Annotated in this window: 80 protein-coding genes, 4 tRNA genes and 2 pseudogenes; 52 read left to right on the top strand and 34 right to left on the bottom strand. The window is 73.9% G+C overall.

The genetic code is table 11. From position 1 onward, the window contains the following. Positions 1 to 240, bottom strand: a pseudogene (locus FRAQA3DRAFT_RS36040) (hypothetical protein); the annotation flags it as partial. A gap of 197 nt (positions 241 to 437) precedes the next feature. Next, positions 438 to 1,223, bottom strand: coding sequence for a pyrimidine reductase family protein (locus tag FRAQA3DRAFT_RS13790; protein ID WP_009739646.1), 786 nt, complete (start codon positions 1,221 to 1,223; stop codon positions 438 to 440). A 228-nt stretch (positions 1,224 to 1,451) separates the two neighbouring features. Between FRAQA3DRAFT_RS13790 and zapE the strand changes: the two genes are divergently transcribed. After that, on the top strand, positions 1,452 to 2,543 hold the full coding sequence (gene zapE, locus FRAQA3DRAFT_RS13785) for a cell division protein ZapE (RefSeq protein WP_009739645.1): 1,092 nt from the start codon (positions 1,452 to 1,454) through the stop codon (positions 2,541 to 2,543). A gap of 220 nt (positions 2,544 to 2,763) precedes the next feature. On the opposite strand, the gene treZ is transcribed toward zapE, so the two are convergent. After that, positions 2,764 to 4,527, bottom strand: coding sequence for a malto-oligosyltrehalose trehalohydrolase (gene treZ / locus FRAQA3DRAFT_RS13780; protein WP_009739643.1), 1,764 nt, complete (start codon positions 4,525 to 4,527; stop codon positions 2,764 to 2,766). Positions 4,528 to 4,917: 390 nt separating this feature from the next. Between treZ and FRAQA3DRAFT_RS13775 the strand changes: the two genes are divergently transcribed. The 3 genes from FRAQA3DRAFT_RS13775 to FRAQA3DRAFT_RS31560 all read left to right on the top strand — a co-directional run bounded on the left by FRAQA3DRAFT_RS13775 (position 4,918) and on the right by FRAQA3DRAFT_RS31560 (position 6,915). Next, positions 4,918 to 5,646: a CRISPR-associated endoribonuclease Cas6 gene (locus FRAQA3DRAFT_RS13775; protein WP_009739642.1), complete on the top strand. Its 729-nt coding sequence runs from the start codon at positions 4,918 to 4,920 to the stop codon at positions 5,644 to 5,646. Between the two features lie 21 nt (positions 5,647 to 5,667). Further along, positions 5,668 to 6,081 carry a hypothetical protein gene (locus tag FRAQA3DRAFT_RS31565; protein WP_009739641.1) on the top strand — a complete coding sequence of 138 codons (414 nt, stop codon included), beginning with the start codon at positions 5,668 to 5,670 and terminating at the stop codon, positions 6,079 to 6,081. 558 nt (positions 6,082 to 6,639) lie between these two features. Continuing rightward, positions 6,640 to 6,915 carry a hypothetical protein gene (locus FRAQA3DRAFT_RS31560; RefSeq protein ID WP_009739640.1) on the top strand — a complete coding sequence of 92 codons (276 nt, stop codon included), beginning with the start codon at positions 6,640 to 6,642 and terminating at the stop codon, positions 6,913 to 6,915. A 500-nt stretch (positions 6,916 to 7,415) separates the two neighbouring features. Here the strand turns inward: FRAQA3DRAFT_RS31560 and treY are convergent, their stop codons facing one another. Together treY and glgX are read right to left on the bottom strand one after the other, a co-directional pair. Continuing rightward, positions 7,416 to 9,863: a malto-oligosyltrehalose synthase gene (gene treY / locus FRAQA3DRAFT_RS13765; RefSeq protein WP_009739639.1), complete on the bottom strand. Its 2,448-nt coding sequence runs from the start codon at positions 9,861 to 9,863 to the stop codon at positions 7,416 to 7,418. A gap of 37 nt (positions 9,864 to 9,900) precedes the next feature. Then, a complete protein-coding gene (gene glgX / locus FRAQA3DRAFT_RS13760) occupies positions 9,901 to 12,102 on the bottom strand; it encodes a glycogen debranching protein GlgX (protein WP_035920969.1) in 2,202 nt (733 codons plus the stop codon). 125 nt (positions 12,103 to 12,227) lie between these two features. Between glgX and FRAQA3DRAFT_RS13755 the strand changes: the two genes are divergently transcribed. From FRAQA3DRAFT_RS13755 to FRAQA3DRAFT_RS13740, 4 genes are all read left to right on the top strand, one after another. Continuing rightward, positions 12,228 to 12,662: an NfeD family protein gene (locus FRAQA3DRAFT_RS13755; protein WP_009739637.1), complete on the top strand. Its 435-nt coding sequence runs from the start codon at positions 12,228 to 12,230 to the stop codon at positions 12,660 to 12,662. Between the two features lie 73 nt (positions 12,663 to 12,735). After that, entirely contained in the window at positions 12,736 to 13,698 is a 963-nt protein-coding gene (locus tag FRAQA3DRAFT_RS13750; protein ID WP_009739636.1) for an SPFH domain-containing protein, read from the top strand. A gap of 187 nt (positions 13,699 to 13,885) precedes the next feature. Beyond that, positions 13,886 to 14,419, top strand: coding sequence for a DUF3145 domain-containing protein (locus FRAQA3DRAFT_RS13745; protein WP_035920967.1), 534 nt, complete (start codon positions 13,886 to 13,888; stop codon positions 14,417 to 14,419). Positions 14,420 to 14,632: 213 nt separating this feature from the next. After that, the gene (locus tag FRAQA3DRAFT_RS13740; protein WP_009739634.1) at positions 14,633 to 14,926 is read left to right on the top strand and encodes a DUF4193 family protein; all 294 of its coding nucleotides are present in this window, start codon (positions 14,633 to 14,635) and stop codon (positions 14,924 to 14,926) included. A gap of 76 nt (positions 14,927 to 15,002) precedes the next feature. On the opposite strand, the gene FRAQA3DRAFT_RS13735 is transcribed toward FRAQA3DRAFT_RS13740, so the two are convergent. Continuing rightward, positions 15,003 to 15,590, bottom strand: coding sequence for an isochorismatase family protein (locus tag FRAQA3DRAFT_RS13735; protein WP_009739633.1), 588 nt, complete (start codon positions 15,588 to 15,590; stop codon positions 15,003 to 15,005). A gap of 116 nt (positions 15,591 to 15,706) precedes the next feature. Between FRAQA3DRAFT_RS13735 and FRAQA3DRAFT_RS13730 the strand changes: the two genes are divergently transcribed. Beyond that, entirely contained in the window at positions 15,707 to 16,516 is an 810-nt protein-coding gene (locus tag FRAQA3DRAFT_RS13730; protein ID WP_009739632.1) for a DUF3097 domain-containing protein, read from the top strand. A gap of 97 nt (positions 16,517 to 16,613) precedes the next feature. Then, entirely contained in the window at positions 16,614 to 17,468 is an 855-nt protein-coding gene (locus FRAQA3DRAFT_RS13725; RefSeq protein ID WP_009739631.1) for an N-acetylmuramoyl-L-alanine amidase, read from the top strand. A 162-nt stretch (positions 17,469 to 17,630) separates the two neighbouring features. Here FRAQA3DRAFT_RS13725 and FRAQA3DRAFT_RS13720 read toward each other — a convergent pair. The 3 genes from FRAQA3DRAFT_RS13720 to FRAQA3DRAFT_RS13710 form a co-directional block, all read right to left on the bottom strand. Beyond that, positions 17,631 to 17,702: transfer RNA gene (locus FRAQA3DRAFT_RS13720), tRNA-Val, on the bottom strand. 12 nt (positions 17,703 to 17,714) lie between these two features. Continuing rightward, positions 17,715 to 17,786: transfer RNA gene (locus FRAQA3DRAFT_RS13715), tRNA-Cys, on the bottom strand. A gap of 42 nt (positions 17,787 to 17,828) precedes the next feature. Continuing rightward, positions 17,829 to 17,901 (bottom strand) — tRNA-Gly (locus FRAQA3DRAFT_RS13710). Positions 17,902 to 18,210: 309 nt separating this feature from the next. Here FRAQA3DRAFT_RS13710 and FRAQA3DRAFT_RS13705 point away from each other — a divergent pair. Next, a complete protein-coding gene (locus FRAQA3DRAFT_RS13705; RefSeq protein ID WP_035920965.1) occupies positions 18,211 to 19,311 on the top strand; it encodes a chorismate-binding protein in 1,101 nt (366 codons plus the stop codon). A 195-nt stretch (positions 19,312 to 19,506) separates the two neighbouring features. On the opposite strand, the gene FRAQA3DRAFT_RS13700 is transcribed toward FRAQA3DRAFT_RS13705, so the two are convergent. After that, positions 19,507 to 19,938, bottom strand: a complete 432-nt coding sequence (locus tag FRAQA3DRAFT_RS13700) for an SsgA family sporulation/cell division regulator (RefSeq protein WP_009739629.1) — start codon at positions 19,936 to 19,938, stop codon at positions 19,507 to 19,509. A gap of 437 nt (positions 19,939 to 20,375) precedes the next feature. Here FRAQA3DRAFT_RS13700 and FRAQA3DRAFT_RS13695 point away from each other — a divergent pair. Together FRAQA3DRAFT_RS13695 and FRAQA3DRAFT_RS13690 are read left to right on the top strand one after the other, a co-directional pair. After that, a tRNA-Val gene (locus tag FRAQA3DRAFT_RS13695) sits at positions 20,376 to 20,447 on the top strand. Positions 20,448 to 22,119: 1,672 nt separating this feature from the next. Then, entirely contained in the window at positions 22,120 to 22,689 is a 570-nt protein-coding gene (locus tag FRAQA3DRAFT_RS13690) for an HIT domain-containing protein (RefSeq protein ID WP_009739628.1), read from the top strand. A 5-nt stretch (positions 22,690 to 22,694) separates the two neighbouring features. On the opposite strand, the gene FRAQA3DRAFT_RS13685 is transcribed toward FRAQA3DRAFT_RS13690, so the two are convergent. Beyond that, entirely contained in the window at positions 22,695 to 24,872 is a 2,178-nt protein-coding gene (locus FRAQA3DRAFT_RS13685; RefSeq protein ID WP_009739627.1) for an elongation factor G-like protein EF-G2, read from the bottom strand. Between the two features lie 167 nt (positions 24,873 to 25,039). On the opposite strand from FRAQA3DRAFT_RS13685, the gene pgsA reads away from it, so the two are divergent. The 17 genes from pgsA (at position 25,040) to cutA (ending at position 43,965) form a co-directional block, all read left to right on the top strand. Next, on the top strand, positions 25,040 to 25,753 hold the full coding sequence (gene pgsA / locus FRAQA3DRAFT_RS13680; RefSeq protein WP_009739626.1) for a phosphatidylinositol phosphate synthase: 714 nt from the start codon (positions 25,040 to 25,042) through the stop codon (positions 25,751 to 25,753). Continuing rightward, on the top strand, positions 25,750 to 26,607 hold the full coding sequence (locus FRAQA3DRAFT_RS13675) for a phosphatidylinositol mannoside acyltransferase (RefSeq protein ID WP_009739625.1): 858 nt from the start codon (positions 25,750 to 25,752) through the stop codon (positions 26,605 to 26,607). Before pgsA ends, FRAQA3DRAFT_RS13675 begins: the two co-directional genes overlap by 4 nt. Before the next feature lie 28 nt (positions 26,608 to 26,635). Then, the gene (locus tag FRAQA3DRAFT_RS13670; RefSeq protein WP_009739624.1) at positions 26,636 to 27,763 is read left to right on the top strand and encodes a glycosyltransferase family 4 protein; all 1,128 of its coding nucleotides are present in this window, start codon (positions 26,636 to 26,638) and stop codon (positions 27,761 to 27,763) included. A gap of 102 nt (positions 27,764 to 27,865) precedes the next feature. Then, entirely contained in the window at positions 27,866 to 28,498 is a 633-nt protein-coding gene (locus FRAQA3DRAFT_RS13665) for a hypothetical protein (protein ID WP_051054348.1), read from the top strand. Positions 28,499 to 28,650: 152 nt separating this feature from the next. Then, the gene (gene pdxS / locus FRAQA3DRAFT_RS13660) at positions 28,651 to 29,583 is read left to right on the top strand and encodes a pyridoxal 5'-phosphate synthase lyase subunit PdxS (protein WP_035920961.1); all 933 of its coding nucleotides are present in this window, start codon (positions 28,651 to 28,653) and stop codon (positions 29,581 to 29,583) included. After that, the gene (pdxT, locus tag FRAQA3DRAFT_RS13655) at positions 29,580 to 30,179 is read left to right on the top strand and encodes a pyridoxal 5'-phosphate synthase glutaminase subunit PdxT (RefSeq protein ID WP_009739621.1); all 600 of its coding nucleotides are present in this window, start codon (positions 29,580 to 29,582) and stop codon (positions 30,177 to 30,179) included. Before pdxS ends, pdxT begins: the two co-directional genes overlap by 4 nt. A 22-nt stretch (positions 30,180 to 30,201) precedes the next feature. Continuing rightward, positions 30,202 to 30,957 (top strand): YebC/PmpR family DNA-binding transcriptional regulator, encoded by a 756-nt coding sequence (locus tag FRAQA3DRAFT_RS13650; RefSeq protein WP_009739620.1) that lies wholly within the window; start codon positions 30,202 to 30,204, stop codon positions 30,955 to 30,957. 112 nt (positions 30,958 to 31,069) lie between these two features. Further along, on the top strand, positions 31,070 to 31,693 hold the full coding sequence (ruvC, locus tag FRAQA3DRAFT_RS13645) for a crossover junction endodeoxyribonuclease RuvC (RefSeq protein WP_009739619.1): 624 nt from the start codon (positions 31,070 to 31,072) through the stop codon (positions 31,691 to 31,693). Beyond that, the gene (gene ruvA, locus FRAQA3DRAFT_RS13640) at positions 31,690 to 32,355 is read left to right on the top strand and encodes a Holliday junction branch migration protein RuvA (protein ID WP_009739618.1); all 666 of its coding nucleotides are present in this window, start codon (positions 31,690 to 31,692) and stop codon (positions 32,353 to 32,355) included. The genes ruvC and ruvA overlap by 4 nt, the downstream gene beginning before the upstream one ends. A 52-nt stretch (positions 32,356 to 32,407) precedes the next feature. Then, entirely contained in the window at positions 32,408 to 33,508 is a 1,101-nt protein-coding gene (gene ruvB / locus FRAQA3DRAFT_RS13635; protein ID WP_009739617.1) for a Holliday junction branch migration DNA helicase RuvB, read from the top strand. Between the two features lie 138 nt (positions 33,509 to 33,646). Further along, the gene (gene yajC / locus FRAQA3DRAFT_RS13630) at positions 33,647 to 34,162 is read left to right on the top strand and encodes a preprotein translocase subunit YajC (RefSeq protein WP_009739616.1); all 516 of its coding nucleotides are present in this window, start codon (positions 33,647 to 33,649) and stop codon (positions 34,160 to 34,162) included. Positions 34,163 to 34,309: 147 nt separating this feature from the next. After that, positions 34,310 to 36,208 carry a protein translocase subunit SecD gene (secD, locus tag FRAQA3DRAFT_RS13625; RefSeq protein ID WP_009739615.1) on the top strand — a complete coding sequence of 633 codons (1,899 nt, stop codon included), beginning with the start codon at positions 34,310 to 34,312 and terminating at the stop codon, positions 36,206 to 36,208. Between the two features lie 3 nt (positions 36,209 to 36,211). Then, positions 36,212 to 37,465: a protein translocase subunit SecF gene (gene secF / locus FRAQA3DRAFT_RS13620; RefSeq protein WP_009739614.1), complete on the top strand. Its 1,254-nt coding sequence runs from the start codon at positions 36,212 to 36,214 to the stop codon at positions 37,463 to 37,465. An 87-nt stretch (positions 37,466 to 37,552) separates the two neighbouring features. Next, positions 37,553 to 38,122, top strand: a complete 570-nt coding sequence (locus FRAQA3DRAFT_RS13615; RefSeq protein WP_009739613.1) for an adenine phosphoribosyltransferase — start codon at positions 37,553 to 37,555, stop codon at positions 38,120 to 38,122. Positions 38,123 to 38,204: 82 nt separating this feature from the next. Continuing rightward, positions 38,205 to 40,715 (top strand): bifunctional (p)ppGpp synthetase/guanosine-3',5'-bis(diphosphate) 3'-pyrophosphohydrolase, encoded by a 2,511-nt coding sequence (locus FRAQA3DRAFT_RS13610; protein WP_009739612.1) that lies wholly within the window; start codon positions 38,205 to 38,207, stop codon positions 40,713 to 40,715. Between the two features lie 19 nt (positions 40,716 to 40,734). Beyond that, a complete protein-coding gene (locus FRAQA3DRAFT_RS13605) occupies positions 40,735 to 43,002 on the top strand; it encodes a bifunctional (p)ppGpp synthetase/guanosine-3',5'-bis(diphosphate) 3'-pyrophosphohydrolase (RefSeq protein ID WP_009739611.1) in 2,268 nt (755 codons plus the stop codon). Between the two features lie 633 nt (positions 43,003 to 43,635). Beyond that, entirely contained in the window at positions 43,636 to 43,965 is a 330-nt protein-coding gene (gene cutA / locus FRAQA3DRAFT_RS13600) for a divalent-cation tolerance protein CutA (RefSeq protein WP_009739610.1), read from the top strand. A gap of 87 nt (positions 43,966 to 44,052) precedes the next feature. Here cutA and FRAQA3DRAFT_RS13595 read toward each other — a convergent pair whose 3' ends face one another. Beyond that, positions 44,053 to 45,561, bottom strand: a complete 1,509-nt coding sequence (locus FRAQA3DRAFT_RS13595; protein ID WP_009739609.1) for a helix-turn-helix transcriptional regulator — start codon at positions 45,559 to 45,561, stop codon at positions 44,053 to 44,055. A 168-nt stretch (positions 45,562 to 45,729) separates the two neighbouring features. On the opposite strand from FRAQA3DRAFT_RS13595, the gene FRAQA3DRAFT_RS13590 reads away from it, so the two are divergent. Next, positions 45,730 to 47,526 carry a DEAD/DEAH box helicase gene (locus FRAQA3DRAFT_RS13590; protein WP_035920958.1) on the top strand — a complete coding sequence of 599 codons (1,797 nt, stop codon included), beginning with the start codon at positions 45,730 to 45,732 and terminating at the stop codon, positions 47,524 to 47,526. Positions 47,527 to 47,565: 39 nt separating this feature from the next. On the opposite strand, the gene FRAQA3DRAFT_RS13585 is transcribed toward FRAQA3DRAFT_RS13590, so the two are convergent. Then, positions 47,566 to 48,414: a peptidylprolyl isomerase gene (locus FRAQA3DRAFT_RS13585; RefSeq protein WP_009739607.1), complete on the bottom strand. Its 849-nt coding sequence runs from the start codon at positions 48,412 to 48,414 to the stop codon at positions 47,566 to 47,568. 295 nt (positions 48,415 to 48,709) lie between these two features. Here FRAQA3DRAFT_RS13585 and serS point away from each other — a divergent pair, with 295 nt between their 5' ends. Then, entirely contained in the window at positions 48,710 to 49,972 is a 1,263-nt protein-coding gene (gene serS / locus FRAQA3DRAFT_RS13580; protein ID WP_009739606.1) for a serine--tRNA ligase, read from the top strand. Here serS and FRAQA3DRAFT_RS13575 read toward each other — a convergent pair. Further along, on the bottom strand, positions 49,945 to 50,949 hold the full coding sequence (locus FRAQA3DRAFT_RS13575) for a phytoene/squalene synthase family protein (RefSeq protein WP_009739605.1): 1,005 nt from the start codon (positions 50,947 to 50,949) through the stop codon (positions 49,945 to 49,947). The two genes, serS and FRAQA3DRAFT_RS13575, sit on opposite strands and share 28 nt — an antisense overlap. Positions 50,950 to 51,325: 376 nt before the next feature. Between FRAQA3DRAFT_RS13575 and FRAQA3DRAFT_RS13570 the strand changes: the two genes are divergently transcribed. Continuing rightward, positions 51,326 to 51,670 (top strand): hypothetical protein, encoded by a 345-nt coding sequence (locus FRAQA3DRAFT_RS13570; RefSeq protein WP_157467357.1) that lies wholly within the window; start codon positions 51,326 to 51,328, stop codon positions 51,668 to 51,670. A gap of 12 nt (positions 51,671 to 51,682) precedes the next feature. On the opposite strand, the gene FRAQA3DRAFT_RS13565 is transcribed toward FRAQA3DRAFT_RS13570, so the two are convergent. From FRAQA3DRAFT_RS13565 to FRAQA3DRAFT_RS38105, 6 genes and pseudogenes are all read right to left on the bottom strand, one after another. Further along, a complete protein-coding gene (locus tag FRAQA3DRAFT_RS13565) occupies positions 51,683 to 52,642 on the bottom strand; it encodes a VWA domain-containing protein (protein WP_009739604.1) in 960 nt (319 codons plus the stop codon). Further along, entirely contained in the window at positions 52,639 to 53,682 is a 1,044-nt protein-coding gene (locus FRAQA3DRAFT_RS13560; RefSeq protein WP_009739603.1) for a DUF58 domain-containing protein, read from the bottom strand. The genes FRAQA3DRAFT_RS13565 and FRAQA3DRAFT_RS13560 overlap by 4 nt, the downstream gene beginning before the upstream one ends. After that, positions 53,679 to 54,785, bottom strand: a complete 1,107-nt coding sequence (locus tag FRAQA3DRAFT_RS13555) for a MoxR family ATPase (RefSeq protein WP_009739602.1) — start codon at positions 54,783 to 54,785, stop codon at positions 53,679 to 53,681. Before FRAQA3DRAFT_RS13555 ends, FRAQA3DRAFT_RS13560 begins: the two co-directional genes overlap by 4 nt. A gap of 99 nt (positions 54,786 to 54,884) precedes the next feature. Further along, positions 54,885 to 56,411, bottom strand: a complete 1,527-nt coding sequence (gene crtI, locus FRAQA3DRAFT_RS13550) for a phytoene desaturase family protein (RefSeq protein ID WP_009739601.1) — start codon at positions 56,409 to 56,411, stop codon at positions 54,885 to 54,887. 28 nt (positions 56,412 to 56,439) lie between these two features. Further along, positions 56,440 to 56,892, bottom strand: a complete 453-nt coding sequence (locus tag FRAQA3DRAFT_RS38110; protein WP_255347022.1) for a polyprenyl synthetase family protein — start codon at positions 56,890 to 56,892, stop codon at positions 56,440 to 56,442. Between the two features lie 236 nt (positions 56,893 to 57,128). After that, positions 57,129 to 57,596, bottom strand: a pseudogene (locus tag FRAQA3DRAFT_RS38105) (polyprenyl synthetase family protein); the annotation flags it as partial. Positions 57,597 to 57,598: 2 nt separating this feature from the next. Here FRAQA3DRAFT_RS38105 and FRAQA3DRAFT_RS13535 point away from each other — a divergent pair. Continuing rightward, a complete protein-coding gene (locus FRAQA3DRAFT_RS13535) occupies positions 57,599 to 58,312 on the top strand; it encodes a hypothetical protein (protein WP_009739600.1) in 714 nt (237 codons plus the stop codon). Positions 58,313 to 58,405: 93 nt separating this feature from the next. Next, positions 58,406 to 59,302 (top strand): methylenetetrahydrofolate reductase [NAD(P)H], encoded by an 897-nt coding sequence (gene metF, locus FRAQA3DRAFT_RS13530; RefSeq protein WP_009739599.1) that lies wholly within the window; start codon positions 58,406 to 58,408, stop codon positions 59,300 to 59,302. A 52-nt stretch (positions 59,303 to 59,354) separates the two neighbouring features. Here metF and FRAQA3DRAFT_RS13525 read toward each other — a convergent pair whose 3' ends face one another. Continuing rightward, on the bottom strand, positions 59,355 to 59,603 hold the full coding sequence (locus tag FRAQA3DRAFT_RS13525) for a hypothetical protein (RefSeq protein ID WP_009739598.1): 249 nt from the start codon (positions 59,601 to 59,603) through the stop codon (positions 59,355 to 59,357). A gap of 127 nt (positions 59,604 to 59,730) precedes the next feature. Here FRAQA3DRAFT_RS13525 and FRAQA3DRAFT_RS13520 point away from each other — a divergent pair, with 127 nt between their 5' ends. Further along, a complete protein-coding gene (locus FRAQA3DRAFT_RS13520) occupies positions 59,731 to 60,429 on the top strand; it encodes a CDP-alcohol phosphatidyltransferase family protein (protein WP_009739597.1) in 699 nt (232 codons plus the stop codon). Between the two features lie 996 nt (positions 60,430 to 61,425). Here the strand turns inward: FRAQA3DRAFT_RS13520 and FRAQA3DRAFT_RS35045 are convergent. The 8 genes from FRAQA3DRAFT_RS35045 to FRAQA3DRAFT_RS31555 form a co-directional block, all read right to left on the bottom strand. After that, positions 61,426 to 61,584, bottom strand: coding sequence for a hypothetical protein (locus FRAQA3DRAFT_RS35045; protein WP_157467353.1), 159 nt, complete (start codon positions 61,582 to 61,584; stop codon positions 61,426 to 61,428). Between the two features lie 59 nt (positions 61,585 to 61,643). Then, positions 61,644 to 63,152, bottom strand: a complete 1,509-nt coding sequence (locus FRAQA3DRAFT_RS13515; RefSeq protein ID WP_009739595.1) for an NAD(P)/FAD-dependent oxidoreductase — start codon at positions 63,150 to 63,152, stop codon at positions 61,644 to 61,646. Positions 63,153 to 63,162: 10 nt separating this feature from the next. After that, on the bottom strand, positions 63,163 to 64,290 hold the full coding sequence (locus FRAQA3DRAFT_RS13510; RefSeq protein ID WP_009739594.1) for a glycosyltransferase family 2 protein: 1,128 nt from the start codon (positions 64,288 to 64,290) through the stop codon (positions 63,163 to 63,165). A 23-nt stretch (positions 64,291 to 64,313) separates the two neighbouring features. After that, positions 64,314 to 65,027, bottom strand: coding sequence for a bisanhydrobacterioruberin hydratase CruF (gene cruF / locus FRAQA3DRAFT_RS13505; RefSeq protein WP_035922898.1), 714 nt, complete (start codon positions 65,025 to 65,027; stop codon positions 64,314 to 64,316). Between the two features lie 107 nt (positions 65,028 to 65,134). Continuing rightward, on the bottom strand, positions 65,135 to 65,722 hold the full coding sequence (locus FRAQA3DRAFT_RS13500) for a GNAT family N-acetyltransferase (RefSeq protein WP_157468347.1): 588 nt from the start codon (positions 65,720 to 65,722) through the stop codon (positions 65,135 to 65,137). 200 nt (positions 65,723 to 65,922) lie between these two features. Next, positions 65,923 to 68,502 (bottom strand): FAD-dependent oxidoreductase, encoded by a 2,580-nt coding sequence (locus FRAQA3DRAFT_RS13495; RefSeq protein ID WP_232292040.1) that lies wholly within the window; start codon positions 68,500 to 68,502, stop codon positions 65,923 to 65,925. A 293-nt stretch (positions 68,503 to 68,795) separates the two neighbouring features. Beyond that, a complete protein-coding gene (locus FRAQA3DRAFT_RS13490) occupies positions 68,796 to 69,575 on the bottom strand; it encodes a hypothetical protein (RefSeq protein WP_009739590.1) in 780 nt (259 codons plus the stop codon). A 5-nt stretch (positions 69,576 to 69,580) separates the two neighbouring features. Beyond that, positions 69,581 to 73,513: a BTAD domain-containing putative transcriptional regulator gene (locus FRAQA3DRAFT_RS31555; protein WP_009739589.1), complete on the bottom strand. Its 3,933-nt coding sequence runs from the start codon at positions 73,511 to 73,513 to the stop codon at positions 69,581 to 69,583. Positions 73,514 to 73,800: 287 nt separating this feature from the next. On the opposite strand from FRAQA3DRAFT_RS31555, the gene FRAQA3DRAFT_RS38255 reads away from it, so the two are divergent. The 6 genes from FRAQA3DRAFT_RS38255 (at position 73,801) to FRAQA3DRAFT_RS13460 (ending at position 78,158) form a co-directional block, all read left to right on the top strand. After that, entirely contained in the window at positions 73,801 to 74,526 is a 726-nt protein-coding gene (locus FRAQA3DRAFT_RS38255) for a hypothetical protein (RefSeq protein WP_009739588.1), read from the top strand. Between the two features lie 65 nt (positions 74,527 to 74,591). After that, complete coding sequence (locus FRAQA3DRAFT_RS13475) at positions 74,592 to 75,176, top strand: SAV_6107 family HEPN domain-containing protein (RefSeq protein ID WP_009739587.1); 585 nt, start codon at positions 74,592 to 74,594, stop codon at positions 75,174 to 75,176. A gap of 90 nt (positions 75,177 to 75,266) precedes the next feature. Beyond that, positions 75,267 to 75,422, top strand: coding sequence for a hypothetical protein (locus FRAQA3DRAFT_RS35040; protein ID WP_009739586.1), 156 nt, complete (start codon positions 75,267 to 75,269; stop codon positions 75,420 to 75,422). Positions 75,423 to 75,478: 56 nt separating this feature from the next. Next, positions 75,479 to 76,366 carry a class I SAM-dependent methyltransferase gene (locus FRAQA3DRAFT_RS13470; protein ID WP_009739585.1) on the top strand — a complete coding sequence of 296 codons (888 nt, stop codon included), beginning with the start codon at positions 75,479 to 75,481 and terminating at the stop codon, positions 76,364 to 76,366. Beyond that, on the top strand, positions 76,356 to 77,576 hold the full coding sequence (dinB, locus tag FRAQA3DRAFT_RS13465) for a DNA polymerase IV (RefSeq protein ID WP_009739584.1): 1,221 nt from the start codon (positions 76,356 to 76,358) through the stop codon (positions 77,574 to 77,576). Before FRAQA3DRAFT_RS13470 ends, dinB begins: the two co-directional genes overlap by 11 nt. Positions 77,577 to 77,744: 168 nt before the next feature. Next, entirely contained in the window at positions 77,745 to 78,158 is a 414-nt protein-coding gene (locus tag FRAQA3DRAFT_RS13460; RefSeq protein ID WP_009739583.1) for a DUF3040 domain-containing protein, read from the top strand. 78 nt (positions 78,159 to 78,236) lie between these two features. Here the strand turns inward: FRAQA3DRAFT_RS13460 and FRAQA3DRAFT_RS13455 are convergent, their stop codons facing one another. From FRAQA3DRAFT_RS13455 to FRAQA3DRAFT_RS13445, 3 genes are read right to left on the bottom strand one after another with little or no spacing between them, the layout of a single operon-like run. After that, a complete protein-coding gene (locus FRAQA3DRAFT_RS13455) occupies positions 78,237 to 80,876 on the bottom strand; it encodes a DUF3488 and transglutaminase-like domain-containing protein (protein WP_009739582.1) in 2,640 nt (879 codons plus the stop codon). Further along, entirely contained in the window at positions 80,873 to 82,246 is a 1,374-nt protein-coding gene (locus FRAQA3DRAFT_RS13450; RefSeq protein ID WP_009739581.1) for a DUF58 domain-containing protein, read from the bottom strand. The genes FRAQA3DRAFT_RS13455 and FRAQA3DRAFT_RS13450 overlap by 4 nt, the downstream gene beginning before the upstream one ends. Before the next feature lie 8 nt (positions 82,247 to 82,254). Next, positions 82,255 to 83,283 carry a MoxR family ATPase gene (locus tag FRAQA3DRAFT_RS13445; protein WP_009739580.1) on the bottom strand — a complete coding sequence of 343 codons (1,029 nt, stop codon included), beginning with the start codon at positions 83,281 to 83,283 and terminating at the stop codon, positions 82,255 to 82,257. A gap of 445 nt (positions 83,284 to 83,728) precedes the next feature. Here FRAQA3DRAFT_RS13445 and mraZ point away from each other — a divergent pair, with 445 nt between their 5' ends. From mraZ to murG, 10 genes are all read left to right on the top strand, one after another. Further along, positions 83,729 to 84,160, top strand: a complete 432-nt coding sequence (gene mraZ, locus FRAQA3DRAFT_RS13440) for a division/cell wall cluster transcriptional repressor MraZ (RefSeq protein WP_009739579.1) — start codon at positions 83,729 to 83,731, stop codon at positions 84,158 to 84,160. Positions 84,161 to 84,422: 262 nt separating this feature from the next. Next, a complete protein-coding gene (gene rsmH, locus FRAQA3DRAFT_RS13435; RefSeq protein ID WP_009739578.1) occupies positions 84,423 to 85,400 on the top strand; it encodes a 16S rRNA (cytosine(1402)-N(4))-methyltransferase RsmH in 978 nt (325 codons plus the stop codon). Then, a complete protein-coding gene (locus tag FRAQA3DRAFT_RS13430) occupies positions 85,397 to 86,320 on the top strand; it encodes a hypothetical protein (RefSeq protein WP_009739577.1) in 924 nt (307 codons plus the stop codon). The genes rsmH and FRAQA3DRAFT_RS13430 overlap by 4 nt, the downstream gene beginning before the upstream one ends. Further along, the gene (locus tag FRAQA3DRAFT_RS13425; RefSeq protein WP_009739576.1) at positions 86,317 to 88,611 is read left to right on the top strand and encodes a penicillin-binding protein 2; all 2,295 of its coding nucleotides are present in this window, start codon (positions 86,317 to 86,319) and stop codon (positions 88,609 to 88,611) included. Before FRAQA3DRAFT_RS13430 ends, FRAQA3DRAFT_RS13425 begins: the two co-directional genes overlap by 4 nt. Positions 88,612 to 88,704: 93 nt before the next feature. Then, positions 88,705 to 90,261, top strand: a complete 1,557-nt coding sequence (locus FRAQA3DRAFT_RS13420; protein WP_035920950.1) for a UDP-N-acetylmuramoyl-L-alanyl-D-glutamate--2,6-diaminopimelate ligase — start codon at positions 88,705 to 88,707, stop codon at positions 90,259 to 90,261. Next, the gene (gene murF / locus FRAQA3DRAFT_RS13415; RefSeq protein WP_009739574.1) at positions 90,258 to 91,661 is read left to right on the top strand and encodes a UDP-N-acetylmuramoyl-tripeptide--D-alanyl-D-alanine ligase; all 1,404 of its coding nucleotides are present in this window, start codon (positions 90,258 to 90,260) and stop codon (positions 91,659 to 91,661) included. Before FRAQA3DRAFT_RS13420 ends, murF begins: the two co-directional genes overlap by 4 nt. A 49-nt stretch (positions 91,662 to 91,710) precedes the next feature. Continuing rightward, complete coding sequence (mraY, locus tag FRAQA3DRAFT_RS13410) at positions 91,711 to 92,778, top strand: phospho-N-acetylmuramoyl-pentapeptide-transferase (protein ID WP_009739573.1); 1,068 nt, start codon at positions 91,711 to 91,713, stop codon at positions 92,776 to 92,778. Positions 92,779 to 92,782: 4 nt separating this feature from the next. Continuing rightward, positions 92,783 to 94,156: a UDP-N-acetylmuramoyl-L-alanine--D-glutamate ligase gene (gene murD / locus FRAQA3DRAFT_RS13405; RefSeq protein WP_009739572.1), complete on the top strand. Its 1,374-nt coding sequence runs from the start codon at positions 92,783 to 92,785 to the stop codon at positions 94,154 to 94,156. 2 nt (positions 94,157 to 94,158) lie between these two features. Next, positions 94,159 to 95,640 (top strand): putative lipid II flippase FtsW, encoded by a 1,482-nt coding sequence (ftsW, locus tag FRAQA3DRAFT_RS13400; RefSeq protein WP_009739571.1) that lies wholly within the window; start codon positions 94,159 to 94,161, stop codon positions 95,638 to 95,640. Positions 95,641 to 95,643: 3 nt separating this feature from the next. Then, on the top strand, positions 95,644 to 96,774 hold the full coding sequence (gene murG, locus FRAQA3DRAFT_RS13395) for an undecaprenyldiphospho-muramoylpentapeptide beta-N-acetylglucosaminyltransferase (RefSeq protein WP_009739570.1): 1,131 nt from the start codon (positions 95,644 to 95,646) through the stop codon (positions 96,772 to 96,774). A gap of 66 nt (positions 96,775 to 96,840) precedes the next feature. Here murG and FRAQA3DRAFT_RS13390 read toward each other — a convergent pair whose 3' ends face one another. Next, positions 96,841 to 97,347: a nitroreductase family deazaflavin-dependent oxidoreductase gene (locus tag FRAQA3DRAFT_RS13390; protein WP_009739569.1), complete on the bottom strand. Its 507-nt coding sequence runs from the start codon at positions 97,345 to 97,347 to the stop codon at positions 96,841 to 96,843. A gap of 116 nt (positions 97,348 to 97,463) precedes the next feature. Next, a partial coding sequence (locus FRAQA3DRAFT_RS13385) for a glutamate ligase domain-containing protein (protein ID WP_009739568.1) occupies positions 97,464 to 98,034 on the bottom strand: 571 nt, incomplete at its 5' end.

Below are 98,034 nucleotides of genomic sequence, written 5' to 3'. Positions count from 1 at the left end.
GCGGCCGGCCGGGCTCGACCAGGCCTGCTCGCAGAGCAGCACGCAGCGGTCGAGCAGGGCGGTCGCCTCGGCGGCGAGACGCCGCATCCGACCGGCCCACAGCTGCGCCGCCCGGCCGTCCCAGGCGCCGGGGCCGGCGGCCGCGACCCGGTCCAGGGCGGCCGTCACCTCGTGCCGGGTGCGCACCACCGCGGCGAGCGCACCGGCCGCCGTCGTCCGGGCTCCATCGGGGATCGTCATCCGCACACCACCGCCGTCGGGTTCAGGCTCGGTCGGGTTCAGGTTCGGTGCGGCGACGCTAACAACGCGCCGGCCGGTCGCGCTGGTCGTCATCGGATCCTGTGGATGACGGCTGTGGGAATCGCCGCCCTGTGGATGAACGCCGGCCACCGCCGACCTGTCCCGCGCCGGGCGCGAACGGGCCCGGCGGGACGGCCTCAGCGCTGGTAGCGCAGGAAGAGGTTGCCGTCCTCGGTGAGCACCTGGACCAGCCGCATCGTGACCGGCTCGGGCCACGGCGGGCCCTCCACGATGCCCATCCGCCCGGGCCCGGCCAGCATCGGCGCCACGGTCAGGCACAGCTCGTCAAGCAGGCCGGCGCCGGCCAGCTGGGCGTGCAGCAGCGGCCCGCCCTCCGTGAGCACCCGGGTCATCCCCCGTTCGGCCAGGGCCGCGAGCGCTGACGCCGGGTCGACGGTCGAGTCACCGCAGAGGACGACCTCGGCGACCGCCGCGAGCGCCTGCCTCCTCGCCGGTGGGGCGCCGTCGCAGGTGAGCACGACGGGGCGTACCTCGGCGTCGAACAGCCGGGCGCCGGGGTCGAGGCCCGCGGTCGCGGTGACCACGGCGATCGGGGGGACTGCGGCGAGCCCCGCGGCCTGCCGCCGGTCCCGCCGTTCGGGCGGGACGATCACCGGCCCGTAGTTCTCGTGGCGGACGGTGCCGGCGCCGACGAGCACCACGTCGCTGAGCCAGCGCAGCAGCTGGAAGACCTGCCTGTCCGCCTTGCCGCCCAGCGGCCCGGACCGCCCGCCCACCTCCGCCGCCCCGTCGACCGAGCTGACGAAGTTCGCCCGGACGTAACTGGTCCGCCCGGCGGCGGGCGGGTAGGCGTAGGCCTCGTCGAGGTCGACCTCGGCCGCCTTCGCGGCGACCTCGTCGCCGGCGCTCGGATCGTCCGCCGCGGCGCTGGCGCCGGCTGCGACCGGCCCCGTCGACGCCATGACCTGCGCGGGCGTGCCTCGCCTGTCGGAGGGGCCGGGAACTGGGAGGATGCGTCGCACCGAGCCGACTGTAGCCGGTCGGCGGGGCCGGCCATCCGGTTCGTCCCGTCCCGCGACCGGTGGCCGTCCGGCCTGTTCGCCCTGCCCCGACCGGCCCGCGCACTGTGAGTTCGGTCCCGGCGCCGCGCGGCGGGCGGTCCATCCCGGCCTGCTTCGTAGGCTGGCGGGGTGGTGCAGCGCCTCGTCGACCGCCGGCCGCAGCTGCGGCCCGACGATCTGGTCGCCGCGCTCGTCCCGCCGCCGCGCTTCGATGCCGTCCGCTTTGCCGGCTATCTGCCCGACCCGGCGGAGCCGAGCCAGAGCGCCGCGGTCACCGCCCTGTCCGCGTTCGCCGACCGGGTGAGCGCCACCCCCGGCGGGGCTGGCCGTTCCGGTGGCGGCGGCCGGGGCGGCTGGTCGGGGCTGTTCGGCCGCGGCGCCCGCGGGTCCCGATCGGGTGGTGCGAGCCGCGGGGCGGGGATGGCCCGGCCGGGGGTGTACCTCGACGGCGGGTTCGGCGTCGGCAAGACGCACCTGCTCGCCTCGCTGTGGCACGCGGTTGCGGGGCCGAAGGCGTACGGCACGTTCGTCGAGCTCACCTCCCTGGTCGGGGCGCTCGGCTTCGCGGCGACCGTGCGGGCCCTCAGCGGGATGCGGCTGCTCGCCATCGACGAGTTCGAGCTCGACGATCCAGGCGACACGGTACTCATGTCGACCCTGCTGACCCGCCTCGCCGACGCCGGCGTGGCGTTGGCCGCGACGAGCAACACCCAGCCGGAGGACCTCGGCGTCGGCCGGTTCGCCGCCGCCGACTTCCTGCGCGAGATCCAGGGCCTGGCCGCCCGCTTCGACGTCCTGCGCATCGACGGCACCGACTACCGCCACCGGGGCCTGCCGGCCCCGCCCTCGCCGTGCCTGGACGCCGAGGTCGCGGCGCTCGCCGCTGCCCACGAGGGAGCCAGCGAGGACGGGTTCGCGGCGCTGTGCGCGCATCTGGCCGGGTTGCACCCGTCCCGCTACGGGGCGCTCGTCGACGGGGTGAGCCTGGTCGCGTGGCACGGCGTGGCGCCGGTCGCCGACCAGGCCGTGGCGCTGCGGGTCGTGATGCTCGCCGACCGGCTCTACGACCGGTCGATCCCGGTCGTCGCCTCGGGGGTCCCGCTGGGGGAGCTGTTCGGCGCCGAGCTGCTTGCCGGGCCGCATCGCAAGAAGTACCAGCGGGCGGTGTCACGTCTCGCCGCGCTCGCCCGCGACGGCGCCCGCCTCACCGCCGCGGCCTGACTCCCGCGGCCAGGCGCCCCGTCCGGACGTGGCCGTCCGGACATGGGGGACCGGACCGCCACGACCATCGACGGGTCCTGGGACGATGGACGCATGGGAACCTACGTCGTGCTGCTCGTCATGGTGTTGCTGGTGGGGCTGGCAGTGCTCGGCGGGCTGTATTTCCTGCTGTCCCGGGATCGCATCCGCCGCTGACCGTTGATGCCGGGGGTGGCGCCGCTCAGCCGGCGGGCGACAGCAGGCGGGTGATGACGACGGACTCGCCGTCGAGCTCGACCCGGCCGGGCATGTAGGTGAAGCCGGGCGCCGAGGCCGCCGGCGCGTCGAACGGGACGCCGTCGAGCGGCACCGCCTGCCGCTGCGACGCCAGGTTGACGACGATCGCCACGTCCCCGCGCCGGACCACCAGCCAGCGGGCCTCCTCGTCGAAGGTGCACTCCACCGACGACCACGCGGGGTCCGTCAGCGCCGGCAGCTTGCGGCGCAGCCCGATGAGCCGGCGGTGCCAGTCCAGCAGGCTGCCGTGGCCCGGGCGGGTCGGCTCGGACCAGTCCAGCTTCGACCGTTCGAACGTCGCCGGGTCCTGCGGGTCGGGGACGTCGTCGGGCCCCCAGCCGTGCTCGGCGAACTCGGCGCGCCGCCCCTCCCGCACCGCGTCACCGAGACCGGGCGCGGTGTGGTCGGTGAAGTACTGCCAGGGGGTGTGCGCCCCCCATTCCTCGCCCATGAACAGCATCGGGGTCAGCGCCGAGGTGAGCAGCAGGGCCGCGCCGATGCGCAGCAGCCCGTCGCCGAGCTGGGCCGACGACCGGTCGCCCACCGCCCGGTTGCCGATCTGGTCGTGGTTCTGCAGGAACGTGACGAACCGGTAGGCCGGCGTCGTCGGCGGCATCGGCCGGCCGTGGGAACGGCCGCGGAACGTCGAGTAGGCGCCCTCGTGCACGAAACCCTTCGTCAGCGCGTGGGCGAGCGTCGAGATCGACCCGAAGTCGACGTAGTAGCCCTGCCGTTCGCCGGACAGCGTCGCCCACAGCGCGTGGTGGGCGTCGTCGCACCACTGGCCGTCCAGGCCGTACCCGCCGGCCTCGGGCGCCACGACCAGTTTGGGATCGTTGAGGTCGGACTCGGCGACGACGAACAGCGGCCGGCGCATCTGCGCGCCGAGCCGGTGCACCGACTCGGCGATCTCCTCCAGCAGGTGCATCGCCCGGCTGTCCTGGAAGGCGTGCACGGCGTCCAGGCGCAGCCCGTCGCAGTGGAAGTCACGCAGCCAGGACAGCGCGCTGTCGAGGATGAACGCGCGGACCTCGTCCGAGCCGGGGGCGTCGAGGTTGACCGCCGGCCCCCACGGAGTGATGTACCGGTCGGTGAAGTAGGGCCCGAACTGCTCCAGATAGTTCCCGTCCGGGCCGAGATGGTTGTAGACGACGTCCATGATCACGCCGATGCCGCGGGCGTGTGCCGCGTCGACGAACCGCTTCAGCCCCTCCGGCCCGCCGTAGGGCTCGTGGACGGCGAACAGGCCCACCCCGTCGTAGCCCCAGCCATGGTGCCCCGGGAAGGCGTTGACGGGCAGCAGCTCGACGGCGTCGATGCCGAGCTCGGCGAGATGGTCGAGCTTGCCGATCGCGGCGTCGAAGGTGCCCTCCGGGGTGAACGTCCCGACGTGCAGCTCGTAGAGCACGCTGCCGGCCAGCGCGATGCCCCGCCAGTTTGCATCCGACCAGCGGAACGTCGCATGGTCGACCAACCGGGACCGGCCGTGCACCCCCGCCGGCTGCCAGGCCGAGCGGGGATCGGGCAGCTCCTGGGTGCCCCCGTCGAGCAGGAACGCGTAGTCCGTGCCGTGCTTCGCGGAGGGGACGTTCACCCACCACCAGCCCCGCCGCCCGGCGGACATCTCATGGGTGGCGTCGCCGGCGGAGTCCGCCACGACCAGGCTGACCGTCTTCGCCTCGGGGGCCCACAGCCGGAAGGTGCTCATAGCTCCTGTCTACCTTCCGTCGCCGCGTGACATGCCGTGTCCGTGACAACGGCCCCCACCGAAGGTGCCCGCAGGACCCGGTTTCACCGGGCGGGACGGCCCCCTGTGACCGGTCTCATGGCGGCGGACGCGCCAGGTGGGATCCGTGATCCGCATTGCAGCCCGCCCATCGGAAAGCGCCCAGCGCCGACGCCCGGCGACGGCGTGGCTCGGTTCGGGGGAGGGGCCCCTTCGCGCCGCCCATGGCGGGATGCCGCCGCTGTCGGCACGTGGGTCCGGGTCCGTCAGGAACTGTCGGAGGTCTCGTGCATGATGCGGCCTGGTACCGATATTCACGGAGAGTCTCTGATTGCAGACGAGAAGCGGTCAAGGTGAGGGAGTGAGGGTGGGATGCGGCTGAGGGTTGCGGTCCGTTCGACCGCACGTGAGATCCCGTGGCGCAGCGTGCAGATCCCGGGGCGGGGGCTGTGTTACTCGATGCTCGGGCAGATCGATCCGGCGCTGGCCCGGGTCCTGCACGACGAGGGGTGGGGCGCGCACCGGATGGTGCCGTTCGGCTACGGGCCCCCGACCTTCCCGCACGCCCAGCGGGTGCGCGGGCGTTACACGATCGGCGGTCCGGGCTATCTCGACCTCGGCAGCCCGCTGTTCGCGCTGGTGGAGGCGTGGGCGAAGGTGCTCGTCGGCATCCCTTTGATCGACTGGGGTGGGGTGGCGCTGCGGGTCGACGCGGTCGAGCTGATCGAGTCGCCGTCGTTCGAGTCCGGCCGGGCCGTCCTGCGCACGGTCACCCCGGTCGTGGTGAAGGGCTCCGGGCGTGGGCCGGACGGGGTTCGAACGACCCGGCAGGCGTTCCTGCTGCCGGGCGAGCCGGAGTTCGCCGGCTACTTCGCCACCGGCCTGCGGCGCAAGGCCGAGACCATCGGGGTGGACCCGGACGTGACCGTGGAGGACATCACCTGGGTGGGTGCCCGCCGCAGCATCGACGCGGGCAAGGGCAGGAAGATCGGTGCGCCGCTGGAGGCGCGGCTGCGCGGCGCGCCGGAGACGCTGCGCGCGTTGTGGTCCTGGGGCCTCGGCCAGTCCACCTCGGCCGGCTTCGGCTGGGTCGCGGCATGACAGAGATCACCGAGTTGGGCCATGTGGATGATCTGGTGGTCGAGCAGCGGCGCGTTCGCATTGGCCTTGCTCGCGGCCCTGGCCCTCGACCGGACGGGTGCCGTCCACCAACCCGAGGACCTGCCGGCGGTTGATTTCGACGCCGCGGTCGACCGAATGATCGAGGACGCGGCCGCCGCCGCGGAGGCCAGCCGCCGCCGCGCGGACAGCTTCTGGTTGAAGGCCAGCGGCTCGTTCTTCCCGCACTCGAAGATGAACCACCACCCGACGCTGCCGAAGCGCACCCGGGCGGAGAACACGGCCCGGGTCCGGGAGTGGCGCACCATGCCGAATCCCGCCACCTGGCCGAAGGCGCCGTGTGCGCTGTGCGGACGGGCGGTCGTCGCCTTCTACGGGAAGGTGGACGTCCCCCCGATCGACGCCGCGGGCTACTGAAACACAACTCCTCGAGGGTATGAGGGGCTCGCGCTGTGCTGGCCCTGCGTCTGCTGCTTCCACGCGCTGCCGTACGGAAGCCGGCTCACCGGCGGGCCCAGCACCGGCGGGCCCAGCACCGGCGGGCCCAGCACCGGCGTACACAGCTGGGACGAGAGCTTCCTGCGCACCACGACGCGAAAGCAGGTCGGAAGATCTGCGGCGGATATCCGCGGCTTCGGTGCGGCTGACTGGCCGTTACGAGCACGACCGGACTGCGCTGCTGGCGATCCGTCGCTACGACCGTCCGCTGCGCGCCGGCGTCGAGCTGCTGGTTTTCAGTAACGACAACCGGGGGCGAGCCTCGGGGTCTACGGGGTCGACGAGGCGCTCGCCGAGTGGATCCGGTCGAGCCTGCGGGACCCGCAACTGCGGCGTGGTTGGCGCACGCTCCTCGCCGCCTACGCGGTTCCGCCGGTTTGGGGCAACCGTCGCCTTGCCCGGGATGCCTTTCACCGGCCGTGGCGAATCTTCATCACCGCGGCGACCCGGCTCACCGATGGCCCTGGCCCACGCGCGGTGCGTCGCTTCGACGCGGATCTGGCCGCGCTTACCTACTCCTTCCTGCGCGAGGTGATGGATGTGAACCAGACCGGCATCGACCAGGTCGAGGCGCTGGCCGCCGAGATCGCACGCGAGATCGTGGCCGACGAGAGCGCTGGGCCGCTGATGAGCTTCCGGGGCGCGTGCCGCAGCGTCGTGGCCCTGCAGAAATGGCTGGAGAACAAGGCCGTACGCCGGGCGCTGCGTCCGGCTGCGGAGGGGAGCTCCGCCCCGCTGCTCACCACGGCGTAGTTCCGGCTCCTGTTCGACCCCGACGGGCAGGGCTGGATCTACCGGCGGCTGCTGCTCATCGCCGTCCTGAACGCGGTTCGTGATCGGAGTGGATATCTCGATTGTCCTCATGACCCCTCCGAGGGATTGCAACCCTGCGAATGTGCGGGGTCCCGACTCGCTGCTCGGATCCTCCTAACTCCCCGAGGATTGCATCATCTTTCGGAGAGCCAGGGCGAGCGCGCACCAGGTGGTCCTCGGGACGCCTCCGAGGATTGCAACTCCACCGACGAGCCCGCTGCCACGCGAAACGGGAATGTTGCCCCCATCCCGAAGGATCGCGGCACTGTGGCTGGGCCCTGTACCTGCGGACTCGGCGGAGGCAGACAACCGCTCCGGCACATTGCCGGGATTGGGGCACGAGCGCAGCGTCGGCGGCGCAGCGGGCGGCCGGCGGAGTTGCGGGCCGGCCGTGCGGCCGCGACGGGCGTCCTGCGGGGCGGTTCGGTGGTGGCGCCAGGTCAGGAGCGGACGAGGAGGCTGACGGGGAAGTCGCGCAGCAGGCGCAGAACGTAGGCGGTGCCGCCGTCGTGCTTGCGGCCGGTCAGCACGTCGGTCCAGCGGCCCTCGGGCAGGGGGATGGTGGTGTCGCGCCAGCCGCCGCCGCGGCGCAGGCCGAGGACCAGGCGGGGCACCACGGTGACCACCGACTCGGAGCGGGCGAAGGCGACCACGTTCTCCGCGGCCGAACCGGACGCCCACAGCGGCCGGTAGGTGGCCCGGTCGCCGAACCACTCGGGGTGTTCGCGGCGGGTCCGCAGCGTCCGGGTGACGACGAGCAGCTTCGCCGCGCCGGAGTCGTCGAGCAGCGGCGGGCGGCGCGGCGCGCCGGTCTCCGCGCCCGGCTCGGCGCCGAGTTCGGCGAGCAGCTTCGTCCGGTCGCCGTAGTTGACCGGGCGGCGGTTGTCCGGGTCGACCAGGGACAGGTCCCACAGCTCCTGGCCCTGGTACACGTCCGGAACGCCGGGCACGGTGAGCTGGAGCAGCTTCTGGGCCAGCGAGTTCTGCCGGCCGAGCTCGACGAGGGTGCCGACGTAGCCGGTGAGCACGGCGAGGAACTCGTCATCCTCCAGCACCGACTCGATGTAGTTCGTCAGCGCCGCCTCGTAGGAGGGGTCCTGGTCGGTCCAGCTCGTGTAGACCTTCGCCTCGCGAACGGCCTTGAGCATGTACTGGGTCGCCCGCTCGGTGGACAGCGGCCAGGCGCCGACGAGGGTCTGCAGCAGGAAGTACACCGTGGACCGGTCCGGCCAGCCCTGCTCGGTGTCGCGGTGGCGTTCGCCGAGGCGGACCAGGCGGCCGGCCACCTCCGCCCAGCCGCGCGGGTCCTCCGACAGGACGGCGAGGCGGGCGCGGACGTCCTCGGAGCGCTTCGTGTCGTGCGTGGACAGGGTGGTCATCGTCAGCGGCCAGTTCCGCTGCACCGACAGGTTCGCCTCGTGGAACTCGGTGACGGCGCTGCGCGGATGCCCGGTGGTGAACGCCGGAAAGCGTGCCGGGTCCCCGCCGACCTCGTTGAGCGCGATGAGCCGGGAGTACCGGTAGAACGCCGTGTCCTCGATGCCCTTGGCCATCACCGGGCCGCACGTCTGCTGGAAGCGCATGACGAACTCGGGCGGACCGCCCAGGGCCAGGTCCTCGATCAGGTCGACCTCGGTGGAGCGGCCGGGCAGGTAGGAACGGGCCTGCTCGCAGGCCCGCACCACGTGGCCGCGTGCCTCCAGGCTCGGGGTGCCGTCCGGGCGGATGTAGGCCCGGTAGACGTCGAAGGCGGCCAGCACCTCGCACAGCGCCTCGCGCAGCCCGGTGCGGGTGAGGTCCGCGCGGGCCTCCCGGGCCTCCCCGAGGGCGAGCGCGGTCAGCCGGTCGACCTCGGGCTGCAGGACGCCGGCGAGCACGTCGAGCTTGGCGGCCCGCGCCTCGGCCTCGTAGTCGGGATCGGCGCGGGTGATCTCCTGGTAGAGCACCGCGAGCGGATGCCCGGCGACGGGATCGAGGAACAGCCGGGTCAGCCGGGCGATCCCCTCGTAGCCCGTGGTGCCGTCGCAGGCCCAGGTGTCGGGCAGGGCCTCGTCGTTCTCCAGGATCTTCTCGACGACGGTCCACACCCCGCCGGAGGCGTCGGCCAGCCGCCGCAGGTAGCCCTCCGGGTCGGCCAGGCCGTCCGGGTGGTCGATGCGCAGCCCTTCGAACGTGCCCGCCCGGACCTGCTCGATGAGCAGCCGGTGGGTGGCGGCGAAGACGTCGGCTTCCTCCTGGCGCAGCCCGGCGAGGGTCGTGATGTCGAAGAAACGGCGGTAGTTCAGCTCGCTCGCGGCGACCCGCCACCAGCACAGCCGGTAGTACTGGGCGTCCAGGGTCGCGGCGACGTCGTCGGGGTCGGCGGTGCCGGGCGCGGTCGGCAGCACATGGTCGTAGTAGACGACGACCCACGCGCCCTCGGTGTCCTGCTCGACGGAGATCTCCCCGGCGGCCAGGCAGTCCGCGAGGCCGGCACCGAGGATCGGCACCAGCACCCGGCCAGGGTTGTCGGGAGCGGCCCAGTCGATGTCGAACCAGGTGGCGTAGGGGGATTCGGGCCCCTCACGCAGCACCGACCACCAGGCCGAGTTCGCCGCCTCCGGGGTGACGGACATGTGGTTCGGGACGATGTCGACGACGATCCCGAGCCCGGCCTTGCGGCAGGCGGCGGTCAGCCGGCGCAGGCCGCCCGTCCCGCCGAGCTCGGGGTTGATCTGGCCGTGCTCGACGACGTCGTAGCCGTGCGTAGAGCCGGGGGCGGCCTCCAACACCGGCGAAAGGTACAGATGCGACACCCCGAGCGCGGCCAGGTAGGGGACGATCACCGCCGCGTCGGTGAGGGAGAAGTCCAGGTTGAGCTGGAGCCGGTAGGTCGAGGTCGGCACCACCCGCTCGCCTCGGGGCCCACCTGGCGGCGAGGTCGGCTCAGTCGACACGGCGCAGCACGACCGTCGAACGGGCGTCGATCTCGATCGGGTCGCCGGCCTTGACCACCTTGCCCACGTCGGTGGGATCCAGGGCGGAGTGGGCCAGCGGGATGGCCTCCAGGGTGGCGTCGATCTCGGCGGTGGACTTGCGGGTGTCGACGACCGTCTCCCAGGACGCGCCGAAGCTCGGCGCCGGCACCCGGAAGGCGACCGGCTCGTAGTGGGCGTTGAAGAACAACAGGAACGAGTCGTCGACGATCGACTGGCCGAGCGCGTCCGGGTCCGGGATGCCCTCCCCGTTGAGATAGACGCCCAGGGATCGGGCCGTGCCGGACTCCCAGTCGGTGTCGGTCATCTCGGTGCCGTCCGGCCGCAGCCAGACGATGTCCTTGACGGCCGGGTCGTCGTTGGCGGCGGCGCCGGCCGCGGCGCCCTGCCCGCGCAGGGAGACCCCCTGGAAGAACCGGCGGCGGCGGAAGATCGGGTGGTCCCTGCGGAGCCTGGACAGCAGGCCGACGAACTCGACCAGGTCCGCGTTGCGCTCGGCGTCCGCCCAGTCCAGCCAGGAGATCGGGTTGTCCTGGCAGTAGGCGTTGTTGTTGCCGTGTTGGGTGCGCCCCATCTCGTCTCCGGCGACAAGCATCGGCACCCCCTGGGACAGCAGTAGCGTCGTGAGCAGGTTACGGGTTTGCGCGGTCCGCAGGGACAATACGTCGGGGTCGTCGGTCGGCCCCTCGACTCCGCAGTTCCATGACCGGTTGTCGTCGGATCCGTCCCGGTTGTCCTCGCCGTTGGCCTCGTTGTGCTTCTCGTTGTACGAGACGAGGTCGCGCAGCGTGAAACCGTCGTGGGCGGTGATGAAGTTGATCGACGCCCAGGGGCGCCGGCCGCTGTTCTCGTACAGGTCGCTCGACCCGGTGAGCCGGGAGGCGAACTCGGCGATGCCATGGTCCTGGCCGCGCCAGAAGTCACGGACGGTGTCGCGGTACTTGCCGTTCCACTCCGTCCACAGCGGGGGGAAGTTCCCGACCTGGTAGCCGCCCTCGCCGAGGTCCCACGGCTCGGCGATCAGCTTGACCTGGGAGACGACGGGGTCCTGCTGGACCAGGTCGAAGAACGACGACAGCCGGTCGACGTCGTAGAACTCCCGCGCCAGGGTCGCGGCCAGGTCGAAGCGGAAGCCGTCGACGTGCATGTCGGTCACCCAGTACCGCAGCGAGTCCATGATCAGCTGGAGGACGTGGGGGTGGCGCACCCGCAGGCTGTTGCCGGTGCCCGTGTAGTCCATGTAGTAGCGGGGGTCGTCGTCCACGAGCCGGTAGTAGGCGGCGTTGTCGATGCCGCGGAAGCACAGCATCGGTCCCATGTGGTTGCCCTCGGCGGTGTGGTTGTAGACGACGTCGAGGATCACCTCGATCCCGGCCTCGTGCAGGTTCTTGACCATGCCCTTGAACTCCTGCACCTGCCGGCCGTGCCCGCCGGAGGCGGAGTAGCCGTTGTGCGGGGCGAGGAAGGCGATCGAGTTGTAGCCCCAGTAGTTACGCAGGTTCTTGCTGACCAGGTGCTCGTCGTGGACGAACTGGTGCACGGGCAGCAGCTCGATCGCGGTGACGCCGAGCTTGCGGTAGTGGTCGATCATCAACGGGTGGGCGATGCCGGCGTAGGTGCCGCGGTACTCCTCGGGCAGCCCGGGGTGGTTCTTGGTGAGCCCGCGGACGTGCGCCTCGTAGATGACCGACTCGTTGTAGGGGGTTCGCGGGGGACGGTCGCCGTTCCAGTCGAAGAACGGGCTGATCACGACCGACTTCATCATGTGCGGACCGGAGTCGGCGTCGTTGACGCCGTCGGGGTCGCCGAAGGTGTACGGGAACACCGCCTGGTCCCAGGCGACCTCGCCGTCGACGGCCTTCGCGTACGGGTCCAGCAGCAGCTTGTGCGGGTTGCAGCGCGCGCCGCGGGCGGGGTCGTACGGGCCGTGGACCCGGTAGCCGTAGCGCTGCCCCGGCCCGACGGTGGGCAGGTAGGCATGCCAGACGAAGGCGTCGACCTCGCGCAGATCGACCTGATCCTCGTTGCCGGCATCGTCGAACAGGCAGAGCTGGACCCGGTCGGCGGTCTCCGAGAAGAGCGCGAAATTCGTCCCCGACCCGTCATATGTGGCGCCCAGGGGATAAGGGCTGCCCGGCCATACCTGCGACATACGAAGGAAGCCTACGGCCAGGACGGATCCTTCGATCCGGGGGCGCACGAAGTGTGAGGTCAGAGCCTCGGCGATCATTGAAGTTTTATTGATCGGTCGCTGACGGTCGGGCCTAGCATGGAGTCATGGCCGACTGGGCGATCTGGGTCGTCGTCGCCGGCGCCCTGCTCGCCGGCGAGCTGCTCACGCTGGACCTGACGCTGGTGATGTTCTCGCTGGCGGCGCTGGTCGGCGCGGCCGTCGCGCTGCTGGGCGCCGACGTGGCCTGGCAGATCGTCGGGTTCGTCGTGGCCGCCGGCGGCCTCGGCCTCGGGTTGCGCCCGGTGGCCCGCCGGCACCTGCAACGTACCCCGGAACTGCGCACCGGCACCGAGGCGCTCGTGGGGGAGCGGGCGCTGGTGGTGGAACGGGTGGACGGCGAGGGCGGCCGGGTGAAGATCAAGGGGGAGGTCTGGTCGGCCCGGTCGTACCCGACCGCGACCGTGCTGGAGGTGGGCAGCCAGGCACACGTCCTGCGCATCGACGGAGCGACCGCCATCGTGCACCGATTCGAGATCTGACCCCCGGGCCCGGCGTGCCCGGCGCCGGCGGGGTCACGGCAAGGCCCGCGGGTTCGACAGGGAGGGGTACGTCATGGCAGGTGTCATCGTCGCCGTGGTGGTCGCGGCGGTATTGTTGATCTTTCTGGTGCGGGCGGTGCGCATCGTCCCGCAGGCGCGGGCGATGGTCGTGGAACGCCTCGGCCGCTACCACCGCACCCTCACCCCGGGCCTCGCGATCGTGGTCCCCTTCGTCGACCGGGTGCGTGACCGCATCGACCTGCGCGAGCAGGTGGTCAGCTTCCCGCCGCAGCCGGTGATCACCGAGGACAACCTCGTCGTCGGGATCGACACGGTGATCTACTTCCAGGTCACCGATCCCCGGGCGGCCACCTACGAGATCGCCAACTTCATCCGCGCCATCGAGCAGCTCACCGTCACCACGCTGCGCAACGTCATCGGTGGGATGAACCTGGAGGCCACCCTCACCTCCCGAGACCAGATCAACGGGCAGTTGCGCGGCGTGCTCGACGAGGCCACCGGCAAGTGGGGCATCCGGGTCAACCGGGTGGAGCTGAAGGCCATCGACCCTCCACGTTCCATCCAGGACTCGATGGAGAAGCAGATGCGGGCCGAGCGGGACCGCCGTGCGGCGATCCTGACCGCCGAGGGCGTCAAGCAGAGCGAGATCCTGCGGGCCGAGGGGGAGAAGCAGGCGGCGATCCTGCGGGCCGAGGGCGAGCGCGAGGCGCAGATCCTCACCGCCGAGGGCGAGGCGAAGGCCATCGGCACCGTCTTCCGGGCGATCCACGAGGGCGACGCCGACCAGAAGCTGCTGGCCTACCAGTACCTGCAGACGCTGCCGCAGATCGCCCAGGGCCAGGCGAGCAAGCTGTGGATCGTGCCGAGCGAGCTGACCGGCGTGCTCGGCGGACTCGGCGGTCTGCTCGGCACCAGCGAGCACGCCACCGCCCAGGCCGCCGCGCCCGCCCGCGGCGGGCCCAACGGGGCCGCGCCGCGCCGGCCCCATCCCTCGCCGGATGACCTGTCCGGATGAACCATCCCCCAGCCGGGGATCGTGGTTGTCACGGACCGGGGTTCCGCCCAATTAGTCATACTTCCGGAGGGGGGTAGGGCTAGTCCGCCGAGCCGGGCCATGGGACGATTTCGGCAAGCCATGCGGGGGCGGGTCGACAGGCGCAGGGGAAGGCGTTCCTCGTCGACGGAGGTCCCGCGTGGTCGCAATGTCCTCGACAGCTCGTGAGCTGTCATCCGGCTCGTCGTCCTTCGCCGTGCCGGGCAAGCTGGCGGCGCTCGCCTGTCCGCCGGCGCTATGCCCGCACCTGGAGTTCGGCGTGTCCGGAGTGTTGTCGTCGCCGGTCTCGCTGACCTGGACGGCGCAGCCCGGCATGCCCGGATTCCTCTTCGCCGGGCTGGAGTGGCGCGCCTCCCCGGGCACGGCGGGCCGGGTCGCCGGTGCCCTGCGCCGGCTCGGCCACGTCACCTTCGAGACGGTCGAGGGACCCTCGCCCGGGTGTGATGCCGAGCGCTATTCCTACACCCCCGATCTCGGCCTGCACCGGGCCGCGATCGCCGCCAACGGCGACGTGGTGGTCGGCGAGGCCGCCCTGCGGGCGCTGCTGGAACGGGGCGAGGCTCGCGAGACCCTCGCGCGTGGCCTGCACCGCCTGCTCGGGACGGCCTGGGACGACGTCCTCGAGCCGCTGCGCCGGGGTGCCCACGGGGCCCCGGTGACCTGGCTGCGGCGCACCGGCTGAGTCCCGCGCCGTCCGGCCCGCGGCTGCGCCGGGCTGCGGGGGTCGGGCAGGCGTCGCGGAGGGTCGGGGTCCTGCGACGCATCGACGCGGAGATGGTTGCGAGGGTGTGGCGAAGCCCACACCCGGGTAGCGCGGGTCTGACGGGCACATACCCCGGCGGTCGTGCGTTGTGGCTTGCGCACGACCACGCACAACCTTTCTGGGAGTTATTCAGTGGCCACCGATTACGACACACCTCGTACGGCTGACATAGAGGACGCCTCCGAGCAGAGCCTCGAGGCCCTCAAGGCGCGGCGGGCGGACGCGGCGGCTGATCTCGGTGACGACGTTGACCCGTTCGAGACCGAGCTCGGCCTGCCGGGTGCTGACCTGGCCGGAGAAGAACTGAACGTCCGGGTGCTTCCGCGGCAGGCTGACGAGTTCACCTGCACGCAGTGCTACCTCGTCCACCACCGTAGCCAGCTCGTGGACGAGCGCCGGATGATCTGCCGAGACTGCGCGGCCTGAGGAGCCGCGCGGGATTGCTCCACCGCATGGCCTCTGGCGTGGGCTCACGACACGCCACGGCCGTGGCGGCGGTGCCTCAGCCGACCAGCACACCCGCGTCCCGCATCGCCTCCACGGCGCGGTCCTCATCGCCCGGATGCAGGTTGACGAATCGGGTCTGGGCCAGCGGCAGCAGCACCGTCAGGCCCAACAGCCGCGCGTCCAGCGCGCTCTCCCGGACGCAGTGGTCGCCGGCCAGGCCGACGACGACGAGCGTCGACACCCCCAGCCGAGCGAGCCGCTCCCCGAGCACCGTCGCCGAACGATGCCCCGAAGCCGGGTCGCGAACGGAGAAGGCGGAGTAGCCGTCGGCCCCGTCCACCCCCTTGCGGATCACCTCGCCGGTCACGACCAGGTCGGGATGGAATCCGGCGCCCGCGGTCCCCGCCACGCAGTGCGGCGGCCAGACACCACCGTCGGTGACGAAGTGCGGGGTGCGCGCGGGATGCCAGTCCTGGCTGTAGAACACCGGGGACCCGGCGGCCACCGCGGCCGCGACCTCGGCGTTGACCCCCTCGATGATCTCCTCGCCACCGGCCACGTAGAGGCTGCCCGCCGGGTCGGCGAAGTCGTTCTGAACGTCCACGACCAGCAGGGCGATTCCCGGTCCGTAGCGTGCGGTCACCGCCGCGCCTCCCGTTGCTCCATGCAACCGTGTACGGGTATGCCCTCACTGTCGCATCCCGACACGCCCGCGTCGATATCCCTGATCATGGCGATCTGGCGGCCTAGGTTCGGAGGATGCGCAGCCGCGACTATGGCCGGGACGTCCTGGCGCCCGCCGCCCGCACCCGCCCGGCTCCACCACCGGAGGTCGAGCTCGAACCCGACCTGGTGGTCGAGGATGTTGCGACCGGCTTCTGCGGCGCCGTGGTCGGCACCGAGCACGGCGGGGTGACACTGGAGGACCGGCACGGCACCCGACGGGTGTTCCCGCTCGAACCCGGCGCCTTCCTGCTGGAGGGGCGCCGGGTCACGCTCGTGCGGCCCCGCCGCGCGGCGCCCGGCACCCCTGTGCGCACCGCGTCCGGTTCACTCGCCGTCGCCGGTCACCGGGCCCGCGTCGCCCGCGCCAGCCGCATCTACGTGGAGGGTGTGCACGACGCCGCCCTCGTCGAGCGGGTGTGGGGTGACGACCTGCGCATCGAGGGCGTGGTGGTGGAGAGCCTCGACGGCGTCGACGAGCTGCCCGCCGTCGTCGAGGCGTTCCGGCCGGGGCCGGGCCGGCGGTTGGGCGTCCTCGTCGACCATCTCGTCCCCGGGTCGAAGGAGAGCCGCATCGCGGCCGCCGTCGTCGGCGAGCACGTGCTGGTCACCGGGCACCCTTACATCGACATCTGGCAGGCGGTGAAGCCGGTGTCGATCGGCATCCCGGCCTGGCCGACGGTGCCCCGCGGCCAGCCGTGGAAGGAGGGGGTGTGCCGGGCGCTGGGCGTCGCTGAGCCCGGTGACCTGTGGCGCCGGGTGCTCGCCTCGGTCGACAGCTACACCGACCTGGAGGTGGGCCTGCTCGGCGCGGTGGAGCGGTTGATCGACTTCGTCACGGCCTGAAGGCGGTCCCGTGCCGCCCCGTTCGGGCGGGTTTCGCGCGTTCGCATACGGTGAGTGCGGACGGGGCAGCTCGACTTCGCCGCAGGCGGGAGACACGATGCCGGTGTGGATCAGGCCGTCGATGCTCGTCCAGATCGTCGGCGTGGTCGCCGTCGCCCTGGTGGCGGGGTTCGGCCTACGGTTCGCGCTGACCGGCTCGGACCAGCACGGCGCCCCCGTCCCCGCGGCCGCCGTCTCGCCCACCGCCGGCTTCTCCGCGACGGCCCTCGCCGGGCGCACCATCGTGCTCGACCCGGGGCACAACGGCGGGAACAGTCGGGCGGGCGCGATCATCAACCGGCCGGTGCCCGCCGGCGGCTTCGACAAGGAGTGCGACACCGTCGGCGCGGAGACCGACGGCGGCTACCCGGAGCACGCCTTCACGTTCGATCTCACCCAGCGGGCGGCCGCGATCCTGCGCTCCCGCGGGGCCAGGGTCGTGCTGACCCGGCCGGACGACGCCGGGGTGGGCCCGTGCGTCGACGAGCGGGCGAGGATCGGCAACAGCGCCGGCGCGGCGGCGGTCGTCTCCATCCACGCGGACGGCGGGCCCGCCGAGGGCCGCGGCTTCCACGTGATCGCGCCCGCGCTGAGCCCCGACCGGGCCAACGCGGCGATCCTCGCCCCGTCGAGCCGGCTCGCCGCAACCCTGCGGTCGGCGTTCGGCCGTGCCACCGGCCAGCCGCTGGCCGACTATCTGGGAAAGGAAGGGATGACGATCCGGTCCGACCTCGGTGGGCTGAACCTCTCCCGCGTCCCGAAGGTGTTCCTCGAATGCGGGAACATGCGTAACCGCGCCGACGCCGCGGAAATCACTGATCCGGCCTGGCGGGCCCGGGCGGCGAGTGGCCTCGCCGACGGTGTGACGGCGTTTCTTCTGGTCGAGGGTTCGCCGTCGTCGCCACCCCGCTGACCTGGCGACCACGGGGCGCGTCGCGGCCGAGACGGCCTGTGCCACAGGGGACCCGGGCAGGCGGGTCGTGGTTGCCGAGCCGGCGGTGAACCGGCGCCCGAACATGAAGACGGCCACTCCGAGGAGTGGCCGGTCAACCAGATGAAGTGCCGTTCTGCGGGGTGGGCGATACTGGGATTGAACCAGTGACCTCTACCGTGTCAAGGTAGCGCTCTCCCACTGAGCTAATCGCCCGCTATGGATCAGAGGCGGAGGCGGGAATCGAACCCGCGTACAGGGCTTTGCAGGCCCTTGCCTAAACCACTCGGCCACTCCGCCGTGGGAGGCCGCTGGTACAGACCTCAAGCCCCTCTGTTCCCGAGCGGACGACGGGATTCGAACCCGCGACCCTCACCTTGGCAAGGTGATGCTCTACCAACTGAGCCACGTCCGCGCTGCACCGGGCGTTCTTGGCGGTGCAGGTAGCACTCTAGCGGACGAACGGCCCCCGCGTCGAACGGCCCGCCAGACGTCGCGGGAATGTTGCGTTGGGTCAAGGAGTCCCACGTGAACATCGGGTTTCGCCCACGGCACGTCCACCGACCCGGTCGGCGCTCGGGCACGCCCCCACCCGCGGCCCGCCGGCCACCCGTCTGGCGGGGCGCGCAGCGGTTGCGGTGCGCCCCGCGGGCCTGGCTGAGTGCCTGCGGGCCCGGGGATCCGAGGCCGGCGGATCGTTCGGGAAGGCGGTAACGTGATCGGAATGAGCCGGACGAACGTGGGCGCTCCGGATCCGATCGTCCGCGGGTCCACGGCGGTCCCGCGGTCCCGGCCACCCTCGTACCTGCTCGCGGGCGACCGGCTCGCCACGGGCGTCCTGGAGATCAGCGATGATCCCGCGGTGCTGGATCGCGGCGGCTTCTGGGCCGTGGTCGTCGACTTCGAGGGCGCGCTGCGCTGCGTCCGGTTCGCCGACGTGCGCCCGGCGCCCGCCGCCGGTGCCGCGGCCCTGCGCCGCGGTCCGTGGCACGGTCCGGACCCGCGGTCCTGGACCACCAGCCTCGACCGCGCCGCCTACGTGGCGGGTGCGGTCACCATCCGGGAGCGCATCGCCGCCGGCGACGTCTACGAGGTCAACCTCTGCCGGCTGCTTTCGGCGCCGCTGCCCGCGGCCGGCCCCGGCAGCGAACCGGGCGAACCCGACCCCGCCGCGCTCGCCGCGGTCCTCGCGGCCGGCAACCCGGCCCCGTACGCGCTCGTACTGGACGTACCCGAGGCCGGCCTGCGGATCGCGGGCGCCTCGCCGGAGCTGTTCCTCGCCCGGGAGGGCGACGTCGTGCGTTCCGGCCCCATCAAGGGCACCGGCCGGACCGTGCACGACCTGCGCGACAAGGACGTCGCCGAGAACATCATGATCGTCGACCTGGTGCGCAACGATCTCGGGCGGGTGGCCCGGCCCGGCAGCGTCACCGTGCCGGCCCTGTGCGCCGTCGAACATCATCCCGGCCTGGTTCACCTCGTCTCGACGGTGCGCGCCCGGCTGCGGCCCGGGGTGGGCTGGCCGGAGCTGCTGGCCGCCGCCTGCCCGCCCGGCTCGGTCTCCGGCGCGCCCAAATCGAGCGCGTTGCGGATCATTCGCGAGCTGGAGCCGGGGCCGCGCGGTCCCTACTGCGGCGGCATCGGCTGGGTGGATGCCGACAGCGGCCGGGGATGGCTCTCGGTCGGCATCCGCACCTTCTGGTTCGGCGCGGACCGGCTGTGGTTCGGCACCGGCGCCGCCGTCACCTGGGGCAGCGACCCGCAGGGGGAGTGGCACGAGACCGAGCTCAAGGCCCACCGGCTGGTGGGCCTGGCGAGCGGCTGAGCCGAGGGGTCCCCTGCCGGCGCACAGACGACAACCCGCCTGGCCGGATCGAATCCGGCCAGGCGGGTGGGTGCTCGACGTGCGATGGGATGAGAACTGCCTCGGATGCAGGAGGCGATGGGGGAGGCGATCCCCTGTCGAACAGTGCCCGCACCGGCTTGCCGGGGTCGGGCAGCGATCCCGACCCCGGTAAGATCACCGCTCGGGACCGCCCCAGATCAGCAGAGCGAGTTCTGCATCAAGATCGATGATGTCGCTCTCGCCACCGAGGGGCACGGCGGAATACGTTCGCCGCAGGAACGCCAGCACCTCGGAGCGCGGCATCTCGAACAGCGCGTGCCCCGACGGGCTGGACAGGGACAGGCAGACGATCCGCCCACCGGACTGGGCGGCCGGCCACACCTGCACGTCGCCGTCCCCAGCCGGCCGACGCACGCCGTCGCTGAGTAGCTGGCGCGCGAAGGTCCACTCCACGACCTCGTCCGCCCCCGTACGGAAGCCGATGCTGATCGCGTAGGGGTCGGCCGGCTCGTACCGGACCGTCGCGGCGACTGGCACAGGAGCGCCGCCGGGAACGACGAGACGAAGGGCGAGTTCGGCGGTGATCGAATCGTGACGAATAGTCATCGGGCGGCCTCTCATGGTGCGTGGTGCGGGCGAGCACCCGTGTAACGGGATAGTTCCCTCTCCGAGTCCCGTTGGAAACAAGATTATGCCAAGACAACATCCGTTACGGCAGTTCGGGCGAGTTGCCCGGCCCGGAAGGGTGAACCTTTCCCGGGTAGATCGTAGATCGGTCGGCCGCCGGGATGTACCCCCACCGCAGGCGGGCGGATGATTACCATCCGTAGCGTCCGAACGTTCCCCCGAGCATCAGGCCAACCTGCCAAGGCCGTTCCACCTTGAGCCTTCCCCGTCCGGGTGGTTCTCAACCTCGGCCAGTCGCGGCGAACGTGACCCAGTCCGCTCACCGGACGGGACGGCGGACATCGGCGTATCCGTCCGGCGGGACCCCCTGCACCGGCCCGGATCGCAGCCGTGTAAGGTGGTCCTACCACCCGCAAGGGCGTATAGCTCAGTGGTAGAGCGCTGCCTTCACACGGCAGAGGTCCGTGGTTCGAAACCACGTACGCCCACGCGATCTGGCTTGTCATGCTGCGCACCCTTTGGGTGCTTGCCGGGGTCCCGCGGGATGTCTGCCCGGGGGGCGACCCCTCGGACCCCCCGGGTTTGGCGGGGTGGGAGTCCTGGGGTGGTTGGGCCGGTTTGGCGGTCGAGTGGGTGGGACTCCTTGGATGTTCGGGATCCCTTGTGCGTCGGTTCGCAATGGTCTGGTCTGGGTGGGGCGGCGGTCGGGGTGTTGGGCCGGTGAGGCTGGTCGGTCGGCTGGGCTTCGGGGCGTTCTGCCAGGTTGTGGTGGGTGGGATCGGGCAGGCGAGGCGGTGCCGGGGCGCGCTCGCCGGTAGGTCTGGAAGCTGCCTGGTGGCGGCCCTGTCGGCAGGGTGCGCGGTGGTCGGGGCGGTGAGGTTCGAGCCATCGGTCGCGGGGCTGGGTGGATTCGGCCTGGGTGGCGCGGGAAGCGTCCGGTGCGGGTGGTTCGTGCTCATGCTCGCGCCTTTGGGATTTGGTCGTCGGTGATCCGCACCGGTTTCCCCTTTGGTGTCGGTTCCTGGGGCTGGGGCGGCGTCGCCGTGGGGACGCATTCGCCGGGAGCAGGCTGGCGGTGGCGGACCCGATGAAGATCAGCTCAGCGGCCGGTGTCCGGCTTCCCACCAGCGCAAATGCCGCTTTTTTCGCGATCCGGGCGCCGTCGTCGGGCGTTGGCCGGACCGGAATAATCTTTCCATGACCCCACTTTGGTGCTATGCCGGGTGGGGGTGCTCGACGTCGGGCCCGCGGACGGGGCGCCCGCGCCGCCCCGACCGCCGTCTGGGGCGCGGTGACGAAGGGTGAGCATCGTCGAGTGCGGATCGGGGGGTCCGATCGTCTGGCCGGCCGTCGGGTGACCGCTTTTCCGGTCCCGGCGACTGAGAAGAGTGGCCCAGATACCGGAGGATCGTCCGGGCTCGGACGACCGTTTTCACCTGAGTGGGCTACCCCGGGTGGTCCGGAGCGGATGGTGTCCCCGGTTCGCTGATCGGCCGGCGTTCCCAGTGGCCGCCGTTCGCCGGGGCCGGCGGTGGCCGTGGGGTGGGGCGAGCCGATTCCGGCGGCCGTCGACGTACTGGTTGGCCCATCGTGGATCGGCATCGTTGTGCGTCCCGCCCCTTCGGTGAGGTGGTTGGTGGGCCCACGGGTTCAGCTCCGGCTCCGGCGATGTCCGCCCGGTATTTCTGGGCGGCATGAGACCGGCCCTGTACAGATCGGCTTAACACCCGCTAAGCTGATCGGGCAGGGCGTAGCGGGTCCCTTTTTGTCGACGCGGCTTCTCGCGGGGGGTGCGCTGGGAGGTCTCTCCCGGTCGCGGTTCCCTTCGGGTGCTCCGCCGCGGCGGCCGGGACGCCGTGGTTCGAAACCGAATACGCCACTCGGGGGAGACTGGCGGCGACCCCCCCACGCCGTCAGTCTCCCTCTTCATCTGCGGGTGCGCACCTGCGCGTGAGCGCCTTCGCCCCCGCCGGAGCCCCCTCATCGGTCCACGTCCTGATAAATTGGCGGGATGATGGCCACCCTTCGAGGGGGATCGTCCGATGGAGGTGGCGGGGTTGGCGCTGTTGGGCGCGCTCGGCCGTCCACACCCCGCCCGGCCGGCCCCACCTGCGGGCTCCCCCGGCCAGGCCGGGGCGACGAGGTCGTGGTGACCGCCCAGTGACCGCCGAGGTCTCGCCTGACGGGGTTCCGCTGGAGGAGCAGGCCGGGGTCGGCGGCCCCGACGCCTTCCAGCGGCTTTACACGCCCCACCGGATGGCTTACATCAAGGGTGAGGGTCGCGGCCGCGACGACGAATGCCCCTTCTGCTCCATTGTCGGCATGTCCGACGAGGACGGGCTCGTGGTCGCCCGCGGGAAAAGCGTCTACGCGGTTCTCAATCTCTATCCCTACAATGCCGGGCATCTGCTCATCGTGCCTTACCGGCACGTGGCCGATTATGCCGACATGGATTCCGAAGAAATTGTCGAGATGGCCTTTTTCGTGCAGCGTGCCCTGCGCGCACTGCGCACCGCCAGCGGCGCCCATGGTTTCAACACCGGCATGAACCTCGGACACGTCGCCGGCGCCGGAATCGCCTCTCACGTGCACCAGCACGTGGTGCCCCGGTGGGGCGGCGACACGAACTTCATGCCCGTGGTGGGGGCGACCCGAGTGCTGCCCGCCCTGCTCGGGCAGACCCGGGAGATGCTCGCCGACGCCTGGGTCGGCGCGGCCCCGGCCGAGTAGGCCGCTCAGCCGCTCAGCGCATCGGCGAGCTGCGGTGGCATCGGCTCGTAGCCGTGCGGCTCGCGATGGAAGCTCCCCGTTCCGTGGCTCAGGGAGCGCAGTTCTATCGCGTACCGGGACATCTCGCTTTCCGGCACCTCGGCATGCACGACGGTGCGGGTCGCGGCGAACGAGCTCGCGCTGCCCGGCGCCGGCGGCACCGGATCCATGCCGACGACCCGTCCCCGCCGGGTCGACAGGTCGCTGACCACCGTCCCGACGAACTCGTCGGGCACCGACACGTCGACGGCCAGCACCGGCTCCAGCACGACGACACCGCTACTGCGGGCGGCGTCGCGCAGCGCCAGCCCGCCGGCGATCTGGAAGGCCATGTCCGAGGAATCGACGCTGTGCGACTTGCCGTCGACCAGGCGCACCCGCAGGTCCGTCAGCGGGTGACCGGCCCGCACTCCCTGGGCCATCTGCGCCCGGATCCCCTTCTCCACCGACGGGATGAACGAGCGGGGGATGGCGCCGCCGACGACCTCGTCGACGAACTCGAAGCCGCTGCCCGGCGGGAGCGGTTCGACCTCGATCTGGCAGACGGCGTACTGGCCGTGCCCACCGGACTGCTTGACCTGGCGGCCCAGTCCGCGGGCCGGGGCCCGCAGAGTCTCCCGTAGCGGGATGACGGTCGGCACCCGGTCGACGGTGGCGCCATAGCGCTGGGCGAGGCGCTCCAGCACCACCTCCGCGTGGGCCTCGCCCATGCTCCACAGGACGAGCTGGGAGGTCTCCGGGTCCTGGACCACCCGCAGGGTCGGATCCTCGACCGCCAGCCGGGACAGCGCCGTCGACAGCCGATCCTCGTCGGCGCGGCCGCGGGCTCTGATCGCGATCGGCAGCAGCGGCTCGGGCATCGTCCAGGCGGGCAGGTGGCGCGGATCGTCGAGGCTGGACAAGGTGTCGCCGGTCTCGGCGGTGCCGAGCTTCGTCACCACGCAGATGCCGCCCGCCGGGCAGTCCGGCACGCTGTGCAGCACCGAGCCGTACGGGCGGGACAGTGCGCCGACCCGCTCGTCGTCGTCGTGGTCGGCATGGCCGGCCGCCGCCCGGCCGTGCCCACTGACGTGGACGGGGTCATCCGGGCGCAGCGTCCCGCTGAAGACCCGCACGACGGACATCCGGCCCACGTACGGGTCGGTGGTCGTCTTGACGACCTCGGCGACCAGCGGCCCGGTCGGATCGCCGGTACCCGGGTCGCAGGCCGAGCCGTCGGGCCGGGTCAGTGCCGGGAGGGGATGCTCCGCCGGCGCGGGGAAGCCCTGGACGAACAGGTCGAGCAGTTCATCCGAGCCGAACCCGCCGGCCCGTGCGGGGCCCCGCTCGCCGTTGTCGTGGCCCGCGCCCTGGTCGGTGAGCAGACCGACCGGCAGGACCGGGAAGAACGTGCCGTGGGCGACCGCCTTCTCCAGGTCGGCCAGCAGCAGGTCCAGATCGGGGTCGGCGCCGGACAGATAGCGGTCGAGCAATGTCTCGTCCTCGCTCTCGGCGATGATCCCCTCGACGAGGGCCGCGCGGGCGGCGGCGTGGCGGACGTCGGACCGACCTGACTCGGCCGTGGTCTCGCGCCGCCCACCGCGGCCGTAGTCGACGATCCGGCCGGTCAGCAGCCCCGTCAGTCGCATGCCGCCGCCTGTCGCCCGGTGGGGCAGCCAGGCCGGCAGCACGCCGGTGCCGAACGCGCGCTGGCATTCCTCGACCGCCGCGGTGAAGTCGGCCCGGGCATGGTCCAGATGGGTGATCGCGATGGCGCGCGGCATGCCGACCTCGGCGCACTCGGTCCACAGCAGTCCGGTCGCGCCGTCCACCCCGTCCACGGCGCTGACGACGAACAGCGCGGCGTCGGCGGCGCGCAGGCCCGCGCGCAGCTCGCCGACGAAGTCCGGGTACCCCGGGGTGTCGAGCAGGTTGATGGTGAGCCCGCGGTGGCTGAGCGAGCACAGGGTGAGGCTGACCGACCGGGATGGTCGGTGATCGGGGTCGGCGTGCCCGACGTAGCTGGTGTGAGCGAGCTGATGGTCGCCGTTCTGGCGCTCCGGCGGCCCGGCGGTGGCGAGCAGACGGTCCACCAGGGCCGTCTTGCCCGCGCCGGTGTGCCCCACCAGGACGACGTTGCGTACATCGCACGAGGCTGTTGACATCCTCGCCTCCTTGATCGGCAGGTGGGATCCTGCCCGTAACGGCAGAGTCCTCCCAGGTGACGTGGGGCACAAGCCCGAGGGGGGCCGTGGTCGGGAATGCACGGATCGTGGCGGCGGTACTGTGAAGACCGCCCGAAGCCGGGTACACGCGGGACGACGGGACGGACATGCTTGCTAGCAAGGCACGACCGCAGATCCAGAAGGTGCTCGACCCGGTGAGCCAGTGGGCCGCCCGGTCGTCGGTGTCGCCCGACGTCGTGACGATCATCGGCACCATCGGGGTGGCGGGCGCCGCGCTGGGATTCTTCACCCGCGGGGTGTTCTTCCTCGGCACGGTCGTGATCACCCTTTTCGTCTTCTCGGACCTGATCGACGGGGTGATCGCCCGAGCCCGTGGCATCTCCTCCAAGTGGGGGGCCTTCCTCGACTCCACCTCCGACCGCGTCGGCGACAGCGCGATCTTCGGCTCACTGATCATCTGGTATGCCGGCGACGGCGACTCGCTGCCGCTCGTCGTGGCCGCGCTGGTCTGCCTGGTGGCGGGCTCGATCACCTCCTACGTCAAGGCGCGCGCGGAGGGGCTCGGCTTCACCTGCAACGTCGGTTTCGCCGAGCGCGGCGAGCGGCTGCTGATCCTGCTGGTCGCCGCCGGTCTGTACGGCCTCGGCGTGCCCTATCTGCTGCCCGCCGCCCTGTGGTTCCTCGTCGGCGCGACCACGCTCACCGTCGTCCAGCGCGTGGTGCACGTGTACCGGCAGTGGTACCGCGCGGGTGATCCCCCGGCGCCGTTCGCGTCGACGGCGGCTCCCACCGTCCCGTCCGGGGCCACGCCGCCGTCCGGTGCCGCGGCCTCCGGGCGCGGGGCCACGCGGCGGCCGTGACCGAGGGGCGGCTCACCGACCTCGGCTACGCGCTGGGCTGGCGCGGTGTGCGGCTGCTGCCGGAACCGGTCGCCGCCGCGGCGTTCCGGCTGGGCGCCGACGTGGCGTACCGGCGCGGCGGGCGGGGGGTGCGCCGGCTGCGGGCCAACCTGAGCCGGGTGGCGCCGGCCGGCACCGACCTGGACCGGCTCACCCGGGCGGCGATGCGCTCCTACGCGCGTTACTGGCTGGAGGTCTTCCGCCTGCGCGAGCTCGGCACGGAGCGGATCGTCGGCCGGATGCGGGTCCTCGACGAGCACCTCCTGCGCGAGTCGCACGCCCGCGGCGCCGGGACCATCCTGGCGCTGCCGCACATGGGCAACTGGGAACAGGCCGGCGCCTGGCTCGCCGCGACTGGCGTCCCGTTCACCACGGTCGCCGAGCGGCTGCGGCCGGATTCGCTGTTCGAGCGGTTCGTCGCGTTCCGCTCCGCGCTCGGGATGGAGGTCATCCCGCTGACGGGCGGCGAGAGCCCGCCGTTCGGTCTGCTCGCCGATCGGCTGCGGGCCGGCGGGATGCTGTGTCTGCTGGCCGACCGCGACCTGTCCCGCACGGGCATCCCGGTGCGGTTCTTCGGCGCCACGGCCACGATGCCGCGCGGACCCGCCGCGCTGGCGCTGGCCACCGGAGCGACGCTGCTGCCGGTCACGCTCTGGTTCGACCGGGACGGATGGAGCGCACGGATCCACCCCGCGGTGCGGCCGAGCGCCGTCGCGACGATGACCCAGGACCTCGCCGACGCCTTCGCCGCCGGCATCGCCGCCCATCCCGCCGACTGGCACATGCTCCAGCGCGTCTGGCGCGACGAGGCATGACCCCGCCCGGTCGCCCCCCGGCGGCACCGTGAAGATCGGCCTGGCCTGCCCCTACACGTGGGACGTCCCCGGCGGGGTCCAGGTGCACGTGCGGGACCTCGCCGAAGCCCTGCTCGCGGCGGGGCACGAGGTCTCGGTCATCACCCCGGTCGACGACGAGCAGACCCTGCCGTCCTACGCCGTCGACGCGGGCCGGGCGCTGCCGGTGCCCTACAACGGCTCGGTCGCCCGGCTGCTGATGGGTCCGGTCTCCGCCGCCCGGGTCCGCCGCTGGCTGCGCGAGCACGACTTCGACGTCCTGCACGTGCACGAGCCCACCGCGCCGAGCGTCAGCCTGCTGGCCTGCATGCTCGCCGACGGGCCGATCGTGGCGACCTTCCACACCGCCAACCCCCGCTCGCGGGTCCTGACCGCCGCGCAGGGCGCACTGCAGCCGTCCTTCGAGAAGCTGCGCGCCCGCATCGCCGTCTCCGAGGCCGCTCGGCGCACGCTCGTGGAGCATCTCGGCGCCGACGCCATCCTGATCCCCAACGGGGTCGCGGCGGCGCACTTCGCCGACGCCCGGCCGCTGCCCGGCTACGACGACGGGCGGCCCACCGTCGCCTTCCTCGGCCGCATCGACGAGCCACGCAAGGGCCTCGACGTGCTGCTGGCCGCGATGCCGCAGCTTGCGGCCCGGATCGACGACGCGCGCCTGCTCGTCGCCGGGCCCGGGGACGTCGCCGCGGTGCGCGCGCGGCTGGAACCGCAGCTGCGGAACCGGGTCGAGCTGCTGGGCCTCGTCTCCGACGCCGACAAGCCGCGGGTGTTCGCCTCCGGTCAGGTGTACTGCGCCCCGAACACCGGCCAGGAGAGCTTCGGGATCGTGCTGTTGGAGGCGATGGCGGCCGGGACCGCCGTGGTGGCCAGCGACATCGACGCGTTCCGCCGGGTGCTCGACGACGGTCGCGCCGGGCGGCTGTTCGACGTCGGCGATCCCGTACAGCTGGCCGCCACCCTCGCCGACGTGCTCACCGATCCCGCCGGGGCCGCCGGGCTGGTCCGGCGGGGCCGGGCGGTCGTCGAGACGTACGACTGGCGGACCATCGCCGAGCGCATCGTCGGCGTCTACCAGATGGTCTCCGGGGACCGGCGGGTGTCGCTCGCGTCGACGTAGCCGGGCGGGCGGCCGCGGGCTCGGCACGGTCCCGGCGGTGGGCGGGTGGGAGGGCTGGTACCGGCGGCAGGTCACATCCGTGCGTTGGCTACGCTGCGCGAGATGACCGTCCTCGTGGTGGTGGTCGCCCTGGTGGTGGCGATCGCGACCTATCTGACCTGGCTGGCCCGCCGGCTCGACCGGCTCGCCGCCCGGGTGGCGGACGCCAGCGGCGGTCTGGTCACCCAGCTCGTCGCCCGTGCAGACGCCGCGGCGCAGCTCGCCGAGCGCTGCGGTCTCGACGAGCTGGCGGCCAGTGCCGGGCGGGCACGGGCGACCTACCCGGCCCTGCTCGCCGGCGCCCCCCTGGACGCCGCGGTCGAGCTGGCCGAGAACGCGCTGAGCCGGTCCCTGCGCTCCGCCGAGGTCGCGGCGGCCGGGCAGCGTTTCCCTGTCGAGCTGCACGCGGTCGACTCCGGGGCGGCCCGGGTGGCGCTGGCCCGGCAGTTCCACAACGACGCGGTCCGCGACCAGCGGGCGCTCGCGGGTCGTCGGGTGGTCCGGGTGCTTCACCTGTCCGGCCGCCGCCCGCCGCCCGGCTACTTCGAGATCGACGACGCCCTGCCGGTCCGCGAGGAGCCCTGGCCGCGTCTCGTCGAGGGCTCGGCGCACGGCGGCGACGGGCCCGGCCGCGAGGACCGACCGGGGCGCGACGGGCCGCTCGGGCGCGGAGATCGGCCGGGCCTGGCCTCCTGAGCCGCCCGGCCCACGCGGCATGCGCCGTACGATGGGGAACCGACCCACCCGCACGGGAATCACCTGGCTGGGTATCCGACATGCAGGTGTGCCTGACATGGCGGAGCCGGCCGGCCGTGGCGCCCGACTGGAGCGAAAAGAGACGGCACATCATGTCCCAGGGCCAGACTGCCGCCACCGCCGGCCCGGCGACCGACTCCGCCCGGCATGCCGGCACCGCCCGCGTCAAGCGCGGCATGGCGGAGATGCTCAAGGGCGGCGTGATCATGGATGTGGTCACGGCCGAGCAGGCGCGCATCGCCGAGGATGCCGGCGCCGTCGCGGTGATGGCCCTGGAGCGGGTGCCCGCCGACATCCGCGCCCAGGGTGGCGTCGCCCGGATGAGCGACCCGGACATGATCTCGGAGATCATCGAGGCCGTGTCCATCCCGGTCATGGCGAAGGCCCGGATCGGGCACTTCGTCGAGGCGCAGGTGCTCCAGGCCCTCGGGGTGGACTACGTCGACGAGTCCGAGGTGCTCACCCCGGCAGACCCGCACCACCACATCGACAAGTGGTCCTTCACGGTGCCGTTCGTCTGCGGGGCGACCAACCTCGGCGAGGCGCTGCGCCGCATCGCCGAGGGGGCGGCGATGATCCGTTCCAAGGGTGAGGCGGGCACCGGCGAGGTGTCCAACGCCGTGGTGCACATGCGCACCATTCGCGCCGAGATCGGCCGGCTGTCGGCGCTGCCCGCGGAGGAGCTCTACGCCGCGGCCAAGGAGCTGCGCGCGCCGGTCGAGCTGGTTGCCGAGGTGGCCCGGCTCGGGCATCTGCCCGTCGTGCTGTTCACCGCCGGCGGCATCGCCACCCCGGCGGACGCGGCGCTGATGATGCAGCTCGGCGCGGACGGGGTGTTCGTCGGCTCCGGGATCTTCAAATCGGGCGACCCGGCGCGGCGCGCCCGTGCGATCGTCGAGGCCACCACGATGTTCAACGACCCCGACGTCCTGGTGAAGGTGTCGCGGGGCCTGGGTGAGGCGATGGTCGGCATCAACGTCGCCGAGCTCCCGCCGGCGGCCCGTTACGCCGACCGCGGCTGGTGAGCGGCCCGCGGATCGGCATCCTCGCGCTGCAGGGGGACGTGCGGGAACACGCTCGGGCGCTGAGCGCGGCCGGCGCGCGGCCGGTGGAGGTCCGCCGCCTAGCCGAGCTCGCCGCGGTGGACGGTCTGGTCCTGCCCGGCGGTGAGTCCACGACGATCGGCCGGCTGCTGCGGGTCTTCGAGCTGCTGGAGCCGCTGCGGGCCGCGGTCGTGGCGGGCCTGCCCGTGTTCGGCTCGTGTGCTGGCATGATCCTGCTTGCGCGGGACGTCGTGGACGGCCGGCCGGACCAGCCGCTGATCGGCGGGTTGGACATGGTCGTCCGGCGCAACGCCTTCGGCCGGCAGGTCGACTCGTTCGAGGTCGACCTCGACGTCGTCGGCGTGGAGGGGCCGCCTGTGCACGCGGTCTTCATCCGAGCACCATGGGTAGACAAGGCGGGCGATGCGGTCGAGGTCCTGGCTCGCGTCGCCGAGGCGCCGGTGGCGGTTCGTCAGGGCCCGCTGCTGGCCACCGCGTTCCATCCGGAGCTGACCGGTGACTCCAGGATGCACCGGCTATTCGTCGACATTGTGCGATCTTCCGGATCCGGTCGGTGATCGCGAGTAAGAGGGGCAGGACATGAGCGGTCACTCCAAGTGGGCGACCACGAAGCACAAGAAGGCGGTCATCGACGCCCGGCGGGGCAAGCTGTTCGCCAAGCTGATCAAGACGGTGGAGGTCGCCGCCAAGACGGGCGGCGGCGACCCGGCGGGCAACCCGACGCTGGCCGACGCCATCGCCAAGGCCAAGTCGCAGTCCGTGCCGAACGACAACATCGAGCGGGCGGTCAAGCGGGGCTCCGGCGAGCTCGCCGGCGGGGTGAACTACGAGAACATCACCTACGAGGCGTACGGGCCGAACGGCGTCGCGATCCTCGTCGAGTGTCTGACCGACAACCGCAACCGGGCCGCCTCCGACGTCCGCGTGGCGATCACCCGTAACGGCGGCACGGTGGCCGACCCCGGCTCGGTGTCCTACCTGTTCAACCGCAAGGGCGTCGTGCTGCTCACGAAGACCGCGGGGCTCACCGAGGACGACGTGCTGCTCGCCGTGCTCGACGCGGGCGCCGAGGAGGTCAACGACCTCGGCGACGCCTTCGAGGTCATCTCCGAGGCCACCGACCTGCACACGGTGCGGGTGGCGGCCACCGACGCCGGTCTGGAGATCACCTCCGCGGACATCTCCTGGCTGCCGAGCGTGAGCGTGCCGCTGGACGCCGAGCCCGCGGCCAAGGTGCTCAAGCTCGTCGAGGCGGTCGAGGATCTCGACGACGTCCAGAACGTCTGGTTCAACGGCGACATCTCCGACGACGTCATGGAGCTCGTCAGCAGCTGACCAGGCGCCGTCACGCCCGAGGCGATCTGTTGGGCGTGTCGTGGATGTCCGGTTGCGTCAACCGATCTACCATCGAACGAGTGTTCTTGTCGGCGTGTGGTCGGGAGGGTGGATGCGGGTGTTGGGCGTCGATCCCGGGCTGACCCGGTGCGGCCTGGGGGTCGTCGACGGCGCCCTCGGTTCCCGCGCCCGCCTGGTCGAGGTGGGGGTGGTGCGTACGCCGGCCGGCGCCGAGGTGGCCGACCGGCTGCGGGCCGTCGCTGACGGGATCGACGCCTGGCTGGACCGTACCCGCCCGGAAGCGGTCGCGGTCGAGAAGGTCTTCAGCCAGGCCAACGTGCGCACGGTGATGGGCACGGCCCAGGCCGGCGCGGTAGCGATCATGCTCGCCGCGCGGCGCGACCTGCCGGTGGGCCTCTACACGCCCAGCGAGGTCAAGGCCGCGGTCACCGGCAGTGGGCGGGCCGACAAGGCCCAGGTCGGGTTCATGGTCACCCGGCTGCTGGGGCTGACCGAGGTGCCGCGGCCGGCCGACGCCGCCGACGCGCTGGCCCTGGCGCTGTGCCACCTGTGGCGGGGCCCGGCGCTGGCCCGGCTGCACTCGGCGGCCCCCGCCACGCCCGTGCGCCGCCCGGCGGGCCGGCCCGCCCCGGTGGCGGGAACGGCCCGGGCGGTTGGCACGGGTGGGGCGGTTGGCACGGGCGGGGTCGAGTCCGTCGACGGGGGCGCGTCGTGATCGCCTCGCTGTCCGGCACCGTCACGGTGCTCGGGCCGCTGTCCGCCGTCGTCGAGGTGGGCGGGGTCGGCCTGCTCGTCCAGTGCACCCCGGCGACCCTGGCCCGGCTGCGCGTCGGCGAACCGGCCAGCCTCGCCACCACTCTCGTCGTGCGCGAGACGGAGCTGACCCTCTACGGGTTCGCCGACACCGATGCCCGCGACGTCTTCGAGATCCTGCAGGCCGCGGCCGGGGTGGGGCCGAAGCTGGCCCAGGCCGTCCTCGGCGTGCACGATCCGGACACGGTCCGCCGCGCGGTCGCGGAGGAGGATCTCGCGGCGCTCACCAAGGTGCCCGGGATCGGGCGCAAGGGCGCCCAGCGAATCGTCCTGGACCTGCGCGACCGCCTCGGCCCACCGCGCGGCGCCACCATGCCCGGACCCCGGGTGACGGCCGCCGATCTCGGGGCCGGCGGGGTCGAGGCGGGCGGGGTCGCGGACACCGTGCGCGAGGCGTTGACCGGGCTGGGCTACTCGGCGCGGGAGGCCGACGACGCGGTGTCCCGTGCGCTGGCCGTGCTGGCCGCGCCCCCGGATGGCCCCGACGGCCCCGACCGGCCGGCCGGCGCCGCGCCCGACGCGGCGACGCTGCTGCGGGCCTGCCTGGCCGTGCTGCGCCGATGACCGCGCCGGGGGGAGCGGGGCTGGGCGCCGGTGGGGCGCCCGGGGGCGGCGCATGAGCGCCGACGGCCTCGTCTCGGCCGCCGCGAGCGCCGAGGAGCAGGCGTTCGAGGCCGGGCTGCGCCCGCGCACGCTCACCGAGTTCGTCGGCCAGCGCAAGGTGCGGGAGCAGCTCTCGATCATGCTGGAGGGGGCGCAGGCTCGCGGGCGCCCGCCGGACCACGTCCTGCTGTCCGGCCCGCCGGGCCTGGGCAAGACCAGTCTCGCGATGATCATCGCGGAGGAGTTGGCGGTGCCGCTGCGGATGACCAGCGGCCCGGCGATCGAACGGGCCGGCGACCTCGTCGCAATCCTCACCGCCCTGTCCCCCGGGGAGGTGCTGTTCCTCGACGAGATCCACCGGATCGCCCGCCCCGCCGAGGAGCTGCTCTACGCCGCGATGGAGGACTTCCGGGTCGATGTGATCCTGGGCAAGGGGCCGGGGGCGACCGCGATCCCTCTCGACGTCGCACCATTCACGCTGGTCGGCGCCACGACCCGGTCGGGGCTGCTGACGGGTCCGCTGCGCGACCGCTTCGGGTTCACCGCCCACCTGGACTTCTACGCCCCCGACGAGCTCGTCCGGGTGCTGACCCGCTCGGCGGGCCTGCTCGGCGTCAGCCTCACCGAGGACGGCGCGGCCGAGGTCGCCGGACGCTCCCGGGGCACCCCTCGCATCGCCAACCGGCTGCTGCGCCGGGTGCGCGACTACGCCGAGGTGCGCGCCGACGGGGTGGTCACCCGGGACGTCGCCCGGGCGGCACTGCGGATCTACGACGTGGACGGGCTGGGGCTCGACCGCCTCGACCGGGCCGTGCTGGAGGCACTGGTCGGCCGCTTCGGCGGGGGTCCGGTCGGGCTCACCACGCTGGCCGTGTCGGTGGGGGAGGAGCCGGAGACGGTCGAGGACGTGGCCGAGCCGTTCCTGCTGAGGGCCGGCCTGCTGATCCGCACCTCCCGCGGCAGGGTCGCCACCCCCGCCGCCTTCGAGCACCTCGGGCTCGAACCGACCGCCGAGCCGCTCGGCCGCAGCCAGGCCCCGCTCTTCCCCGACAGCGGCCTGCTTCCCGACAGCGGCCTGCTTCCCGACGACGGACTGCTTCCCGACGACGGCTGAGCGGCGGCCCACCGGGCGGCCCACCACCGCCCACCACGCGACGCCACGGTGCCGGTATAAAGCGGACACCACGGCCCTGCCCACCGGCGGCATCCGCTCGATACGTACGATCGCCGCAACACTTCAGGAGGGCAGGACGTGCACGGACTTGTGACAGCGGCGACGGCGGCCGACGGTGACGGCGGCAGTTCCATCGGCGGTTTCCTGATCCCGCTCCTTCTCGTCCTGGCGGTCGTCTACATCTTTTCGATGCAGCGCCGCCGCGCCAAGGCCCAGCAGCAGCAGGTGTCCCAGATCGTGCCCGGCACCCTCGTGATCACCACCGCCGGGCTGTACGCGACCGTCGTGGAGCTGGAGGACGGCGACATCCTGCTGGAGATCGCCCCCGATGTGGTCTGCCGGTTCACCCGCAGCGCCATCGCCCGGGTGATCAGCACTCCGGACGCCGACGAGGCGCACGACGGCGAGTCGGCGGGCGGCGACGCGCACGACGGCCCGGCCGGCCCCGTGACCTCCGCCGGGGAAACGCCTCCGGGGACCACGCCCGGCGCGGGCACCGCCGTCGGCGAGGAGGGCGCCGGCGGGCCGCCCGCGGCCGACGGCGCCGACGGCGAGGGCAAGGGTGTGCCCCGCCCGCCACGCAAGGAGCTGTAGCACGTCGACGGCCTGCCGAAGCGTCACCATCGGGGGTTTGGAACGTACCCTCGGTGACATTCGTTCGGGTACGTTGGGCACCGCCGGTCCGGGCAACGGCGAGACGAACGAGCGCCGGCATCCGGCGCGTGAGGAAGGGACTCGCACGTGGCACGCGGCTCGGCACGGGCATCCACGGGAAGCTCCGTCTGGACCCGGCTGGGGGTACTCGGCGGTCTGCTCGTCGTCCTCTACGGCCTGATGGCCGCCACCGGAAACTGGACCCCACGGTTGGGGCTCGACCTGCAGGGCGGCACGAGCGTGATCCTCACGCCTCGGGCAACCACCGGCAGCTCCGTCGACTCCGGCGCGGTCAACCAGGCGGTGGACATCATCCGTCAGCGCGTCGACGGGCTGGGCGTAGCCGAGTCGGAGGTCCACCGCACCGGCAACCAGATCGAGATCTCGGTTCCCGGCCGTGGCCGCGGCGACGTGGTCGACCTGGTCGGGCAGACCGCGGAGCTGCGCTTCCGCGAGGTCTATGAGGCCGCCGCGGCCGCGGCGAAGACGGCCCCCTCGGTCGCCCCCAGCGGCACAGCCACGCCGAGTCCGGCGCCCGGCGCGCCTGCGGCGCCCGGCGCGACGCCGTCCCCGGCCGCCGGGAGCGCGCCGTCGGCGGCTCCCTCCGTGGCGCCGACCCCGCCGGCATCGAACCGGCCGGCCGCCCTCGGCGACGGCTCCGGGCTGGTCGCGCAGCCTGTGGCGCTCTCCGCGGGCACGGGTGGGAAGGTCACCGCCGCAGGCGTCGTCACCGCAGCCTCAGCGGCCCCCGCCGCCTCGACGTCCCCGGCTCCGGCTCCGGCTCCGTCGCCGACGGCGCCCGCAGCTCCGTCGCCGACGGCGCCCGCGGCTGGCGCCGCCTCCTCCGCGGACACGCCGCCGGCCGCCGCGGTCGCCCAGTACAACGCGCTGACCTGCGCGGTCACCGATGTGCGCAAGGCGGTGGTCAGCACCGACCGGCCCCAGGACTGGACCGCCGCCTGCGACCGGGACGGGACCACCAAGTACCTGCTCAAGCCGGCGTCCGTCGTCGGAACCGACGTGAAGACCGCCTCCGCCGGCCTGCAGGGCGGCGGCGGCACCACCGGCGTCACCACCGGCCAGTGGGTGGTCAACGTCGACTTCACCGGCTCCGGCCAGAACAAGTTCACCAAGCTCACCGAGAACACGATCGGTAAGCAGGTCGCGATCGTGCTCGACGGCGTGGTGCAGTCGGCGCCGCAGACCAACGAGCGCATCGCCGGGACCGCCCAGATCTCCGGGTCCTTCGGCCAGTCCGAGGCGGAGGACCTCGCCAACGTCCTGCGCTACGGCGCGCTGCCGCTGGCGTTCGAGCGCTCCCAGGCCGAGTCGATCTCGCCGACCCTGGGCCGCGACTCGCTGCGCGGCGGACTGCTCGCCGGGGCCATCGGGCTGGTACTGGTCGTCGCCTACTCGTTCCTGTACTACCGGGCGCTGGGCATCGTCGTGGTCGCCTCGCTGGCGGTCAGCGGGGCGATCATCTATGCCTCGGTGGTGCTGCTTGGCGCCGCGATCGGCTTCACGCTGACTCTCGCCGGCATCGCCGGTCTCATCGTGTCGATCGGCGTCACCGCGGACTCGTTCGTCGTCTACTTCGAACGGATCAAGGACGAGGTGCAGGCCGGCCGGACGGTGCGCGCCGCCGCCGACCGGGCCTGGCCCGCCGCCCGGCGCACCATGCTGTCGGCGGACACGGTCTCCTTCCTCGCCGCCGCCGTGCTCTACATCCTCTCGATCGGCTCGGTGCGCGGGTTCGCGTTCACCCTCGGGTTGTCGACGTTGAGCGACGTGCTGATCATGTTCATCTTCACCCGGCCGACGGTGACCCTGCTGGTGCGGCGCAGACTGTTCTCCGTCAGCCGGTTCTCGGGCCTGAGTCCGAAGACGATCGGTGGCCGGGCCACGGCCGGGCCACCGGCCGCCGCCCCCAGCCGGCCGCGGCTGGCCAAGCGGCCGGCGCCGGCCGGGCAGAAGCGGGAGAGCTGACAGATGGCACTGCTCGGGCGGATCTACCGCAGCGACTTCCACATCGACTTCGTCGGCCGCCGCCGGGTCTGGTACCTGGTGTCCGGCGTCCTCATCGCGGTCTGCGCGTTGAGCATGATCTTCCGCGGTTTCACCCTGGGGATCGAGTTCTCCGGCGGCGCGGTCTTTCAGCTGCCCAGCCACGGCGGCACCGTCGAACAGGTCGAGGAGACCCTCTCCAGCGTCGGCATCGACCCGGCGGACGGCGTGGTCCAGCAGCTGGAGACCTCCAAGCAGTTCCGGGTGCAGACCCCCACCCTGTCCGACCAGCAGACCGACGAGCTGACGGACGCGCTGGCCAAGCGGTTCTCCGTGGCCGACCCGGACCGCGACATCGCCGTGTCCACGGTCGGTTCCTCGTGGGGCTCGACGATCACCAACAAGGCCATCCAGGGTCTGATCGTCTTCCTCGTGCTCGTGATGATCTACCTGTCGTTGCGCTTCGAATGGAAGATGGCGGTGGCGGCGATGGCCGCACTCGTCCACGACCTCGTCGTCACCATGGGCGTGTACTCCCTCGTGGGGTTCGAGGTGACGCCGTCGACGGTGATCGCCGTGTTGACCATCCTCGGCTTCTCGCTCTATGACACGGTGGTGGTGTTCGACCGGGTGCGGGAGAACACAGCGGGGATGGCGACCTCCAGCCGGCGTACCTATGCCGAGGCGACCAACGACGCGCTGAACGAGACGCTGGTCCGTTCGCTCAACACCTCGCTCATCGCCCTCATCCCGGTGGCGTCGCTGCTGTTCGTCGGCGCCGGGCTGCTGGGCGCGGGCACGCTGAAGGACCTCGCGCTCGCCCAGTTCGTCGGGATCGCCTCCGGCACCTACTCGTCGCTGTTCTTCGCCACGCCCCTGCTGGTCGACCTCAAGCGGGGTGAGCCGGCGGTGCAGGCCCTCGACGCCCGGGTCGCCCGGGACCGGGGCAGGCGGGCACGGACCGCCTCGCCGGTCCCGGCCGACCCGGCGGCGTCGGTCGGCCCGGCAGCCGCGGGCCAGACGGTGTCGGGGGAGGTGACGGCCCTCGCCGCGGGCGCGGAGCCGCTGGCGGACGACCCGGCCGGTCGGCCGGGCGGGTCTGGCGCCCGCGAACCGGTGCCCGCCGGGGCGGGTCTCGGTGGACCCGGTCGGCGACCCCCCACGGCAGGTGCCGCGCGACGCGCCGGAGGCCGCAAACCCGGCCGGCGGGGGCGGCCGGGCGGTAAGAAACGTCGGTGAGCCGGGCGAATCCCAGGCGCGGCCCGCGCCCCGGGTGCCCGGAGACGGATCTGGCGGACTAGCCCCGAAAGTGGGATGAGCAGGACGATGACGAGCATCGACGAGGCGGCACGCGAACGGCCCGCCACGAGCGACGCGGCCGCCGACGTGTTGCGTGGCCACATCCGGGACATCCAGGACTGGCCGCAGCCCGGGGTCGTGTTCAAGGACATCACTCCGCTGCTCGCCACGCCCGCCGCGTTCGGCGTGGTGATCGGGGCGCTGGCGGACATCGCCCGCCAGCGGGGCGCGACCACGATCGCGGGGATCGAGGCACGAGGCTTCCTGCTGGCCGCGCCGGTCGCCGACCGGCTCGGCGCGGGCCTGGTGCCCATCCGCAAGAAGGGCAAGCTGCCGGGCCCGACCCGCAGCGCGACCTACGACCTGGAGTACGGCACCGCCACCATCGAGATCCACGCCGACGCGGTGCGTCCCGGCGAGCGGGTGCTGCTGGTCGACGACGTGCTGGCGACCGGTGGCACCGCGGCGGCGGCGCACGGCCTGCTGGCCGGCTGCGGGGCCGAGGTGCTGGGTCTCGCGGTCCTCATGGAGCTGTCGTTCCTGCCTGGGCGGGAACGGACCGCCCCGTTGGATGTCGTCCCTCTTCTGACGATTTGACCTACTCCCGGGCGGGGCTGCGGAAGGCTTCCATGCGGCACGGCGTTAGGCTCGGTGTCTAGTCCTCACGCAGGAGCGGCCCGTGCCAGAGGCAGCGCCGGTCACCACCGGAGCGTCGTCGCCTGCCGTGACTCCCACTCGGGAGTCACGGTCGGCGGGCGATGGCGCGCGCACTGCCTCGCCTAATCCGGACCGCGGACCCACCCCCCGCGAGCAGGCCGGCCGCGAGCAGGCCGGCCGTGAGGCGGCCGCCGCGTCGGCGGACGACGGTTCGCCGGTCGTTCCCCGGCTCGGCCACGAGTCGCCGCCTCTGCCGCGCCGGGTGCGCGGGCGCCTGTCCCGGCTCGCGACGCACCGGGCCACCCCGTCCTCGGCCCTCGACCCGGTGCTGCGCGGCCTGCTCGCGAACCACCCACGGGCCGACCTCGACCAGGTCCAGCGGGCCTTCGAGGTCGCCGACGCGGCGCACGCCGGCCAGGTGCGCTTCTCCGGCCATCCCTACATCACCCACCCGATCGCCGTGGCGAGCATCCTCGCCGACCTCGGGATGGACACCCCGACGCTGTCCGCGGCCCTGCTGCACGACACGCTGGAGGAGACCTCCCTGTCCGCCGAGGCGATCCGGGAGACCTTCGGCGACCAGATCGCCCTCATCGTCGACGCCGTCAGCAAGCTCAACCGGGTCAAGGTCGGCGAGGCGGCGCAGGCGGAGACGATCCGTCGGATGGTCGTCGCGATGGCCCGCGACCCGCGGGCGCTGGTCGTCAAGCTCGCCGACCGGCTGCACAACATGCGCACGCTGCGCTTCCTGCCCGAGCACAAGCAGGAGCGCAAGGCGCGCGAGACGCTGGAGGTCTACGCCCCGCTCGCCCACCGGCTCGGGATGAACTCGCTGAAGTGGGAGCTGGAGGACCTCGCGTTCGCCGCGCTGTACCCGAAGCGCTACGACGAGATCGTCCGCCTCGTCGCCGACCGGGCTCCCAGCCGCGACGTGTACCTCGCCGAGGTGATCGGCCAGGTGCAGGCCGGCGTGGGCGACGCCCGGATTCGGGCGGTCGTCTCCGGCCGGCCCAAGCACTACTACTCGATCTACCAGAAGATGGTCGTGCGCGGCCGGTCGTTCGACGACATCTACGACCTGGTCGGCATCCGCGTCCTGGTCGACTCGGTCCGCGACTGCTACGCCACCCTGGGCACCGTCCACGCGAACTGGAAGCCGATTCCCGGCCGGTTCAAGGACTACATCGCGATGCCCAAGTTCAACATGTACCAGTCGTTGCACACGACGGTCATCGGGCCCGAGGGCAAACCGGTCGAGCTGCAGATCCGCACGCACGCGATGCACAACCGGGCCGAGTACGGCATCGCCGCGCACTGGAAGTACAAGGAGGACGGCGTCGCGGCCCGCCCGTCGGCGGGTGTCGTCGACGGCGGCCGGTCCGGGCGTCGCCGCGGCGGCCCCGAGCCGGACCTCATGAGCTGGCTGCGCCAGGTCCTGGACTGGCAGCGCGAGACCGCCGACCCCGGGGAGTTCCTCGACAGCCTGCGCTTCGCCGCGGAGACCGACGAGGTCTTCGTGTTCACCCCGAAGGGCGACGTCATCCCGCTGCCCGCCGGGTCGACGTCGGTGGACTTCGCCTACGCGGTGCACACCGACGTGGGCCATCACTGCGTCGGCGCCCGGATCAACGGCCGGCTCGCGGCGTTGGACACCGAGCTCGACAACGGCGACACCGTCGAGGTCTTCACCTCGCGGGCGCACTCGGCGGGTCCCAGCGAGGACTGGCTGATGTTCGTCCGCTCGTCGCGGGCCCGGACGAAGATCCGCCAGTGGCACGCCCGCGAGCGCCGCGAGGACGCGATCGTCGCCGGCCGCGACGCGATCGGCCGGGCCATGCGCCGCCACGGGCTGCCGCTGTCCCGGCTGATGAGCGGCGACGCGCTGCTGAACCTGGCCAAGGACCTGCGCTACGCCGACGTCGCCGCGCTGTACGCGGCGGTGGGGGAGAACCACGTCAGCGCCCCGGCGGTCGTCTCGAAACTGCTCGTGGCGCTCGGGGGCCCCGAGGGCGCCGAGGAGGACGCCGGCGAGACCGAGCTGCCGATCCGCACGCTGCGCCGCTCCACCGGGGAGCCGGGCGTCCTCGTCACCGGGGCGCCGGACGTGTGGACGAAGCTCGCACGCTGCTGCACTCCGATGCCCGGCGACGACATCGCCGGATTCGTCACCCGAGGCAAGGGCGTGTCCGTCCATCGGACCGACTGCTCCAACCTCTCCGGGCTGCGCGGCGGGCCGCACGACCGGCTCGTCGACGTCGACTGGGCGCCGTCGTCGGGCTCGGTCTTCCTCGTCGTGATCCAGGTCGAGGCGCAGGACCGGACCAAGCTCCTCTCGGACGTCACCCGGGTGCTTTCCGACCGGCACGTGAACATCCTGTCCGCGTCGGTGGCCACCACCCGGGACTCCGTCGCGGTCAGCCGGTTCACCTTCGAGATGGGGGATGCCAAGCATCTCGGCCACATCCTGAGTGCGGTGCGGTCCATCGACGGGGTCTACGACTGTTTCCGCGTCACCTCAGGCATACAGGTCTAGCGAGACAAAGGGGGGCGCCGTGGATGCTGAGACCGTAGGTGCGGGTCTGCCGGCGGGCGGCGGACTGACCCCGGCGCTGTCCCGGGCCGATTCCGGGGACGATGCCTCCCGGGCCCTGTCGGCGGCGCGGCAGGCGAGCGTGCGGCTGGCGCACCTGGCCCGTCGGATGGCCACACCGCGCATGTCGCAGGTGCCCCCCGAGCTGCGGGACATCGTCGAGGCCCACCGCGACTACCACCCGCGTGCCGACATCGGCGCGCTCGTGCACGCGTACGGGGTCGCCGAGCGGCTGCACGCCGGCCAGATGCGCCGCAGCGGCGACCCGTACATCAGCCACCCGCTCGCCGTCACCGAGGCCCTCGCCGAGCTCGGCGTCGACACGACCACGCTCATCGCGGCCCTGCTCCACGACACCGTCGAGGACACCGGCTACACCCTCGACTCGGTCGTCGAGGAGTTCGGCGGCGAGGTCGCCAACCTCGTCGACGGCGTCACCAAGCTGGACAAGATGCGCTTCGGTGAGGCGGCTGAGGCCGAGACGCTGCGCAAGCTGATCGTGGCGCTCGCCCGGGACTACCGGGTGCTCGTCATCAAGATCGCTGATCGGCTGCACAACATGCGCACGCTCGACTTCATGTCCCCGCCCAAGCAGGTGAAGATCTCCCGGGTCACGCTGGAGATCCTGGCGCCGCTGGCCCACCGGCTGGGTGTCAGCGTGATCAAACGTGAGCTGGAGGACCGGGCGTTCGCCGTGCTCCATCCCGGCGAGCACGCGCGCATCGCCGCGACCGTGGACGAGTTCGCCGCCACCGAGCGTGCGTCCGGCTTGGTAGCGGGCCTGGTCGCGCGGCTGCGGGCGGGGCTCGTGGACGCCCGCATCGACAGCGAGGTCTCCGTCCGCGCCAGCCACCTGTTCTCGATCTACAAGCGGGCGCAGGAAAGGGCCCGCGCCCCGCAGGACTACACCGACATCGTCCGTGTCCTCGTCCTCGTCGACGAGGTCACCGACTGCTACGCCGCCCTCGGGGTCATCCACGCGCTGTGGCGCCCGGTGCCGGGCCGGCTGCGGGACTTCGTGGCGACGCCGAAGTTCAACATGTACCAGTCGCTGCACACCACCGTCGTCGACGACACCGGGCGCAGCATCGACATCCAGATCCGGACCCCCGCGATGCACCGGCTGGCGGAGACGGGCATCGTCGCCCGCCCGGTCGGCCCCGGTGCGGACGGCGCCCGGCTGGAGGGCCTGTCCTGGCTGCACAGCCTGTTGGACTGGCAGGAGGACACGATCGACTCCGACGAGTTCCTGGAGTCGCTGTCCTCCGACCTGGACTCCGACGAGGTGCTCGCCTTCACCCCCAAGGGTCGGATGATCGCCCTGCCGCCGCGGTCGTCGCCCGTCGACGTCGCCTACGCCGTGCACACCGACGTCGGCCACCGGGCGATCGGCGCCCGGGTCAACGGCCGGCTCGTGCCGTTGCACACCCGGCTGCGCAACGGTGACGTCGTCGAGATCCTCACCTCCAACCTGCCCGGCGCCGGGCCGTCGGAGGACTGGCTGCGGTTCGTGAAGACGTCGCGGGCTCGCGTGCGCATCCGCCGCAGGCTCGCCCGCCAGCGCCGCGACGCCGCAGCCGGCCCGGGCATGTCCGAGGGGTCGGAGCAGTCCGGGCAGCTGGCCGGGACGGCTGCCGGCGCCCACGGTGGGCCGGCCGGGGACGCCGGCGGCGGTCGTGGCGGGACCTCCGTGGTGTCGGCGCGGCACCTTGCCCGGCGCGGCGTACCCAGCCTCGCCGCCGTCGCGGACGATGGGTCGGGCGCGAGCATGCCCGTCCGGCTGGCCCGATGTTGCCTGCCGCTGCCGGGCGACGCCGTCATCGGCTTCACGACCCACGGCAGCGCGGTGTCGCTGCACCGCCGCGAGTGCGGGAACGCCACCGAGGTACGCGCCGACCGGGAACGGGTCATGGTGGCTGCCTGGTCCGCCCCGGATGTCAAGATCTTCCCAGCCGAGATCGCCGTCGAGGCGTTCGACCGCTACGGGCTGCTCGCCGACATCACCGAGGTCCTGTCCGAGACCTCGGTGTCCGTCCGAGCCGCCTCGACGGCCACCTCCGAGGACCGCGTCGCCCACGCCCGCTTCACCATCGAGGTCACCGGACCCGAGCAGCTCGACAGGGTGCTCTCGGCGGTCCGCCGTGTCGGCGGGGTGTACGACTGCTACCGCGTGTGCCAGATCCAGGTCTCACCGACGGCCGCCGACCCGCCCGCCCGCGCCGCCACCTGACCCGCGCGCCCCCGTCCCTACCCGGCGGCAGCCCCGCCATCCGGTCGGTCGGTCTACCGGTCTGCTTATCCAGAGGGATGTTTCGGGCGCGGAGGGCTCTGGAAGGGCAAGGAAGCTCGTCGGGACATCCCGACCGACCCGTTCCGACCGATCCGTTCCGAGCGATCCGTTCCGAGCGATCCGTTCCGAGCGATCCGTTCCGAGCGATCCAGCCCTGGTCGCCCCGAACCCGCTCGCCCGTGCCGCGCTTCGGTGGCGCCCGCCGCCCGGTCGGGCGACCCCGAACGGGCGCCACCGGGCCGCCCGCCCGGGCCTGCCCGGATGGGTCGCCGACCGCTGCGTCCGGGCGTGCCGGACTAGTCGGGTAGATCGGATCCTGGGCCGAATGAGGCCGGTCGTCGAGAACCATCACCGGCACCGGCGCGCAGCGTGGCGATTCCACCCCGGAAAGTGCCCTCCGCATCCACCGGTGGTAAACGGAAGGTGCCTAAACTTGCCCCATCCGGGCCGATAAGGGTGGATTGTCGCCGGGGGAATACCGGCTACCCTTCCGGGCGCCGTAAATTCAACGGCGACGGCCACTGATCGATGTAGAGTATCTCGCGTATCCCTCGTTTCCAGATGGGAGTGCGCGTGGGTCACCTTCAGGTCATCGTGAGTATCGACTCCCGGGAAGGCGCCGAGCGTATCGGCCGTGCGCTCGTGGGGGCGCGCCTGGTCGCCTGTTTCCAGGTGATCGGCCCGATGAGCAGCATCTACCGCTGGAAGGGCGAGATCGAGCAGGCCGAGGAATGGCTCTGTCTCGCGAAAACGACCACCGAGCGATTCGACGAGCTGCGCGAGCGACTGGTCGTCCTGCACCCGTACGAGAATCCCGAGATCATTGCCACGCCGATAGTCGCGGGCCACGCCGACTATCTGCAGTGGATCAGCACGGAGACCGCGCCCGCCGTGCGGAGCTGACGTCCGGTCGCCGCCCCGACTCTGGCGGGGCCGGGGCGGCGACCGGACGTCATGCCGGCCCCAGGGTCGTGCACGGTGGAGCTGCGCTCAGACCAGCGCCCGCAGCTGGTCGTCGAGGTCCCGCACGGCCTGGGTGTGCTGCCAGGGCCGCAGGTGCTCGCGGGTCCGCCGGATGCGGGCCAGACCCAGGGAGAAGTCCGTCTGGGCCACGATGGCCAGCGCCTCGGCGGCGAAATGGCAGGCCGCCTCGATCTCCCGGCGCTGGATGTGTACCTCGGCGATGTCGCTCATCAGCAACGACCGCTTCTTCGTGGCGCCGGGGCCAGTGGCCCGCAGGGCCTCGGTGGCGGCCGCGTAGGCCGCGGCCGGCCGGCGCAACCGGGTGTAGGTGGTGACCTTCAGCCCGTCCAGCCGGCCCCGGTCGAAGAACTGGGTCCACACCCGGTCGCCGTCGCTCTCGCCTCGCTCGAAGGCGTCCTGGGCGCGGTCGAGCGCGGCCAGCGCCGCCCGGCCCTCGCCGCGTGCCGCCTGCTCCTCGGCCTCGCGGGCGGCCAGCCACGCCCGGGTCATCACCGTGCTGCCCGTCGCCGCCCGCCGTTGAGCCTCGCCGAGCAGCGCGCACGCCTGGTCGTGGCGGCCCTGGCTGGCGGTCTGGTAGCTCTCGTAACCGAGCACGCACGCCCACAGCGCATTGTCGTCGGCCTCACGGGCGGCCTCGATGGCCACCCGGTAGTAGGCCACCGTGGCGGGCAGGTCGTTCATGTCGAACGCCAGCCAGCCCGCCAACGCGGCGGTCTCGCCGGCGGTGGAGGTCAGGTCGCGGCGCACCGGCGTGCGGTTCGTCGACTCCAGCAGCTGGGTGAGCCGTCCCAGGTGCTCGGTGACCCGCTGCATGAGGATCCGGGCGGGAACGCGCTCCTCCAGCCCGTACAGCCCCGCAGTGCGCTGCCCCAGCTCCTCGGCGAGCTCCGGGGTGACGGTCGCCCGGCGGCGCAGCGCCGCCGACAGCCGATCCCAGGGCGGGGTGTCCGAGGCCGTGGCCATCGGCACCACCGCGACGCCGCCCGCCGCGGCGAAGAGCCGCAGAAAGTCCCGCCGTTCCACGGGAATGCCATTCGGGTCGATCACGTCGGCGTCCGCCTGCAGGACCAGCGTGCCGCCGGGTACCACCTCGCGGCCCGTCTGCTGCGGGCCGCCAGGTGCGGTCGGGACGATACCCCGACCCATTCCGGTCCGCATTGATCCGGCGGCGGAGGGAAGCGCCTCGTCGTCGACGAAACCCAGTTCCACCGAGGACCGACCGAATAGGGCCCGCAACAGCCGCTGATAACGCAGGCTTGGTTTCTTGTCGCCCTTCTCCCACTTACAGATCATGTTTCCGGTCACCCCGGCCTCGCGGCCCTCGTGGATGACGGAGAAGCGCCGGATCTCGGTGGCGAGCCGTTCCTGCGACCAGCCCCGCTCCTCCCGGCTCAGCCGCAGCCGGGCGTTCGGCGTACGGGCCGCGGGGGCACGGTTGGACTTCGATACGTCAGGTGATGGTCCGGAGGCTGCAGGTGCCCGTGAAGCTGTCGAGTGACCGGTCGTGAGCTGCATCGGGGCCTCCGAAGTCAATCGGTTGACTCCTGGAGCTTAACCCTCTGTGAGATAAGACGGTCATAGTGGATGTGGTCCCTTGGAGACCAGCTAGGGCAAAAATGTGGTCTTCCCGGCGCGCGGGCGACCTGCGTTCCGCTGTCGGGCGCCGCCTTCTACAGTGAGGGCGTGAGAGCCGGACCCCTCGACCGACGTCCTCGACCGCCCGGATCCGGTGCCCAGACCCGGCCGCTGCGCGCGTGGCAGCGGGCGGCGCTCGACGTCTACCGGTCCCGGTCGGCCTCCGGAGCCCGGGACTTCCTCGCGGTGGCGACGCCGGGCGCCGGCAAGACCACCTTCGCCCTGCAGGTCGCCAGCGACCTGCTGGGCACCGGCGAGATCAGCCGGATCACCGTCGTCGCACCCACCGAGCATCTCAAGCGGCAGTGGGCGGCGGCCGCCGCCGAGGTCGGGGTGGACCTCGACCCGGACTTCCGCAACTCCGCCGGCGCGACGTCGTCCGACTACACCGGCGTCGCGGTGACCTACGCCCAGGTCGCGGCCCATCCGGCGCTGCACCGGGCGCGGACCGCCGCCCGGCGCACCCTGGTCATCCTCGACGAGATCCACCATGCGGGCGACGCGCTGTCCTGGGGTGAGGCGACCAGGGAGGCGTTCACCCCCGCGGCGCGGCGCCTCGCCCTGACCGGGACGCCGTTTCGCTCCGACGTCAACCCGATCCCGTTCGTCACCTATCTGCCGGGCCCCGACGGCGTGCTGCGCAGCATCGCCGACTCCTCCTACGGCTACGCCGAGGCGCTGCGCGACGGCGTCGTGCGCCCGGTGCTCTTCCTCGCCTACTCCGGCGAGATGTCCTGGCGGACCAGCGCCGGGGCGGAGCTGTCGGCCCGACTCGGCGAGCCGCTGACCGGCGAGCAGACCGCCGCCGCCTGGCGCACCGCCCTGGACCCGGGCGGGGACTGGATGCCGGCCGTGCTCGCCTCGGCGGACACCCGGTTGTCCCAGGTCCGCGCGGGCGGCATGCCCGACGCAGGCGGGCTGGTCATCGCCACCGATCATGCCGCCGCCAGGGCGTACGCGGGGCTGCTCGCCCGGATCACCGGCACCTCGCCGGTGCTCATCCTGTCCGACGATCCGACCGCGTCGGGAAAGATCGCCGACTTCCGGCAGTCGTCGGACCGGTGGATGGTGGCCGTGCGGATGGTGAGCGAGGGCGTGGACGTTCCCCGCCTCGCCGTCGGGGTCTACGCGACCTCGGCCTCGACCCCGTTGTACTTCGCCCAGGCCGTCGGCCGGTTCGTCCGGGGCCGGGGCCGCGGCGAGACCGCCTCGGTGTTCCTGCCGAGCGTGCCCTCCCTGCTCGCGCTCGCCGGGGAGATGGAGCTCCAGCGCGACCATGCGCTGGAGAAGCAGCCGCGCGACCCGGACGCCTTCGACGATGAGGCGCTGCGCGACGCCAACCGACGCAAGGACACCCCCGACCAGCCGGACACGCTGTTCACGGCGCTGGGCTCCTCGGCCCACCTCGACCGAGTGATCTTCGATGGCGGCGAGTTCGGCACGCCCGCGGCGCCCGGCTCGGCCGAGGAGGAGGACTTCCTCGGCCTGCCGGGCCTGCTGGAGCCGGACCAGGTCGCGACCCTGTTGCGCCAGCGGGAGGCCGCCCAACAGGCCGCTGCGCAGGCCGCCGCGCGGCGCAGCGCCGCCGCGCGGGCGGGCGAGCAGCCCGAGGTGCCTGCCGCCCGCGACGGCGCACAGCCGACCACCCGCCCGGTCCACGAGATCATCGCCGAGCTGCGCCGGGAGCTCAACCGGCTGGTCGGGGCGTATTTCCATCGCACCGGCAAGCCGCACGGGATGATCCACGCCGAGCTGCGCCGGGCCTGCGGCGGCCCGCCGAGCGGGCAGGCCAGCGCCGCGCAGCTGCAGGCGCGCATCGACACGATCCGGCGCTGGGCTGGCTGACGGCTGACGGCTGACGGGGAGGCGGCGGCCGGCGGCCCGTCAGCCGCCCTGCGAGATGGTGATTGACTGGATCTTCGCCTTGCTGGCCGGGGCGCCGTCGGAGCCGCCGCCCTCCACGCCGGGCTGGGTGAGCTTGTCGAGGACGTCCAGCCCCGTGGTGATCTTTCCGAAGACGGTGTAGCTGCCGGCCAGCGCCGCCGCACCCTCCTGCGTCGGGTTGGCATAGTTGATGAAGAACTGACTGCCGTTGCTGTTCGGCGCGGAGCTGTGCGCCATCGCGAGCACACCGCGGTCGTAGGTGACGCCCTCGGTGTTCTCGTTGGCGTACCCGTAGCCGGGGCTGCCGCTGCCGGTGCCCGTCGGGTCGCCGCACTGCAGCACGGAGATGCCCGCCTCGGCGCCGCCGGTCTGGCGGTGGCAGATCGTGTCGTCGTAGTACTTGGCGTCGGCGAGCGTTCGCAGGGCGTGGACGGTGCACGGTGCCTTCTGCGCGTCCAGGCTCGCCGTCATCGTCCCGGCGTCGGTGGTGATGGTCATGGTGGCCGGGGAGGTGTCGACGGTGGCGGCCGACTTCGGCAGGGTGGCGCCGCGTGCCGGGCTCTCCCCGTTGCCGGTGTACGTGCACTGGCCGACCTTGCTGGTGGCCGCCGCGGCGGCGCTGGGGGCCGCGGTGTTCGCCGCGTTGGCGGCGGTGACGTCGGAGTCGTCGTCCTTGCCGGTGAGCAGGATCGCGGCGATCGCCGACGCCGCGACGACGATCGTCACGAAGCCGGCCACGATCGCGAGCCGCTGCTGGCGGCGGCGGTGGGCGACCCGCCGCCGCTGCGCCTGCCGGGCCGCGCGGGCCTCGGCGAGCTCGCGCTGCCGCCGCTCCTTCGAACTTGCCACCGTCGCCGGCCTCCTCACATCCCGAACCTGACGGTTCTCCGCTGGTGCGTCCCGTCCGTCCCGCCACGGCGGACACACGTGGTCTGTGCACCGTAACCGCTCGGCGGCGTCCGGTTCGGCAGCGCACCTCCGGCGAGCATGCCGAAGCCGCCTGCGTGCCCGCTGTGCGCCGGCCGCTCGCGGCGGAGGGGGCGGTGATCGGGCGTGATCGGGCGCGCCCCGGGAGGCGTCGGCGGTGGCTGGTAGCGTTACCGCAAAGTGAGGTTGCGGTACCGATCAGGGGCTGACGCGATTCATGCTCGATAAGCGTTTTATCCGGGAGAATCCGCAGGCCGTGAAGGACGCGGTCGCGGTCAAGGGCATTGACCTGGATGTCGACGAACTGCTCCAGCTCGACCAGGACAACCGCAAGCTGCAGTTCGAGGTGGATGAGGCACAGGCCCGGCGCAAGAGCTTTGCCAAGCAGTTCGCCAAGGCCGACGAGGCCCGCCGGGCCGAGCTGCGGGTCGAGCACGAGGCGTTCGACGGCCAGCTCAGGGATTTGCGTGAGCAGCTCGCCCGCACGAGCGCGCGGCTGTCCGAGCTGATGCTGCTGACGCCGAACATCCCCTGGTCGGGTGCGCCGGTGGGGCCGGACGAGTCGGCCAACGTGGTGCTGCGCACGGTCGGCACGCCCCCGGAGTTCGACTTCACCCCGCTCGACCACACCGAGCTCGCCGAGAAGCGCGGCTGGGCCGAGTTTGCCCGCGCCCGCAAGGTCGCCGGCGAGCGGGCCTACGCCCTCGTCGGCGACATGGTGATGCTGGAGCGGGCGGTGCACTCGTATGCGCTGGACCTGCTGCGCGGCCGGGAGTTCACGCCGGTGGCGGTGCCCGCGCTCGTCCGTGAGGAGCCGCTGATCGGCACGGGGATGCTGCCGAAGGCCCGGGAGGAGATCTACGCGATCCCCGAGGACGACCTGTACCTGGCCGGGACAGCCGAGGTGGCCCTCGTGGGCCTGCACGCGGGGGAGATCCTCGACGCCGCCCGGCTGCCGATCCGCTACGCCGGGATCTCGCCGTGCTTCCGCCGGGAGATCGGCAGCGCCAGCCGGGACGTCCGCGGCCTGCTGCGGGTCCACCAGTTCGAGAAGGTCGAGCAGTTCGTGCTCTGCGCCGCCGACGAGGCCGAGTCGGCGAGCTGGCACGCCGAGCTGCTCGCCACCGCCGAGCGCATCCTGTCCGACCTCGGGCTGTGCTACGAGGTCGTCGAGTGCGCCACCGGGGACATGGGCGTCGGCAAGTTCCGGATGAACGACATCAACACCTGGTTCCCGTCGCTGGGTCGCTTCCGGGAGACCCACAGCTGCTCGACGCTGCATGACTGGCAGGCCCGCCGGGCGAACCTGCGCTACCGCGACACCGACGGCACCGTCCGCTTCGCCCACACGCTGAACAACACCGCGGTGGCCACCCCGCGGCTACTGGCGGCGCTGTTGGAGAACTTCCAGACCGCCGACGGCGCGGTGCGCGTCCCCGAGGTGCTGCGGCCCTACCTGGGTGGCCGTGAGCTGATCTGAGCGTCGCCGCGGTAGCGGCGCTGCGCCCGCGCGGCCCGGACCAGGGCCGGGCCGGCCACCGCCAGCCGCCGCGGCAGCCCGACGGCCACCCGGCGTTCCAGCACCCGGTAGTCGGCCCGCTCCACCTCGTCGAGGATCTCCCGGTAGAGCACGAACGCCGTGCGCATGCAGTCCCGCGAGGTGGGGTGCAGCAGCCGGATGCCGGGCTGCGCCGCGCGGAACAGCTCCCGGGCCCGGCTGATCTCGAACGCCAGCAGCCGGCGGATCGGCCCGTCGACGACCCCGGCGGCCAGGTGCGCCCGGGTGACGCCGAACAGCGCCAGCGACGTCTGCGGCAGGTAGACCCGGCCGCGGCGCAGGTCCTCCCCGACGTCGCGGATGAAGTTGGCGTGCTGGAAGGCGAGGCCCAGGTCGCGGGCGTAGGGTAGCGCGCTGTCGTCGACCGGTTCGAGCAGCGGCACCATCTGCAGGCCGATGACCGCGGCCGAGCCGTGCATGTAGACCAGCAGGTCCTCCCACGTCGCGTACCCGGTCACGGTGAGGTCCATCGCCATCGAGGACAGGAACGCGGCGAAGTGGCCGGGGTCGAGCGCGAAGCGACGGATCGTGTCGACGACCGCCGGCAGCACCGACACCTCGCCCGCCGCCCCGTCCTGGCCACCGTCCCTACCTGCGACCTGGGCGTCGACGGCGTGGGCGGGCACGCCGTCGCGCAGCGCGGCGAGGAACCGGCCGCCCCAGGCCCGCAGCCGGGCGGCCCGCTCGTCGCCGGTCAGCGCTGAGTCGAGGTCGTCGACGATGTCGTCGGCGTGGCGGGCGAAGCCGTACAGGGCGTGCACGTGCGCGCGTTTCCACCGCGGCAGTAGCAGGGTCGCCAGGTAGTACGTGCGCCCATGGGCGGCGTTGAGCGCGCGGGCCCGCGCGTAGGACGCGCGCAACCGGGGATCGGTGATGCCGGCCGCGTCGAGCTCCCCCACGCCGGTCAGCCTAGCGGTAGGCCATCGTGGGCCGGTTCGGGTCAGAGCCGGTTCCGCGGGAACACCGTGATCGTCTGTCGCCTGTTGGCTGCGCGTTCCGTCGCAGGTTCCGCATCCAAGATCGGGAGTCGGGTCGGGGGCGGTTCCGCGGAACATCATGATCGCTTGTCGGCGTGTCTGTCGGTTTCGGTCTTCCGTCGAGGTTCCGGGCCCCGGGGTGCAGGTGGGTCGGTCCGGCCCGGTCCACCCTGGTGGATCTTGGGCAATTTCCGTCGGTGGTGGGTGGGACGATGCCCGGGTCCGTTGATCGACGACACCCCTGGCCCGGTGATCATGATGATGGTAGTTCCCGCGTTCCCTTGCGAAGGTGCGGGCGGTGACCCGGGTGGCGGAGGCCCAGACCGAGCAGGTGTGGTTGTCGCATGCCCGGTTCTGCACGGCGGGGCAGCTGGAACGGCTGGTGCGTTCCTCCCGGCAGGCCCGGGGTGATCAGAAGGTGCGGCGGGCGGGGCGGCGGGTGTCGTGGGCGTGTCGTGGCGGTTCGACGACGGCATGCTGTGCCCCCTCGGCTGTGACGGGCTCCGCCGTGCACGACGACGACATCAGCCTCGGCCGCGCCACCCGCCACGTCGACCCCACCGCCATCCACGCCCCCGACGGCGGTCGCCTCAGCCTCGACGGCTCCCTTCACGCCCTCCTCCAACGCGGAGGACGGGCCTAGCCGGTGGGGCGCTCAGGGAAGGCGGGAGGAGAAGGCGAGCGAGCTCGCTGCGGCGACGAAGCCCAGCGCGAGGGACAGGCCCAGGAACCAGGTGGTGATCTCCCGGTACTCGGTGCGGTAGCCGATGGAGCTGCCCAGGCCCTTGTAGACCGAGCGCAGCTCGTCCCCGGTGGCGGCCCGGTGGTAGGAGCCCTCGGTCTGGTCGGCGATCTCGTTGAGGGCCTGCTCGTTGACCGGCACCGGCACCTCCTGGCCGCCGACGTCGAGCGTGCCGTCGCTGGTGCCGTAGGCGATGGTGTCGACGGGGACGTGAGCCTGCCGGGCGGCATCGGTGGCCTGCGCGTTCGGCCGGCCGCGGGTGGTCTCGCCGTCGGAGAGCAGGACGATGGCCGCCGGCGGTGGGCTCTGCCCGGCGTCGGAGAACCGCTTGCCCGCGGTGTTGATGGCCTGCAGCGAGGCGAAGATCCCCTCGCCGATGGCCGTCGCCGGGCCGAGCTGCAGGCCGCGGATGCCGGCGCGGACCGACTCGCGGTCGGTCGACGCCGGCACGAGCACCGTCGCGCTGCCGGCGAAGGAGACCAGGCCCAGGTTGATGCGCGGCGGGAGCTGGTCGACGAATGCCTCGGCGCCCTGCTTGGCCGCCTCCAGCCGGTTCGGGGCGATGTCGGTGGCCGCCATCGAGTTCGACACGTCGATCGCCAGGATGATCGTCGCGCGCTCCCGGGGGACCCGCTCGGCGCGGGCCGGGCGGGCCAGCGAAAACACCAGGCCGGCGAGGGTGAGCAGCAGCAGCGCGGCCGGGACGTGACGGCGCCACCACTGCGGGCGCCGCGGCAGCACCGACGCCAGCACCGAGGTGGAGGACAGACGGGCGGCGTACACCCGCCGCCGCGAGGAGACGACGACGTAGGCGACGAGCAGCGCGCCGACGAGCAGGTACAGCCACAGCCAGTGGCCGGCGAGGAAGCTCACCGGCTACCCGCCCGGGCGGACCGGGCCGCCGCGGCGCCGGCCGCCGGGCCGGCGCGACCGACCGGCGCGCGCCGCCCGGCGCCGCGGCCGCGGCGGTTTGCCGAGGCGAAGCGGACGATGTCGACGAGCCAGTCCGAGTCGGTGCGCAGGACGAGATGGTCGGCGCCGACGCGGCGCAGGGCCAGCGACACCTCCCGGCGGTGCGCGGCCGCGGCTGCGGCATACCGCTGCCGGAACTTCCGCGACGAGGTGGGCACCTCGAGCAGCGCCCCGGTCTCGGCGTCGACGACGGGCAGCAGGCCGACCGCGGGCAGGGCCAGCTCCAGTGGGTCGACGATCTCGATGGCGAGCACCTGGTGGCGGGCGGCGAGCACGCGCAGCGGGCGTTCCCAGCCGAGATCGGTGGACTGGAAGTCGGAGATGACGACGGCGAGGCCGCGCCGGCGCGGCGGGCGCAGCAGGCCCTGCACGGCCGTGGCGAGATCGGTGGCGGCCGCCGGGTCGGGCCGGCGCCGGGGCCGGTCGTGCGCGGCGCGGGGCAGCGTGAGCAGGCTGCGCAGCAGCGCCCGCAGGCCGTCGCGACCCGGCCGGGCCGGGATCAGCCGCGTCCCGGCCTGGGTGAGCGCCACCGCACCCATCCGGTTGCCGGTGCGGGCGGTGAGGAAGCCGACCGCCGCGGTGGCGGCGACCGCGAGGTCCCGCTTCTCCCAGGCGCCGGTGCCGAACTCGCTGCTGGCGCTGAGGTCGACCAGGGCCCAGGTCTCCAGCTCCCGGTCGGCGATGAGGTCGTGGACGTGGGGGACGGTGGTGCGGGCGGTGACGGCCCAGTCCATCCGGCGCACGTCGTCGCCGACGGAGTACTCGCGGCTCTCCGCCTTCTCGCTGCCGTGGCCGGGCAGCAGCCCCAGGTGGTCGCCGAGCAGCATTCCGTCGAGGCGGCGCAGCACGGTGAGCTCCAGGCGGCGCAGCGTCCGCTCCACCGCCGGGTCGGTCCCGGGCGTGGCGGCGCCCGCGTCCGGGCGGCCCGCGTCCGGCGTCATGACAGCGGGCCCCGGTCGAGGTACTCCGGGAAGCCCGAGCGCGGGTTGGTGCCCCAGCCGCCGGTGTTCGGCCCGGTGGGGTAAGGGGCCTGCTGGCGCGGCGCCACCTGCGGCTGCTGGACGACCTCCAGGATGCGGGCGGCGATCGCCTCCGCGGTCAGCCCCTCGGCCAGCGCCTCGTAGGACAGCACCAGCCGGTGCGGCAGCACGTCCAGGGCGACGGCGACCACGTCGTCCGGCACGACGTAGTCGCGCCCGCGCAGCAGACCGAGCGCCCGTGCGGCGGCGACCAGGCCGAGGGAGGCACGCGGTGAGGCGCCGTAGGCGAGGTGGCCCGCCAGCTCCGGCAGCCCGGCCTCGGCCGGCGCCCGGGTGGCGAGCACCAGCCGCACGGCGAACTCGGTGATGGCGTGGTGGACGAACACGTTGTCGGCCCGCTCCTGCAGCCGCTCCAGCACCCGCGGGTCGAGGACGCGCTCGGGGACCGGGGGCGACACGCCCATCCGCCGGACGATCTCCAGCTCCTCGGTGGGGCTCGGATAGGGCACGTTGACCTTCATGAGGAAGCGGTCGCGCTGGGCCTCGGGCAGCGGGTAGACGCCCTCGGACTCGATCGGGTTCTGGGTGGCCAGCACCAGGAACGGCCGGGGTAGCCGGTGGGTGGCCCCGCCGAGGGAGACCTGCTTCTCCGACATGACCTCCAGCAGCGCCGACTGCACCTTCGCGGGCGCCCGGTTGATCTCGTCGGCCAGCACGAAGTTGGCGAAGACCGGCCCGAGCTCGACGTCGAACGTCTCCTGGCTGGCCCGGTAGATGCGGGCGCCCACGATGTCCGAGGGCACGAGGTCGTTGGTGAACTGGATGCGGACGAACGAACCGCCGACCACGGTGGCCAGGGTCTGCACCGCCAGCGTCTTGGCCACCCCGGGCACACCCTCGAGCAGGCAGTGCCCGCGGGCGAGCAGCGCGACGAGCATGCGCTCGACCATGCGGTCCTGCCCGACGATCACTTTTTTGATCTCGAACAGGGCGCGCTCGAGCAACGCCGCGTCCGAGGTGGTGTCCGGGGCGGCGAGGCCGGCCGGGCTCTGCCCATCGTCCATGCCGGTATTCTCCCAGCCCCGGCGCGGAATGGGGTGCCAACGGACTCGGCACGGCTCGGTTGCAAGCGTCTTCTAAGCCCCTGTTCAGGAACTTTCGGCTCAGGTCGGCGCGCCGGAGCGCAGCGCGCGCGAGCGGTAACCGCGTTCGGCGCCGAGGATCCGCTCCGCCGCCAGCCGCCCCGAGATGAGCACCATCGGCACACCGACGCCGGGCCGGGTGCCGCTGCCGGCGAACACCACGTTCGCCAGCCCGGGCGCCATGTTCGCCGGGCGGAACGGGCCGGTCTGGCGAAAGGTGTGGGCGGCGGCGAACGGCGCGCCCGCGGCCATCCCGCGGGCCCGCCAGTCGGCCGGGGTGGTCACCTGCTCCACCTCGATGGCGTCGCCGAACCCGGAGTAGCCGTGGCGCTCGCAGGTGGCGACGACCTCGTCGCGGTAGCGCGAGCGCAGCACCGACCAGTCCAGCGGCGCGGTGAGGTTCGGCGTCGGGAACAGCACGTAGTAGGAGTGTCCGCCGGCCGGCGCCATCGCCGGTTCGCTGCGCGACGGCGTGGTGACGAGGAACGACGGGTCGCTCATCAGCTCGCCGCGGTCGATGAGCTCCTTGAACGTCCGCCGCCAGGCCTGGCCGAAATGGATGGTGTGGTGCGCCGTGTGCGGGTACTCGACCCGGGCACCGGCCAGCAGCAGGAAGCATGACGGCGAGTAGCGCAGCCGGCGCAGCCGGGCCGGCGCCGCCGCCGGTGGCAGCAGCTCGGTGTAGGCGACCGGCAGGTCCGGGTTGAGGACCACCACGTCCGCGCCGATGCGCTCGCCGGCCGTGGTGTGCACTGCCACCGCCCGGTCGCCGCGCACCTCCACCCGGCTCACCGTCGTCTCGTAGCGCACCGTCACCCCGTGCTTGACCGCCGCGGCGGCCATCGCCTCGGCGACGGCGTGCATGCCGCCAGTCGGGTGGTAGACCCCGGCGACGGAGTCCATGTACGAGATGACGGCGTAGAGGGCGAGCGCGTCGTGGGGGGCGAGCCCGGCGTACATCGCCTGGAAGGAGAACATCCGCCGGGTCCGCGGGTCGCGCAGGTGGCGGCCGACGACCGCATCGAGCCGGCGGAAGCCGCCCAGCGCCGCGAGCCGGGCGAGCTGCGGGCGCAGCAGCGACAGCGGCGAGTCCACCTGGGCGTCGATGAAGTGCCGCAGCTGCGCGCGGAACATCGCCGTGACGAGTGCGACGAACCGCTCGAAGCCGGCGGCCTCCGCCGGGCCGCACAGCGCCCGGATCTCCGCCGCGGTGTCGGCCGGGTCGGCGCGGACGTCCAGCGAGGAGCCGTCGGCGAAGAAGCCCCGGTACATCGGGTCGAGCCGGGTCAGCGTCAGCCAGCGGTCGAGGTCCTCGCCGACGCAGTCCAGGGCGTCGGCGATCAGCTCGGGCATCGTGAGCACGGTCGGGCCGGTGTCGAACCGGTAGCCGTCGAGGGTGAGCAGCCCGGCCCGACCGCCCGGCACCGCCTCGCGCTCCAGCACCGTCACCCGGCGCCCGGCCCCCGCCAGGCGCAGCGCGGCCGACAGCCCCGCGAATCCCGCACCGACGATGACGACGTGATCCGTCGGGCCCTTCACCGTGCGCATCCGGCGCCCGCCCCCTTTTCGTTCGCGGTCAATGTGTCCGTGCCGTGGCCGCGGTCGCGAGCTCCACCAGCGCACCGCGGGTGGTGCCGTCGAGGTCGGAGCGTTCCAGGACGGCCAGGGCCTGCGCGGTGCGTGCGGCGATCCGCTCCTCGGCCGCGGCCGGCGCGCCGCTGGCCGCGATCAGCTCGCGCGCCTCCTCGACCGCGCCGGGCCGCGCCGGCGGACCGACGAGGTCGCGCAGCCGGGCCGCCGCCGTCGGCCGCGCGTGGCGCAGGGCCAGCGCCAGCAGCCCGTTGGCCCGCCCGTCGCGCAGGTCCTCCCCGGCGGGCTTGCCGGTCACCGCCGGATCGCCGAACACCCCGAGGATGTCGTCGCGCAGCTGGAACGCCTCACCGAGCGGATGGCCGAACGCCGCGTAGGTCTCCAGCAGGCCCGGGCGGGTCCCGGCGAGCAGGGCGCCGAGCTGCAACGGTCGGACCACCGTGTAGCCAGCGGTCTTGTACCGGGCGATCCGCGCGACCCGCGCCGGGTCGAGGCCGCGCTGCGGCCCGGCGGTCGGCCGCTCGGCCCCCACCTGGCTGGCCCCGGCCCCACCTGGCTGGCCCCGGCCCCCACCCGGCTGGCCCCGGCTCCTGTCTGGCTGGCCCCGGCTCCTGTCTGGCTGGCGAGGTCGAGGTACTGACCGGCGACGAGCTCGCCGCGCATCCGCGCGTACGTCGGCCAGGCCCGCGCCAGCGCGCCGGGAGTCAGCCCGCTGGCCATCAGCAGATCGTCCGCCCAGGTCAGAAACAGGTCGCCGAGCAGGATCGCCGCCGAGCGGCCGAAGGCGTCCGGATCGCCGCCCAGCCGGGCCTGGCGGTGCACCCGGGCCAGGCGGCGGTGCGCGCTCGGCTCGCCGCGACGCAGATCCGAGCCGTCCATCACGTCGTCATGCACCAGCGCACAGGCGTGTAGCACCTCCAGGGATGCGGCGGCCGTCACGATCTCGTCGCAGTCCGGCCCGCCGGCGCCCCGCCAGCCCCAGTAGCAGAACGCGGGCCGCACCCGCTTGCCCCCGCTGAGCAGCACATCCTCGGCGACCCCAACAAACGGGGCGAGATCGGCGTCGATGTCGCGCAGCGTCGTCCCCCGGGCGTCGGCGAACCGGCGCAGCACGGCGGATACCCGCGGGCGGACATCGGTCATCGGTGACCGGGGTACCGTGCGGTGTGCCCGTGTTCGACACCGTCATCATGGTGATCGCCATCGTGTTGCTGGCCGCCGCGGTGGGCGGTCTGTCGCTGTTGCGGATGCCACCCGCCGAGCTGGTTCACACCGTCGACGGTATCGACGCCGTCGAGGTCATGGTGGCCGCGGGCCGGGTCGAGGTTGCCGAACGCGACCGCGCTGACGTGCGCGTCGACCTCACGGTGCGGCGCCGGCCCGGCCGTTCGACCCCCGCGGTGACCACCGCCGGATCGGTGCTGCGCGTGGACGGGCGGCGCAGCGACGTGCGGGTCAGGCTGGCCGTGCCGCCCGGCACCCGGGTGCGGGCCGAGGTGCTCGTCGGCGAGATCACCCTGTGGGGGGTCCGCGGGGAGCTGTCGCTGGTCACCCGCGACGGCACGATCGCCGGCCGCGAGCTCGGCGCCGGCCCGGTCGCCGCCCGCAGCCTGGGCGGGGACGTCAACCTGCATTTCAGCCAGCCGCCGGACGCCGTGCACGCCCAGACCGAGTCGGGTCTGCTCACGGTCATGCTCCCCGACGGCGCGTACGCGGTGGAGGTTGAGACGGGCGATCCGAGCGCGGTCGACGTGGCGCTGACGCCGACGACGGACGCGGCGCGGCGGGTGGTGGCCCGCACCGTCGCCGGCCGGGTGCGCATCGGCCTCACCGCGCCGTTGGGGCCGCTGCCCATCTGAAATGTTGTCCGTTATTGTTACGTGAAGGTCAGGGGGGTTTCCGGCTCGGGGGTACGTCCCCGGGCATGGTCCGCGCCGGTCTACTCTCGTCGCATGACGGCGGTCCGGAGTGTGAGCGCGAAACCGGCGACGATGGGTGAGTTCCTCGCCTCCGGGCGTCCCTCGTTCTCCTTCGAGTTCTTCCCGCCCCGCACCCCCGAGGGCGAGCGTCACCTGTGGACCGCCCTGCGACGGATCGAGGCGCTGCGCCCCTCCTTCGTCTCGGTGACCTACGGCGCGGGCGGCTCGACCCGCGAGGGCACGATCCGGGTGACCGAGCGGATCGCCACCGACACCACCCTCACCCCGATCGCCCACCTCACCGCGGTCAACCACTCCGTCGCCGAGCTGCGTCAGGTGATCGGCAACTACGCGGGCGCGGGGGTGCGCAACGTGATCGCGCTGCGCGGCGACCCGCCCGGCGACCCGCAGGGCACCTGGACGCCCCACCCGCAGGGGCTGAAGCACGCCGACGAGCTCGTGCGGCTGGTGAAGTCGGTGGGGGACTTCTGCGTCGGGGTGGCGGCCTTCCCGGACAAGCACCCCCGCTCGCCCGACTTCGACACCGACGCTCGGTACCTGGTAGGCAAGTTCGACGCCGGCGCCGACTACGCCATCACCCAGTTCTTCTTCGGTGCCGACGACTACTTCCGCCTCGTCGACCGGGTGCGCGCGCTGGGCTGCGACAAGCCGATCATTCCCGGGATCATGCCGGTGACGAACGTGGCGCAGATCGTCCGGATGGCGCAGCTTTCCGGTGCCGCCTTCCCGCCCGCGCTGGCCGCCCGCCTGCAGGCCGTCGCGGACGACCCGGCGGCGGTGCGGGCGGTCGGCCTCGAGGTGGCGACGGAGCTGTCCCGCCGCTTGCTCGACGGTGGGGCGCCCGGCCTGCACTTCATCACCCTCAACCGGTCCAGCGCCACGCGGGAGATCTTCGAGGCGGTCCGGTAGGCGGGCGGCGGGGGTCTCGTCCCCGCCGGTGCCGCCCGGCGTCCTGGCTGCCCTACTCATGATCGTCGTAGGCGTCGAACACGCACAGCAGCCATTCGTCGCGGAAGGTCTGCTCGCGCGCCAGCGCGAAACCGGCCTGGTTGGCGGTGTCGATCACCGCCGCCACGAGGCCGAGGTCGAGGGTGTTGAAGACCGGGGTGATCCGCACCGCCAGGATCACCTGGTGGCGATGGGGGGCGAAGACCACCCGCGGGTCGAGGTCGTCGAGGCTCTCCACCACACCGCTTGCCTGCTCGGTCACAACACTCCAGCCCCGTCCGGGTCGCCGCCGCGGCGCGGCCGCATGCAAGACGACGCGACTCTATGTCCCGGGCACGATGACGTCCCGGGCACGATGACGTCCCGGGCACGATGACGTCCCGGGCACGATGGACGGTGTGCGCACCCCGGTACCCGATCGCGACACCTATCTTGCGCGCTGGTCGGCCCTGCACGGCGGCTACGACCCGCTGGGCGGACTGTGGTTGGTGCGCGCCTGGCTGACGCTGGTCCACCGGGTCGCGAGCCCGCTGGCCGCCCGCCGGGTGCCGCCGTCGGCGGTGACCATGGCGGGTGTGGCGGTCACCGCGCTCGCGCTGCCGGCCGCCGCGGCGGGGGGCCACTGGCCGCTGCTGGCGGTGGTGGTGATGGTCCTCGGGGGCGTGGCCGACAGCCTCGACGGAGCCGTGGCGGTGCTGACCGACCGGGTGAGCGCCTGGGGCTACGTGCTGGACTCGGTCGCGGACCGCTGCGGCGACCTGCTGTACCTGGTCGCCCTGTGGTACGTCGGCGCGCCGGGCGGTCTGCTCGTCGCCGCGGGGTGCGCGCTCGGGCTGCTGGAGTACACCCGGGCGCGGGCCGGCAACGCCGGCTTCGGGGAGATCGGCGTGGTGACGGTCGGCGAGCGGCCGACCCGGCTCATCGTCGCCGCGTTCGGGCTGGCGGGCGCCGGCATCGTCCCCGACCTGGCCGGCTTCGCCGGGACCGTGACAGCGGGCGCGACGCTCGCGGTCTGCGTGGTCGGCCTCGGCCAGCTTCTGGTGACGCTGCGTGCCGCGCTGTCGGGTGCGCCTCCGCCTCGTGACTAACCGAATGATTCCGAATTGTTCATTAGCTCTGGGTAGTCGCTAGCTGACCCTGGTGCGGCCCCGGCTGTTGCCGCCCGCTTGCCCGCCAGCCCGGCTTCCGGCCGGATGGCGGCCAGATCGTGCCGAGGTCTACGCACGGTTTTGCCGCCTTGAACCGCAACGAAGCCTCGGCACGACGCTGTGAGCGCGACTGGCAACAGAAGGTTGCGGCGGCCGGTGGGTGGCGCACCGAACCTCGGAGGGCATCGGCGTGGCGAGCGCGGAACCGCGCCACGCGTCCGGGCGGATTCCGGTCCGTGTTGATCCCCGCCCGGACCCGACCCACGCCATCAACGCACCACGGTCATCGCACTCCTGCCGCCCTCGCGTCATCGTGTCCACCGCCCGAGACGCCGTGCTGCCCCCGCTGACCCCCGCCGCCCCGCGGGAGCAGGCCGTATGCGGGAGATTTGTTCCGTATACGGACAGTTTTGATTGCCGAGCGATCAGCGTGGTTCGGAAGATTTTGATGGTCGCGGTTGACCGCTGGTTGTTTCTTTGTCTCTACCGGTGGTGGCCGTCGTCCCGCGCGCGGCCGACCAGGGCTGGAACGCCTCAGGCGGGAGCGTGGAGAAACTGGCTAGAAGATCCGCATTCGCGGATTTCTCTTCGGGGATACTCCCGGATCTGCGGATTCGTTGCTACGATCTGGCCATCCGCACAGTCGCCGATCGGCCGTGGGCCGCGGCCGCGTGACCGGCGAACTCCCGCACCCGCAAAAGATTCGGGAAATGGTGTCGTACCTCGCCCGCAGAATGTCCCGTCCGCGCGTCTGCGCGATGGTTCTGGCCCTGGCCGCGATCCTCGTCGTCAGCCTGCTGCCGACCTGGCGAGCCGCAGACCCACCTACACCGGCCCCACGCTCTACGACGTCCTGCAGGCGGCCCAGCCGACGTTCCGTAGCGACGTGAAGAACGACGCGCTGCGCTACGCCGCTGTCGTCCACGCCAGCGACGGCTACGAGTCGGTCGTCTCGTGGGCGAGATCGACCCCGGCTTCGCCGGCTCCGAGGTGCTGCTCGCCGTCACCCAGGACGGCGTGTCGCTGGCGGGCGAGGGGCCCCGGCTGACCGCCCCCGACGACACCGAGGGCGGGGCGGTACGTCTCCGGGGTCACCGCGGTGACGCTGGTCCGCGCCGGGCTGTAGGCCGCGGTCGCCAGGCTCGTCGGACCGGTCAGGCCGGCCCGACGAGCCCGGCGACGATGCCGGCGGACAACACGACCAGCGGCAGGCCGCCGCCGGGGTGGGTGGACCCGCCGACGAGGAACAGGCCCGGCACCCGGGCGGCGTTCGGTGGGCGCAGGAACGCCGCCCGGGCCCCGTTCGACGACCCGCCGTAGATCGACCCACCCACCGCGCCGGTGCGCCGCTCCAGGTCCGCCGGGGTGATCGTCTCGTACCATCGCAGCCGAGACCGCACGTCGAGCCCGCGGGCGGCGAGAAGGTCCAGGATGCGCCGGGCGTACCCGTCGGCCAGGCCCGGCTGGTCCCAGTCCAGCCCGCGCACCCCCCTCCGCTGCGTCCGGGGTGCTGCGTCGGCCGTGTGCGGGACGTGCGCGGCGGCGTTGACGAGGACGAACCACGCCTCCCCGTCCGGCGGCGCGCAGGCCGGGTCCGCCGGTGCGGCGATGTAGACCGCCGGGTCGTCGGCGAGGCGGCCGGCGAACACCGCGTCGAACTCGCCGTCGTAGTCCGCCGGGAAGGTGACCGTGTGGTGGCCCAGCGCCGGCGTGCTCCCGGACAGGGCCAGCAGCAGCACGAACCCGGACATCGACGGGGTGGCCCGCCGGACATGGCGCCGCCCGGCCCGGTCGTCCACCAGCCGGCCGTAGAGCGCTGCCGCGTCGATGTTCGCGACGACGACGTCGGCGGGCAGCAGGATGCCGTCGGCGAGGCGCACCCCGTCGACCCGGCCGCCGGGGGTGCGGGTCACCCTCAGCACCCGGGTGTCGAGCAGGATCCGGGCCCCGCGGTCCTCGGCCCGCCGCGCGATCGCCTCGCCGAGCCGGCGCAGCCCGCCCGGCACATACCACCCGCCGAAGCGGCGCTCGGCGTGCACCACCGACACCAGGGCGGCCGGGGCGCGCCGGGGGTCCGAACCGGAGTAGGTCGCGTAGCGGTCGAGCAGCATCCGCAGGCGTGGGTCGCGCAGGTAGCTGCGGCCGAGCCCGCGCAGGCTGCGGCCGGGGGCGACCGCCGCGACGTCCCCGGGCGAGGCCCAGGCCAGCCGGGCGAGCCCCCCGGCGCGTACCGGGCTGGACAGGAACGGTCCCTCGGCGGCGTCGAACACCCGCGCCGCCCGGGCGGCCAGGCGCCGCCAGTCGCCGCCGGCGCCGCCGCCGAGGCGCTCGTCGAGTTCGGCGGCGAAGGCGTCGTCGTCCGCGTGCGCGGCCAGGGTGGTGCCGTCGGCGAACCGGTAGGAGGCGATGGGGTCGAGGCGGCGAAGGTCCAGCTCGGCGCGCAGCGGCCCGCCGGTCGCGGCGAACAGGTCCTCGAAGACGCCTGGCATGGTCAGCAGGGACGGCCCGGTGTCGAAGCCGTAGCCGTCCCGTTCGTACCAGCCGAGTTTTCCACCGATTCGCGACGACTGCTCACAGACGGTGACGTCATGCCCGGCCGCGGCGAGGCGGGCCGCGGCGGCCAGCCCGCCCACCCCGGCGCCGATCACCACCACCCGGGCCACGGCGTCGACTCTACGAGCCGGCTGGCGGGCCGCGCCGCGGCGGGGGCGCCGTGACCGGCCGGCCCTTCCAGGTCGCGGTGCCGCGCCGCCGCCGCCACCAGGACAGCGCGGTCAGATATCCCAGCAGGCCGACCGAAACCGGGTGGGCGGCGGCGTCCGGCCAGCTCCGCCCGCCGGTGCGGCGGGCGGCGACCACCCGGCCGGCGACCCCGGCGAGGTAACCGGCCAGCCCCGCGCGGGAGCCGCGCGCCGCCGCGGCGGCCGGCAGGACGAACAGCCACCACAGCAGGCCGACCTGCGCGGCGCTGGCCGGCGGGCGGCCGCCGGCGGCGGCCAGCGACTTGGCGTAGCCGTCGCGCAGCTCCGCCCAGCCGGAGTACATCCGGTTCGTCGCCAGGGCGGTGCCGTCGACGACCACCCCGCGCCCCCCGGACCGCTTCACCGCCCGCAGCAGGGCGATGTCCTCGAGGATCTGGTCGCGGACCGCGGCGTGCCCCCCGGCCCGGCGGTACGCCGCCGCGTCCACGCACAGGAACTGGCCGCCGGCCGCGGCCAGCGAGGGCCGCGGGGACCGCTCGGCCGCCCGCAGCGGCAGCAGGGCCAGCCACGACCACGCCAGCAGCGGCTGGACCAGCCGCTCGGCCGGGCTCGCCGCGACCTGGCGCGGATACGGTGAGACCAGGTCCAGCCCGCTGTCGCGCAGCAGCAGGACGGCGCGGGCCAGCCCGTCGGCGGCGAGGGTCACGTCGGCGTCGACGAAGACCAGCACGGTTCCGGTCGCGGCGGCGGCGGCCCGGGCGCAGGCGTGCGGCTTGCCCAGCCAGCCGGGCGGCGGTCCGTCGCCGCGCAGCGCGACGAGCCGGCCGTCGCGCCGTGCCCAGCCGGCGAGGAGCCGCCCGGTGGCGTCGGTGGAGGCGTCGTCGTAGACGACGATCTCCAGGTCGGGCACGCACCGCGCGGCCAACAGGGCCGCCAGGCAGCCGTCGAGGCGGGCGGCCTCGTCGCGGACCGGCAGGATCACGGACACCCGTTCCGGCACCGGCCGGGCCGGCGGCGCCACCCGCAGCAGCCGGGCGTTGACCGCCGTGTGCACGGCGATGCCCGCGGACGCCACCGCCGCCGACCGCACCGCCGCCACCCCCACAGCTCGGGATCGTCCGGTCACCGGTCGGCGCGCCAGGGCAGGAGGGTCACGGCCAGCACCGCTCCCATCGCGACGCCGCCGACGACCGCGACGTCCGGTTCGCCGAAGAAGGCGAGGTTCGCCAGCACCGACGACAGGTAGGTCCAGGCCAGCAGGGTCAGCGGGATGCGCTCGTCGCGGCGGGCGCGGCGGGCCGGGTCGGGCAGCGCGAGCAGGGCCGCGGTCATGGCCGTCCCGACCAGTAGCCAGCCGAGGAAGTTCGTCAGCGGGATCCCGTTGAGCGCCGGGCCGCCGCCGAGCCAGCGCCAGTGCCCGGCGGTGACCATCTGCGGGTCGAGGAACAGATCCCAGGTGGCCAGCACCAGGCCGCCCAGCACGGCGGCGCGGACCGGGGCACGCCGGTGGCGGCGCACCAGCACGTAGGCGGGATAGGCCATCATCGCCCACGCCAGCGGCACCACGGCGGCGACGCCGAACAGTCGGGGCCCGAGCGAGCCGGCGTAGACGTAGCGGCCGAACGGGACGCCGGTGTGGACCCCGAGCGTCTCCACGGCGAGCCCCCCGCCGACGGCCACCACGACGAAGCCGGCGGTCCAGAGCAGGCCGCGGGTGGCCAGGGCATGCGCCGTCGACGCGATGACGAAGAACAGGACCGAGGCGACGGCCAGCGCGGAGCGCCCGGTGCTGCCGACCAGCGGGTAGGGGATCTGCACCGCCACCGTAGCCAGCACGGGAACCCATCCCCAGGCCAGCGCTCGGCGCACGGGCGGTTCGCCCGGGATGCTCCGGCCACCGGGCCGGGCCGACCCGAGCGCCGTGGACGCCGGGCCGTCGAGGGTCACCGCACGGGTGCCGGCTCGCCGGCGTCCTCGGCGCGCTCGCCGTCGGGGCTGGTGGCGGACGGGCCGCGCAGCTCCTTGCCGAGCACCGCGTACGGGGTGAGGGTTCCCGGGAACTGGAAGTCCGACAGCAGCGGGACGAATCCCTCGCTGGCGTACAACCGGCGCGCCCGGCTGCCGGCGGGTTCGAGCGCGGACAGCGCCGCGGTGCGCTGCGGGACGTCCCGCAGCAGCTCCCGCAGCAGCTGGCGGCCGATCGTGCGGCCCTGGTAGGCCGGCAGCACGTGCAGTTCGACGATCTCGAGGCAGTCGTCGAGCCAGTGCGCGGCCGAGGCCGCCGAGGCCGCCGCGATTGCGTCCACGACGACGTCGTGCCACCACTGCCCGGGCTGGCCGGGCAGTGCGTAGGTGATGCCGACGAGCCTGTCGTCGGGGGTGACGGCGGCGACGGCGCGCAGGTCGCGGCGATCGAAGTGGCGACGCGCGTGCAGGGCCCGGTCCCGGGCGGCCCGGACAGGGTCGGGCTCGTGGTGATCGAGGAACGCGGCCTTGTAGACGGCGATCACATCATCGAGCCGGGCCCGCATGCGGCTGGGCGACCAGCGGACCACACTCACGTCCCCGTCGGTCACCGGCGTCGCCTCCTGTCCGTCCCCCGGCGCGTCGACCTGGTCCCGCGAGCGGGTCTGGCGAGCCAGGAGGTCGGGGCACACCATCACGTTGCTCGACGATAACGCGCCCGTTGCGGGGCGCGCCGGGCAGCGGGAGTGCCTGCCACGTAACGTCATCACTCTGATGCGCAGAGAGTTATCTCCGGGATGTGTGGGAGGCCGATCCGGTCGCCTGCCATCGCGAGGCCCGCGCAGCGGGGAGCACCGTCGAGCAGGTCCGCGACCAGCATGGCGACCGCCGGAGCCTGCACCGCGCCGCCCGCGTTCGTCCCCGCGGCCACCAGGACCCGGCCGGCGTGGCCCGGCAGTGCGGTGACGACGGGGAGCCCGTCGGGGGTGGCGGGACGTTCGCAGACGCGCACGTCGCGCACGTCGAGGCCGCCGTCGGCCCGGCGCAGCGTCGGGAACAGGCCGGCGATGGCCCGTTCGGCGACGGCCCGCAGCCCCGCGGTCCCCTCCGTGGCGGCCTCGCGCCCGGCGAGCCCCAGATAGCCGAAGCCGCTACTGACGTGGATGAGCGTGCCGTCGGGAGATGAAGTGATGTTCATCACGCCAAGGGGGTCGCCGGCGTGGATCTTCGCCGGGCGGCGCAGCCCGGGGTTCGGCAGGGTCAGCGACAGGCCGAGTAGGTGTGCCACCGCACCGGCCCCCGGCCAGTCGGCGCCGAGCAGCCGGTCCAGGTCGCGGCCCCCGGTGGTGATCACGACCCGGTCCGCGGGCAGCACCGAGCCGTCGTCGAGGAGCAACCGCACCCCCGGCTCCGGCCGCCCACCCGGACCGGTCCCGGCCGAGATGTCGCTCCTCGTCGAATGGCTGCCCGGATCGAGCCCCCGTACCCGGACGCCAGCGCGGACCTCGACGCCGAGGTCCGCGAGCCGCCCGCCCAGCGCCGTCGCCAGATCGTGGATGTTGACGGCGTAGCCGTCCACCTCGACGGCGCCCGCGATCTCCCGCACGCCGCCGGGTAGCGGCACCGAGGCGCCCAGTCCCGGCCAGTCCCGGGCCAGCACCTCGCCGGGCAGGCGCACGGCGCCGGTGTCGGCGGCGCGCTGGAGCCGCTCGCCCGCGGCGAGGTCGGCGCCGCCGAGGTAGATCCGCGCGAGCCGGCCGTCCCGGCGCAGCCCGGCCAGCCAGCCCGTGCCGTCGACGGCGAACAGGTGCTCCCAACCGCGCAGCCCCAGCCGGTTGAGGGCGATGACCAGCTCCTGGGCCGTCGCGTGCAGCCCCGGCCGGTCGGTGCGCCGGTCGAACGCCTCGGCCCAGGCGAGCTCGGCCGTGCTCAGCGAGGCGGGGTCGCGCAGCCGCCAGCCGCCGTCCGCCGGGCCGCGGCCGAGGATGCCGGCCCGGCCCGCATCCGCCGGTGGCAGAGTCTCGGTCGCCGACAGGTGCCGCGCGTTGGCACCCCCGAAGGTCGTGCCCTGCCGGTCCGGATCACTGCGATCCGCCGGGGCGGCGTCGAGCACCCGGACCCGGCGGTGCCCCCGCAGCCGCAGCAGCAGCGCGACGGTGAGTCCGACGATCCCGCCGCCGACGACCACCACGCCGTGGCCGCCCACGGCGGGATCGTCGGGTGCCGGGTCCTCGTCGACCCGGCGGTCGGTGTCCCGGCCCGCACCGGGATGATCGACCCGTCCCCGCGTCGCGGCAAGGTCGGATCGGGGGGAGCGGTCGGGTGCTGGCCCGAGCAGGTCGGTGCCGGTCAGCTCGTCCAGGTCCGCCCGCCCGACCACGGCGAGCACGGCCTGATCCAGGTCGTCGTCGCAGGCGGCGGAGCGCATCGCCGCGGAGCACAGGGTGAACCCGGCCCGCGGGGCGCCGCCGTCACCGTCGATCCGCGTCGCCAGCAGCTGCCGCACCGGGGCGAGCAGCCTGGGGGCGTTGTCCAGGACGACGGTGAGGTCACGCCGGTCGTAGGCGTCGAGCAGGGCGCGCTCGGCGAACACCTCGGGCTCGCTGACCGAGACGATCCGCTCGCCCGTGAACGCCTTGAGCTGCCACTCGCCGATCATCCCGGCGCTCGCCCACGGCCCCGCGTGGACGAGCGGCACGGCGACGGCGACCGCGTCGGCGGCCTCGAGGACCTCCTCCACCGTGCGGGCGACGTGCACCCGGTCGGCGGCCAGCCGGTGGTGCCGCGCCCAGGCGCCCACCGACGCGGGATCGGCGACGAGGGAGGGGGAGTGCACGACCAGGCGCCAGCCCCGCGCGCCGCCGGCCCGGGCCACCCGCCCGTTGATGTTGCCGGCGCCGAGCAGGCCGAGGGTGCCCGGCCGCCGCGGCCCCTGCTCCCGAGGAGTCGGCTGCTCCCGAGCGGGCGACGCCGCCTGCCCGCCCGCGGCGCCGAACAGCCGGTCGGCCATGAAGCGGGCGACGTGGCGAGCGTTGACCTCCGGCGTGTTGCGCACCGTGATCCGCAGCCGGGCCGCGGCGGCGGTGTCGACGGCGGCCAGCGAGGTACCGCGGCGGACGAGCAGGAGCTCCCGGTCGGCATCGGGCCGCCCCGAGCCCGCACGGACCGGACCGCCCACACGCACCGCCGCGGCCCATCGTTCGAGAGTGGTGGCGTCCACCGCGTTCGCGCCGACGACCAGCGTGTGGGGGCGCAGTTCGACCAGCGCGTCGGCGAGTTCGGCCGGGCGGGCGGCCAGCTCCGGGCGCAGGACCGCGGTGCCGGCCTGGCCGACCAGGTCCGTCACCCGGGCGCTCACCGCTGTGGCGATCAGTACCCGGCGGTGGGGGGTCGAGGCGTGGGGGACCGGGGGGTGCGGTGCTGGACCGCGGGGCGTCGGCTCGGGGGGTGCCTGGCCTGCGGACACCTGGGCACGTGCCTGGTCACGGGGCATCGGCATGCGGTTCGCTTCATCCGGTTCGTCGGGCTGCCTCATCCGGATCGCCGCCGGACCTCCCCACCGTGGCGGACGTCCGTCAACGGGTTGTCAAACCGCCGGACCCCGTGCCGGCCCGGGGTGGCCAGGCCGGCACGGGACCTTCAATGCGCCGTCAACGTCGGGTCGGGGATCAGGGCCAGCAGCGGATCACGCCCGCCGAGGGTGCCGCGGGAGCCGAGCACCGCGAACCGCGCGAACAGCTCCTCGCTGTACCAGCCGACCTCGGGGGTGCGGCGGACGACCTCGCTGTGCGCCGGCCGGCCGTAGGCGAACCGGCGCAGCGACACCGCGTCCTGCCAGAGGCTGAACGTGCCCTTCAGGCCGATCGGCGCCTCGCCGATCCCGGCCGCGAACAGCAGTCCCTCGGCCTGGGCGAGATCCGCGGCCACCGGCGGGACCGCCCGGCGGAAGGCGAGCGTGTGCCGGGCGGCGACCCGGGCCCGCGTGATCACCGCCACCTTCGTGCCGGCGGCGGTGGTGCTCGGCGCGGCCGTGGCCACCGAGTCGCCGAACGGCTCCTGCCGAGACCACCGCCCGCGCGAGGACAGCGGGTGCAGGTCGATGCGCCACCGTTCCTCGGCCAGCACCGACCAGGCTCGCACCTGCGCGGACCGTTCGAACGACCGTGCCGCCGACGGCGTCTCCCAGGCGGCGACCATCGCCCACTGACACGGGTCGGCGCCGCGCAGGCCGAGGCTGCTCGCCGAGCCGGTGCCGAGCAGCTTGGCGAACGTCAGCCCGGGGACGTGCCGCAGCGCGGACCGGTCGGCGGCGACCCGGGCCAGGGCATGGCCGATCCGGCGTCGGGGGACCCGCCAGAAGTCGACGGTCACCAGCAGGGCGGCGGGGTTGGCCGGGTTCATCGGGCTCGCCGTTCTCATCGCGTTCATCTCCGCACCGAGGACAGTCGCAGCAGGCCGTCGCGGACGGCCCCGTACTTCTGCGTGAAAGCCGTGGACACGACTCCGGCACCGGCGTCGTCGCGCAGCGGCACCACCCGGGCGCGGCCGATGCCGGACAGCGCGTGCCGGCCGTTGCCCGCCACCGCCGCGACCAGGCCGTCCGGGCCGCTGCGGCGCAGCAGCGCGGCCAGCTCCGGGGAGGCGATGTACACCGCCCCGTCGAGGCGGACGAACTCGGCGCGCACGTCGAGCGCATCGGCGTCCGACGGGGAGACCTGCAGCGGTACGCGCAGGTAGTCGTCCAGGGCGGCGCTGCCCTCCGGGCTCCACAGCCGCTCGAAGTGCTGCTCGACGAACTGGACGAGGGTCGAGGAGATCGTCGCCTCGTGCTGGGTCGTGGCGGCCGAGGAGTAGCCGACCGGGAAGCTCGACACGAGCGCACCCGAGTCCCAGCGGTGGTAGGTCGTCAGCGGCTGCTCGGCGTAGAGCCGCACGGCGAGGCGGGGACGCAGCACCGGGGTGAGCCGCTCCCGCAGCCCGTCCAGGACCAGCAGGTTCGCCCGGATCTCACCGGGCACGTCGACGCGGTGCGACAGGTCGGCCGCCCGCGCCGCCGCGGCCGGCGAGTCCGGGTCGAGCAGCAGGATCTGGACGATCGCCCCGGCGTCGACCGCCGCCAGCACCGCGTCGGTGAAGGCGTCCCGGTGCGGCGAGGAGACCAGGTCCGTCCACGTGTTAAGTAACCGCACGCTGCGCCGCGAGGCGGCGACCCGGGCGATGAAGTAGGCCGGGTCGAAGGCGCCGAGCAGCCGACCGCCGGTGAACTGGGTCGGCTCGGTGGTGACCGGCGCCGTCAGCCGCTCCTCGGCGGCGGCCAGCTCCGGGGAGCCCTGCTGACGCAGCAGCGTGATGCCCTGCTGCCAGGAGCGCCGGGCCCCGGGATGGTCGTCGAGCTGGGCGAGGATGTCACCGCGGCGGACCAGCACGCGCGGCTCCCACAGCGGATCGGGCAGCTCGGCCAGCAGCGGCAGGCTCTCGTTGTAGGCCGCCAGCGCCTGCTCGGGCCGCTGCTGGTAGCGGTAGAGATCGCCCAGTCGCCGCTGGGCCTGCGCCTCCAGCGGCAGGTTGGCGAGCTCCCGGGCGATCGACAGGCTCATCGTCAGGCAGGTGATGCCGTCGGTGAGCTCGTTGCGGTCGCCGTGGGTCATGGCGACGGCGACCAGCGTCTCCGCCTCGATGCGGCGGGCCCCGGCCCGCCGCATCGTCCCCAGGCAGGTCTCGAAATGGGCCAGCGCCGCGGCGAACTCACCGCGCCCGCGGCAGGTGTCGGCGAGCCCGCGCACGGCCCGTGCCTCGCCCAGCTCCGCGCCGAACCCGGCGAAGATCTCCCGCGCCCGGGTGAAACGCTCCGTGGCCAGCGCCAGGCGCTCGAGCGCGTCGCGGGTGACCGCCACCGCCGGCTCGCCGTCGGGATCGGTCCCGGCGGCGTCGAGCCGCCAGAACGCCTCCTCGAAGGTCAGGATGATCTCCCGTTCCCCGAGGCTGGTGAGCAGCTCGGCCTCGGCGAGGCGGTGCCCCGTGCGGCGGGCGGCGGCGAGGCCCAGGGCGTGGGTGCGCGCCCAGTCGCTCCAGTGCGCCGCGAACGCGTAGAACTCCGCGGCCTCGGCGGCGAGCAGCCAGGTCGGCTGGCCGAGCCCGGCCGCCTGCGCCTGCTCGACCAGGGCGAGCAGGTTCGAGCGCTCCCCGCCGAACCAGACCAGCGGCCGGCGGACGACCTCGGCGAGGTCCGCGCGGGCGAACCGGGCGGCGGCCTGCGCGGCGAAGCCGGCGTCCGCCCCGTCGACGGACAGGGTCCGGATTCGCCCGGGGCTGAAGGTGTCGACCGCCTCACGCAGCATCACCAGATAGGCGTACAGCAGTCGGCTCAGCGCCGCCTGGTGTTCGCCGGACAACGTCGGCGGATCATCGAGCTCCGCAGCGTCGCGGCCGCCGCGGCCGCCGTCGCCGCCGGCGGCGATGCCACCTTCGGGCGCAGCCGCGGGGGAACGGGAACCGTGCCCGGCGCCCGCCGGCTCCGCGGTCGCCGGCTGGCCGATCGCGGTCCCGACGCCGGTCTCCCGTTCCCGGGCGAACACCCGCAGCAGGTCGTGGAACCGGTAGCGCTCCGTGCCGGCCGCGTCGACGCCGCGCCGCTCCAGCAGCTGCGCGTCGGCGAGGCGGTCCACGACGTCCTCGGCCTCGTCGAGATCGACGTCGAGCACCGCCGCCGCGGCCCACGGCGCGAAGTCGTTGACCGCGGGCAGCGACAGCAGCCGGAAGGCGCGCTGTTCGTCGGCCGGCCGACCCTCGTAGCTCAGCGAGAAGCTGGCCCGGATCTCCAGGTCGCCGACCTCCAGCCAGGACAGCCGGTCGCGCTCGTTGGCGAGGCGGCCGGCGAGGCGCGCCAGCCGCCAGTGCGGGTGCGCGGCCAGCTTGCGCCCGGCTATCTGGATCGCCAGCGGCAGGTAGCCGCACAGGCCGACGATGTCGCGCGCCGCCTCGGCCTCCGCCTCGACCCGCGCCGCCCCGACCACCTTGGCCAGCAGCTCCACGGCGTCGCTGGGGATGAGGACGTCGACCATCCAGTACGGCACGGTGAGCCCGTGCAGCCGCGACCGGCTGGTGATGAGCACGGCGCAGCCCGGGCTTGTCGGCATCAGCGGGCGCAGCTGCGCCTCACCCGCCGCGTTGTCCAGGATGATCAGGACCTTGCGGGTGGCGAGCAGCTCCCGGTACATCTCCGCCAGGTCGTCGAGGTCGGTCGGCACCGCGGCCCGGCTGACGCCGAGCGCCTGGACGAACCGGGCGAGCACCCGCGTCGGCTCCAACGGCTCGCTGGTGCCGCGCAGGTCCACGTACAGCGCGTCGGTGAACCCGGCGCGGATGCGGTGCGCGATGTGCACGGCCAGGGCGGTCTTGCCGGCGCCCGCCTTGCCGGCGAAGGCCGCCGTGACGGTGCCCTGGGCCAGGGCGGCCTGATCGGTGAGCACGGCATGCGCCCGGGCCTGGATGGTGTCCCGCCCGGTGTACTCCGGAGTGTCCGGCGGCAGCTGATGGCTGCCGGAGCCGGCGGGCGCGACCTGGGCGGGGCGGCCCAGCGAGCGCGGCGGAGCCCAGGCCAGGCCCGGCGCCCCGCGCAGCACGTCCTCCTGTAGCCGGCGCAGCATCGGGGAGTCCAGCCCGAGCTCGTGCAGGGCCTCCAGGCCGTCCCGGCAGGCCCGGGCGGCGTCGTCGATCCGGCCGTCCCGGTAGAAGGCGACGACCAGCTCCCGGCGCAGCCCGTCATCGTGCGGGTGGCGGGCCACCAGCATCCGCAGGTCGCCGAGGACCTCCCGGTGCCGGCCCAGGGACAGATCGGCGGCGGTCCGCGTCTTGACCACGTCGAGCTGGAGTTCGGTGAGCGCCGCCGCATAGCTGTGCGCGAACGGATGGTCCGCGACGTCGACCAGCGGCGGCCCCCGCCACAGCGACTGGGCCTCCTGCAGCGGGGCGATCGCGCTCACCGGGTCGCCGTCGTCCACCGCCCGTCGGCCCTGCGCCAGCAGCCGCCGGACCCGCTCGACGTCGATCTGCTCCGCCCGCACGTCGAGGAGGTAGCCCGAGCCCTTGCGCAGCAGCATCCGCGGCGGGGGGCCGTCCGCCATCCGCCGCCGCAGCTCACTGACGTGGGTGCGCAGCGTGGCCAGCGCACCTTCCGGCGGCGGATCGCCCCAGATCACCTCCAGCAGCCGGTGGATCGGCACGACCTGGTTGGCCTCGAGCAGCAGGACGGTCATCAGGACCTTGCGCTGGGTGCCGCCCAGCGTGAGGGGTGTCCCGGCCGCGGTGACCTCCAGCGGACCCAGGATGGCGAACTGCAGGCTGTCGCGGTCGGGCATCTGGTCCTCTCGTCACGGCCCCAAGTGATGTCTGTTTATCGCAGCGTGCGCCCGCAGGGGAGCCCGCGGCAACCATCGATGCCCGCCGGACGCTGTCGTTTCCGCGTCAGGTCCGTACCCGGCGTGATCCCGGCGCGGCGCACGGAGCCCTTCAACGCTCGCTCAACGTCGGGGGTGACCGTGCGTGCAATGACTGTTGACGCTCCTGATGTGCACTTCAGGTCGACGAGAACCAAGGACGACGGACCGCCGGCAGTCGGCCGGCGCGGTGTGGAGGTGTCGGGATCATGGCGATCGCGATGACGAGGATCCTGTCGCGACGGCCCGGGGCGCAGGGGCGCGCGCCGACGCCGTCGGGGGCCGGGACACGGCCGTTGCCGGGACCCGGTGCCGGGGCGGACGTCCTCCCGCGGCGGGCCGGCGGTCTGCCGCACGAGCTGGTCTTCCGGGTCGCCTCGGCGAGCCGGCGCAGCGCGGTCCGGCAGGTGCGGGTCGAGACCGACGAGGAGGCGGTGCTCGCCGACTGGGCGTCGCGGGGGCGGGTCGAGCTGATGGCCGCCCGGCGCCCGTTCGTTCTGGAGCTGGATCTCGACGGCCGGGGCGTGCGTCTCGTCGAGCCGATGGGGCGGGTGCCGGTCGCGGCCTTCGCGGCCGGCCGGGCCGGCGGCCGGGTGCGCCTGGCGGACGGCGGCGTGCTGCGGTGGCTCACGCCGACCCGCGGCGAGTTCTCCAGCGGCCTGGTGGGGCACCGCGAGGTCAACATCATCCGGTTCGCGCTGGACGGGACGGCGCTCGTCGTGGCCGATCCCGACCTGCTCGACCCGGAGGTCGCCCGGGTGGTCCGGGTGTCGGACGCGGGTCCGGGGGATACCCGTCGGGGGGATGTCCCGGACCCGCGCCTGGGCTGGCTGCCCGACGTGGTGGCGCTGCTCGTGCTGGCCTGGTTCCTGCGCCTGCTCGAGTCCACCTCCGCCGCGTCGGCTCGCTCGCGTGTTCGAGACCTGGGTGTTTGACGGGTCGACCGAGAGGGGGTTACCTTCCAGGTATTCGAACCTGTGTTCGATGTCGGGAGGGTGTCATGGCTGTCGTGAGTCGGCTTGTCAGCGGCGCGGGCCCCGTGGGCGGAGCCGTCGGGGTGGAGGGTACGTTCACCGGGCGCGGAGCATCCAGCGGGGCGCCCGAGCGGGCCCTCCTGCCCGCCGCGGGGCTGCCCTACCGTTCCCGGGACGAGCTGCTTGCCGCCGCCCGGCGCGGTCTTGGGGAGGCGGAGTACGCCCCCCGGGCCGGGGAGCGGTACGCCCTGGCCCATCTCGCCGCACTGCGGGCCGCCGCCGCCGTGCTGGCGGATCGGGCGCGGCCCCGGCCGGGCCGGCGGGGCCGGCCGGTCAGTGCCTGGTGCCTGCTCGTGCGGGTGGCTCCCGAGCTCGCCCAATGGGCGGACTTCTTCGCGGCGGGCGCCCGTCGGCGGGCGGCCGCCGAGGCCGGCCTGAACGTGGTGGGCCGGCGGGAGGCCGACGATTTGATCCGTCAGGTCGACCAGTTCATCGGCGTCGTCGAGGGCGCGCTGGGGCTGCCGTCCCAGCCGGTGCTTGCCGGCACCGGTCCCGCCGACGCCGCGGGTGGGGGACACCGGCGAGCGCCTGCTGCCCGCGGTCTCCGGTGATCGTCTCGTCTGCTGTTGCGCGCAGCGTAGCTGTCCTTCACTATCGGTTATCTCTTGGGGTGTTGAGCGTGACGAAACAGGAGATCATCGATGTCTCTCACCGGTTCCGAGTCCCGGTACAGCGGCGCGCGCCGGGCCGCGCCGTCCGCCGTGGCCCGCCGCAATGCCTGGGTGCTGCGGGTCCTGGGACTGTCGGTCGGCGGGCTCGCGGTCGGTGTCGCCATCGGCCTCGTCGTGGGCCGCTGACGCGCCCGGCCCGACCGGGGGGGACCGGGACGGGCGGCGGGGAGGAGTCGATGTTGATGGCCGACCACGTGACCGGCGCCGATCTGCGGCAGGCCGCGATCTGGCACGGTCTGTGGGCCATCCTGCCCCGCCCGGCGCCGCAGGCCCCGCCGGGCGGCGGGTGGGCGGGTGGTCCGGCGGGGGCCGAGGCGGGGGTACCGGGTGGGCCCGTGGTGGGGGCGCGCCGGCCGGTCGTGGTCGACGCCGGCGGTGGCAGTGGCGGCTTCGCCGTGCCGATTGCGGCCGCCGGGTATCCGGTGATCGTGGTGGACCCCTCGCCGGACGCGCTGGCCGCTCTGCGCCGTCGCGTCGCCGAGCGGGGGCTCGACGGGCGGATCACCGCGATGCAGGGGGACCTGCGTGACCTGACCGGCCTTGTCGGCGCCGGGCAGGCCGACCTGCTGCTGTGCCATTCGGTGCTGGACGTCGTGGACGACCCGCAGAGCGCGCTCGCGCAGGCGATGGGGGTGCTGCGTCCGGGCGGTGCGCTCAGCGTCGTCGTGGCCGGCCTCGCCGCCGCGGTCCTCGCCCGAGCGTTGGCCGGGCACTTCGACGAGGCCCTCGCGGTGCTCGTCGAGGACGCGGAACCCGTGCACCGGCCGCCCGCGGCGCACCCCGGCTCGTCGGCGGGCAGGGAGTCGTCCGCCGGTCGGGTGCCTCGGCGGTTCACCACCGCCGAGGCCGTCGCGCTGGTCCGTGCGGCGGGGGCGGAGGTGCTCGACGTCCACGGAGTGCGGATCTTCGCGGATCTGGTGCCGGGGGAGCGCCTGCCCGATTCCGTCGCCATGCGGCGGCTGCTGCGCCTGGAGCTCGCGGCCGCCGGGCGGGAGCCGTTCCGGGCACTGGCGGCGCAGCTGCACGTCCTCGCCCGCAGGCCGGGCGGCACGGGGCCCCATGCACGCTGAGAGCACGATCCTGCACGTCGACATGGACGCCTTCTTCGCCTCGGTGGAGCTGCGTCGGCGGCCCGAGCTACGCGGACGGCCGATGATCGTGGCGGGGGGCGAGCGCGGTGTGGTGCTGTCGGCGACCTACGAGGCCCGGGCGTACGGGGTCCGCAGCGCGATGTCGATGACGCGGGCGCTGCGCCTGTGCCCCACCGCGGCGGTCGTCCCGCCCGACCACGCCGCCTACCGGGCGGCCTCGGTCGAGATCATGAAGATCTTCCGGGACGTCACCCCGCTGGTCGCGCCGCTGTCGGTCGACGAGGCCTTCCTTGACGTCGCGGGCGCGCGGGCGCTGTTCGGGCCGCCCCCGCGGATCGCCGCGGACATCCGCCGCAGGGTGGCGGCCGAGCAGGACCTCACCTGCTCGGTCGGCGTCGCGCCGTCGATGTTCGTCGCCAAGATCGCCTCGACCAGGTGCAAGCCGGACGGGCTGGCGGTCATCGCCCCCGACGAGGTGCTCGCCTTCCTACAGCCGCTGCCGACCGGGGCGCTGTGGGGCGTCGGTCCGCGGGCCGAGGCCGCCCTGACCCGGCTGGGGCTGCGCACGATCGGGGACATCGCGGACACCCCGGTGGACACGTTGCGCCGGGCCCTCGGGGATGCCGCCGGAACCCACCTGCACCGGCTGTCGTGGGGGATCGACGAGCGGCGGGTGGATCCCGGCGGCGCGGAGGTCACCGTCGGCGCCGAACGGACCTTCGCCACCGACATCACCGAGCCGGTCCCGCTCGCCCGGGAACTGCTGCGCCTGTCCGGACGGGTGGCCGGCCAGCTGCGGCAGCGGCACCGGCGCGCCCGGACGATCTCGGTCAAGGTGCGCTACGCCGATTTCCGGACCGTCACCCGCGCCCGCACGCTGCGTGATGGCACCGACGTGTCCCAGGTGATCTACTCCACCGCGACGGATCTGGTGACGGACCTGGGACTGCTCGGGAGCGGCCGGAGCGCCGCCATCGCGGTCCTGGCCGTGCGCCTGCTGGGGGTGCGGGCCGGCAACCTCGTCGACGCGGGGGCCGGCAGCCGGCAGCTCCTGCTCGGGGATCGGCCCGAGGGCTGGGCGGAGCTGGACCGGGTCGCCGACCGGGCGCGCGACCGGTTCGGCGCGGGTGCGGTGGGTCCGGCGTCGCTGCTCGACCGGCCCGAGGGGCCCCCGCCGGGCCCGACGTGACGACGGCGTACCCGGGCATGAACGACGCTGCTTCGGGCACGGGACAGGTGAGGTGATTGGCTCGGTTCCAACCGGCATGACGGGTTGCCTACCGCACCCGCCCGCGCATGCCTATTCTTGGTTGTCAGGTTCCGTCTGCCGGGCCTGTAGGTCGTGGGAGGAGCGTCGATGCCGCTCTCGGAGAACGAGCAGCGCCTTCTGGAGCAGATCGAGCGCGCTCTCGTCGAGGATGACCCGAAGTTCGCCAGCACCGTGCGGTCGACGGACCCCCGCACGTACCTGCTGCGCCGGGTGCGCCGCAGCGCGGTGGTCTTCCTGCTCGGGCTCGCCGTCCTGGTGGTCGGCGTGGTGCTCAACCAGGTGCCGCTCACCGTCATCCTTGGCATCCTCGGGTTCCTGATGATGCTGTTCGCCGCGCTGCGTGGGGCCGCCGACCTGCGTCGCATCAGCGGGCGGGACACGGGCGGTCGCCGGCCCGGTGGCCGGGGCCGGGGCCGGTCAAAGGGACGATCCCGGACGAAGGCGTCCTTCATGGAACGGGTCGAGGAGCGCTGGCGGCGCCGCTGGGAGGACCGTCCCTAGCCTGCGCGGGGATCGTCAGCCTGCGCGGGGATCGTCAGCCTGCGCGGGGATCGTCCCCCTTTCGGGGATCGCTTACCTTCAAGGCCCGCCCGGCCGCGGTCCGGCGCTGTGCGCCGCCTCCGGGACGCGGGCCTCGTCGGCATCGTCCACCGCCCCGGGCTTCGGCCCGTCGTCGCTGGGGCGGTCCGCTCCGGCGCCCGTGGGGCGCCACCGCAGGTATCGGCGGGCTAGCCCGGCGCGATCGCGGCCCGATTCGTCCGGCTCGCGGCGGCGGAACACCGATGGCGGCGCGAGGCGGGCCATGATCCGACGGGTTCGCGGGGCGACCGCCCAGAGTGTCCCGGAGGCGATGGCGACGTCCCGCCTCACCTCGGCGTGCGGCGGGGGGGCGGCGAGTTCCGGGGGCGCGTAGCGGGCTCGCTCCTCCGCGGCCGCCAGCCGGGCCAGCGCCTCGCGGGCCTGAGGGTACGACGGCGCGGCCGCGGTCGGGTCGGCCGACGGGTCCACCTGCGCCGCCGCGGCGGGATCGGCCTGCCGGTCGGTCGCCGGGGCGGGCTGCGACGCGGGCGCGGGCTCGGCGTCGAGGTAGGCGGTCAGCCGAGCGACCCCGGCCCGAGGCGAGTCGCTGACCCGGATCGTGACGCCGAGGTCGGAGGCTACGTCGAGAAGCTCCGCCCAGGCGTCGTGCACCTGGTCGACGGCCTGCGCGCCGGCCCGGCCGGGCGGCCCGCCGCCGGGCTCGGCCCCGTCGTCGGCTCGGCCGCTGCGCATCCGGGCGCGGCGCCGCCGGGCGCGGACGATCGCCGGGGTGGCGAGCAGGGCCGCCGCGGGGGGCACGGTCGCGCACAGCCAGATCACCCAGGCCGGGACGCCGGAGGAGGCGGCGGTGTCCTCGCCCGGGGCCGGGGGCTGCGTCGCGGTCGGGTCGCCGGGGCTCGCCGCGGCGCTGGGCACCGGCACCGGCACCGGCTCGGGCAGCGGCTGGGCCCCGGACGAGCTCTCCTGCCCCGGCGGCGCGGCCGCCCCGTCCGGGTCGTCGATGCCGGCGGGCGCGTACGAGGGCGCCGCCGTCGCCCCGTCGGAGCGGCGGGTGGGCTCGAAGCTCACCCAGCCGACCGAGGAGAACCACACCTCGGGCCAGGCGTGCGCCTGCCGGTTCGTGATCAGGTAGCTGCCGTCCGCCTGCCGCTCGCCGGGCACGAAACCGATGGCGACCCGGGCGGGGAGGTCGAGCATCCGCACCATGACGGTCATCGCGGAGGCGAACTGCTCGCAGTACCCCCGGTGCGACTCGAAGAGGAACTCGGCGAGCGCGCCTTCCTGGGTGGTCGGCGCACCCGTCAGGTCGTAGGTGAACAGCGGTCCGCGCAGGTGCTGCTGGATCGCATACACCTTCTCGTAAGGGGTGCGCGCGTTGCGGGTGACGGAGTTGACGAGCTGACGCAGGCGGGCGTCGAGATTGTCCGGCAGCGCGGTGTCGACGCCAAGGTCGTCGGGGATCGGCCCGGTCGCGGTCTCCAGCTGAGCGCGCGTCGGGTTCGGCACGATCGCGTCAACCTGGTAGCGCGCGCCCGCGGTCGAGGTCCGGGTGGAGAAGATCGTGCCGGTCGGGGCCGCCAGCCGCCAGTCGCCGGTGAGCCCCTTGATCCTGGTGGGGAGGCCCGGGACCGGCAGGTAGAGCTCGTTGAACCGGGTGGTGACCGCGATGTCCGCGCTGACCTCCGCCGTGGTGCCGCCGAGCTGCGGCTTCGGCAGCCCCTCGCTGACCCGGTTGTCCCGGGTGGCGTTGAGCGCCCGCAGGGTGAACAGCTGCCCGTCGAAGTTCTCCAACGCCGTCAGCCGCAGGTACCGCGGGGTCTGCGAACGCAGGCTGAGTAGCGGCACCTCCTTACTGGCGTGCAGCTGCTGGCTCACCGAGACGATCGGCTGCACGACGCTGGCCGAGCTCGGCCCGTCCCCGGCGCCGTAGCCGCCCTTGCGCGACACCAGCCCCTCGCCGTCCAGCGACGGCAGGCCGAGCGGCACCGCGATGGCGATGAGCAGCGCGACGAGCGCCACCCCGAGCGCGTTCACGGTGAGCCGGCCGCCGAACGCCTCGCGCTCGCCGCGCCCGCGCCGGGTGTCGGACACCGTCCGGCCCCACCGGCCGAACGCCAACCGGCCGTCCAGCAGCAGCAGCGCGACGAAGCTCGCCGCCCCCAGCAGGAACGGGACGGTGCCGACCCCGCCGGGCAGGATCGCCGCGGACACGGCGTACAGGGCCAGCAGCGGCAGCCCGCCGAGGGCCGGGCGGTCCAACGTCACCACGATCAGATCGACGACGATGACAACGAGGTAGATGCCGACGACGGTCAGGACCACCAGTCCCGGCCGGTGCGGCACCGGTGCCGCGAGCCGGGAGATGTCCGAGCTGCCGTCGGCGATGAGCGAGCGCAGCGTCCGCACCGTCCCGGCGGTCGGCAGCACCCCGAGCAGCGCCGTCCCCCGGGCGCACAGCACGGTCACGGTGCCGACGAGCCCGGCGAGGCTGAGCAGGATGCCGGCCGCGACCGGCAGCCGTAGCAAGCGGCTGAGCGTCGCGGTCGCCACGGCGACGACGACGGCGATCACGACGGGCCGCATCCACCACAGCGTCCCGTCGAACAGCCGGGACAGCGCGCTGGTGGACAGCAGGCAGGCGGCCGCGGCCACGACGGTGGGAACCGGGCGGGCGTTCACCGGGCCGCCCGGCGCGCGGCCCCGGGCTGGCCCGCGGCCCGGGCCGTCCTGGCTGCCTCGCCGACCCCGCCACGGCCTGCGCCGCCGACCCCGCCGCCATCCGCGGGGCGGGCGCCGGCGAATCCCGACTGCCCCGCCAGTGCCGTCACCCGCGGCCACACCGAGGCGAGGCTCACTCCCTGCCGCGCGACGAGCACCGCCCAGCCGGCGCGGGTCAGCGCCGACCTCGTCGCGGCGAGGTCGGCGGCGGCCGACGGGTGCGCGCCCCAGCTCGTCACGTCGACAAGGACGGCGATCGCGGGGGCGCGGCGCGAGCGTAATCCGGCCAGCGTCGTCGCCAGGGCCGTGTCGGTGTGGCCGAGCACGGCGACGAGCAGCCCGCCCCGGTCGCTGCCGGGGCGGTGCAGCGCGGCGAGCGCCGGTTGCAGCGACTCGGCGTCGGCCGGGGTGAGCGTGGCCAGCTCGTCGAGCAGCCCGGAGACGGTGGCGCCGGCCGCAGTCGTGACCTGCCCCCGGTCGGTGAGCAGGCGGACCCGGTAGCCACCGCGGACCAGGTGGATCCCGATCCCTCCGACGGCGCTGACCGCCCACTCGAACGCCGACGCGGGGCCCGAGTCCGGCCAGGCCCGCTCCCGGGTGTCGAGCAGGATCGCCGCGGCGCCGGTCTGCGGGTGCTCCTCGCGCCGAACCATCAGCTCGCCGCTGCGGGCCGTGGTCTTCCAGTGCACCTTGCGCAGGTCGTCGCCGGACCGGTACGGCCGGGTGGTCGTCTCGTCCTCGCCGACCAGGCCGGTGGCCCGGCGCAGCTCGGTGCTCACGCTCGCCGAGGCACCCGGCCGGGCCGGCGGCAGCCGCTCGATCGCGGGCGCGACGATCAGCTCGTCCAGGCTGCGGAAGCTGCGGGACAGCTCGCAGAGCCCGAACGGATCGCCGAGCCGGATCGCCATCGGCCCGATCTGGTAGCGGCCGCGGACCGCCGCGCGCAGGGCATAGGAGAGGTCACGGCTGCCGCCGGGCTCGATCCGGTCGAGCACGAAGCGGGCGCCGCCGCCCAGACCGGACCCGGTCGTGTCCTCCACCAGCAGCACCGACGACGGCGAGCGGCTGACGTTCTCGAGCTGGATGCGCACGCTGACCCGGTCGCCCGCGGTGACCCGGCGCGGTTCGAGCCGGCGCGTGCAGGACAGCCGGTAGCGGGTGCGGCAGACGATCGCCGCCGCGAGCACCGGCAGGCTCGCGATGAGCAGCCCGATGCGCAGCAGGTCCTGCTCGCCGAGGACGACCGCGGACACGGCACAAGCCGCCCCAGCGGCGAGGAAGGACCGGCCGCGGACCGTCAGGCCGCGCAGCGCCGCGACAAAGTCCCGCACACGGATCTCTAACGGCCGTGCCGGGCCGGGCGTGCCGTACCGGGGCGGGGAATGGGGATGCGGTGCAGGACCTCGGTCAGGACCCGGGCGGCGACCTCGGTGGTGGGCTCGCCGGAGAGCATGATCTCCGGGTGCAGCAGCAGGCGGTGCGCCATCACCGGGATGGCCATCTCCTGCACGTCGTCGGGCAGGACGAAGGCGCGCTGGTCCAGCGCGGCGCGGGCGCGCGCGGCCCGGATGAGGTGCAGCGCCGCCCGGGGGGACGCCCCGAGCGCGATCTCGGGATGCACCCGGGTCCCGCCGACCAGGTCGACGATGTAGTGCCGCACCTCGGGGGACACGTGCACGGTGCGCACCAGGGAGATCAGCCGGGCGATCTCGGCGGCGTCGGTGACGGGGGTGATGCCCGTCAGGGGGTTGGCGTTGCCGTGGTTGTCGAGCATCGCCATCTCGGCGGCGGGGGACGGGTAGCCCATCGAGATCCGCGCGGTGAACCGATCCCGCTGTGCCTCGGGCAGCGCCCGGGTGCCCTCCATCTCCACCGGGTTCTGGGTCGCGATGACCATGAACGGCGACTCCAGCCGATAGGTGACCCCGTCGACTGTGACCTGATGCTCCTCCATGCACTCCAGCAGGGCGGACTGCGCCTTGGGCTCGGCCCGGTTGATCTCGTCGCCGACGACGATGTTGGCGAACACCGGGCCGGGGCGGAACTCGAAGTCCCGGGTGCCCTGGTTGTAGACGCTGACGCCGGTGACGTCGCTGGGCAGCAGGTCGGGGGTGAACTGGATGCGCCGGACCCGGGCGTCGATGGAGCGGGCGAGGGCCTTGGCGAGCATGGTCTTGCCCACCCCGGGGACGTCCTCGATGAGCAGGTGACCCTCGGAGAGCAGCACCACCAGCGCGGTGGTGATCGCCTCGGACTTGCCGTCGATGACCGTCTCGACGCGCGCCCGGACCCGGTCGGCGATTTCGGCGAGGTGGCCGATGTCGGCCACCGGGTCACGCCAGTGGAGCAGACCTGGGTCGGTCACCACTAGTTGGCCCCCCTCCGGGGTCGGGCTTCGGGCTGCGCGGAGCCGGCCCCGGCGGGACCCGTCCCCCTCCCGAGTGTGACATCCACAGCGGGCGTGCAGGCCACAGTGGTCAAGGAAACTTGCCCGCGACCGGGCTGGTGATGGGGGGCGCCAGGTAGAGGTCCACCCACCCGCCGAGTCCGGGTCGGCGCGCGGGCGGATCCGCTCGATCCTCCGCTGGTAGGAGACATTCCTACCAATTTTTGGGGGTTTATACCAGCCCTTCGGGGGGCACCGCGCGCGCCTGTCATCGGAGTGGGTTCGGTGGGGTGGCGCGGGGTGTTGAGGGGGTGTCGGGTGGGGGGCGGTGGAGTAGAGTGGCGCGCAGTGGGGGGGCAGGAGCTTACGGGTGACCGTCGCGGGGTGACCTGGCGCTGTCTTCCCGGCAGTGGCGGGGAGGTTGCCGGTGTTTCTCGGCAGCCACACGCCACGGCTGGATGACAAGGGGCGGCTGACGCTGCCCGCGAAATTCCGCGACGAGTTGGAGGGGGGGCTTGTGATCACCAAGGGGCAGGAACGATGCCTGTACGTCTTCCCGATGGCGGAGTTCACCCGGATCAGCGAGTCCCTGCGCACCGCCCCGGTCACGGCGAAGGCGCTGCGTGACTACAGCCGGGTGTTCTTCTCCTCGGCTGCCGACGACGCGCCGGACCGGCAGGGGCGGATCACCATTCCCGCCCCGCTGCGCACCTACGCGGGGCTGACGCGCGACTGCGTGGTCAACGGGGCGAACACCCGGGTCGAGATCTGGGACGCCCAGCGCTGGCAGGCCTACCTGGAAAGCCAGGAGGAGAGCTTTGCCGAGCTGTCCGAGGAGGTCCTGCCCGGAGTGATCTGAGCTGCCCTGGGATCTCGCGATCCGGACGCCCGGACCACGTGTTCCGCCCGCGCCCGCACCTGCACCTCCGGCCGCCCCTTCCCCGGCGACCGGCGCAGCGGGGAGCGTGCCCGGCTGGCCACGCCTGGTGATCCCACGTGCGGATCCGCCGCCCGGCGGTGCCCGCGCGCCCTGCTCGGGATGCCGCCGCACCGGACGAGCCCGTCAGCACATCTGAAGACGAGGTCCACGAGCGGTCGAGGGAGGCTCAGCGCTGAACGCCATGCACACGCCTGTGCTGACCGACCGCGTACTGGAACTGCTGGCCCCGGCCCTGGGCACGCCGGGAGCCGTGGTGGTGGATGCCACGGTGGGGCTCGGCGGGCACGCCGCCGCCCTGCTCGGGGCCTTCCCCGAGGTCCGGGTCGTCGGTCTCGATCGTGATCCTGATGCCCTGGCGCACAGCGGCGAGCGGCTGCGCGCGCTCGCGCCCGACCGGGTGCGGCTCGTCCACGCCGTCTACGACGAGATCGGCACGGTCCTCGCCAGCCTCGGCCACCCGCGGGTGCAGGGCGTCCTGTTCGACCTCGGGGTCTCGTCGCTGCAGCTCGACACCGACGCGCGCGGGTTCGCCTACTCCCGGGACGCGCCGCTGGACATGCGGATGGACGCCACCCGCGGCCGGACGGCCGCCGAGGTCCTCAACACCTACGACGTCGCCGAGCTGGCGCGGATCCTGCGGGACTACGGCGAGGAGCGGTTCGCCCGCCGCATCGCGGAGTCGATCGTCCGGGCCCGCGGCGTCGAGCCGTTCACCACCTCGGCGCGGCTGGTCGACCTCGTCCGCGACGCCATCCCGGCGCCGGCCCGCCGGACCGGCGGCAATCCGGCCAAGCGCACCTTCCAGGGGCTGCGCATCGAGGTCAACTCCGAGCTGGACGTGCTCGCCCGGGCATTACCCGCCGCGTTCGACGCGCTGGCCGTCGGCGGCCGGCTCGTCGTGCTGTCCTACCACTCCCTCGAGGACCGGCTGGTCAAGCGGGAGCTGCGCGGCTACGCGGAGACGCTGGTGCCGCCGGACATGCCGGTGGTGCCGGCCGGTGCCGAGCCGCGGTTGCGCTGGCTCACCCGCGGCGCGGAACCGGCGAGCGAGGTCGAGAAGTCCGACAACCCGCGGGCGGCGTCCGTGCGGTTGCGGGCCGCCGAACGTACGGCTCCGAACCCGGACCGCGCCCAGCCCACCATCGGAGGTGCATCGTGACCGCTCCCGCGCAGCCGCTTTCTCGAGCGGGGCGGGCCGGCGGCGGCCGCGCCGGCGGCCCCCCCACCGGTGCCCGGGCGGGCCGGGCGCCGGGCGCCGGGGCGGTGCGCACCGCCGCGGCGACGGCCCCGGTCCTCGATCCGCCACTGCGGCGGGCCCCTGCCCGGACGCGGCTCACGGTGGTCCGCCCGGCCCCGGCGGGCGCCCGCAAGGGGCCGTTCGTCGTCCTGCTGTTGGTGCTGCTCGGTGCCGGCCTGCTGGGTCTGCTGCTGCTCAACCTCGCGCTGATGCAGAACTCGTTCCAGGAGAACGCCCTGCGTAACCGGGCCTCCGCCCTGGCGGACGAGGAGCAGTCGCTCATGGTGCGGGCCGACCAGCTCTCCGACCCGGCGGCGCTGGCTGCCCAGGTCAGCCGTTACGGCATGGTGCCCGGCGGGGTGCCAGAGTACCTCGCGCCGGGCTCGCCGCTGCCGCCGGGCGCCCGGGTGCTGGCCCGGGAGCCGGGCAGCGGCTCGGTACTGGTGATCGTGCCCGCACCGGCGGGCCAGCAGCCCGCGGCCGGCACGGGCGCGGCCACCACGGCCACCACGGCCACCACGGCCACCACGGGTACCACGGCCAGTACGGGTACCACGGCCAGTACGGGTGCGACCGCGGCCGGTGCCGCGGGCACCGCCATCGGGGCGGAAACGACCGCGGCCGGCGCCGCGGGCGCCACCGGGACCGGCACGAGCGGCGTGGCGACCGGTGGTGGGGCAGCCGGCGGCGCGGCGGCCGGTGCGGCCGTGGGGTCGCAGCCGGCCTCGGAGACCGCACCAGCGCCGGGTGCCACCAGCAGCGGGCCGGGCACCGGGGCGACGTCGGGCACGGCGGCATCGACCGGCACCGCCACCGCCGACCGGGGTGGGCCCGCGCAGTGAGCTCCACGCTCTCCGGCTCACCCCGGCGGGGGCGCGGTCGACTACGGCTGGTGACCCCGCCGCCGGCCTCCGTGCACGGTGGCAGGTTGCGCCGCGACGACGACCAGGATCCCGGCCAGGCGGACGACCGGGATGACGGCGACCCGGGCCGCGCACCTGGCCGGCCCGGTCAGCGGGCGGGCCGTGCCCGAGCCGCGCAGGAGCACCCGCGGGCGCGCCGGGGAGGCGCCGTCCGGGGAGGCGGCCGGGGAGGCAGCGCCCGGCGGTATGACACCCGAGCAGGCACCGCCCACGGGCACAGTGACCGCTACCGCGACCACGACGACCTCGACTACGACGACTACGACCACGTCGACGACTACGACCACGTCGACGACTTCGATGACGTCGACGACTTCGATGACGTCGACGACGCGGAGGGCCGCCGCGTGTACCGGCCGGGGGCGATGCCCCGCGGGGCCGGTGCCGGGCGAGGCCGGCCCGTGCGCGGCGGCGGCGGGCGTGCCGGTGGTGGCCGTCGGCCACCGCGTCCGCCGGTCCGGCGCAACTACCGGCTGGGCAGCCCGCGGCGGCGGCTGCGGGTGGCGATCGTGTTCATGTGCGCGCTGCTCGGCGTCCTCGCCCTGCGACTGACCCAGCTCCAGGGCTTCTCGGCGTCGACCTACGCGGCCCAGGCCGAGGCCCAGCGGCTGCGCACGATCGTGCTGCCCGCGGTGCGCGGCGCGATCACCGACCGGTCCGGCCACACCCTCGCCCAGCACGTCGAGCTGCGCGCCGTCTACGCGAACCCGACGAACGTCAAGGACATCGGCGCGACCGCCGCGAAGCTCGCCCCCGTGCTCGAGGACAGCGTCGACGAGCTGACGACGCTGCTGACCAGGAATCTGGCCAAGCACATCCAGTTCGTCTACCTCGCCCGCGGCCTGACCCCCGAGGTCGCGAAGAAGGTCAGCGCGCTGCAGCTGCGCGGCATCGGCATCACCGAGGAACGCGGCCGCACCTACCCCGCCGGGCCGCTGGCGGCCAACGTCATCGGGTTCATGCGGCAAGGTGACGGCGGCATCCTGGAGGGCGGCGGCGGGCTGGAACTCGCATACGACAAGGTGTTGCGGGGGACCGACGGCCTACGCCAGCTGTTGGCCAACCCGGAGGGCATCGAGATCCCCTCCGGGCAGAGCCGACAGCGCAACCCCGTGCCGGGCTCGGCGCTGCGGCTCACCCTCGACCGTGACATCCAGTGGAACGCCCAGCAGGCCATCGCCGACGCGGTGCGCTCCTCCGAGGCCGACGGCGGCACGGTCGTCGTGATGGATCCCCGCACCGGGGACATCCTCGCGATGGCCGACGCGCCCGAGTTCGACCCGCGCAACATCACCGCGCGGGACAACGCGGCGCTGGGCAACCGCTCCACCCGGGACGCCTACGAGCCCGGCAGCGTCAACAAGGTGATCACGATGGCCGCCGCGCTCGACCGCGGGCTCATCACCGCCGAGACACCGCTGACCATCCCACCGTCGATCATCCGCGGCGGGGTGCGCATCGAGGACTCCGAGGAGCATGGCGTCGAGCACCTGACCGCCGCCGGGGTGCTGGCCCGCTCCAGCAACATCGGCACCGTGGAGATCGCCGAACGGGTCGGCCGGCCGGCGATGGAGCAGGCGCTGCGCGCCTTCGGCCTCGGCGCGAAGACGGGACTGCACTTCCCCGGCGAGGGCAGCGGCCTGCTGCCGCCGGCGAAGGCATGGTCGGGCAGCCAGACCGCGACCATCTCCTACGGGCAGGGCATGTCGGCGACGGCGCTGCAGATGGCGTCGGTCTACGCCACCGTCGCCAACGGCGGCGTGCGGGTCACCCCCCGCCTCGTCGACGCCGTCACCGGCCCGGACGGGACCGTCCAGGTCACCCCGCACCCCCCCGGCCAGCGGGTGATCAGCGCGCAGACCGCGGCGACGCTCAGCCGGATGCTGGAGGCGGTCGCGACGAACGAGGGCACCGCGCCGCTCGCCGAGGTCCCCGGCTACCGGGTGGCCGGCAAGACCGGCACGGCGTACCGGCCGGACCCGGTGCACGGCGGCTACCAGGGCTACGTCTCGTCGTTCATCGGCTTCGCCCCGGCCGACGACGCGAAGGTCGTCGTCGAGGTCGTCCTGGACAACCCGAAGAAGGGGTACTTCGGCGGGGAGGTCGCCGCGCCGGTGTTCCAGGGCGTGATGAGCTTCGCCCTGACCACCCTCGGCGTGCCGCGGCCCACGACGAAGCCGTCGCCGCTCGTCCTCGACCTGGACAAGTAGTCCGGACCCGTCCGCGTGCGGCATTCGGTGGACCACCGCCGTGCCCGGGCTCCCCTGCCGATGGCCGCGCTTGCTCCCACTAAGGTCGTCAGCGTGACCCCACCGGCACCCCGACCGGCCGCCCCGACGGCGTGCGGCCTGGCTGATCTGCGCGCGGTGCTCACGGCCGCGGCACCCGCACCGGCGTTCGCCCCGCCGCCCGCCGGCCCCGGTCCGGACGCGGCGGTGCGCGGCGTCACCCACGACTCCCGCCGGGTGCGGCCCGGCGACCTGTACGCGGCGCTGCCCGGCGCGCACGTGCACGGTGCCGACTTCGCCGCCGCCGCGCTCGCCGGCGGCGCGGTGGCGGTGCTCACCGACGCCGAGGGCGCGCGGCGGATCGCCGCCGCGGGCGGCCCGGTGGCCGCGCTGCCGGTGCTCGTCAGCGCCGACCCGCGCCGCGACCTCGCCCCGGTGGCGGCGCGCGTCCACGGCGACCCGTCGGCGGCGCTGCGCCTGCTCGGCGTCACCGGGACCAACGGCAAGACGACGACCGCGTTCCTGCTCGACGCCGGGCTGCGCGCGGCGGGCCACACCACCGGGCTGATCGGCACGGTGGAGACCCGCATCGCCGGGGACCGCCTGGCCAGCGCCCACACCACCCCGGAGGCCAGCGACCTGCAGGCGCTGCTGGCGACCATGGTCGAACGGGGCGTGGACGCGGCCGCCATGGAGGTCTCCAGCCACGCGCTGGCCCAGCACCGGGCGGACGCGCTGCACTTCGCCGGGGCGCTGTTCACCAACCTCAGCCAGGACCATCTGGACTTCCATCCCACGATGGAGGACTACTTCGAGGCGAAGGCGTCGCTGTTCGCGCCGGGCCGGGCGTCCGCCGCGGTGATCGGCGTGGGCGACGAGTGGGGCCGGCGGCTGGCGCGCCGGCGTCCGGACGCGGTCACCTTCGCCGTCGACGGCCCCGCCGACTGGACGGCCCGCGACGTCACCGCCGGCCCCACCGGCAGCGAGCTGCTGGCCGCCGGGCCGGGCGGCGAGCGGGTGGAGCTGTCCGTCCCGCTGCCGGGTATGTTCAACATCGTCAACGCGCTGGGCGCGCTGGCGCTGCTCGTCGCGGTCGGGGTCGACCCGGCCGCCGCGGCCGCCGGGATCGGTTCGCTGCCCGGCGTGCCCGGTCGGATGGAGCGGGTCGACGCCGGCCAGCCGTTCCTGGCCCTGGTCGACTTCGCGCACACCCCGGACGCGGTCACGACGCTGCTGGCGACCGTCCGTCCCCTGGTGAAGGGCAGGATCATCATCGTGCTCGGCTGCGGCGGCGACCGTGACCGCGGCAAGCGCCCGCTCATGGGCGCCGCCGCCGCCACCCTCGCCGACCTCGCGATCCTCACCAACGACAACCCGCGCTCGGAGGACCCGGCAGACATCCTCGCCGCGATGCTCGCCGGGGTGCCGGCCGCCGCGCCCCCGGGGCGGGTGCGGGTCGAACCGGACCGGGCCGCCGCGATCGCCGCGGCCGTCGCCGCCGCCGGCCCGCAGGACGCCGTCGTCGTCGCCGGCAAGGGGCACGAGTCCGGGCAGGAGCAGGCCGGGGTGGTGACCCCGTTCGACGACCGGGTGGTGCTGCGGGCGGCGCTGGACGCGGCGGCGCGCGGATGATCCCGCTGACCCTCGCCGAGGTCGCCGCGGCGACCGGCGGACGCCTAGACGCGGTCCCCAACCCGGCCGCCGTGGTCCGCGCCGTGGCCGTGGACTCCCGCCAGGTCGGCGCCGGCACGCTGTTCGTCGCCCTGGTCGGTGCCCGTTCCGACGGGCACGACTTCGCCGCCGCCGCGGTGGCCGCGGGGGCGCCGGCGGTGCTCGCCGCCCGGCCGCTCGGCGTGCCGGCGGTCGTCGTGGCCGATCCGGCCGCCGCGCTCGCCGCCCTCGCCGCGCACGTGCGCGACATCGCCCGCGCCACCGTCGTCGCCGTCACCGGCTCGGCGGGCAAGACCACCACCAAGGACCTGCTCGCCGACCTGCTCGCCGAGCTCGGCCCGACGGTGGCCGCGCCCGGGTCGTTCAACAACGAGATCGGCCTGCCGCTGACCCTGCTGCGCACCGAACCGGACACCGCGTTCGTCGTGCTGGAGATGGGCGCGCGCGGCCTCGGGCACATCGCCACCCTGTGCGCGGTGGCCCGCCCGTCCGTCGGGGCGGTGCTCAACGTCGGCAGCGCGCACGTCGGCGAGTACACCGACGGCCGGCTCGGCATCGCCGCGGCCAAGGGCGAGCTCGCCGAGGCCGCCCGGGACGCCGTGGTCCTCAACGCCGACGACCCGCTGGTCGCGGCGATGGCGCCGCGGGCGCGCGCCGAGGTCATCACCTTCGGCGAGGGCGCCGCCGCGGACGTGCGCGGCGCCGACGTCCGCGTCGACCCGCTGGGGCATGCCTCGTTCGACCTGCTCGCCGGCGGCGAGCGCCACCGGGTCACCCTCGGCCTCGTCGGCGCGCACCAGGTGCCCAACGCGCTCGCGGCGGCGGCCGTCGCCCTGCGCCTCGGCCTGAGCCCCGCGCGGACCGCGGCGGCGCTCGGGGCGGCGAAGGCGCGCAGCCGCTGGCGGATGGAGGTCACCCGGACCGCCGCCGGGGTCGTCGTCGTCAACGACGCCTACAACGCCAACCCCGAGTCGATGCGCGCCGCCCTGGCGACGCTGGTCGACATGCGCGGGGCGGGCCGGGCGATCGCGGTGCTCGGGGGCATGGGGGAGCTCGGCGACGCCGCCGACGACGCGCACGACGCGCTCGGCCGGCTCGCCGTCCGGCTCGGGATCGACCAGGTGATCGCGGTGGGGCCGGCGGCTCGGCGCGTCCACCTCGCGGCGTCGCTGGAGGGTTCCTGGGACGGCGAGTCGGTGTGGGTGGCGGACGCCGACGAGGCGGTGGCGACGGTGGTCGCGCTCGCCCGGCCGGACGACGTCGTGCTGGTCAAGGCCAGCCGGTCCTACGGCCTGGAGCGCGTCGCCGAGGACGTGGTGACGAGGTTCGGCGTGGTCGGCGCCGGGATCGAGGGGGCATGAGGACGGATCGCTGGGTGCACCGGGGCGGACACGCGCGGGTGACACACGCGTGAGAGGCGTTCTTATCGCGGCCATGGTCGCGTTGGTCGTGTCGTTGCTCGGTACGCCCTGGGTGATCCGGTTCTTCCGCCGGCAGGGGTACGGGCAGGAGATCCGCGAGGACGGCCCGTCGAGCCACCTGACCAAGCGCGGCACGCCCACCATGGGCGGCACCGTGATCATCGTGGCGACGCTGGTCGGCTACTTCCTCGCCCACCTGGTCACCGGGATCGGCTTCACCGCCTCGGGCCTGCTCGTCCTGCTGGTGATGACCGGGCTCGGCATCGTGGGCTTCCTCGACGACTGGATCAAGATCCGCAAGCAGCGCAGCCTCGGGCTCACCGCCCGGATGAAGTTCGCCGGCCAGGCCGCGGTCGCGCTCGCGTTCGGCCTGCTCGCCGTCCGGTTCAAAAACGACGCCGGGCTGCTGCCGGGGTCGACGTACATCTCGATCGTGCGCGACACGTCGCTGACGGTCGGCATCGTCGCCTTCCCGCTGCTGGCCTGGATCATCATCGCCGCGACGTCGAACGCGGTGAACCTCACCGACGGCCTCGACGGCCTCGCGGCCGGCACGTCGGCGATGGTGTTCGGCGCCTACGTGGTCATCTCGTTCTGGCAGTTCGGCAACCTGTGCGAGCCGGGGAACTCCCCGGCGGGCTGCTACGCGGTGCGCGACCCGCTGGACGTGGCGCTCGTCGCGGCGGCGGCGATGGGGGCCTGCTTCGGCTTCCTGTGGTGGAACGCCAGCCCGGCGAAGATCTTCATGGGGGACACCGGCTCGCTCGCGCTCGGTGGCGCGTTCGCCAGCATCGCCATCGTCAGCCGGACCGAGCTGCTGCTCGTCGTCCTCGGCGGCCTGTTCGTCATCGAGACCCTGTCCGTCATGATCCAGGTGGCGTTCTTCAAGGCGACGAAGAAGCGCGTGTTCAACATGGCGCCGATCCACCATCACTTCGAACTCGCCGAATGGCCCGAGACGACGGTGATCATCCGGTTCTGGATCGTCTCCGGGCTCGCGGTGGCCTTCGGGCTCGGCCTGTTCTACGCCGAGTTCCTCTCCCACGGAGGTGGCTAGCCCCATGGCCGCAGCGGCGCCGCGTACCTGGACGGGGCTGCCCGTGCTCGTCGTCGGGGCAGGGGTGTCGGGCCTCGCCGCGGCCCGCGCGCTGCTCGCCCGTGGCGCCCGGGTGCGGGTCGTCGACGCCGGCGACACCGAGCGGCACCGCGCAGCCGCCGCCGACCTGCGGGCGTTCGGGGCGACGGTGGAGCTCGGCGGGTTGCCGGCGGGTCCCGGCGGCGCAGCCCTCGTCGTGACGTCGCCGGGCGTGCCGCCGACCGCGCCGCTGATCACCGGGTCGGCCGCCGCGGGGGTGCCGGTGTGGGGGGAGGTCGAGCTCGCCTGGCGTTGGCGCGGCGCCACCCGCTGGCTCGCCGTGACCGGCACGAACGGCAAGACCACGACCACCGAGATGCTCGGGGCGATGCTCGCCGCGGGGGGCCGGCGTGCGACCACCGCCGGCAACATCGGCACGCCGATCGTCGAGGCCGTCACCGCCGAGCCCCCGTACGAGGCGCTCGCGGTGGAGCTGTCCAGCTTCCAGCTCCACTACACCCACAGCGCGGCGCCGCTGGCCGCGGCGGTACTCAACGTCGCCCCGGACCACCTCGACTGGCACGGCGGCGCGGACGCCTACGCCGAGGCGAAGGCGCGGATCTGGCGTGATCCGGCGACGATCGCGATCGGCAACGCCGACGACGCGGCGAGCACCCGGCTGCTCGCGGGGGCGCCGGGCCGCCGCGAGCTGTTCGGCCGGGACCCGGGGGCCCGACCCGCGCCGGGGCTGACCGTCGTGGACGGTCACCTCGTCGACCACGCCTTCGGCGGCGGGCGGCTCGTCGCCGTGCGCGACCTGCGGGTCGCCGGCCCCCATATGATCTCCAACGCGCTGGCCGCGGCGGCGCTGGCCCGCGCCGAGGGGGTGGACCCCGCGGCGATCGGCGCGGCGCTCGCCGGCTTCCGCGCCGGCGCGCACCGCAACGCCGAGGTCGCCGTGATCGACGGCGTCCGCTGGGTGGACGACAGCAAGGCGACCAACCCGCACGCCGCCGCCGCGTCGCTGGCCGGCTACCCGTCGGTCGTGTGGATCGCGGGGGGCCTGAACAAGGGCCTCGACTTCGACGAGCTCGTCCGCGACGCCCGCGGCGTGCTGCGCGGCGCGGTGCTCATCGGCCGCTGCGCCGATGAGATAGCCGCCGCGCTCGCCCGACACGCCCCCGATGTCCCCGTCGAACGGGCCGCCGGCATGGACGATGCGGTGAAGGCCGCGGCGGCGCTCGCGCGCGCCGGTGACACGGTGCTCCTCGCGCCGGCCGCGGCCTCGATGGACATGTTCCGCGACTACGCGGCCCGCGGAGACCTGTTCGCCGGGGCGGTGCGCGCACGAGAGGGGTAGCCGTGGCTGGTTCGAAGCCGGTGTCGCCCTCCACCGGGGTGTCGGCGCGGCCGGTGGCCGCCCGCTCCGCCCGGGACATCCGGGATCGCAACGTCCGGGATCGCAACGTCCGGGCCGGCGGTGAGGACGGCCCGCAGGACATCGAGACCGCCGAGCTGCGGGTGCCGCTGCTCGACCGGCCGCTGGCCTCCTACTACCTGCTGCTGTCCTCGGCCGGCCTGCTGCTGCTGCTCGGGCTGGTCATGGTGCTCTCGGCGTCGAGCGTGCGCTCCTACGCCCTGTTCGGCTCGGCCTACACGCTGTTCATCCGCCAGGCGATCTGGGTGGGCATCGGCCTGCCGATCGTCGTCGTGGCCAGCCGGTTGCCGGTGCGGGCCTTCCGGGCCCTGGCCTACCCGTTGCTGGCCGGCACCGTGCTCATGCTCATGGCGGTGCTCATCCCCGGCATCGGCAGCGTGCGTGGCGGGGCCCGGCAGTGGATCGTCGTCGGCCCGATCACCATCCAGCCCAGCGAGCTGGCGAAGATCGCCCTGGTGCTGTGGTGCTCGGACCTGCTGGTGCGCAAGCGCCGGCGGCTGGCCGACCCGAAGCACCTGTTCGTCCCGCTGGTGCCGGTGTTCCTTTTCATCGACCTGCTGCTGCTGCTCGAACCGGACCTCGGTGGCGCGATCTGCGTGACGGTCGTCCCGCTGACCATCCTGTGGGTGATCGGCACCCCGAAGCGCTTCTACGGCGCGGTGCTGGGCTCGATGATCCTCGCGGCGTCGGTGCTCGCCGTCATCGAGCCCTACCGGATCCGGCGGCTGCTGTCGTTCACCGACCCCTTCGCCGACGCCAGCGGCGACGGCTTCCAGGCCGTCCAGGGCATCTACGCGCTGTCCACCGGCGGCTGGTGGGGGGACGGACTCGGCGCCTCCCGGGCGAAGTGGCCGGAGCTGCTGCCCGCGGTGCACACCGACTTCATTCTCGCGATCATCGGCGAGGAGCTGGGTCTGATCGGCAGCCTCGTGGTGGTCGGGCTGTTCGGCGTGCTCGGCTACGCGGGCCTGCGCATCGCCCACCGCTCCGACGACCTGTTCGTCCGGCTGGCCGCCGCCGGCGTCACCGCCTGGATCATCGTGCAGGCGGTGGTGAACATGGGGGCGGTCGTCGGCCTGCTGCCGATCACCGGTGTCACCCTGCCGCTGGTGTCCTTCGGCGGGTCGGCGCTGCTGCCCACCCTCGCCGCCCTCGGGATGCTGCTCTCCTTCGCCCGCTCGGAGCCGGCGGCGGCGAAGTACCTGGCCCGCCGGGCCGAGGAGCGCCGCGCGGCGCGGGCCGAGCGCGCCGGGCCGCGCCGGCGGCCGCGGCTGCCCGGCCGCCGCGCCCGCCGACCCGGCCTGGAGCTCGTGCCCGCCGACGGTCCCGACATAGCACCCGGCACCGGTGGGCGAGCGGCCGGGACCGGGCTGTCCGCGGGCCGGCCCGATGTGTCATCGTCTTGACCGATGTTGCGAAGCGTAGTGCTCGCCGGCGGCGGGACAGCCGGCCATGTCGAACCCGCGCTCGCCGTGGCGGACGCCCTGCGTGCCGCCGAGCCGCGGGTGCGGTTGACCCTGCTGGGCACGGCCACCGGCCTGGAGTCGCGCCTGGTGCCGGCCCGGGGCTACGAGCTGGCGACGGTGCCGAAGGTGCCGATGCCCCGCCGGCCCACGCCCGCGCTGCTGAAGCTGCCCGTCCGCCTGTTCGACGCGGTGCGCCAGGCGGGCGCGACGCTGGACCGGGTCCGGGCGGACGTCGTCGTCGGCTTCGGCGGGTACGTGTCGGTGCCGGCGTATCTGGCCGCCCGGCGCCGCGGCATCCCGATCGTGGTCCACGAGGCCAACCCGCTGCCCGGGATGGCCAACCGGCTCGGCGCCCGGTTCACCCCGTTCGTCGCCACCTCGTACCCGAGCACCCCGCTGCGCGGCGCGACCCTCACCGGGATCCCGCTGCGCGCGGAGATCCTCACCCTCGACCGTTCGCCGGCCGCCGCCCGCGCCGCGCGGGCCCGCTACGAGCTTGACCCGCATCGCCCGACCCTGCTCGTCTTCGGCGGCTCCCAGGGGGCGCGCAGCCTCAACCAGGTCATGACCGCGGCGGCGCATCCGCTGGCCACCGCGGGCATCCAGGTGCTGCACGCGGCCGGGCCGAAGAACTTCGACGAGGTCGCCGCGGCGCTGCCCCGCGGCCTGCCTGCCCCCTACGAGCTGCGGCCCTACCTGGACCACATTCCGTCCGCCTACGCCGCCGCCGACATGACGCTGTGCCGCTCCGGCGCGATGACCTGCGCAGAGCTTGCCGCGGTGGGCCTGCCGGCGGCCTACGTGCCGCTCCCGCACGGCAACGGCGAGCAGCGCCGCAACGCCCTGCCGACGGTCGAGGCCGGCGGTGGCCTGCTCGTCGACGACGCCGAGCTCAGCGCGGACTGGCTGCTGGCGAACGTGCTGCCGGTGCTCACCTCGGCCGAGCGGCTGGCGAAGATGTCGGCGGCGTGCGCGGGCACCGGTTACCCGCAGGCCGCCGCGGCGATCGTCGCCATGGTCCGCGACGCGGCGGCGACCCGGCGCCGTTCCCGGCCCCGCCACGCCGCCTCCTGACGCCCCCGCCGGGGCGCGGCGTGCTCCGGGTCGTGGCCTGCTTCGGTGCTGCCCGGCGGCGCAGTGTCAGCCCAGGGCGGCCAGGACGACCACCGGGATCTCGCGCTCGACCTGCTCCTGGTGGCCGCGGATGCCGGGCATCGTCTCCACCAACGCCTGGTAGAGCCGTTCCCGCTCGGCTCCGGTGGCGGTCGATGCCTGCGCGGGGAACCGGTCGGTGCCGAGCTCCACGGTGACCTTGGGGTTGGCCGTGAGGTTCCGATACCAGTCCGGATGCCGCGGGGCCGCCATGTTGGACGCGAACACGATGATGCGGCCGTGCCGGCCGTCCTGCCCGCTCCCGCCGGCCTGGTCGTCGCCCGCCGCGCCGCCGTGGGCATCGTCGGTGACGTAACCGAGCGGCGTGGTGTGTTCCCGCCCGCTGCGCCGCCCGGTCGTTGTCAGCAGCACGAGCCGGGAGCCGGGCAGCGTCTTCTCCAGTGCTCCGCCCGTCGCCCGGTATTCGGCGATCACGGTCTGGTTGACCGCCCGGATGTCGAAGCCGGGGCTGCGCGGGTCCTGCGTGTCTGACATCCACCTGATCCTCACCGGTCGCCGCCGGCCGTGCCGGCGGTGGGCGTGTTGCGGCAGTCAACCATCGACGCAGCGTCACGGCCGGGAGGATCACACCGGGTGGCGCCGCGTCGGCGTCAGCCCGGCGTCCCCTCGCGCAGCGCCGCCAGCAGCCGCGGCCCGACCGTGGTGATCGTCCCTGCACCCAGGGTGAGCAGCAGGACGCCGCCGGCCGGGGCGGCGGCGATGGGGCCGCCCAGCGGGTCGGCGGCGGCCAGCGCGTCACGGACGTCCGCGGCGAGCCGGCCGACCAGCTCCGGCCAGGGCACGTAGCCGACCGCAGCGGGCCCGGCCAGCCGCTCGACCAGATCCGTCGGGTGCCGGCCGAGGTCATCGGTCTCCCGGGCGGCGTAGATGTCGGTGACGTACACCCGGTCGGCGTCGGTGAAGGCGGTGGCGAAGCCGTCCAGCAGCGCGGCGAACCGGCTGTAGGTGTGTGGTTGGAGCACAGCCCACACCGCCCGGCCGCGGGCCCGAGAACGGGCCGCGGCGAGCGTCAGCCGGATCTCGGTCGGATGGTGCGCGTAATCATCGATGATCTCCAGGCTCTGCCCGCCCACCGGGTCGGCGACGGTGGCAGCCGGCCGGGTTTCCGATCGCGGAGCCGGCGCGCCCGGGTGGGCCGGTGTGGCACCCGACGGGTCGGCG

Source organism: Frankia sp. QA3 (assembly GCF_000262465.1).
In the GTDB taxonomy this organism is placed as follows: Bacteria; Actinomycetota; Actinomycetes; order Frankiales; family Frankiaceae; genus Frankia.
This window is presented reverse-complemented; position numbering and strand designations above follow the sequence as displayed.

What these genes read in the sequence shown, in the direction of transcription:
- FRAQA3DRAFT_RS13615 (WP_009739613.1), top strand. Translation starts at nt 37,553, where the DNA reads ATGACGAGCATCGACGAGGCGGCACGCGAACGGCCCGCCACGAGCGAC.
- metF (WP_009739599.1), top strand. Translation starts at nt 58,406, where the DNA reads ATGACGGCGGTCCGGAGTGTGAGCGCGAAACCGGCGACGATGGGTGAG.
- ruvB (WP_009739617.1), top strand. Translation starts at nt 32,408, where the DNA reads ATGAGCGCCGACGGCCTCGTCTCGGCCGCCGCGAGCGCCGAGGAGCAG.
- FRAQA3DRAFT_RS13700 (WP_009739629.1), bottom strand. Translation starts at nt 19,938, where the DNA reads ATGACTATTCGTCACGATTCGATCACCGCCGAACTCGCCCTTCGTCTC.
- FRAQA3DRAFT_RS13460 (WP_009739583.1), top strand. Translation starts at nt 77,745, where the DNA reads ATGCCGCTCTCGGAGAACGAGCAGCGCCTTCTGGAGCAGATCGAGCGC.
- murG (WP_009739570.1), top strand. Translation starts at nt 95,644, where the DNA reads ATGTTGCGAAGCGTAGTGCTCGCCGGCGGCGGGACAGCCGGCCATGTC.
- pgsA (WP_009739626.1), top strand. Translation starts at nt 25,040, where the DNA reads ATGCTTGCTAGCAAGGCACGACCGCAGATCCAGAAGGTGCTCGACCCG.
- FRAQA3DRAFT_RS13560 (WP_009739603.1), bottom strand. Translation starts at nt 53,682, where the DNA reads ATGACGCCGGACGCGGGCCGCCCGGACGCGGGCGCCGCCACGCCCGGG.
- FRAQA3DRAFT_RS13755 (WP_009739637.1), top strand. Translation starts at nt 12,228, where the DNA reads ATGGCCGACTGGGCGATCTGGGTCGTCGTCGCCGGCGCCCTGCTCGCC.
- FRAQA3DRAFT_RS13650 (WP_009739620.1), top strand. Translation starts at nt 30,202, where the DNA reads ATGAGCGGTCACTCCAAGTGGGCGACCACGAAGCACAAGAAGGCGGTC.
- murD (WP_009739572.1), top strand. Translation starts at nt 92,783, where the DNA reads ATGGCCGCAGCGGCGCCGCGTACCTGGACGGGGCTGCCCGTGCTCGTC.
- murF (WP_009739574.1), top strand. Translation starts at nt 90,258, where the DNA reads ATGATCCCGCTGACCCTCGCCGAGGTCGCCGCGGCGACCGGCGGACGC.
- FRAQA3DRAFT_RS13685 (WP_009739627.1), bottom strand. Translation starts at nt 24,872, where the DNA reads ATGTCAACAGCCTCGTGCGATGTACGCAACGTCGTCCTGGTGGGGCAC.
- ruvC (WP_009739619.1), top strand. Translation starts at nt 31,070, where the DNA reads ATGCGGGTGTTGGGCGTCGATCCCGGGCTGACCCGGTGCGGCCTGGGG.
- FRAQA3DRAFT_RS13520 (WP_009739597.1), top strand. Translation starts at nt 59,731, where the DNA reads ATGGACGGTGTGCGCACCCCGGTACCCGATCGCGACACCTATCTTGCG.
- FRAQA3DRAFT_RS13390 (WP_009739569.1), bottom strand. Translation starts at nt 97,347, where the DNA reads ATGTCAGACACGCAGGACCCGCGCAGCCCCGGCTTCGACATCCGGGCG.
- secF (WP_009739614.1), top strand. Translation starts at nt 36,212, where the DNA reads ATGGCACTGCTCGGGCGGATCTACCGCAGCGACTTCCACATCGACTTC.
- FRAQA3DRAFT_RS13745 (WP_035920967.1), top strand. Translation starts at nt 13,886, where the DNA reads ATGTCCTCGACAGCTCGTGAGCTGTCATCCGGCTCGTCGTCCTTCGCC.
- FRAQA3DRAFT_RS13790 (WP_009739646.1), bottom strand. Translation starts at nt 1,223, where the DNA reads ATGGCGTCGACGGGGCCGGTCGCAGCCGGCGCCAGCGCCGCGGCGGAC.
- serS (WP_009739606.1), top strand. Translation starts at nt 48,710, where the DNA reads ATGCTCGATAAGCGTTTTATCCGGGAGAATCCGCAGGCCGTGAAGGAC.
- glgX (WP_035920969.1), bottom strand. Translation starts at nt 12,102, where the DNA reads ATGTCGCAGGTATGGCCGGGCAGCCCTTATCCCCTGGGCGCCACATAT.
- FRAQA3DRAFT_RS13730 (WP_009739632.1), top strand. Translation starts at nt 15,707, where the DNA reads ATGCGCAGCCGCGACTATGGCCGGGACGTCCTGGCGCCCGCCGCCCGC.
- FRAQA3DRAFT_RS13490 (WP_009739590.1), bottom strand. Translation starts at nt 69,575, where the DNA reads ATGAGAACGGCGAGCCCGATGAACCCGGCCAACCCCGCCGCCCTGCTG.
- FRAQA3DRAFT_RS35040 (WP_009739586.1), top strand. Translation starts at nt 75,267, where the DNA reads ATGTCTCTCACCGGTTCCGAGTCCCGGTACAGCGGCGCGCGCCGGGCC.
- FRAQA3DRAFT_RS13665 (WP_051054348.1), top strand. Translation starts at nt 27,866, where the DNA reads ATGACCGTCCTCGTGGTGGTGGTCGCCCTGGTGGTGGCGATCGCGACC.
- FRAQA3DRAFT_RS13725 (WP_009739631.1), top strand. Translation starts at nt 16,614, where the DNA reads ATGCCGGTGTGGATCAGGCCGTCGATGCTCGTCCAGATCGTCGGCGTG.
- FRAQA3DRAFT_RS13475 (WP_009739587.1), top strand. Translation starts at nt 74,592, where the DNA reads ATGGCTGTCGTGAGTCGGCTTGTCAGCGGCGCGGGCCCCGTGGGCGGA.
- crtI (WP_009739601.1), bottom strand. Translation starts at nt 56,411, where the DNA reads ATGCGCACGGTGAAGGGCCCGACGGATCACGTCGTCATCGTCGGTGCG.
- rsmH (WP_009739578.1), top strand. Translation starts at nt 84,423, where the DNA reads ATGCACACGCCTGTGCTGACCGACCGCGTACTGGAACTGCTGGCCCCG.
- pdxS (WP_035920961.1), top strand. Translation starts at nt 28,651, where the DNA reads ATGTCCCAGGGCCAGACTGCCGCCACCGCCGGCCCGGCGACCGACTCC.
- dinB (WP_009739584.1), top strand. Translation starts at nt 76,356, where the DNA reads ATGCACGCTGAGAGCACGATCCTGCACGTCGACATGGACGCCTTCTTC.
- FRAQA3DRAFT_RS13555 (WP_009739602.1), bottom strand. Translation starts at nt 54,785, where the DNA reads ATGGACGATGGGCAGAGCCCGGCCGGCCTCGCCGCCCCGGACACCACC.
- treZ (WP_009739643.1), bottom strand. Translation starts at nt 4,527, where the DNA reads ATGAGCACCTTCCGGCTGTGGGCCCCCGAGGCGAAGACGGTCAGCCTG.
- FRAQA3DRAFT_RS13775 (WP_009739642.1), top strand. Translation starts at nt 4,918, where the DNA reads ATGCGGCTGAGGGTTGCGGTCCGTTCGACCGCACGTGAGATCCCGTGG.
- FRAQA3DRAFT_RS31565 (WP_009739641.1), top strand. Translation starts at nt 5,668, where the DNA reads ATGTGGATGATCTGGTGGTCGAGCAGCGGCGCGTTCGCATTGGCCTTG.
- FRAQA3DRAFT_RS31555 (WP_009739589.1), bottom strand. Translation starts at nt 73,513, where the DNA reads ATGCCCGACCGCGACAGCCTGCAGTTCGCCATCCTGGGTCCGCTGGAG.
- FRAQA3DRAFT_RS13750 (WP_009739636.1), top strand. Translation starts at nt 12,736, where the DNA reads ATGGCAGGTGTCATCGTCGCCGTGGTGGTCGCGGCGGTATTGTTGATC.
- FRAQA3DRAFT_RS38255 (WP_009739588.1), top strand. Translation starts at nt 73,801, where the DNA reads ATGGCGATCGCGATGACGAGGATCCTGTCGCGACGGCCCGGGGCGCAG.
- FRAQA3DRAFT_RS13470 (WP_009739585.1), top strand. Translation starts at nt 75,479, where the DNA reads ATGGCCGACCACGTGACCGGCGCCGATCTGCGGCAGGCCGCGATCTGG.
- FRAQA3DRAFT_RS13595 (WP_009739609.1), bottom strand. Translation starts at nt 45,561, where the DNA reads ATGCAGCTCACGACCGGTCACTCGACAGCTTCACGGGCACCTGCAGCC.
- FRAQA3DRAFT_RS13705 (WP_035920965.1), top strand. Translation starts at nt 18,211, where the DNA reads ATGAGCCGGACGAACGTGGGCGCTCCGGATCCGATCGTCCGCGGGTCC.
- FRAQA3DRAFT_RS13500 (WP_157468347.1), bottom strand. Translation starts at nt 65,722, where the DNA reads ATGCGGGCCCGGCTCGATGATGTGATCGCCGTCTACAAGGCCGCGTTC.